Source organism: Tenacibaculum lutimaris (assembly GCF_003610735.1).
Taxonomy (GTDB): Bacteria; Bacteroidota; Bacteroidia; order Flavobacteriales; family Flavobacteriaceae; genus Polaribacter; species Polaribacter lutimaris.
In genome coordinates this window covers 1-111,147 of the sequence record NZ_RAQM01000012.1, presented here as the reverse complement: position 1 = coordinate 111,147, position 111,147 = coordinate 1, and the positions used below count along the sequence as shown (strand labels likewise).

At 32.2% G+C, this 111,147-nt stretch carries 103 protein-coding genes and 7 tRNA genes; 59 read left to right on the top strand and 51 right to left on the bottom strand.

Annotated elements, in window-relative coordinates; genetic code table 11:
* Positions 1 to 109 precede the first annotated feature (109 nt).
* The 8 genes from C8N26_RS12710 to C8N26_RS12670 form a co-directional block, all read right to left on the bottom strand.
* Positions 110 to 1,354 (bottom strand): tetratricopeptide repeat protein, encoded by a 1,245-nt coding sequence (locus C8N26_RS12710; RefSeq protein ID WP_120187585.1) that lies wholly within the window; start codon positions 1,352 to 1,354, stop codon positions 110 to 112.
* 512 nt (positions 1,355 to 1,866) lie between these two features.
* Complete coding sequence (locus C8N26_RS12700) at positions 1,867 to 2,295, bottom strand: META domain-containing protein (protein ID WP_120187583.1); 429 nt, start codon at positions 2,293 to 2,295, stop codon at positions 1,867 to 1,869.
* 10 nt (positions 2,296 to 2,305) lie between these two features.
* Entirely contained in the window at positions 2,306 to 3,307 is a 1,002-nt protein-coding gene (locus tag C8N26_RS12695; protein ID WP_120187582.1) for a PliI family lysozyme inhibitor of I-type lysozyme, read from the bottom strand.
* Between the two features lie 236 nt (positions 3,308 to 3,543).
* A complete protein-coding gene (locus tag C8N26_RS12690) occupies positions 3,544 to 5,352 on the bottom strand; it encodes an acyl-CoA dehydrogenase family protein (RefSeq protein ID WP_099214016.1) in 1,809 nt (602 codons plus the stop codon).
* A gap of 121 nt (positions 5,353 to 5,473) precedes the next feature.
* A complete protein-coding gene (locus tag C8N26_RS12685; RefSeq protein WP_120187581.1) occupies positions 5,474 to 6,664 on the bottom strand; it encodes an acetyl-CoA C-acyltransferase in 1,191 nt (396 codons plus the stop codon).
* A gap of 46 nt (positions 6,665 to 6,710) precedes the next feature.
* A complete protein-coding gene (locus tag C8N26_RS12680; protein ID WP_099214018.1) occupies positions 6,711 to 7,064 on the bottom strand; it encodes a four helix bundle protein in 354 nt (117 codons plus the stop codon).
* 40 nt (positions 7,065 to 7,104) lie between these two features.
* Positions 7,105 to 9,510, bottom strand: coding sequence for a 3-hydroxyacyl-CoA dehydrogenase/enoyl-CoA hydratase family protein (locus C8N26_RS12675; RefSeq protein ID WP_120187580.1), 2,406 nt, complete (start codon positions 9,508 to 9,510; stop codon positions 7,105 to 7,107).
* 18 nt (positions 9,511 to 9,528) lie between these two features.
* The gene (locus C8N26_RS12670) at positions 9,529 to 9,990 is read right to left on the bottom strand and encodes a MarR family winged helix-turn-helix transcriptional regulator (protein ID WP_028892831.1); all 462 of its coding nucleotides are present in this window, start codon (positions 9,988 to 9,990) and stop codon (positions 9,529 to 9,531) included.
* Between the two features lie 191 nt (positions 9,991 to 10,181).
* Between C8N26_RS12670 and C8N26_RS12665 the strand changes: the two genes are divergently transcribed.
* The 4 genes from C8N26_RS12665 (at position 10,182) to C8N26_RS12650 (ending at position 14,568) form a co-directional block, all read left to right on the top strand.
* Complete coding sequence (locus C8N26_RS12665) at positions 10,182 to 11,111, top strand: ABC transporter ATP-binding protein (RefSeq protein ID WP_028892832.1); 930 nt, start codon at positions 10,182 to 10,184, stop codon at positions 11,109 to 11,111.
* A gap of 3 nt (positions 11,112 to 11,114) precedes the next feature.
* Entirely contained in the window at positions 11,115 to 12,437 is a 1,323-nt protein-coding gene (locus C8N26_RS12660) for an ABC transporter permease (RefSeq protein WP_120187579.1), read from the top strand.
* An 80-nt stretch (positions 12,438 to 12,517) separates the two neighbouring features.
* Positions 12,518 to 13,363: a mechanosensitive ion channel family protein gene (locus C8N26_RS12655; RefSeq protein ID WP_120187578.1), complete on the top strand. Its 846-nt coding sequence runs from the start codon at positions 12,518 to 12,520 to the stop codon at positions 13,361 to 13,363.
* A gap of 41 nt (positions 13,364 to 13,404) precedes the next feature.
* Positions 13,405 to 14,568: a sigma-54-dependent transcriptional regulator gene (locus C8N26_RS12650; RefSeq protein WP_028892835.1), complete on the top strand. Its 1,164-nt coding sequence runs from the start codon at positions 13,405 to 13,407 to the stop codon at positions 14,566 to 14,568.
* A gap of 67 nt (positions 14,569 to 14,635) precedes the next feature.
* Here C8N26_RS12650 and katG read toward each other — a convergent pair whose 3' ends face one another.
* Entirely contained in the window at positions 14,636 to 16,834 is a 2,199-nt protein-coding gene (gene katG / locus C8N26_RS12645; RefSeq protein WP_120187577.1) for a catalase/peroxidase HPI, read from the bottom strand.
* A gap of 295 nt (positions 16,835 to 17,129) precedes the next feature.
* Between katG and C8N26_RS12640 the strand changes: the two genes are divergently transcribed.
* From C8N26_RS12640 to C8N26_RS12630, 3 genes are all read left to right on the top strand, one after another.
* Positions 17,130 to 17,768, top strand: a complete 639-nt coding sequence (locus tag C8N26_RS12640) for a peroxiredoxin (protein WP_028892837.1) — start codon at positions 17,130 to 17,132, stop codon at positions 17,766 to 17,768.
* An 88-nt stretch (positions 17,769 to 17,856) separates the two neighbouring features.
* Positions 17,857 to 18,165 carry a thioredoxin family protein gene (locus C8N26_RS12635; protein WP_028892838.1) on the top strand — a complete coding sequence of 103 codons (309 nt, stop codon included), beginning with the start codon at positions 17,857 to 17,859 and terminating at the stop codon, positions 18,163 to 18,165.
* A gap of 2 nt (positions 18,166 to 18,167) precedes the next feature.
* Positions 18,168 to 18,425, top strand: coding sequence for a DUF6952 family protein (locus C8N26_RS12630; protein ID WP_028892839.1), 258 nt, complete (start codon positions 18,168 to 18,170; stop codon positions 18,423 to 18,425).
* Between the two features lie 52 nt (positions 18,426 to 18,477).
* On the opposite strand, the gene C8N26_RS12625 is transcribed toward C8N26_RS12630, so the two are convergent.
* Entirely contained in the window at positions 18,478 to 19,371 is an 894-nt protein-coding gene (locus C8N26_RS12625) for a LysR family transcriptional regulator (protein ID WP_120187576.1), read from the bottom strand.
* Positions 19,372 to 19,481: 110 nt separating this feature from the next.
* On the opposite strand from C8N26_RS12625, the gene C8N26_RS12620 reads away from it, so the two are divergent.
* Positions 19,482 to 20,105, top strand: coding sequence for a LysE family translocator (locus tag C8N26_RS12620; RefSeq protein ID WP_028892841.1), 624 nt, complete (start codon positions 19,482 to 19,484; stop codon positions 20,103 to 20,105).
* Positions 20,106 to 20,193: 88 nt separating this feature from the next.
* Here C8N26_RS12620 and C8N26_RS13540 read toward each other — a convergent pair whose 3' ends face one another.
* The 3 genes from C8N26_RS13540 to C8N26_RS12610 all read right to left on the bottom strand — a co-directional run bounded on the left by C8N26_RS13540 (position 20,194) and on the right by C8N26_RS12610 (position 22,483).
* Complete coding sequence (locus tag C8N26_RS13540; protein WP_170141656.1) at positions 20,194 to 20,352, bottom strand: hypothetical protein; 159 nt, start codon at positions 20,350 to 20,352, stop codon at positions 20,194 to 20,196.
* Complete coding sequence (locus tag C8N26_RS12615; protein ID WP_120187575.1) at positions 20,345 to 21,787, bottom strand: sodium:solute symporter; 1,443 nt, start codon at positions 21,785 to 21,787, stop codon at positions 20,345 to 20,347. The genes C8N26_RS13540 and C8N26_RS12615 overlap by 8 nt, the downstream gene beginning before the upstream one ends.
* Positions 21,788 to 21,850: 63 nt before the next feature.
* Positions 21,851 to 22,483, bottom strand: coding sequence for an NAD(P)H-dependent oxidoreductase (locus C8N26_RS12610; RefSeq protein ID WP_120187574.1), 633 nt, complete (start codon positions 22,481 to 22,483; stop codon positions 21,851 to 21,853).
* Positions 22,484 to 22,606: 123 nt separating this feature from the next.
* On the opposite strand from C8N26_RS12610, the gene C8N26_RS12605 reads away from it, so the two are divergent.
* Positions 22,607 to 23,878, top strand: a complete 1,272-nt coding sequence (locus C8N26_RS12605) for a DUF2851 family protein (RefSeq protein ID WP_120187573.1) — start codon at positions 22,607 to 22,609, stop codon at positions 23,876 to 23,878.
* A gap of 60 nt (positions 23,879 to 23,938) precedes the next feature.
* Here C8N26_RS12605 and C8N26_RS12600 read toward each other — a convergent pair whose 3' ends face one another.
* From C8N26_RS12600 to uvrA, 18 genes are all read right to left on the bottom strand, one after another.
* A complete protein-coding gene (locus C8N26_RS12600; protein WP_120187572.1) occupies positions 23,939 to 26,392 on the bottom strand; it encodes an alpha-ketoacid dehydrogenase subunit alpha/beta in 2,454 nt (817 codons plus the stop codon).
* A 117-nt stretch (positions 26,393 to 26,509) separates the two neighbouring features.
* Positions 26,510 to 29,293 carry a gluzincin family metallopeptidase gene (locus C8N26_RS12595; RefSeq protein WP_147418509.1) on the bottom strand — a complete coding sequence of 928 codons (2,784 nt, stop codon included), beginning with the start codon at positions 29,291 to 29,293 and terminating at the stop codon, positions 26,510 to 26,512.
* 93 nt (positions 29,294 to 29,386) lie between these two features.
* The gene (locus C8N26_RS12590; RefSeq protein WP_038006093.1) at positions 29,387 to 30,097 is read right to left on the bottom strand and encodes an LOG family protein; all 711 of its coding nucleotides are present in this window, start codon (positions 30,095 to 30,097) and stop codon (positions 29,387 to 29,389) included.
* A gap of 118 nt (positions 30,098 to 30,215) precedes the next feature.
* Positions 30,216 to 30,383 carry a hypothetical protein gene (locus C8N26_RS13535; RefSeq protein WP_170141655.1) on the bottom strand — a complete coding sequence of 56 codons (168 nt, stop codon included), beginning with the start codon at positions 30,381 to 30,383 and terminating at the stop codon, positions 30,216 to 30,218.
* Between the two features lie 17 nt (positions 30,384 to 30,400).
* The gene (locus C8N26_RS13530; RefSeq protein ID WP_170141654.1) at positions 30,401 to 30,577 is read right to left on the bottom strand and encodes a hypothetical protein; all 177 of its coding nucleotides are present in this window, start codon (positions 30,575 to 30,577) and stop codon (positions 30,401 to 30,403) included.
* 18 nt (positions 30,578 to 30,595) lie between these two features.
* Positions 30,596 to 30,772 carry a hypothetical protein gene (locus tag C8N26_RS13525; protein WP_170141653.1) on the bottom strand — a complete coding sequence of 59 codons (177 nt, stop codon included), beginning with the start codon at positions 30,770 to 30,772 and terminating at the stop codon, positions 30,596 to 30,598.
* A 279-nt stretch (positions 30,773 to 31,051) separates the two neighbouring features.
* Entirely contained in the window at positions 31,052 to 31,264 is a 213-nt protein-coding gene (locus C8N26_RS12585) for a hypothetical protein (protein WP_120187570.1), read from the bottom strand.
* An 80-nt stretch (positions 31,265 to 31,344) separates the two neighbouring features.
* A complete protein-coding gene (locus tag C8N26_RS12580) occupies positions 31,345 to 32,634 on the bottom strand; it encodes an HlyD family secretion protein (protein WP_120187569.1) in 1,290 nt (429 codons plus the stop codon).
* A 59-nt stretch (positions 32,635 to 32,693) separates the two neighbouring features.
* The gene (locus tag C8N26_RS13520) at positions 32,694 to 32,864 is read right to left on the bottom strand and encodes a hypothetical protein (RefSeq protein WP_170141652.1); all 171 of its coding nucleotides are present in this window, start codon (positions 32,862 to 32,864) and stop codon (positions 32,694 to 32,696) included.
* Between the two features lie 83 nt (positions 32,865 to 32,947).
* The gene (locus tag C8N26_RS13515; RefSeq protein ID WP_170141651.1) at positions 32,948 to 33,700 is read right to left on the bottom strand and encodes a TlpA family protein disulfide reductase; all 753 of its coding nucleotides are present in this window, start codon (positions 33,698 to 33,700) and stop codon (positions 32,948 to 32,950) included.
* A gap of 754 nt (positions 33,701 to 34,454) precedes the next feature.
* Entirely contained in the window at positions 34,455 to 34,685 is a 231-nt protein-coding gene (locus tag C8N26_RS12570) for a hypothetical protein (RefSeq protein WP_120187567.1), read from the bottom strand.
* Positions 34,686 to 34,770: 85 nt separating this feature from the next.
* Complete coding sequence (locus tag C8N26_RS12565; protein ID WP_120187566.1) at positions 34,771 to 36,957, bottom strand: peptidase domain-containing ABC transporter; 2,187 nt, start codon at positions 36,955 to 36,957, stop codon at positions 34,771 to 34,773.
* Positions 36,958 to 36,960: 3 nt separating this feature from the next.
* Positions 36,961 to 38,028, bottom strand: coding sequence for a TlpA disulfide reductase family protein (locus C8N26_RS12560; RefSeq protein ID WP_120187565.1), 1,068 nt, complete (start codon positions 38,026 to 38,028; stop codon positions 36,961 to 36,963).
* Positions 38,029 to 38,089: 61 nt separating this feature from the next.
* A complete protein-coding gene (locus tag C8N26_RS12555; protein ID WP_120187564.1) occupies positions 38,090 to 38,284 on the bottom strand; it encodes a hypothetical protein in 195 nt (64 codons plus the stop codon).
* Positions 38,285 to 38,417: 133 nt separating this feature from the next.
* Positions 38,418 to 40,004 carry a vitamin K epoxide reductase family protein gene (locus tag C8N26_RS12550; RefSeq protein ID WP_120187563.1) on the bottom strand — a complete coding sequence of 529 codons (1,587 nt, stop codon included), beginning with the start codon at positions 40,002 to 40,004 and terminating at the stop codon, positions 38,418 to 38,420.
* A 119-nt stretch (positions 40,005 to 40,123) separates the two neighbouring features.
* Entirely contained in the window at positions 40,124 to 40,807 is a 684-nt protein-coding gene (locus tag C8N26_RS12545) for a response regulator (RefSeq protein WP_120187562.1), read from the bottom strand.
* 159 nt (positions 40,808 to 40,966) lie between these two features.
* Entirely contained in the window at positions 40,967 to 41,788 is an 822-nt protein-coding gene (locus tag C8N26_RS12540; RefSeq protein ID WP_211327810.1) for an alpha/beta hydrolase, read from the bottom strand.
* 13 nt (positions 41,789 to 41,801) lie between these two features.
* Positions 41,802 to 44,624, bottom strand: coding sequence for an excinuclease ABC subunit UvrA (gene uvrA, locus C8N26_RS12535; RefSeq protein WP_120187560.1), 2,823 nt, complete (start codon positions 44,622 to 44,624; stop codon positions 41,802 to 41,804).
* A 106-nt stretch (positions 44,625 to 44,730) separates the two neighbouring features.
* On the opposite strand from uvrA, the gene C8N26_RS12530 reads away from it, so the two are divergent.
* From C8N26_RS12530 to C8N26_RS12415, 24 genes are all read left to right on the top strand, one after another.
* Positions 44,731 to 45,555 carry a class I SAM-dependent methyltransferase gene (locus C8N26_RS12530; protein ID WP_120187559.1) on the top strand — a complete coding sequence of 275 codons (825 nt, stop codon included), beginning with the start codon at positions 44,731 to 44,733 and terminating at the stop codon, positions 45,553 to 45,555.
* A complete protein-coding gene (locus tag C8N26_RS12525) occupies positions 45,555 to 45,782 on the top strand; it encodes a hypothetical protein (RefSeq protein ID WP_028892864.1) in 228 nt (75 codons plus the stop codon). The genes C8N26_RS12530 and C8N26_RS12525 overlap by 1 nt, the downstream gene beginning before the upstream one ends.
* Positions 45,779 to 46,783, top strand: coding sequence for a potassium channel family protein (locus C8N26_RS12520; protein ID WP_028892865.1), 1,005 nt, complete (start codon positions 45,779 to 45,781; stop codon positions 46,781 to 46,783). The genes C8N26_RS12525 and C8N26_RS12520 overlap by 4 nt, the downstream gene beginning before the upstream one ends.
* A gap of 346 nt (positions 46,784 to 47,129) precedes the next feature.
* On the top strand, positions 47,130 to 48,821 hold the full coding sequence (locus C8N26_RS12515; protein ID WP_120187558.1) for an alanine/glycine:cation symporter family protein: 1,692 nt from the start codon (positions 47,130 to 47,132) through the stop codon (positions 48,819 to 48,821).
* Positions 48,822 to 48,831: 10 nt separating this feature from the next.
* Positions 48,832 to 49,731: a ComEA family DNA-binding protein gene (locus tag C8N26_RS12510; RefSeq protein WP_120187557.1), complete on the top strand. Its 900-nt coding sequence runs from the start codon at positions 48,832 to 48,834 to the stop codon at positions 49,729 to 49,731.
* Between the two features lie 25 nt (positions 49,732 to 49,756).
* The gene (locus C8N26_RS12505; protein WP_028892868.1) at positions 49,757 to 50,923 is read left to right on the top strand and encodes an acyl-CoA dehydrogenase family protein; all 1,167 of its coding nucleotides are present in this window, start codon (positions 49,757 to 49,759) and stop codon (positions 50,921 to 50,923) included.
* Positions 50,924 to 51,137: 214 nt separating this feature from the next.
* Positions 51,138 to 51,335, top strand: coding sequence for a 30S ribosomal protein S21 (rpsU, locus tag C8N26_RS12500; RefSeq protein WP_028892869.1), 198 nt, complete (start codon positions 51,138 to 51,140; stop codon positions 51,333 to 51,335).
* An 84-nt stretch (positions 51,336 to 51,419) separates the two neighbouring features.
* Positions 51,420 to 52,307, top strand: a complete 888-nt coding sequence (locus tag C8N26_RS12495) for a tyrosine-type recombinase/integrase (protein ID WP_120187556.1) — start codon at positions 51,420 to 51,422, stop codon at positions 52,305 to 52,307.
* Positions 52,308 to 52,321: 14 nt separating this feature from the next.
* On the top strand, positions 52,322 to 52,627 hold the full coding sequence (gene hpf, locus C8N26_RS12490) for a ribosome hibernation-promoting factor, HPF/YfiA family (protein ID WP_028892871.1): 306 nt from the start codon (positions 52,322 to 52,324) through the stop codon (positions 52,625 to 52,627).
* Between the two features lie 100 nt (positions 52,628 to 52,727).
* Positions 52,728 to 52,801, top strand: a tRNA-Thr gene (locus tag C8N26_RS12485).
* Between the two features lie 43 nt (positions 52,802 to 52,844).
* Positions 52,845 to 52,927, top strand: a tRNA-Tyr gene (locus tag C8N26_RS12480).
* Between the two features lie 24 nt (positions 52,928 to 52,951).
* A tRNA-Gly gene (locus C8N26_RS12475) sits at positions 52,952 to 53,024 on the top strand.
* An 11-nt stretch (positions 53,025 to 53,035) separates the two neighbouring features.
* Positions 53,036 to 53,108, top strand: a tRNA-Thr gene (locus tag C8N26_RS12470).
* A gap of 75 nt (positions 53,109 to 53,183) precedes the next feature.
* On the top strand, positions 53,184 to 54,371 hold the full coding sequence (tuf, locus tag C8N26_RS12465; protein WP_028892872.1) for an elongation factor Tu: 1,188 nt from the start codon (positions 53,184 to 53,186) through the stop codon (positions 54,369 to 54,371).
* Positions 54,372 to 54,429: 58 nt separating this feature from the next.
* Positions 54,430 to 54,502, top strand: a tRNA-Trp gene (locus C8N26_RS12460).
* 53 nt (positions 54,503 to 54,555) lie between these two features.
* Entirely contained in the window at positions 54,556 to 54,747 is a 192-nt protein-coding gene (gene secE, locus C8N26_RS12455) for a preprotein translocase subunit SecE (RefSeq protein WP_120187555.1), read from the top strand.
* A 2-nt stretch (positions 54,748 to 54,749) separates the two neighbouring features.
* The gene (gene nusG, locus C8N26_RS12450) at positions 54,750 to 55,298 is read left to right on the top strand and encodes a transcription termination/antitermination protein NusG (RefSeq protein WP_028892874.1); all 549 of its coding nucleotides are present in this window, start codon (positions 54,750 to 54,752) and stop codon (positions 55,296 to 55,298) included.
* 64 nt (positions 55,299 to 55,362) lie between these two features.
* Complete coding sequence (gene rplK / locus C8N26_RS12445) at positions 55,363 to 55,800, top strand: 50S ribosomal protein L11 (RefSeq protein ID WP_028892875.1); 438 nt, start codon at positions 55,363 to 55,365, stop codon at positions 55,798 to 55,800.
* Between the two features lie 20 nt (positions 55,801 to 55,820).
* Entirely contained in the window at positions 55,821 to 56,513 is a 693-nt protein-coding gene (gene rplA / locus C8N26_RS12440) for a 50S ribosomal protein L1 (RefSeq protein WP_028892876.1), read from the top strand.
* Positions 56,514 to 56,534: 21 nt separating this feature from the next.
* Entirely contained in the window at positions 56,535 to 57,050 is a 516-nt protein-coding gene (rplJ, locus tag C8N26_RS12435) for a 50S ribosomal protein L10 (RefSeq protein WP_028892877.1), read from the top strand.
* A gap of 49 nt (positions 57,051 to 57,099) precedes the next feature.
* Complete coding sequence (gene rplL, locus C8N26_RS12430; RefSeq protein WP_028892878.1) at positions 57,100 to 57,474, top strand: 50S ribosomal protein L7/L12; 375 nt, start codon at positions 57,100 to 57,102, stop codon at positions 57,472 to 57,474.
* A gap of 235 nt (positions 57,475 to 57,709) precedes the next feature.
* The gene (rpoB, locus tag C8N26_RS12425) at positions 57,710 to 61,519 is read left to right on the top strand and encodes a DNA-directed RNA polymerase subunit beta (RefSeq protein ID WP_028892879.1); all 3,810 of its coding nucleotides are present in this window, start codon (positions 57,710 to 57,712) and stop codon (positions 61,517 to 61,519) included.
* A 98-nt stretch (positions 61,520 to 61,617) separates the two neighbouring features.
* On the top strand, positions 61,618 to 65,889 hold the full coding sequence (gene rpoC, locus C8N26_RS12420; RefSeq protein WP_120187554.1) for a DNA-directed RNA polymerase subunit beta': 4,272 nt from the start codon (positions 61,618 to 61,620) through the stop codon (positions 65,887 to 65,889).
* Positions 65,890 to 65,977: 88 nt separating this feature from the next.
* Positions 65,978 to 66,289 carry a DUF3467 domain-containing protein gene (locus tag C8N26_RS12415; RefSeq protein WP_120187553.1) on the top strand — a complete coding sequence of 104 codons (312 nt, stop codon included), beginning with the start codon at positions 65,978 to 65,980 and terminating at the stop codon, positions 66,287 to 66,289.
* A gap of 43 nt (positions 66,290 to 66,332) precedes the next feature.
* Here C8N26_RS12415 and C8N26_RS12410 read toward each other — a convergent pair whose 3' ends face one another.
* Entirely contained in the window at positions 66,333 to 67,019 is a 687-nt protein-coding gene (locus tag C8N26_RS12410; RefSeq protein WP_120187552.1) for a Crp/Fnr family transcriptional regulator, read from the bottom strand.
* 101 nt (positions 67,020 to 67,120) lie between these two features.
* Between C8N26_RS12410 and C8N26_RS12405 the strand changes: the two genes are divergently transcribed.
* The 14 genes from C8N26_RS12405 to C8N26_RS12340 all read left to right on the top strand — a co-directional run bounded on the left by C8N26_RS12405 (position 67,121) and on the right by C8N26_RS12340 (position 80,291).
* Complete coding sequence (locus C8N26_RS12405; protein ID WP_120187551.1) at positions 67,121 to 69,496, top strand: heavy metal translocating P-type ATPase; 2,376 nt, start codon at positions 67,121 to 67,123, stop codon at positions 69,494 to 69,496.
* A 5-nt stretch (positions 69,497 to 69,501) separates the two neighbouring features.
* Entirely contained in the window at positions 69,502 to 69,834 is a 333-nt protein-coding gene (locus C8N26_RS12400; protein ID WP_028892884.1) for a cupin domain-containing protein, read from the top strand.
* Positions 69,835 to 69,836: 2 nt separating this feature from the next.
* Entirely contained in the window at positions 69,837 to 70,502 is a 666-nt protein-coding gene (gene deoC / locus C8N26_RS12395) for a deoxyribose-phosphate aldolase (protein WP_120187550.1), read from the top strand.
* Between the two features lie 19 nt (positions 70,503 to 70,521).
* A complete protein-coding gene (gene deoD, locus C8N26_RS12390; RefSeq protein WP_120187549.1) occupies positions 70,522 to 71,220 on the top strand; it encodes a purine-nucleoside phosphorylase in 699 nt (232 codons plus the stop codon).
* Between the two features lie 27 nt (positions 71,221 to 71,247).
* The gene (gene hemN, locus C8N26_RS12385) at positions 71,248 to 72,633 is read left to right on the top strand and encodes an oxygen-independent coproporphyrinogen III oxidase (protein ID WP_245962571.1); all 1,386 of its coding nucleotides are present in this window, start codon (positions 71,248 to 71,250) and stop codon (positions 72,631 to 72,633) included.
* 89 nt (positions 72,634 to 72,722) lie between these two features.
* Entirely contained in the window at positions 72,723 to 73,058 is a 336-nt protein-coding gene (locus tag C8N26_RS12380; RefSeq protein WP_099214084.1) for a hypothetical protein, read from the top strand.
* Positions 73,059 to 73,170: 112 nt separating this feature from the next.
* On the top strand, positions 73,171 to 73,335 hold the full coding sequence (ccoS, locus tag C8N26_RS12375; RefSeq protein WP_073184498.1) for a cbb3-type cytochrome oxidase assembly protein CcoS: 165 nt from the start codon (positions 73,171 to 73,173) through the stop codon (positions 73,333 to 73,335).
* A 33-nt stretch (positions 73,336 to 73,368) separates the two neighbouring features.
* Positions 73,369 to 75,570, top strand: a complete 2,202-nt coding sequence (gene ccoN, locus C8N26_RS12370) for a cytochrome-c oxidase, cbb3-type subunit I (protein WP_120187547.1) — start codon at positions 73,369 to 73,371, stop codon at positions 75,568 to 75,570.
* A gap of 5 nt (positions 75,571 to 75,575) precedes the next feature.
* Complete coding sequence (locus C8N26_RS12365; RefSeq protein WP_028892889.1) at positions 75,576 to 75,743, top strand: cytochrome c oxidase subunit IV; 168 nt, start codon at positions 75,576 to 75,578, stop codon at positions 75,741 to 75,743.
* 14 nt (positions 75,744 to 75,757) lie between these two features.
* Positions 75,758 to 76,678: a cbb3-type cytochrome c oxidase N-terminal domain-containing protein gene (locus C8N26_RS12360; protein WP_120187546.1), complete on the top strand. Its 921-nt coding sequence runs from the start codon at positions 75,758 to 75,760 to the stop codon at positions 76,676 to 76,678.
* Between the two features lie 31 nt (positions 76,679 to 76,709).
* Entirely contained in the window at positions 76,710 to 78,131 is a 1,422-nt protein-coding gene (gene ccoG / locus C8N26_RS12355) for a cytochrome c oxidase accessory protein CcoG (RefSeq protein WP_120187545.1), read from the top strand.
* A 93-nt stretch (positions 78,132 to 78,224) separates the two neighbouring features.
* Positions 78,225 to 78,671, top strand: coding sequence for a FixH family protein (locus C8N26_RS12350; RefSeq protein WP_120187590.1), 447 nt, complete (start codon positions 78,225 to 78,227; stop codon positions 78,669 to 78,671).
* The gene (locus tag C8N26_RS12345; RefSeq protein WP_120187544.1) at positions 78,671 to 79,369 is read left to right on the top strand and encodes a sulfite exporter TauE/SafE family protein; all 699 of its coding nucleotides are present in this window, start codon (positions 78,671 to 78,673) and stop codon (positions 79,367 to 79,369) included. The genes C8N26_RS12350 and C8N26_RS12345 overlap by 1 nt, the downstream gene beginning before the upstream one ends.
* Before the next feature lie 85 nt (positions 79,370 to 79,454).
* Positions 79,455 to 80,291 (top strand): universal stress protein, encoded by an 837-nt coding sequence (locus tag C8N26_RS12340; protein WP_120187543.1) that lies wholly within the window; start codon positions 79,455 to 79,457, stop codon positions 80,289 to 80,291.
* Positions 80,292 to 80,356: 65 nt separating this feature from the next.
* Here C8N26_RS12340 and C8N26_RS12335 read toward each other — a convergent pair whose 3' ends face one another.
* From C8N26_RS12335 to C8N26_RS12300, 8 genes are all read right to left on the bottom strand, one after another.
* Positions 80,357 to 81,061 carry a DUF4369 domain-containing protein gene (locus C8N26_RS12335; protein ID WP_120187542.1) on the bottom strand — a complete coding sequence of 235 codons (705 nt, stop codon included), beginning with the start codon at positions 81,059 to 81,061 and terminating at the stop codon, positions 80,357 to 80,359.
* Positions 81,062 to 81,101: 40 nt separating this feature from the next.
* A complete protein-coding gene (locus C8N26_RS12330; RefSeq protein ID WP_120187541.1) occupies positions 81,102 to 82,409 on the bottom strand; it encodes a DUF819 family protein in 1,308 nt (435 codons plus the stop codon).
* Between the two features lie 41 nt (positions 82,410 to 82,450).
* Entirely contained in the window at positions 82,451 to 83,110 is a 660-nt protein-coding gene (locus C8N26_RS12325) for a DUF2490 domain-containing protein (protein ID WP_120187540.1), read from the bottom strand.
* A 138-nt stretch (positions 83,111 to 83,248) separates the two neighbouring features.
* Positions 83,249 to 85,168: a S9 family peptidase gene (locus tag C8N26_RS12320; RefSeq protein WP_120187539.1), complete on the bottom strand. Its 1,920-nt coding sequence runs from the start codon at positions 85,166 to 85,168 to the stop codon at positions 83,249 to 83,251.
* 25 nt (positions 85,169 to 85,193) lie between these two features.
* The gene (locus tag C8N26_RS12315; protein WP_120187538.1) at positions 85,194 to 88,394 is read right to left on the bottom strand and encodes a WD40/YVTN/BNR-like repeat-containing protein; all 3,201 of its coding nucleotides are present in this window, start codon (positions 88,392 to 88,394) and stop codon (positions 85,194 to 85,196) included.
* A 99-nt stretch (positions 88,395 to 88,493) separates the two neighbouring features.
* Positions 88,494 to 88,658 carry an Arc family DNA-binding protein gene (locus C8N26_RS12310; RefSeq protein ID WP_120187537.1) on the bottom strand — a complete coding sequence of 55 codons (165 nt, stop codon included), beginning with the start codon at positions 88,656 to 88,658 and terminating at the stop codon, positions 88,494 to 88,496.
* 144 nt (positions 88,659 to 88,802) lie between these two features.
* Positions 88,803 to 89,303 (bottom strand): hypothetical protein, encoded by a 501-nt coding sequence (locus C8N26_RS13575; protein WP_211327809.1) that lies wholly within the window; start codon positions 89,301 to 89,303, stop codon positions 88,803 to 88,805.
* 22 nt (positions 89,304 to 89,325) lie between these two features.
* The gene (locus C8N26_RS12300) at positions 89,326 to 90,186 is read right to left on the bottom strand and encodes an SPFH domain-containing protein (protein WP_120187536.1); all 861 of its coding nucleotides are present in this window, start codon (positions 90,184 to 90,186) and stop codon (positions 89,326 to 89,328) included.
* A 122-nt stretch (positions 90,187 to 90,308) separates the two neighbouring features.
* Between C8N26_RS12300 and C8N26_RS12295 the strand changes: the two genes are divergently transcribed.
* The 5 genes from C8N26_RS12295 to C8N26_RS12275 all read left to right on the top strand — a co-directional run bounded on the left by C8N26_RS12295 (position 90,309) and on the right by C8N26_RS12275 (position 95,198).
* Positions 90,309 to 91,097, top strand: a complete 789-nt coding sequence (locus C8N26_RS12295) for a S1/P1 nuclease (protein ID WP_028892902.1) — start codon at positions 90,309 to 90,311, stop codon at positions 91,095 to 91,097.
* 130 nt (positions 91,098 to 91,227) lie between these two features.
* A complete protein-coding gene (locus tag C8N26_RS12290) occupies positions 91,228 to 91,740 on the top strand; it encodes a TlpA disulfide reductase family protein (RefSeq protein ID WP_120187535.1) in 513 nt (170 codons plus the stop codon).
* A 6-nt stretch (positions 91,741 to 91,746) separates the two neighbouring features.
* Positions 91,747 to 92,367, top strand: a complete 621-nt coding sequence (locus C8N26_RS12285) for a thioredoxin family protein (RefSeq protein WP_120187534.1) — start codon at positions 91,747 to 91,749, stop codon at positions 92,365 to 92,367.
* 110 nt (positions 92,368 to 92,477) lie between these two features.
* Entirely contained in the window at positions 92,478 to 94,976 is a 2,499-nt protein-coding gene (locus tag C8N26_RS12280) for a M14 family metallopeptidase (protein WP_120187533.1), read from the top strand.
* A 66-nt stretch (positions 94,977 to 95,042) separates the two neighbouring features.
* Positions 95,043 to 95,198 (top strand): YqaE/Pmp3 family membrane protein, encoded by a 156-nt coding sequence (locus C8N26_RS12275; protein ID WP_081728322.1) that lies wholly within the window; start codon positions 95,043 to 95,045, stop codon positions 95,196 to 95,198.
* A gap of 92 nt (positions 95,199 to 95,290) precedes the next feature.
* On the opposite strand, the gene pafA is transcribed toward C8N26_RS12275, so the two are convergent.
* Positions 95,291 to 96,928 (bottom strand): alkaline phosphatase PafA, encoded by a 1,638-nt coding sequence (gene pafA, locus C8N26_RS12270; RefSeq protein WP_028892906.1) that lies wholly within the window; start codon positions 96,926 to 96,928, stop codon positions 95,291 to 95,293.
* Between the two features lie 119 nt (positions 96,929 to 97,047).
* On the opposite strand from pafA, the gene C8N26_RS12265 reads away from it, so the two are divergent.
* From C8N26_RS12265 to C8N26_RS12235, 7 genes are all read left to right on the top strand, one after another.
* On the top strand, positions 97,048 to 97,788 hold the full coding sequence (locus C8N26_RS12265; RefSeq protein ID WP_120187532.1) for an MlaE family ABC transporter permease: 741 nt from the start codon (positions 97,048 to 97,050) through the stop codon (positions 97,786 to 97,788).
* Positions 97,788 to 98,552 carry an ABC transporter ATP-binding protein gene (locus tag C8N26_RS12260; RefSeq protein ID WP_120187531.1) on the top strand — a complete coding sequence of 255 codons (765 nt, stop codon included), beginning with the start codon at positions 97,788 to 97,790 and terminating at the stop codon, positions 98,550 to 98,552. The genes C8N26_RS12265 and C8N26_RS12260 overlap by 1 nt, the downstream gene beginning before the upstream one ends.
* 133 nt (positions 98,553 to 98,685) lie before the next feature.
* Positions 98,686 to 98,758 (top strand) — tRNA-Lys (locus C8N26_RS12255).
* 47 nt (positions 98,759 to 98,805) lie between these two features.
* Positions 98,806 to 98,888 (top strand) — tRNA-Tyr (locus tag C8N26_RS12250).
* 114 nt (positions 98,889 to 99,002) lie between these two features.
* Positions 99,003 to 101,402 carry a TonB-dependent receptor gene (locus C8N26_RS12245; protein ID WP_120187530.1) on the top strand — a complete coding sequence of 800 codons (2,400 nt, stop codon included), beginning with the start codon at positions 99,003 to 99,005 and terminating at the stop codon, positions 101,400 to 101,402.
* A gap of 70 nt (positions 101,403 to 101,472) precedes the next feature.
* Positions 101,473 to 102,588 (top strand): C1 family peptidase, encoded by a 1,116-nt coding sequence (locus C8N26_RS12240; RefSeq protein WP_120187529.1) that lies wholly within the window; start codon positions 101,473 to 101,475, stop codon positions 102,586 to 102,588.
* A gap of 118 nt (positions 102,589 to 102,706) precedes the next feature.
* Positions 102,707 to 104,155: a DUF389 domain-containing protein gene (locus C8N26_RS12235; RefSeq protein WP_120187588.1), complete on the top strand. Its 1,449-nt coding sequence runs from the start codon at positions 102,707 to 102,709 to the stop codon at positions 104,153 to 104,155.
* 143 nt (positions 104,156 to 104,298) lie between these two features.
* Here C8N26_RS12235 and C8N26_RS12230 read toward each other — a convergent pair whose 3' ends face one another.
* The 10 genes from C8N26_RS12230 to C8N26_RS12185 form a co-directional block, all read right to left on the bottom strand.
* Positions 104,299 to 105,195 carry a Ppx/GppA phosphatase family protein gene (locus C8N26_RS12230; protein ID WP_028892912.1) on the bottom strand — a complete coding sequence of 299 codons (897 nt, stop codon included), beginning with the start codon at positions 105,193 to 105,195 and terminating at the stop codon, positions 104,299 to 104,301.
* An 8-nt stretch (positions 105,196 to 105,203) separates the two neighbouring features.
* Positions 105,204 to 105,692, bottom strand: a complete 489-nt coding sequence (locus C8N26_RS12225) for a SixA phosphatase family protein (RefSeq protein WP_028892913.1) — start codon at positions 105,690 to 105,692, stop codon at positions 105,204 to 105,206.
* A gap of 29 nt (positions 105,693 to 105,721) precedes the next feature.
* Positions 105,722 to 106,369 carry a pyridoxamine 5'-phosphate oxidase gene (pdxH, locus tag C8N26_RS12220; RefSeq protein ID WP_120187528.1) on the bottom strand — a complete coding sequence of 216 codons (648 nt, stop codon included), beginning with the start codon at positions 106,367 to 106,369 and terminating at the stop codon, positions 105,722 to 105,724.
* Positions 106,370 to 106,456: 87 nt separating this feature from the next.
* The gene (locus C8N26_RS12215; RefSeq protein ID WP_211327808.1) at positions 106,457 to 107,134 is read right to left on the bottom strand and encodes an SGNH/GDSL hydrolase family protein; all 678 of its coding nucleotides are present in this window, start codon (positions 107,132 to 107,134) and stop codon (positions 106,457 to 106,459) included.
* A gap of 14 nt (positions 107,135 to 107,148) precedes the next feature.
* Positions 107,149 to 107,376, bottom strand: a complete 228-nt coding sequence (locus C8N26_RS12210; RefSeq protein WP_120187527.1) for an ArsR family transcriptional regulator — start codon at positions 107,374 to 107,376, stop codon at positions 107,149 to 107,151.
* A 183-nt stretch (positions 107,377 to 107,559) separates the two neighbouring features.
* Positions 107,560 to 108,195, bottom strand: coding sequence for a nitroreductase family protein (locus tag C8N26_RS12205; RefSeq protein ID WP_120187526.1), 636 nt, complete (start codon positions 108,193 to 108,195; stop codon positions 107,560 to 107,562).
* A gap of 11 nt (positions 108,196 to 108,206) precedes the next feature.
* Entirely contained in the window at positions 108,207 to 108,638 is a 432-nt protein-coding gene (locus C8N26_RS12200) for an organic hydroperoxide resistance protein (protein ID WP_394342655.1), read from the bottom strand.
* Positions 108,613 to 109,059 (bottom strand): MarR family winged helix-turn-helix transcriptional regulator, encoded by a 447-nt coding sequence (locus tag C8N26_RS12195; protein ID WP_028892918.1) that lies wholly within the window; start codon positions 109,057 to 109,059, stop codon positions 108,613 to 108,615. The genes C8N26_RS12200 and C8N26_RS12195 overlap by 26 nt, the downstream gene beginning before the upstream one ends.
* A 244-nt stretch (positions 109,060 to 109,303) precedes the next feature.
* Positions 109,304 to 109,996: a hypothetical protein gene (locus C8N26_RS12190; protein WP_245962570.1), complete on the bottom strand. Its 693-nt coding sequence runs from the start codon at positions 109,994 to 109,996 to the stop codon at positions 109,304 to 109,306.
* Between the two features lie 183 nt (positions 109,997 to 110,179).
* Positions 110,180 to 110,881 (bottom strand): hypothetical protein, encoded by a 702-nt coding sequence (locus tag C8N26_RS12185; RefSeq protein WP_120187525.1) that lies wholly within the window; start codon positions 110,879 to 110,881, stop codon positions 110,180 to 110,182.
* Positions 110,882 to 111,147: the final 266 nt, after the last annotated feature.

Genomic DNA, 111,147 nt, shown 5'->3' with positions numbered 1-111,147 from the left:
TAGTAAAAAGTGGTTTACCTTATGATGCAAATTATAAAAGTACTTTGGTTTAAAAAAGTATAAAATTTACTTGTTTTTTACCTCAGTTCTTTGTTAGCTGCTGGATTTTTTAAATCATTGTATTTATTAATTCAGATGCACTTATGTAACAAATGTTTGATTTTGATTGGTCTAATTCTTCTGTTTCTCTTAATTCTTTCCCTGGATGAACATAATTTCTAAAAATTCTAGAAATGTTTCCAAGATGAACAAAGTGTTTCTCGAGCATTTTTTTCTGTTCCAAAAATTGAAGCAAATCATTCAAGGTTGCCTCAAATAATCCTTTGCTTACTTTTCTATTATTTACTTCGTAAGAAACATTTGTGATTTTTTTCTTTTTTAGGTGATAAATCAAAAGAGTTTCAATTAATGAACCTGACAGTATTATAGTAGATTTGTGGTTTTTCATTAAATAGTTTAAAGTCAGTTCTTCATAGTCTCGAAGAATTAGCTTTTTAAACTGCTTATTGATTTTGTTTATCTTCTTAATATTTCTGTAATAATTAATTTCTTCAAGTGATTTTGTGTTCAGTTTTTCTATTCCTTGAATCCAATTATCATTTACGACCTTTAATTTTATTTCTGAAATAGCTTTCTCTAAAAAAGGGTTTATCTCATAAATTATTTCATAATATTCTCCACGTTGCCCTGTTTCACAAATGTAGTTTTTATCTATCCATTGATTTCGTAAAGATTCAGCTTTGTCCTCGTCAGTTTGCATAAAAACTTTGAATTTCCACTTTGGAATAGCGATAATTCCATTGTTAAAAGATTCATCTTTTCTTGCATTCTGAATAAATAAAGTAAGTTTATTTATTACAAATTTATTCTCTCTTTCAAGATAAATTAAAGAGTGTTTAAACTTTTGCTCTCGTTCTTTAATTTCTGAAACAATTTGATTTAAAGTGTCATAGTTGTTTGAAACAATTTCGTCATTTGGTTCAATTTCGTATGCTTGAGATATTAAGTCAAATGCTTCTTTAAATTTTCTTTTTCGTTTTTTTATGTTTGAAAGGTTATTTAAAACAGCTGAATTTTCAGGATTTGAAATTAACAGGTATTCATAGACCTTTTCTGCCATATTCTCATTATCCAACTCGACAAAAGCAAAAGCTAGTTCAAATGAATAGTATAGTTCTGAAGAAGAAGTTAGTTTTGAAATTTTATTGAAACTTTCGATTACAGCAGGATATTTTTTCTCACTATGCAACTGTTCGATAAGTTCCTCAAATTTTAATGAAGCTGAAAATTCCTCATCTTCTTGAATGAGTTTTTTTATTTCTCTTATTCTTTCTGTGATTTCTTTTTTAGTCATTTTTTCAGCTTGCAGCTAACTTGTTTATATATATGTATAATACATCGTTATACACCCATTTTTGTAGGTTTATGGTTGTATTTTATGTTTGTTTATACTTTAACGAACTTACTAATAATAATTTAATTTTCTTACGGAATCCCATAAGCTCAGCTATTTAGGTAATAAAAGATGCTTTAAGTGTCATTAAAGGCTGCACGGGTCGCTAATATCACGGCATGCTCCGCAGACACCGCGGCATGGGTCGCTAATATCACGGCATGCTCCGCAGACACCACGGCACGGGTCGCTGATATCACGGCATGCTCCGCAGACACCACGGCACGGGTCACAGATATTACGGCATGCTCCGAAGATACCACGGCATGGGTCGCTGAAACTGTATACTTATTAGCGGACGCTGCCTTTGGTAGTAAAAAAATAAACCTCATACCAACAAACTAAAAAAAGGCTGTATAGTATGAGGTTTTCCCCTATGTTATCACTCAGTTTAAAGAGACAACTATAGTGAGTTATTCTTCAGTGGTTACTTTTTTAAAGCGCATCATGGTTACATCGTCCATTAATAAGTTTAGTTTTCCTTCTATGTCAAAGCTATACTTGTTAATTTTTTTAATGGTTTTTAAAAATACTTGTTCCCCTTGTCCGCAATACATCATAGTAGTTGGTCCTGCTTCTCCAAAAGAAATAGCATTTTCTTCACCTAACATAAACTCAGCAGCATAACCGTTACAACCGTTATTTCCTGTAGCTTTTTTTGTTTCTTTATCAAACGTAAGTTGTGGCTTTTTAGTAGGGTATAATCCATCAAAAGCAATTCTTGGTCCAGTAATATATTCTAGTTCCCAAGTGGTATTGTATAGCTGATCAGCAGCATCTTTTTTAGTACAAGAAACTGTGATTAGTAAAATGGTAGCGAATAAAAATGATAGTTTTTTCATAATAAATAGTTTAATTTTTAGTGTTAAAATCAGTTGAGTTCTTTATTTCAAATTTTCTTGAAGCTTCACCGTCAACCAATTTATAATTAATTTGTCTGATGCCTCCTGTTGGGTTAGCATTAGAATCTTCTTTTGTATAAATAGGAAAGCGTTGAGATAGGGTAGTTTCAACAATGATAAACTCATCGTGTCCCATATATCCTTCACTTAATTTTTTATTTTCAGTAATAGGAGGGAAGTATATTTGACTCACCGATTTTCCGTTATTAACAGAATATCCAATTACGTTACCGTAGCTTCCGCTTCCATCAGATTGAGTATAAATAACTACTTCAGGAAAACCATCTGAGTTTAAATCTTCAATTTCAGCACCAACAACGCTACCATCAATGGTTTGGGTAATTGTTGAATTATCAATTTCTAAACCGTAAGGAGCAACCGTTAATTCAGTATCTACTTCATTTTTTTTAGTAGATATATTAAAACCAATTCCTTGCAAGATTAAATGCTTCTTAAAAATGGTTTTGTCTATTTGTGTTTGGTCTAAGTCTCCTTCAATTTTATGGTAAGAACCTGCAAGGCTTCCTCCACCAGAACAGTAAAAGTTTAATAAACCACTGTCTTCTTTGTTTGCCGTTGCAATAGAAATTTGTTTGTTTTTAAAAGAAAATACTACAGTTTTACCATTTATGTCAGCTTTGTAGGTACTGTCATTTGCTTTTTTAGCAAGAGCATCAAAAGTACAGGTAGGTTTTTTCTTGTCAGCTCGTGAGCGAACTACAATTTTTAATTGATTATTTATAGCTGGTTTAATAGCAACAGAAACCCAATCGTATCCTTCGCTTCTTTTTTCATATTCTGAAGAAACATAGTTTCCAGTAACATCAGTTATTGTGGCTACTGTTTCTTGGTTAACAGTTTTTTGTGTGTCTGCTTTTTTTGCTTCATTTTTACAGCTAACTATGGCTAAAAATGCCATTCCTAGTAGTGCTGAATTGGTAAGTTTTATCATGCTATTTTATTTTTCATAGGGACTGATTCAATAAATATACCATTAAAGATATGAAAAAGCATTTTAAGAAAAACTTAAGAACCTTAATTTTACAGAAGCTTGATATTGTAGTGTATAGGTTTGTTAATGTTTTTTTAGAGGATAAAAAAAAGACCGCCAAAAACTAATTTGACGATCTTTTAAACAAACAACTAAATTCTAAAACCTATAAAAGTTGAAGAAAATTTTTCTATTTTTTAGAAGCAGTATTTATTTTCTGCTTTTAATTTTTCTGCGATTGTGTCACGTAACTCAACTACGTTAGGGTAGTTTGCGTATTTTGTAAAACGCTTAAGTCCCATTAACATCATACGTTGCTCATCACCTTCAGCGAAAGAAATAATTCCTTCTCTTGCGCTTTTAGTAATAGTTTCTACGGCATTGTATAAGTATAACTTAGCCATTGCAATCTGTTCTTTTTGAGCATCTTCACCAAAACGCTTCGCGTTCTTTTCTGTTCTTAAAATTCCAGATTCTGCCATGTATATTTCAATTAAAATATTAGAAGCAGCAGTTAATAACTGTTGGTGTTGCTCTAATTCTGGACCAAATTTTTGTAATGCAGCTCCAGCTACCATTAAGAATACTTTCTTAAGTTTAGCTAACATCTCTTTTTCTTCTGAGAATAATTCAGAATAATCTGGAGTATCGAAAGAAGGAATTCCCATTAATTCGTTTTGAACTGCCATTGCAGGATTTAATAAATCTACATGACCTTTCATTGCTTTTTTAACCAACATTCCTACCGATAATAAACGGTTGATTTCGTTAGTTCCTTCGTAAATACGAGCAATACGAGCATCTCTCCAAGCAGACTCCATTGGAGTTTCTTCAGAGAATCCCATACCTCCGTAAATTTGGATTCCTTCATCAGCACAGTTTTGTACGTCTTCAGAAACAGCTACTTTTAAGATTGAACATTCAATAGCATATTCTTCAACACCTTTTAATTCTGCATCTTGGTGAGAACTTCCTTCAGATTCACGAATAGCAATTCTGTCTTCAATGTTTTTAGCTGCTCTGTATGATGCAGATTCACCAACATAAGCACTAGTAGCCATTTCAGCTAACTTCATTTTAATAGCTCCAAATTCTGAAATAGGAGTTTTAAATTGCTTACGCTCGTTAGCATAGTTTACAGCATGGCTAATAATTCTTCTTTGAGAATCTAAACAAGCACCAGCTAGTTTAATACGACCAACGTTTAAGGCGTTCATTGCAATTTTGAATCCACCACCACGAACAGATAACATGTTTTCAACAGGAATTAATGTATCGTTGAAAAATACCTGACGTGTAGATGATGCACGAATACCTAATTTGTGCTCTTCTTCTCCTAAAGTTACTCCGTTAGGATTGTTTTTATCATATTCTAAGATAAAACCAGTAATGTTTTTATCGTCTTCAATACGAGCAAAAACGATGAAGATTTCAGCAAAACCTGCATTCGAAATCCACATTTTTTGTCCGTTAATTTTGTAGTGCTTTCCGTCTTCAGTTAACTCAGCAGTAGTTTTACCTGAGTTCGCATCCGATCCAGCTCCTGGTTCTGTTAAACAGTAAGCTCCAAACTTTTCACCCATTGCTAACGCAGGAACGTATTTTTGCTTTTGCTCTTCAGTACCGTATAAAGTAATTGGCATCGTACCAATACCTGTATGTGCACCAAAAGCTGTACTAAAAGATCCTGTTCCACTTGAAATATAATCACAAGTTAACATGGTAGAAACGAATCCCATTCCTAATCCGCCATAAGCTTCAGGAACAGCCACACCTAAGAATCCTAATTCACCTGCTTTACGCATAGTTTCTTCGGTAAGTGCATAATCTTTCTTTTCGAAACGATCTTTATAAGGAATAATTTCACGGTCGTTAAATTCTTTAACCGCATCACGCATCATTGTTTGCTCTTCTGAAAAATCTTCAGGAGTAAATATATCTTCGCATTTTGTTTCTTTTACTAGGAACTGCCCTCCGCGTAAAATATCTTTATTTAATTCTGACATAGTATATTAGATTTTAGTATTTAGTAGTGAGTATTGAGATACTAACTACTTTTATAATTTTGTTACTTATTTTTTAAAAGAGATGAGAAAATTCTCAATACTCAATACTTATATCTTAATTTTAATTTAAGAATTCAAAAATACCAGCAGCACCTTGACCAGTACCTACACACATGGTTACCATTCCGTATTTGTTATTCATGTTACGCTTACGCATTTCGTCAAATAACTGAACAGATAGTTTACCACCAGTACATCCTAATGGGTGACCTAAAGCAATTGCTCCACCATTTACGTTAACGATATCTGGATTTAAACCTAATTCGCGAATAACAGCTAACGATTGTGAAGCAAACGCTTCATTTAGTTCAATTAATTCAATATCACTTTGTTGTAAACCTGCTTGTTTTAATGCTTTTGGAATAGCTGCTACAGGACCAATTCCCATAATACGAGGTGGTACTCCTGCTGCTGCATAACTTACTAAACGAGCTTCTGGTTGAATACCTAACTCTTTTACCATATCTTCACTCATTACCATTACGAACGCAGCACCATCACTTGTTTGTGATGAGTTACCAGCGGTAACAGAACCATTAGCTGCAAATACTGGACGTAATTTTGCTAAGGCTTCTACGCTAGTTCCACGACGTGGACCTTCGTCTTTAGTAACTGTGTAATTTCTTGTTGCACGTTTTCCGTTTCCATCAATGTAGGTTTCTTCTACATTGATTGGAGCTATTTGATCTTGAAAACGATCACTATCTAACGCTTTTAAAGCTTTCATGTGCGATTCGTATGCAAATTGATCTTGGTCTGCACGAGATACATTGTATTGTTGAGCTACTGCTTCCGCAGTATTACCCATTCCCCAATAGTAATCTTCGTGACCTGCATTTACGATATCGTAGTTTAATTCTGGTTTAAAACCTGTCATTGGTACAGAACTCATACTTTCTGCTCCACCAGCAATAATACACTCTGCCATTCCAGATTGAATTTTTGCTACAGCCATACCAATAGTTTCTAATCCTGATGAACAGAAACGGTTTACGGTAACTCCAGGAACATCCACAGAATCTAATCCGATTAATGAAATAATTCTTGCCATGTTTAATCCTTGAGAACCTTCAGGCATTGCGTTACCAACAATAACATCGTCGATACGTTTTACATCGAATTCTGGCAACTTACCCATCATATATTTGATGGTTTCAGCAGCTAATTCGTCAGCTCTTTTAAATCTGAACACACCTTTTTTAGATTTCCCTACGGCGGTTCTATATCCTTTTACTATATATGCTGTTTTCATTTTATTTTTAGTATTGAGTATTGAGGTTTTAGTATTGAGTGAATGTTTAGGCGTTTAATTTTTGCTGAAAAACATAATTCATTTTCTGAATTTCAATACACAACTCAATAATGGGTTGTACTTTATCTTTATGTATTAGGTTCAATTCAATAACTAATAGTAATTGCGTTTGAAGTTCGTATGTAGAACCATTTGCAACACTCAAAAAGTGTTTGAATTCTTTTTGTGAATTTCTACCAGCTCCTTCTGCTATATTTGAAGGAATCGAAATAGCACTTCTCTTTATTTGAGATGTTAGTCCGAATTTTTCATCCGATGGTAATTCTGAAACAAGTAGATAGGTAGCTTTTGCTAACTTTATTGATTTTTGCCATATTTTTAAATCTTCTACTTTATGCATTTCTAACTACTTAATACTAATATCTCAATACTATTCGCAACTAGTTGCGAAGTGGTTTACCAGTTTTTAACATATGCTGAATACGCTCTAACGTTTTACGTTCTGTAGTTAAACTTAAGAAAGCTTCACGTTCAAGGTCTAATAAATACTGCTCAGTAACTTTTGTTGGTTCTGATAAATCTCCTCCAGCCATTACATAGGCTAGTTTGTTTGCAATTTTCTGATCGTGTTCAGAAATATATTTAGAAGCTTCCATAGAGTCTGTTCCTACTAAGAACATACCTAAGGCTTGCTTACCTAATACTAAAACATCTTTGCGTTTTGCTGGTTGTGTATAACCTGCTTCTGCTAATAATACAGCGTGTTTTTTAGCTTCTGCTATTTGACGGTCTTTGTTTACAACCACAACGTCTTTTCCTTTTTGTAGTAAGTTTAAGTCGTATGCTTCATAAGCTGAAGTTGCAACTTTAGCCATACCAATAGTTAAGAAGTGCTCTTGTAATACGTTTAATTGAACATCGCCAGTGTGGAATAAGTCCTGAGCTCTTAAAGCCATTTCTTTAGATCCACCACCACCAGGAATTACTCCAACTCCAAACTCTACTAATCCGATGTAGGTTTCAGCAGCAGCAACTACTTTATCAGCGTGTAATGATAACTCACATCCACCACCTAACGCCATTCCGTGAGGAGCAGCAATAGTAGGAATTGCAGAGTAACGCATACGCATCATTGTATCTTGGAAATACTTGATAGCCATGTTTAATTCATCATACTCTTGCTCAACAGCCATCATAAAAATCATTCCAATGTTGGCACCTACTGAGAAGTTTGCAGCTTGGTTACCAATAACTAATCCTTGGAAGTCTTTTTCAGCTAAATCAACTGCTTTATTTAATCCTGCTAAAACATCACCACCAATAGTGTTCATTTTAGATTGGAATTCACAGTTTAAGATTCCGTCTCCTAAATCTTCAATAACAACTCCAGAGTTTTTGAATACCTCAGTAGTTTTACGAATGTTATCTAAGATGATAAATGAATCTTGTCCTGGTTTTTTAACTTGTGCTTTTGCAGGTACATCGTAGTAATATGTTGCACCGTCTTTAACTGTATAGAAAGATTTTTCTCCTTTAGCTAACATTTCTGTTACCCAAGCAGCTGGTTCTTTTCCTTCAGCTTTCATTAATTCGATACCTTTTTCAACTCCTACAGCATCCCAAATTTCGAAAGGACCATTTTCCCATCCGAAACCTGCTTTCATGGCATCGTCAATTCTATATAATTCATCAGAAATTTCTGGAATCCTATTTTGAACGTACGCAAACATTGCTGCGAAGTTCTTACGGTAAAATTCTCCCGCTTTATCTTTTCCGCCAACTAATACTTTAAATCGGTCAATTGGCTTATCGATTGTTTTTGTTAATTCTAACGTAGCAAATTTTGCTTTTTTAGACGGACGGTATTCCATCGTATCTAAGTCTAACGCTAAAATTTCACGCTTTCCTTCAGCATTGGTTGTTTTTTTGTAAAAACCTTGCTTGGTTTTATTACCTAACCACTTATTTTCCATCATTGTGTTGATGAAATCTGGTAATTTGAATAAATCGTGAGCTTCGTCGTTAGGACAGTTTTCGTAAATTCCGTTAGCAACGTGTACTAAAGTATCTAATCCAACAACATCAACAGTACGGAAAGTAGCTGACTTTGGTCGTCCAATAACAGGACCAGTTAATTTATCAACTTCTTCAACTGTTAATCCTAATTCTTTTACTTGGTGAAATAATGATTGGATTCCGAAGATACCAATACGGTTACCAATAAATGCTGGTGTATCTTTTGCTAATACTGAAGTTTTTCCTAAGAATTTAGAACCATAATCCATTAAGAAGTCAGTAACTTCTTGTTTACAGTCTGGTCCTGGAACAACTTCAAATAATTTTAAATAACGAGGAGGGTTAAAAAAGTGTGTTACCGCAAAGTGCTTACGAAAATCTTCACTACGTCCTTCGTTCATAAACTTAATTGGAATACCCGAAGTGTTGGTAGAAATAATTGTACCAGGTGTACGGTATTTTTCAACTTGTTCAAAAACACTTTGTTTAATGTCTAAGCGTTCAACAACTACTTCCATAATCCAATCTACATCTTTTACTTTGTGTAAATCGTCTTCAAGGTTTCCAGTAGTAATTCTATCTGCAAATTTTTTATTGTAGATAGGTGATGGTTTTGATTTTAACGAAGCAGTCAAAGCATCATTTACCAAACGGTTACGAACTACTTTGTCTTCTAAGGTTAATCCTTTTGCTTTCTCTTGGTCGTTTAATTCTCTAGGAACAATGTCTAATAATAAGACTTCAACGCCAATGTTAGCAAAATGACATGCAATACCAGATCCCATGATACCAGAACCGATAATTGCTACTTTTTTAATTCTTCTTGCCATTTGTTTATTGGTTTGTTTTTATACAGCTTTATTGTCAATATCATCTTCGTATATTAACTTATCTGTAATTAGTTTGTTTATTGTTGTTGTAACTTTAAAAAAGTTTTCTAACTCTTCTTCAGTAATATACTCTCTTACTTTATTGTTAAATTGGTAAACATGCCCCTTAGAAACTTCACGCATTTCCTTACCGTATCCGGTAAGTTTTAGAATAACACTTCTCCCATCATTAGGATTTTTCTCGCGACATATAACTCCTTTATCTTCCATGGTTTTTAATAAACGAGAAAGACTTGTAGGCTCCATTCCCATTAAAGGGCCCAAAGCTGTAGAAGGAGTACCGTTTTCAGAATCTATATTCAACAAAGCAAAAGCTGTAGCCATTGTGCTATCGTGCTTAGCAGCTTGCTCATTATACATTTTTGCAACCGCTTGCCAAGTGGCTCTTAATTGGTGATCTATCGATTTATCTTTATCCATCGATGCCAAATATATAAAAATTTATTATGCATGCATAGTATTTTATAAAAAAAATTATGCATGCATAATAAAATTAACATAAAATTAATCTTGTAACGTTTACTGCGAAGTAGATACTAATTGAGTATAAAAATATGTAAGTTTGTCACTGCTGTTTTTTAATAAACGGCAATTAATCAACTATTATGTCTATGAATAATTTATTAGAAATAAATAATGTGGTAAAACGTTATGGCGATTATACTGCATTAAATAATGTGTCTATGCACATACCTAAAGGAAGCGTTTTTGGTTTGTTAGGTCCTAATGGAGCAGGAAAAACCTCGCTTATTAGAATTATCAATCAAATAACAATGCCTGATGCTGGTGAAATTATATTAGATGGAGAAAAGTTAGCTCCAAACCATATAGAGCATATAGGTTACTTACCAGAAGAAAGAGGGCTGTATAAGAGTATGAAGGTAGGAGAGCAGGCATTATACCTTGCTCAATTAAAAGGGTTGAGTAAATCGGAAGCAAAAAAACGATTGAAATATTGGTTTGATAAATTTGATATTGGTGCTTGGTGGAATAAAAAGATTGAAGAGTTATCTAAAGGAATGGCGCAGAAGGTACAGTTTATAGTAACTGTACTACACCAGCCTAAATTATTAATTTTTGATGAGCCTTTTTCTGGTTTCGATCCTATTAATGCGCAATTAATAGCAAAGGAAATTTTACAGTTGAGAGATGAAGGAGCTACCATTATTTTTTCTACCCATAGAATGGAGTCTGTTGAGGAAATGTGTGATTATATAGCTTTGATTAACAAGTCGAATAAAATTTTAGATGGTAAGCTAGAAGATATTAAAAAGGAGTTTAGAACAAATACTTTTCAGGTTGGATTAGCTACTTCTAATTCAAAAGAAGTGGAGCAAAAGCTAAAAGAAAACTTTGAGGTTTTACCAGCAGATTTTAAATTGTTAAATGAAGGGTTAAAGTTAAATGTAAAACTTACTAACGGAAGTTCTCCAAACGATTTACTATCGTATTTAACCAACCAAGGTCAAGTACAGCATTTTGTAGAGTTGGTGCCAAGTGCTAATGATATTTTTATTCAAGCAATCCATAAAAACAGTTAAGCAATGAAAAGATTACGATTAATTATAGAACGCGAATTTATTGCTAAGGTTAGAAATAAATCATTTATCGTTATGACGTTTTTAAGTCCGCTGTTGATGATTGGAATGGGAGCGTTGGTGTTTTTCTTAATGAAAAAGAATGATGAGAAGGTAAAGAAGATTGTATATGTAGATGAATCAGGAAAATTTTCTAAAGATGTATTTGTAGATTCTAAAACAGTAAAATATCAAGATTTTACAGCATTAGGTATCGAAGATTCAAAAAAGAAGGTTGAAGAAGGGGATTATTATGGAGCTTTGTATATTCCAAAACAAGATAGTTTAGAAGTGTTGGCAAAATCGATTGAGTTTTTCTCGAAAGATTCTCCTAGTATGTCTATTATGGAAAGCTTAGAAGATAAGATAGATAAGGTATTGCGTCATGAAAAACTAACCAGTTTCGGAATCGATATTGCGCATATTGAAGAATCAAAAATAGCTTCAGAAATCAAAATGTTGAACTTTTCTGGAGAAAAATCATCTAAATTAATCAACGGATTAAAAATTGGTGTGGGAGCTATTGCAGGTTATTTATTAATGATGTTTGTTATGATTTATGGAACATCGGTAATGCGTAGTGTAATTGAAGAAAAAACAAGTAGAATTATTGAAGTAATTGTCTCTTCAGTAAAACCTTTTCAATTAATGTTAGGAAAAATTATTGGAAATGCTTCAGCAGGATTGTTACAATTCTTTATTTGGGGAATTTTGTTTTTAGTGTTTAGCCTAGTAGCATCTTCTTTCTTTGGAGTTGATATGATGGAAATGCAGTCAGCAAAAGTATCACCAGAACAAATGGAAGCTATTCAGCAAACAGCAACCAATAAAGGTGAAATGATTGTGCAAGAAATTTTCAGATTGCCTTTAGTAAAAATGTTTTTCTTATTCATTTTCTACTTCTTAGGAGGATATATGTTGTATAGTTCTTTGTTTGCAGCGGTAGGTGCTGCAGTAGATAACGAAACGGATACGCAACAATTTATGATGCCTATTATGTTACCGTTAATTTTAGCAGTATATGTAGGTTTTGCAACGGTAATTAATGATCCTCACGGACCAGTATCAGTAATATTCTCATATATACCATTTACGTCGCCAATCGTTATGTTAATGAGAATTCCATTTGGAGTAGCTTGGTGGGAAATAGCAATCTCTATGTTGCTATTAATTCTTACTTTTATAGTTATTGTATGGGTAGCTGCTAAGATTTATCGTGTAGGTATTTTAATGTATGGTAAAAAAGCAACCTATAAAGATTTATGGAAATGGATTCGTTATAACGGATAATCATTTTTTATGAAATAAATTGTACAGTCGTTAGTTTAATGTACTCGAAAGAGTTTAATAAAAACAATAAGAACTAGTAGATGAAAGAAATTATAAAGGAAATAACCGATTTTTTAAACTACAGAATCCCTGTGGGAGGAAAAGATGTTGAGTTTACACTAAAAACAGTCTTGTTTTTAATCGTAGGTTTACTTTTTGTCAAGTTTTTATTAAAGTACTTAAAAAAACTAGCAAAAAGTAAGTTAGAGCAAGAAGATAAAAACAAGTTTGATACTATTTTCTCGTTTACAAGTTGGTTGGCTTATGTAGTTGTTTTTTCAATAGGTTTAAGTTCTGCAGGAGTTAATTTAAGTGCGATTTTAGTAGCATCTTCTGCTTTATTAATAGGTATTGGTTTGGCTTTACAAACCTTTTTTCAAGATATCATTTCTGGAATTTTTATCATAGTTGATAAGAGTGTGCATGTAGGTGATATTATAGAGTTAGATGATAAAGTTGGAAGGGTAGAAGAAATAAAATTAAGAACTACCAGAGCAGTAACTATCGATAATAAAGTTTTGGTTATTCCTAACCATAAGTATTTGTCAAACAGCTTATATAACTGGACGCAAAACGGAACTACAACTCGTGAAAATGTTATAGTAGGAGTAGCATATGGTAGTGATGTAGCTCTGGTTAAAAAACTGTTGATGCAAGCTGCTAATGAGCATCCTAAGGTGTACCAGCATCCAGCACCATTGGTGCTTTTTGAAAATTTTGGAGATAGTTCATTAGATTTTAAATTGATTTTTACACTGAATGATAGCTTTCAGGCGGCAGTGCCAAAAAGTGATATTAGGTTTAGAATAGATGAATTATTTAGAGAGCATGATATAAGTATTCCGTTTCCTCAAAGAGACATACATATTATTGAGAAGAATAAATAATGGCTTAATTGTTGCTTTTCTAGAAAGAATAAAAAGAAAATATGGCTAAAATATTAATAATAGAAGATGAAGCTGCAATCCGCAGAGTATTAAAAAAAATCATTTCTGAAGAGAATGATTCCTATGAAGTAGAAGAAGCTGAAGATGGATTGGCTGGAATTGAAATGATAAAAAATACAGATTACGATTTAGTATTGTGTGATATTAAAATGCCAAAAATGGATGGTGTTGAGGTGTTAGAAAAGGCTAGGAAAATTAAACCTGAAACACCAATGGTAATGATATCAGGTCATGGAGATCTTGATACAGCAGTAAATACAATGCGTTTAGGTGCTTTTGATTATATTTCGAAACCACCGGATTTAAATCGCTTGTTAAATACAGTTCGTAATGCATTAGATAAAAAAGAACTAGTAGTTGAAAATAAACGTTTAAAAAAGAAGGTAAGTAAAAACTACGAAATGATTGGTGAGAGTGAAGCTATTACTCATATTAAAGATATGATAGAGAAGGTTTCAGCTACCGATGCTCGTGTGTTAATTACAGGTCCTAATGGAACGGGAAAAGAGTTAGTAGCACATTGGTTACATGAAAAATCTGATCGTTCTAAAGCACCAATGATAGAGGTGAATTGTGCGGCTATTCCTTCGGAATTGATTGAAAGTGAATTGTTTGGTCATGTAAAAGGAAGTTTTACAGGAGCAAACAAAGATAGAGCAGGAAAGTTTGAGGCAGCAAATGGAGGAACCATTTTTTTAGATGAGATAGGGGATATGAGTCTGTCTGCACAAGCAAAGGTATTACGTGCATTACAAGAAAATCGTATTCAGCGTGTAGGTTCTGATAAGGATATCAAAGTAAATGTGCGTGTGGTTGCTGCGACAAATAAAGATTTGAAAAAGGAAATTGCGGAAGGACGTTTTCGTGAGGATTTATATCACCGTTTAGCAGTTATTTTAATTAAAGTTCCTGCTTTAAACGATAGAAGAGAAGATATTCCGTTATTAGTAAACTTCTTTGCGAAGAAAATTTCCGAAGAACAAGGAATGCCTAAAAAAGCATTTGCAGACGATGCTATTAAGCAATTACAAGAATATGACTGGACAGGAAACATCCGAGAGTTACGAAATGTAGTTGAGCGATTACTTATTTTAGGAGAAAAAGAAGTTTCTAAAAATGACGTGAAACTATTTGCGAGTAAATAACATTACTAGGTAATAAATAAAAAAGAAGAGCAAAATGCTCTTCTTTTTTTATGATTTAGTTTTTAAATTATGCTAAATCATATCTGTCAGCATTCATTACTTTAGTCCAAGCAGCTACAAAATCTTTCACAAATTTTTCTTTATTATCATCTTGTGCATATACTTCTGCATACGAACGTAAAATTGAATTTGAACCAAATATTAAATCAGCTCTTGTAGCCGTCCATTTAGTACTTCCAGTTTTACGGTCAACAATATTGTATAAGTTTTCACCAGCAGGCTTCCATGAGTATTTCATATCAGTAAGGTTTACAAAGAAGTCATTACTCAATATACCTTCATTATCTGTAAATACACCATGTTTGGTACCTCCATGGTTGGTTCCTAGTACACGCATTCCTCCAACTAAAACAGTCATTTCAGGAGCGGTTAAACCCATAAGTTGTGTTCTATCTAATAATAACTCTTCAGGTTTTACTACATAATCTTTCTTTTGCCAGTTTCTGTATCCGTCATGTAAAGGCTCTAAAACATCAAAAGATTCAGCATCTGTCATTTCAGCGGTTGCATCACCTCTTCCAGGAGTAAAAGGAACTTTAATGTTGACACCACCTTCTTGAGCAGCTTTTTCAACAGCAGCACTACCTCCTAACACAATTAAGTCAGCAATACTTACTTTATTACTTAGTGCTGATTGAATCTCAGTAAGCTTATCTAGTACCTTCTTTAATCTTGTTGGTTCGTTTCCTTCCCAGTCTTTTTGAGGAGCTAAACGAATACGAGCTCCATTAGCACCACCTCTAAAGTCAGATCCTCTATAAGTTCTAGCACTATCCCAAGCAGTATTTATAAGTTCAGTACGAGAAAGTCCACTATTTAATAGTTTTTCTTTCAATTCTTCAATTTCACTGTCATTTAAAGTATAGTCAACAGTAGGAACAGGATCTTGCCAGATAAGTGTTTCTGCTGGAGCATCAGCACCTAAATAACGTGTGTTAGGTCCTAAATCACGATGTGTAAGTTTAAACCAAGCTCTAGCGAAAGCATCTTCAAAAGAAGCAGGATCATTGTAGAATTTCTCTGATATTTTTCTGTATTCAGGATCCATTTTCATTGCCATGTCTGCATCGGTCATGATAGGATTTCTTTTTACGTTTGGATTGTGAGCGTCGGTAGGTTTATCAGCTTCATCCATGTTAACAGGTTCCCATTGCCATGCACCAGCAGGACTTTTCTTTAATTCCCATTCGTGATTTAATAATAGGTGAAAGTATGTGTGATTCCATTTATCTGGAGTAGTTGTCCAAGCACCTTCTAAACCACTAGTTACAGTATCAGCTGCATTTCCATTTCCTTTTGGATTCATCCAGCCAAAACCTTGGTCTTCAATTTCCGCTCCTTCTGGACTTTGCCCTAAGGCTCCTGCATCACCATTACCATGAGCTTTACCAACAGTATGTCCACCTGCAGTTAAGGCAACGGTTTCTTCATCATTCATTGCCATGCGCTTAAAAGTTTCTCTTACATCATGTGCGGTTTTTAACGGGTCAGGTTTACCGTCTACACCTTCAGGGTTTACATAAATTAATCCCATCATAACTGCTGCTAAAGGATTTTCTAAATCCCGATCACCAGAATAGCGAGTACCTTTACTTCCAGTAGGAGCTAACCATTCTTTCTCTGATCCCCAATAAATATCTTTTTCAGGGTGCCAAATATCTTCGCGTCCTCCTGCAAAACCGAAAGTTTTGAATCCCATAGACTCATAAGCCATATTACCTGCTAAAATAATAAGGTCTGCCCAAGATAGTTTATTTCCGTATTTTTTCTTGATAGGCCATAATAGTCGTCTAGCTTTGTCTAAGTTACCATTATCTGGCCAGCTATTTAACGGAGCAAAACGTTGGTTTCCGGTGTTACTACCACCTCTTCCGTCAGCAACTCTATAAGTACCCGCAGCGTGCCACGCCATACGAATCATTAATCCTCCGTAAGTTCCCCAATCGGCAGGCCACCAATCTTGGCTGTCGTTCATAAACGTTTTTAAATCATTTTTTACAGCTTCAAGGTCTAGTTTTTTAAATTCTTCAGCATAATTAAAATCGTTTCCTAGTGGATTCGTTTTAGTATCGTGTTGATGAAGGATGTCTAAATTCAAAGATTTAGGCCACCATTCCATAATGTTATCATGTATCTCAGTATTAGCGCCTTGTGAAAAAGGACACTTTCCATTGCTGCTAGTAGAGTGAGTGTGTGCTTCTTTCATATTTATATTTTTATAGGTTAGAATACCATCAAATTTACGATAAAACCTTGAATAATTTTTATCTATATTTTTTATTTCAATATAATATTTTCTTATGTTTTTATTTTTTAAAGATGTAACTATTTGATATTAAGAAAGGTATTTGTTTAATTTATTTTGTTTTTTTATTTGTATTGATAATGCTTATAGTTGAATAAAAAAATATTTTTGCTTTTAAGCTAGAGATAGTAAGAAAGGGAATAAATTTGCCACCGATAAAAGAACATATTAATATTAACCTTTAAAAAATTATAAAATGGCTACAGTAGGAAAAAAATTTCCAAGTTTAAGCGTAGATGCAATGAATGAAATGGGTGATACGTTTAAATTAAATGTATTAGAAGAAGCAGTAAAAAATAACAAAAAAGTGTTATTGTTTTGGTATCCAAAAGATTTTACTTTTGTTTGTCCAACTGAATTACATGCTTTTCAAGCTGCTTTGTCAGAATTTGAAAAAAGAAATACAATTGTAATTGGTGCGTCATGTGATACTCCTGAAGTACACTTTGCTTGGTTAAACCAATCTAAAGCTAATGGAGGAATCGAAGGAGTTACTTATCCATTATTAGCTGATAGTAACCGTAATTTATCATCAATCTTAGGAATTTTAGATATTACTAATGAAACTTATGATGAAGCTACAGGAACTGTACAAGTAGAAGGAGATAACGTAACATATAGAGCTACGTATTTAATTGATGAAGAAGGAACTGTATTCCACGAAGGAATTAACCATATGCCTGTAGGTCGTAACGTAAACGAGTACTTACGTTTAATCGATGCTTACACTCACGTACAAGAAAAAGGCGAGGTTTGTCCTGCAAACTGGGAAGAAGGTAAAGAAGCTATGCAAGCAAACGCTAAAGCTACAGCAGAGTACTTAGCTGTAAACTAATATAACATTAAGAGAGGAAATAAGTTCGTGTGAGATAGGTGAAGGGGTCGAGCACGAGCTCCTTTCGAAATAAAATAATTTTAAGACTATGGTACAAGAATTAAGTCAAGATAATTTATCAGAAGTTGTTGCAGGTAATAAAAAAGTAGTGGTACAATATTCAGCTACTTGGTGTGGTAACTGTCGTATTATGAAACCAAAATTTAAGAAGTTAGCTTCTGAAAATGAAGATGTGGTTTTCATTATTGCAGATGCAGAACAGTTTCCTGAAAGTAGAAAACTTGCTGATGTAAGCAACTTACCAACTTTTGCTACATTTGTAGATGGGAAGTTTGTAAATCAAACGCAAACAAATAAGTTTGAAGTGTTAAAAGATTTAGTAAACGAAGTAGCTTAATTATGAAATTACCAGTAATTAAACACCTAACTTCATTTATTGAAGAAAACGATCAAGATTACGTACTAGAAACTATTGAAACTCTTGAAGCTTTAACAGAAGTTCCTTCTTTAAAAGACGAAGAGTTAGATGTGATAGGAGAATTAATCTCTAACATGTACGGAGCAATTGAAGTTGATAAAATGATTAAAGACGGAACACCTAAAAAAGAAGCGTTGAATAATTTTATGAAACGTGTTTTAGGTTCGATTGACCAATAGTTTTACTACGAAAGAAAATAAAAATCCTAAGCAATTTGCTTGGGATTTTGTTTTATATAAATCGTTGATTATACCTTTTGCCTAAATTTGTAGCATACTCAATTACATTTTTAACAATCTTTCTATCATCATTTTTACGCCAGTTAATAAATAATTCTGTTTTTTCAGGAAGTGTAATAAAGCGAACACTTGAGTTTAATGAAAATTGAAAAGAGTAGGGTAGTATCGAAATTCCTAAGTCTCTAGAAACTAAGTTTAATATCATGCTTCCAAAATCAGACTCAATATGTGTTTGTGGTTCAAAACTGTAAGTGTTAAAAATAGTACGAAGTAATGAAGAAAAGTAAGTAGTATGATGTAAACCAGAAAGAATAAATTTTTCATCTTTTACATCTCTTAAATCTACAAAATTTTCAGCGGTTAACCAGTGGTTTTTTGGAACTACAAGACAAACAGGTTCTGCATATAATCTCTCAGAGAGAATAGAAGTATTTAAAACTTCATTTCTACTAAAAGCAACATCTATTTGATAGCTTGTTAGTAAGTTTTCAAGTGTAATGTCGGTGGGTTCCATAAGCTCTACCTTTAAGTCAGGTTTTTCTTCAGAAAATATCCTAAGTAATTCTGGTAAATAGTTATAAGAAATAGAACCAGGGTAGGCAATGCTAATTAACCCAGAAGAACCTTCTTCAATTTTTCTTGCATGTTGAAGCGTACGGTCAAACTCGTCTAATAAGTCTTCCCATTTTTTCTTAAGAAAAATACCGGTATCGGTCAACTTTACGTTTCTTTTATCGCGTTCAAATAAGGTAATACCAAGTTCTTCTTCTAAAGATTGAATTTGCCTACTTAATGATGATTGTGAGATGTACACTTTTTCTGCAGTTTTCCAAAAATGTAGCTCATCAGCAAGTGCTAAAAAATATCGAATTTGTTGTATTGTCATTTTAATGCGGTTTTTGCATTAATTGTTCAAAAATAAGTATTTTTTAATAAAGAGAACCACCGTTGCTTTGCATAAAAAAACATTGGTATTCATATTTAAAATTTAAGGAAATGGGAATTGAGAATTATATCGCATTTTTTACAGCAACTATTCTTTTTGTACTAACACCAGGAATGGAAACAATTTTTTTACTTAACAAGTCGATAAGTCAAGGAAGGAAATCTGGAATTTATACTAATTTAGGCTTAAATACAGGGTCTTTAGTACATACTTTGTTTGGAGCATTAGGATTGTCAATTATTGTAGCAAAATCGGCAATACTATTTGCGTTGATAAAATATTTAGGGGCTGCTTATTTAATTTATTTAGGGGTAACAAAAGTGTTTTCAAAAAAAGAATTGATACAAGAAGGTGCTGAGGAACAAAAGAAAAACTCAGCAATTAAAGATTTTAAATCAGGTTTTATAACAAATATATTAAATCCGAAAGTCGCATTATTCTTTATTGCATTTTTTCCACAGTTTATAAGTCCAGATAAAATAGAAAGCCCTGTGCCTTTTATTTTTATGGGTGTTTCTTATACCATTATGAATACTATTTGGTACTTGTTTTTAGTGTCGTTTGCAGGAGTGTTTTCGAGGAAAGTAAGAGAAAACCAAAAGATAGGTATTCGAATGAATAAGGTCTCAGGAGCAGTATTCGTTTTAATGGGACTGCAAATAGCGTTTATGTAAAACTTAAAAACCGATAATGTTAAATTATATTATCGGTTTTTTTATGTACTAGTAGTGAGATATAGTTTTTAGTTGAAACTTAAGATTTTTACTCTTCTTCTTTTTGTTCATTCGCTTTTTTAATAATTTCTTTTAAGCGTTCTTTGGTTCGTTGTTTTTCTAGGCGAAGTTTATTCTCCTTTTGTTTCATTAAACGAGTATGTTTCGCTTTGTTAACCGTATTTTTTGCTTTTCCTTTTTTAGGCATTTTTTGATGTTTTAATAGCTAATAAACCTAAGAAAGTCAAAGCTCCGTTTAAGATTAACACAAAGAAACCAAAGTCAAATCCCATTTTTTCTTTACTGTAAAAACTAATTACATACGTTAAAACAGGAGCTATTAAACAAATGATAGGTACTAATTTGTCTTTTACGTTTAGTTTGGTAAATAATCCAAAAGCGTATAAACCTAATAGTGGTCCATACGTATAACCTGCAAATTGGAATATTTTAGCAATTACACTTTCATCAGCAATAAAATATTTAAAAATTAAAATGGTTGCCACTAAAATGAAGGAGAATAATATGTGGATTTTCTTTCGTGTTTTTTCCCTTTCTTCTTCATTATCTTTTTTGTCAATTTCTAAAATATCAATACTAAAGGATGTAGTTAACGAAGTTAAAGCACTATCTGCACTAGAATAAGCAGCTGCAATTAAACCTAATAAGAAAAATAGAGCTGTAGCTATTCCTAAATCGCCACTCATTGCTATAGTTGGAAATAGTTCATCTTTATGTGCGTTTATTTCATTAGCAGTAGCATAATCAGTTAATAAAACTCCTAGAGCTAAGAAGAAAAAGTTTACAATGACTAATACAATAGTAAACCAAAACATGTTTTTTTGAGCATCTTTTAAGTTACGACATGTTAAGTTTTTTTGCATCATATCTTGATCCAAGCCTGTCATTACAATTGAAATGAAAGCTCCTGAAAAGAATTGTTTCCAAAAGTAATTTCCAGCTTTTATGTCGTCAAAAAAGAAGGTTTTTGATAGATCATTATTAACAACGTACGAAAATAGATTGTCGATTTGCATTTCATCTTTTATCATTACAATACAAACTCCAACAGCAATTAGCATAAAAAGAGTTTGTAAGGTGTCTGTCCATACAATGGTTTTTATTCCCCCTTTAAACGTATATAACCAAATTAATAAAATCGTAATGGCAACGGTAGCCCAAAACGGAACTCCATAGGCATCAAATAAAATTAATTGTAACACGTTGGCCACTAAAAATAAACGGAAGGCTGCACCAATCGTTCTTGAAAGTAAGAAAAAAGAAGCTCCTGTTTTATAAGAATATCTACCGAAACGTCCTTCTAAATAGGTATAAATTGAAGTCAGATTTAACCTGTAGTAAAGTGGGAGTAGTACTAAACCAATCACGGCATATCCTAATACATACCCCAGCACCATTTGCATATAGCTCATTTTGTCACCTTCAATCCACCCAGGAACAGAGATAAAAGTAACTCCTGAAAGCGAAGCGCCAATCATACCGAAGGCAACTAAATACCATGGTGATGAGTTGTTTGCTTTAAAAAATGTTTGATTGTTTGCCGATTTACCTGTGATGTATGAAATAAGAATTAATACACCGAAATAAGCTAGAATTAAAAGGAGTATATGTAGTGGTTGCATATAGTTAAATTATGAATTACGAATGTACTAAAATTATCATTCGTAATTCATAATTTACGTTATCTAAGAAAGTTCAATAACCACTTCTTCGGTTTTTCTACGAACTTTTTTTAAGTCTTTCATATAATCGTCTTCAGCTCTAAAACCAACAGGTAAAACTAAAATTGATTGTAAATTGTATTTGTCTAAACCTAAAACTTCATCGTACTTTTCAGGAACAAAACCTTCCATAGGGCAGCTGTCAATTTTTTCATTAGCAGCCACAGTCATTAAGTTGCCTAAAGCAATATAAGCTTGGTTTTTCATCCAATGAAATAATACTTCTTGCGATTTGTTTTCTATATCGTTAGCTAAAAATTTTTTAAAAGGATTTAGAATTTCGTCAGGTGTGTTTCGGATGTCTTTTACTAATTTAAAGTAGCTCTCAACGTGTTCAGAAGTCAATTCTTTAGGAATACAAAGCACTAATAAATGTGAAGCTTGTACAACTTGATGCTGGTTCCAAGAATGTGCTACCAATTGTTGCTGTAAATCTTTGTTTTTAACCACAACCATTTTTACAGGTTGTAATCCATAAGAAGTGGCCGTTAAATTAAATGCTTCTTTTAAAATATTAATTTGTTCTTCGGAAAGAAATTTATGTTCGTCAAATTTTTTAACAGCATAACGCCATTGTAAATTCTCTATACTATTCATGTGGTTTAATTTTCTTATTCGGCAAAAATAGTTGAATAGAACATTGTTATAAAATACTTTGGATAATAAAAATTGATGATGCCATAAAAATATTTTGTAAATTGATAGAGAAAAAGGAAGCATATGAAAGAAGAATTTTTGCACTTTTTATGGAAATACAAGTTATTCAGCACAACAGACTTAAAATCGATAGCAGGGGAGTTTATAGAGGTTGTTAATCCAGGAATTTATAACACCAATACCGGTCCTGATTTTTTAAATGCTCAGTTAAAAATTGATGGTCAGTTATGGATTGGAAATGTAGAGATTCATCTAAAATCATCTGATTGGTATGCACATTATCATGAGGAAGATGAAAATTATGATGCGATAATATTACATGTGGTGTGGAGTTATGATGCTGATGTTTTTATGAAAAACAATCTTCCTTTACCTACTTTAGAACTGGAGCAGTTTGTTCAAAAAGAAGTACTAGTAAATTATCAGAAATTATTTTCAAAAGAGCAACGATGGATTCCTTGTGAGAAGCAAATAGCTGAAATAGATTCTTTTTTGTTAAATAATTGGTTAGAGCGCTTATATTTTGAACGGTTAGAAAACAAAGCTGTTTTTATAAAAGAGGTATTGTCAAAATCAAATAATGATTATGAAGCGGTGTTATTTAAATTACTCGCTAAAAATTTTGGTTTAAAAGTAAATGGAGACGCTTTTTTTGATTTATCAAATTCTTTCGATTTTTCAGTGTTAAGGAAAGTAAGATTTAATCAAGAACAATTATCGGCTTTATTGTTTGGGCAAGCAGGTTTTTTAGAAGACGAAGTAGAAGATGGTTGTTATGTAAAACTTAAAAAAGAGTATAACTATTTACAACATAAGTATAAGTTAAAACCTATAAGAAAGAATAGATTTCAGTTTTTTAGAATGCGGCCAAATAATTTTCCAACGATTCGAATAGCTCAGTTGGGAGCTTTATATTTCAAACATCAACATTTATTTTCTCAAATATTGGAGGTTTCTAGATTAAAAGATTTTTATATGTTGTTTTCGGTAGAGGTGAATGATTTTTGGAAAACACATTATACGTTTGAAACATCTTCAAAAAAATCACCTAAAAGACTTACGAAATCATTTATCGATTTACTTGTTATTAATACAATTATTCCTTTGAGATTTGTTTATGAACAAGAAAGAGGGACAATAAATGAAGAACAATTATTACAACTGATGCAGCAATTGAGGCCCGAGAAAAATTCAATCATTAATAAGTTTTCTGAATTAAAGATTGATGCAAAAAGTGCTTTTGAAACTCAAGCTTTGTTAGAGTTAAAAAATAACTATTGCTCAAAGAAAGAATGCTTACAATGTGCTATAGGAAATAGTTTGTTGCGTAAATAAAAAAATCTCGTGAATATTAACTGCTCACGAGATTTGTCTTTATATTTTTATCAGTATTTTTTAGTATAAACTTTTAAATTTAGCAGGGTTTGCTTCGTTCATAATTTCGTATACTTTTTCAAAAATATCTTCAGCAGAAGGTTTAGAGAAATAATCTCCATCAGTACCATAAGCAGGTCTGTGTGCTTTTGCTGTTAAAGTTTGAGGTTTGCTATCTAAATGTTTGTATCCGTTTTGGTTTTCAACAATTTCTTGTAATAAATATGCTGAAGCTCCACCAGGAACATCTTCGTCAACAACTAATAAACGATTTGTTTTTGCAACCGATTTTACAGTATCATGATTCAAGTCAAAAGGTAATAAACTTTGCGCATCTACAATTTCTACATCTATACCTACTTGTGCTAAATCTTTAGCAGCTTCTTCTACAATTCGTAAAGTAGAACCGTAAGAAACTATAGTGATGTCGTTTCCTTCTTTGATGGTTTCAACAACACCAATTGGAGTTTTAAAGTCTCCTAAGTTTGTTGGTAACTCTTCTTTTAAACGATATCCGTTTAAGCACTCTACTACTAAAGCAGGATCGTCACCTTCTAATAAAGTGTTATAGAAACCAGCAGCTTTTGTCATGTTACGAGGAACTAATACATGAATTCCTCTTACGTTGTTTATTATTCCACCCATTGGCGAACCTGAATGCCAAATTCCTTCTAAACGATGTCCACGAGTACGAATAATTAATGGAGCTTTTTGCTTTCCAAAAGTACGATAACGTAGCGTTGCTAAATCGTCACTCATAATTTGTAAAGCATATAATAAATAATCTAAATATTGAATTTCAGCAATAGGGCGTAAACCACGCATTGCCATTCCAATACCTTGACCTAAAATGGTAGCTTCTCGAATTCCTGTGTCAGAAACACGTAACTCACCAAATTTTTCTTGCAAGCCTTCTAATCCTTGGTTTACATCACCAATATATCCAGCATCTTCACCAAAGATTAATACCTCAGGGTGTTTTGCTAAAATTGCATCAAAATTATCACGCATAATAATACGTGCGTCTACAATATTTTTTTCTGAAGCATAAGTTGGAGCTTCTGCAGCAATATTTTCAGTTGCTAATTCAGTTTCACTTAATAAATGAGCCGAATATTTTACAGCAGCTTTATCAGTTGAAGCTTTGATGAAGTTTTTAAGTGCTGTTTTTTCAGCAAAATCTTCATCTCTTAAATAACGTAAAGTTTTACGAGCAGCTACTAAAATATCTTTTCTAATTGGTTCTGCTATGGCAGCTAAATCATTTTTATATTTCGTAATGAAAGAACCATTATTGCTTTTTTGAGCAATGGTTTCTAATAAAGAAATAGCTTCAGCCACTTCTGCTTTTATTTCATTTGTATAAGCACTCCAAGCATCACGCTTTGCTTTACTTACTTCTTTTTTAGCTTCTTTTTCAATGTTGATTAAGTCTTCTTCAGAATCGATAAACCTTAACGTTTCTCCATCTTCATTTTCTAATTCAAATTCTAAAATCCACTTACGCATTTGGGCAATACAATCAAACTCTTGCTCCCATTGTAAGCGTTCTTTTGATTTGTAACGTTCATGTGAACCTGAAGTTGAATGCCCTTGAGGTTGTGTTAATTCTTTTACGTGAATTAATATAGGGATATGTTGTTCTCTTGCGATTTGAGAAGCTTTATTGTAAGTGTCAATTAACTGAACATAATCCCAACCATTCACTACGAAAATCTCATATCCGTTACTTTCATTTTCACGTTGGAATCCTTTTAAGATTTCAGAAATACTTTCTTTAGTTGTTTGGTGACGTGCATGTACTGAAATTCCGTACTCATCATCCCAAACATTCATTATCATTGGAACTTGTAGAACACCAGCAGCATTAATTGTTTCAAAGAATAACCCCTCACTAGTACTAGCATTACCAATAGTACCCCAAGCAACTTCGTTACCGTTGATTGAGAAGTTCGTGTGATTTTCTAAACCTTCAACATTTCTGTATATTTTAGAAGCTTGCGCTAATCCTAATAAACGAGGCATTTGACCTGCGGTAGGTGAAATATCAGAAGATGAGTTTTTTTGAGCTGTTAAGTTTTTCCAGTTTCCGTTTTCATCTAAAGAATGGGTTGCAAAATGACCTCCCATTTGGCGACCTGCAGACATTGGTTCAACATCAATATCAGTATGAGCATATAAACCTGCAAAAAACTGTTGTGGAGTTAATTCTCCAATAGCCATCATAAATGTTTGATCACGATAATAACCTGAGCGAAAATCTCCATTTTGAAAGGCTTTAGCCATAGCCAATTGGGGTATTTCTTTACCATCACCGAAAATCCCAAATTTTGCTTTACCTGTTAAAACTTCTCTACGTCCTAATAAACTACATTCTCGACTAATACGAGCAATTCTATAGTCGTTTAAAACTTCGTTTTTAAAATCTTCAAAAGAAAGCTGTTGAGTATTAACTATTTCGGTATTTTGCGTCATAATCATCTAATTTAGGTATGGTTACAAAGATAGTTTTTTTAGTTGAAATTTAAAAATTTCTATTTTCATTGAATATTTTTCAAAAAAAAGAGAAAAAATCAGTTTTTATTGAAGTATTTACAATACTCCTCTTCTGATAAAGTTGTAAATCTGATCAATATCAGTCGTAATTATAAATCTAATTTTTGAAGGATAGGCTTCTTTAGTAACTTCAAATCCTTCGTTTGTATATATAGGAAGATAGAACTCAAAAATATCAGGAAGGAAGTTTAAACGGATTCCATTTTCGTAAAAATACTTTGGAGAACTATTTTTGTTTTTTAACATGGCTACATCGTTGTATACTTCAGCCCATTTCCAAACACTTATACTGGTGTTAAGAGAAGTTATAAGTTGATTGGCGTAATAAGGTTGTTTAAAATTAGATTTGAACCCTCCTTGTCCTACTACAAATTGCTGACTAAAAATCCCCTCATTTTCAGAACGTCCAAACAAATTCTGTTCAAATAAATAATCATTTATTTTGTTTAAACCAAAGTTAAAATAATCTCCATCAGTATTGTTTGTTATGAAAAGCCCTCCAAAAAACCTGACTTCATAACTTTTGTCGGTAGCGAAAAACTTTTTATATCTAATGTCTGTTGAAAGTTTACTGAAATTAGAATTTAATTCGGCGTTTAAAGCGTATCTAATACTTTTTATCGCGTCAAACTTGTTGTTGATGTAGCGTAAGTTGAAAATATTGTATTTGTCTTTGTCACTTTTTATTTCGCCAGAAGGGATTTCTTTGTTAACACTTATAAGGCGTGCCGTGAATGATTTCGAGCCAATATCACGAAGTGAATTTCTTCTAAATTGAAAATTAATAAAAGGAAAAAAAGTATTATAACCAAGTTCTGGAGCGTAGTGAAAGTTACTACCACCAACACCATAACGTATTTTGTATAAGTCCTGATTTTTAAGAAAGTGGTTGTAGGCAACCACAAAAGAACCTGTTAAGTTTTGACTTTTTGTACTATAATTAGGGGTGATACTAAACTCAAAATTTCTATTAACAATTGATCTGTTGTTAATATTAACCCCAAGTATTAATCCGTCATATAAATTGTATTTGAAATCTGGATAATAAAATAGTTGATTGTAATAAGGGTTTTCGAAATCTTTAAAAAAACGAAATTGTAGGGGTTTGTTAATAAGGTTGTTGTTTATATTTCTAAAATTATCTAGAGAATTAAATTCAGGGTAGGTGTTTTCATAGTTTAATGCAAGTTTTTTAAAATCACCTCTTTTAATTTTTACGGTTTTAGTAGAATCAACACCAGTAACCCAAGTTTTAAATTTAATTTCTTTCTTTTGAATTCCATATAAAGCGACAGGAGCAGAAAAGTTTCTTTTGTTTTTGATAGTTACGAATAATGAATCTTTGTTTTTTGAAAAAGAAACTTTATTTATTTTATAATCTATTTTTTTGTTTGTGGTAATATAATCTCCAAAAAACCACTGTAAATCTTTAATAGTGTTTTTTTGAATAATGTTGGCAAAATCACTACTAGTTGAAGGTTTTAATTGATGTTTAATATAAAATTCTTTTACAGATTTTTTTAAAATACTATCTCCAACAAAGTTTTGAAGATATTTAAAACCAAGTCCTGCTTTATATTTACTAACTACTTTTCTGTTGAAGTTAGAAAGAGAATCGCTAGCTGTAGTTAAAGATTGGTCATAGAATTTACGAGAACTAAACTGATAAACAAGTGCGTATTTATCATTTTGTTTTAACTGCGAAATATTATACGATTTAATAGGCCAATAGTTAGAGTATTTACCTAAAACGGTAACATCAGGATAATATTCCTTGATGTATTCCATCATTAAAAAGGTTTGTAAGCCGTCGGTTAACCAATAATCTTTTCGGGTATTTTGAATAATAACATCATCAAAATATTTTTGCACAAGAGCTTTGAAAAATCCAGTTTCCCATCTAAAGTTGTTGGGAAAAGGTTTTAACCATTTAGGGAGACCGTAAATTTCGTGCAAAGAGTTCTTATTTACAGTGCGAGCATCAACAAGAATTTCAGGATGTGGATGTTTTCCAATAAAGTTTTCAATAAATTGTATTTGTCTGTCAATAATTTTAGTAGTTTCTTTATTTGGGATACTTTTTAAATAAGAGTCAGTTTTTATTTCTTTATCCTTTATTTTGAAGGATTTGAATGTTTTAAGAGGGTCTATATGTAGTATAATGTCTTTCTTCTTACCTCCAACTAAGTAATAACTGGTAAAGTTTTTTTCTTCAGTTTTATATTGATATAAGTTACTTTCAATAAAATAATTTTTAGGGACTTCAATTGTGATTTTGTAATTAGAAAGATCTTCAAATAAGTCATCTAAATTTAGGTTACTCATTAGGTGCCAGTTACCGTCAAAAACAGCTGGAGTAATATACCAAAAGCGTAAATGATATCCAGTTTTTGTTTTTCCGTATCCTGTGTATTTAGCATTGGGGATTTTTATAAAATAAGAAGTGTTTATAATTAAACTATCATTGGGATGCAGTTTTTCATTAAGGTTCACTTTAACAATATCAGAATGTTCTTTTTTCTCTTTGTAAGTAACTTGGTTATTGTTAATAGTTAAGTTTTTTATATAACTAAATCCTTTGTCCTTATCTTTAGAAAAGGAAAAATCATTTTTGTAGTCTTCAATAAAACGTTTAGCTAAAGGTGTTTCATTGTCAATAAAGCTATTTCCCCAATTGTGTAAGTATAATTCAGATATAATTGAATTGGAAGTGTTAAAATAAACTGTTTTTTGTTGAATATGAAGAAGGTTATTCTTAACATCAAGAACAGCTTTGATGTTAACTGTATTTTTTTGCGCTGTTACCTTGAAATTGCACAAAAAAATTATACATATAAAAAGTAGTATTCTTTCTTTCAACATTAAATAAAAAAAGCTCGATGTGAATTCAACGAGCTTTAAAGATAAATATTTTTAGAAATTAGGTTTTAATTGATATTTAGCATAGAACTTGTTAAAATGTTCCACAGCTTCATCAGCAGTATCAACAACTCTAAATAAATTCAAATCTTTCTCACTTATGTTGCCTTCTTCTATTAAAGTGTTTTTAATCCAGTCTAATAAACCTCCCCAAAACTTTCTACCTACCAATACAATAGGGAAACGACCAATTTTGTTGGTTTGAATCAACGTAATTGCTTCAAAAAGCTCATCCATTGTGCCAAAACCACCAGGCATAACAACAAAACCTTGCGAGTACTTTACAAACATTACTTTACGAACAAAAAAGTAATCAAAGTTTAGGTTTTTATCTCGATCAATCCAAGGATTATCGTGTTGTTCAAAAGGAAGGTCTATGTTTAAACCTACAGAGGTTCCTTTGCCTCGGTGAGCGCCTTTGTTACCTGCCTCCATAATACCTGGTCCACCACCTGTAATAACCCCAAAACCACTTTGCGTTAATTTATAAGAAACTTCTTCAGCTAATTTATAGTAAGGGTCATCGGTTTTTGTACGTGCAGAACCAAAAATAGACACACAAGGGCCTATTTTACTTAATTTTTCATAGCCATCAACAAACTCAGACATAATTTTAAAAATTGCCCAAGAATCGTTTGTTTTTATTTCGTTCCAAGTTTTTTGTTGTAGTTTTTCTCTAATTTTTCTGTCATCATTCGGACTCATAATTCTTCTACTTTTATATTAAATAACAAATTAAACTGCTAAAATTTGATTTTTAGCAAGCCTGCTAATTTAGTGGTTTTTTTTAAAAAAAGCCTCCTATTAGGAGGCTTTGTAGAAGTTAATTAGTATAATAACAAATATTGTTTCTACATTGACTAAAAGAATCGGGGTAAAGATTACAATCCTCATCAGTTAAGCATTCAAAAAGTTTGGGTATGCCTCCATTGACTTGTTGTTGGTCAGATTTTTTTAAAGCTTTGCCTAAATTTAAAATTTGATTTTTCATAATTTAAAATTTTAAGTTTAATACCAAATACATCCAAATCTGTCACATCTACCAGGAGCGCATAAGTTACCCCATGAAGTAGATTCACAGCACATAACACCATCTTGAGTGCATCCACGAGCTATACCACCATTAATTTGCTTTTGTTCTGTTTTATTTAGTGGCTTACCAAAGTTTAGAATTTGATTTTTCATTTTTTAGTGTTTTAAAAATTAATACCATAAACAACCGTAAGTACCACATCTACCAGCATCACAAAAGACACCCCAAGGTTTGTATTCACAACATCTACTACCTTCTTGGTAACAAGCACCGCTAGCACCTCCATTAGCTTGTTTTTGATCAGCTTTATTTAAAGCTTTACCAAAGTTTAAAATTTGTTTTTTCATGATTAAAAAATTTAATATTAATTAATCCTTGAATAGTTTAAAGGCACTCAAGGTTTGTGTCTATTCTTCGCGAGAGAATTTTTTATTTTAGATAATTATCTAATGTTTTTCTAATTTGAGTAGAACTTGGTCTTGGAGCATTTTTATTTACTAACTTTCCTTTTTCTTCTGAAGACATATTACAAATAAGTTTTAGTTTGTTTGAAACTTCACTTAAGTTCAAGGTTGATTATAGATGTATAATCAACCTGTTTACAACTAAATTAACATTACTTGTTATTATTGTACTTCACAATAATAGTCTACAAGTACGCAAGGTTTATGTTCTTTAGGAAGAGCTTGATATTCAAGACAACTACCACAGTTGCTTTCAATATCGCTGTAACAATAAGGTCCAGAGTAAGTGCTGCAATTAGCAAGACCTCCTCCATTAACTTGTTTCTGATCAGTTCTAGTTAAAGCTTTACCTAAGTTTAAAATTTGTTTTTTCATGATTAAAAAAATTAATATTAATTAACCCTTGAATAATTTAAAGACACTCAAGGTTTGTGTCTATTCTTTACGAGAGAATTTTATTGAATTATATTTTTAAGTTGATAGAAAAAACGTTCTATCAAGCGTAAATCTTCAGTTACTATATCTGCAGCACCTTTCATTTCTTGTCTAAAAGGAATTGTTTTATTGTAGGTGGTTTCTAAGTTTTGAGGTAATTCTACATTAATTAAATAATTACCTTCTTCATTAGGAGTTAATGAAATTGATTTAACTTCTCCATTCAGCTCACCAAATTCATCAGAAGGGTAGTTGAGTAGTTTTATTTGAACTTTTTGTCCTTTTTTTATTTTACCTGAATTGGCAGCAGGCGCTTCAATTTTTCCTATAAAATTATTTCCTTCATCAGGAATGATAGTGAAAATAAGATCCCCGGTTTTTACAGTTTGATTTTTATTCCAAAAAGACAAAAATGAAACCTTTCCGTTAATAGAAGATGTCAGGGCATACTGTTTTTCCCAATCTTTAATGGCTTTTTTCAAGTATAAGAAAGACTGAATAGCTTTATTTTTAAGGCGTGTATCTTGTTGTGCTTTTTTTATAGAGGTTCCTTCTAAATTTTTATTAGAGTTACTAATTAATTCTCTGATTTGTGAAATTGAAGATTCGAGTGTTTTGTATGAACGTTTTGCTTGCAGGTATTCTATTTCTTTTTGGTCTTTTTCTTTGGCAGAAATAACTCCTTGACTAAACATTTTTCTGCTGCGTTTAAGATCTTTCTCTTTGAAATCTAGTTCTTTAAGGTTTAAGTCTTTTTGAGAAAGTAAAATTTGCAGTCTACCTCTTGCTTCTATAACAGACATTTGGTTTGCAAAATTTTCAGATTTAAACGGAGTTAATTTTTCGTTTAAAACATATTCAGAGTAGTCGTTTTCAAATTGAGAGTAGCTGGAAGTTATGTCACCTAAAATTAGTGGAGGAACTTTGTCAACAGGGAAAAAGAACTTTTGTTGATTCATTTCAATAGTATCTACAATACTTTTTAATAGTAAGACATCTTTGTAAGAAGCACTGTTTTCAATAACAGCTAAAACATCTCCTTCAGAGACATTTTTACCTTCACTTGTTAAAAAAGTTTCAAATTGACCTGTTGATTTTGCATAAATTTTTTCAGGTGGAGTAGAGGTGGTAACCATCACTTCTGTAGAAATAACGTCAGGATATTTTACAAACCAAGAAATGAATAATAACATTAAAATGAGTCCAAGTAACAAGGTGTTACCCCAACGAATCATCCAATTAGGTACATGAGTTAGAATTTCTTGCACTTCTTCACTACGAATTTCTATATCTTGAGTGTTATTTGGCATATTTAAAGTGTATAAAGGTGCTCTTATTAGTAAAAGAGCACCAGTGAAATAAATTTTAATTATATTAAGATACAGATCCCTACATTACATCTCCATTCCTGATTTTTAAAAGGTTCTCCTGATGGTTGGTTGTAACAATCAGTTTCAGAGTCACAAGGGAAGCCCCCGTTAATTTGTAGTTGTTCTATTTTGTTTAAAGTTTTACCTAAGTTTAAAATTGATTTTTTCATTTTAAAATAATTTAAATTTGATAAAATCCTTGAATAATTTAAAGACACTCAAGGTTTATGTCTATTCTTCGCGAGAGAAGGTTTTAATTTAAATAAAAGTTTAATAGTTTTTTTGTTTTCTCAGAACTAGGTCTTGGTGCATTTTCATTTACTAATTTACCTTTAGAATAAATTAAATACCTTGGAATAGTTTGTAATTCGAGTTTCTTATAAAATGAGGAGGAGGGGTAGTTAATTGCAAGAAAATTGTTGTTTCCCTCAATTTTTTCTTCTTCAGAAGCATTTATCCATTCATTTTTATCAGAATCGATAGATATGTAGATGAATACAACATCTTTATTTTTAAATTCATTGATTAATGCTTTTGACTTAGACATTTCATTTCTACAAGGATTACACCAACTAGCCCAAAAGTCAATATAAATAGTTTTGTCTTTGTATTTTTTTATTACTTCATTTAAAGTTAAGTTTTTTGAATCTGAATCGACTAACTCTACTTTGTTAGAGGCTAAAGCTTTTCTTTTTTCATTTATTAAGTATTTATTAGCATATATTTTGATAAACAAAGTATCATTATATGAATCTTTATATTTGTTAAAATAATAATTTGCTAAATTGTTATCCGATTTGGCAATTTGGTGTAAGCAAAACTCTCTAAAGAGTTTTAAATTTTCACCTTTTAATAAAGATGGTAAAAGTTTATAAGCCTTTTGATAATCAATGTTTACTTTAGAATTATCCTCTATTAGAACAATATCAGTAATGAAAATGTTCATATAACCATATGAAATAAAGGGGTCGTCAAATATTAACTCGCTATTAAAATACAAGTTCATGATTTTTTTTAAATAGAAATTATCTAGACTAAATTTATAGCTTCTAATAAGTGACCTAAAATAGTTGAAATCTACCTGAGATGTATGATAAACATGATTAATATTACTTATAAGGTTGTTCTTATACAGTTTGTTTAGAATCTTTTTTTTAATTCTAAGTTTATTATACTCTAAAGAGTCTAATTCTTTGAATCTATTTAGGTTAGATTTGATGATGTTTTTTTTAGGAATAAACTTATTGGAAGATTTATTAACTTGAAAAAAAAAATTAAAAAGTTTATTGTGTTTTAATATTATATGTTTTAGGTTGGTTTTGTATAGGTTGTTAAGAGGTATACTGTCATATCTTTTTAATTTTCTATTAATAAAAGATAAACTTGTAGATGTTTTCTTTATGTTAATTAATAGGGTGTCTGTTTTTTTACATAATATACTATTAAAAAAATTATTGTTTTTTATATACAATTTTAAATAGCTATTAGTTTCAATTGTTATGGTATCTGTAATTTTATTCGTATTAATGTTTATTCTATCAAAGTTTTTATTTATGCCAGAACCAATATTGGTTTTAACTTGATTGTTGTTTTTTATAATCATAGTAACCAAACCTTTTTTTGCATGTTTTTTTTTCTTCGGTAGATCTTGGCAAGAAGTTAATAAAAACAGAAACAAAAGAATTATATATATTTTCATGTTGTGATAAAATTTCAAGTTATACCCAAACGGAAATAATATCCGTTTGGGTTAGTTTAAATTAACAACTACTACAGCACCAATGTGTAACTGTAGCTGGTCCACTACCTCCTAAGTTATCATAACTATCACCTAAAAGTTCTAGAGCTTGCGCCTTTGTTTTTCCACAAGATCTATATTGATACCCATCTTCATATGTTATGGTGTTACAACATGTACCTTCTCCACCATTAATTAACTGTTGTTCAGTTTTGTTTAAAGCTTTACCTAGGTTTAAAATTGATTTTTTCATAATTAAAATATTTAAAATTTGATAAAATCCTTGAACAGTTTAAAGACACTCAAGGTTTGTGTCTATTCTTCGCGAGAGAATATTTTTATTTACCTAAGTCTAGTTGGTTTTTAACTAGATGGTAGTAACTTCCTTTTAATTTGATTAACTCTTCGTGGTTTCCTTTTTCAATAATTTTTCCTTTTTCAAGTACAACTATTTGATGTGCATTTTTTACAGTACTTAACCTATGAGCAATAACAACAGCAGTTTTGTTAGCAAAAAACTCATTAAGTTTTTCCATAATAACCTTTTCGTTATTGGCGTCTAATGCACTAGTAGCTTCATCAAAGAATAAAAATTTAGGGTTTTTATAGACAGATCTAGCAATCAGTAATCGTTGTTTTTGACCTGTACTCAATCCGTTACCTTCACTACCAATTTTTGTATTGTAGCCTAAAGGCAAGCCTTCAATATAATCACCAATGTTTGCTACATCGATTGCATGAGCTAATTTTTCTTTATCGACATAATCTTCCCCTACAGCTATGTTTTTAGCTATGGAATCATTAAAGATGTAACCTTCTTGCATTACAACTCCACAATTTCTTCTCCATTCTTTTTGAGAGACATTTTTTAAGTTGAAATTATTGATTGAAATATCTCCTTTATCTACTTGGTAAAAACCAAGGAGTAACTTCATTAAGGTGGTTTTTCCACTTCCACTAACACCAACAATAGCAGTTGTTTTATTTGCAGGGATTTCAAGAGATAGGTTCTTTAAAACAGGTTCTAAGCCACCTGTATATCTGAATGAAATGTTATTTAATTTTATAGATGCATTTTCAGGTATAACTGTCACTTTTTCATCACTAGGTTTTTCTTCATCTTCCATGTTGTGGATTTCACCTAGTCTATCTAAAGATATTTGGGCATCTTGTATGTCTCTCATAAAATTAATTAATTGAGTAATTGGACCGTTTAACTGCCCTACGATATAGCTAATAGCCATCATCATACCTAATGTGATTTGTCCATCTATTACTAGTTTTGCAGAAAGTATGGTAATGAACATATTTTTAAGCTCATTGATGAAATTTGAACCTACACTTTGTGTTTGTTCTAAAGCAAGACTTTTTGTAGCTACTTTAAATAAACGAGCTTGCACATATTCCCAGTTCCAGCGCATACGTCTTTCAGCATTATGAAGCTTTATTTCTTGCATCCCATTAATAAGTTCAATGACCTTACTCTGTTCTTGACTTACTTGAGAAAAACGTTTGTAATCAAGTTCTTTTCTTTTCTTGAAAAAGAATAATACCCACCCAAAATATAGAACACTTCCTAGTACAAAAACCCCAAAAATTTGTAAACTATAATACCCTAAAACCAAACTAAAAATTATAAGGTTGAAAAATGAAAAAAGTACAGTTAAAGATGAGGTAGTTAAAATTCTTTCAATACGTTTATGATCGTTGATTCTTTGTAATAAATCTCCTGTCATTCTTACATCGAAATAGGAGATAGGTAGTTTCATTAGTTTGATAAAAAAGTCTGAAATTAAAGATATGTTGATTCTAGTACTAAGATGTAGTAGAATCCAACTTCGAATAATTTCTAGTGAAGCTTTTCCTATAAAAAGGAACAGTTGTGCAAATAAGATAAGGTATACAAAATTTAAATCTTGGTTTTTGATACCTACGTCAACTACACTTTGAGTTAAAAAGGGTAAAATTAGTTGAAGTAAACTACCAGCAAGAAGTCCTATTATTAATTGAACTATGAACTTCTTGTATTTGTATAAGTATTTAAAAATAAATGAGAATCCAAATTTTTCATCTTCTTCAAACTCTTCTTGATAAAATTTAGGTGTGGGTTCAACTAATAAAGCAATTCCTTCTTCTGTATTTTCATCTGCGTTATTTCCAATCCAATGTTGAATAAATTCTTCTTTTGTAAAAGTAATTAATCCATGAGCGGGATCAGAAATATAAACAATGTTCTTTTTAATTTTATAAAGAACTACATAGTGGTTTTTATTCCAGTGAATGATACAAGGCAATGGAGCTTCTTTTAATTTGTTATAAGCTAATTTTATACCTAAAGACTTAAAGCCTATAGACTCTACAGCTTCACTTAAACCAAGTAAGCTACTGCCTTCTCGAGTAGTTTCACTGAGACTACGTAGTTGCTGTGTGTTAATGGTTTTACCATAGTGTTTGGCTATGATTTTGATACACGTTGGTCCGCAATCTTTGGCTTCTGTCTGTTTATAGTTTGGAAATTTTTTCAAATTCTAATTTTTTATACCCAATTCGATTTCAGATAACAAATCATCATTATATTTTATTATCTTTTTAATTTTACCGTGTTTGATTAAAAAAGTTGTAGGAATTTCTTCAATATTATAATTAATAGCAGTGATACTTTCTCCTATTTTTTTAAAGTTTGATAAGTTAACCCAATCAATTTTAAGGTCTTCGCTTTTCTTTTTCCACATTTTTTTATCTAAATCAAATGAGAAACTAACTAATTTAATGTTAGGGTGTTTTTGTTGGATAGAAGGAAATTCATTTTTTATTTTTTCAATACAAGGGGGACACCAACTAGCCCAAAAATTTAATAAAATAATGGAATCTTTAATCTGTGATAAATTAACCTTGTTTCCTTTTATATCTGAAGCTTCAATGTTTATAATTTTATCTCCTAAAATGATTTTTTTTGTTTTTATATACTTTTCTAATAATATTCCTTTTTCTGTTTTTTTTAACTGATTATTCAAGAGATTATAAAAGCTAGATAGCTCTTTTTTAGAATAATAAATTTTGTTTGATATTACTTCTGAGATTGAAAAATAATTATTAGGATATTTATTAAAGAAATTTAATGCAGCTATATTAAACTTGTCTATAATTTTATCGTATTCTTCTCTATTTATTTCTTTTTTCTTAAATCTAAGATAAGCTTCTGTTTTATTTTTTTTATGATCTTTTAAAGATTCTTTAAAAAGGTTTGAAATTTTATTCAGCTCTCCTCCTGTAACTTTAAAAATAGAATTGTTAAGCTCTTTTTTGTTGTTTTTAGTAATAATTATATTGTCGTTTTCTAACCAAAAATCTATATTAAAATTATTTTTAGCTATCATAAATGAAACTCCAGAAAGTAAAGGTTCTTTAGTTTTACCTATAAATTTAAATTCTTCATTTAAACTAAAGCAACTGTCAAGAACTTTTAACTCTTTGTAATCAAAAAGAAATACTTTTGTACTGTCTTTTAGGTTTTTAATCTTTCCTTTTATTATATAGCCATTTTTTTTAAAACAGCTAGTACAAATTAATAACAAGATAAGTACTTTTATTTTCATATCATCTTAATGTTTATAAAGGGAGGTATATGAGACCTCCCTTACCATAATTTTTCATGGGTTAAGCACAGTTTCCATATATCTGTCCCATGCCTTTTTTACAAGTACCAGAAGAACATTGACCTCCATTAGTACATAAACAGTTTTTATCCATGTCTGTTCCTGCTCTACAAGGTCCTTCAATATACCCTCCATTAATTGCTTTCTGATCTACTTTATTTAAAGCTTTACCTAGGTTTAAAATTTGTTTTTTCATAATTAAAATATTAAGATTACTTTTGCGGCGAACATTTAAAGACACTCACCAATGTGTCTATTCTTCGCGAGAGAATTTTGTTCAAAATGCAAAGCCCTTAATTGGGCTTTGTTTTTTGTATAAAGTGTATAATTTACACCACTGATAAAATTTTGGTAGTTTCTTCTAAATCTTCAATAAAGAAAATTAAGTCAGTTCTGTTGTATTCTTTTGGAAAAGATCTTCCATTGATTAAAATTTCAGGGGTAAAGTTGATGTTGTTTTCTTTACACCAATTATTTTCCCTTTCTAATTCAGGTATATAAAGCTCATTATGCTTACATTCTCCCCATTTTTTTAACCAAGTATTTGGTTTTTCGCCTCCATAAATGTCATCCATAGCAGATAAACATTCCTTTTCTCCTTTAGATTCGTAAATTTCTAAAAGTCTACTGGTTATTTTTACAACATCACTATTTTGATCACTCGGATTAATATTAAAGCGAATTTTAATCTTAACATTATTGTTGAACTTTTTTAGAATTTCATCAACATGAGTATGAACAGGTTTACAATGGCCGCAGAATGGATTAGTAACTATTACTATTTCTAAAGAAGAATTATGGTTTCCAAATGTAATTTCTTTTGAATTTTCTATATGTGTGTTAAGTTGAGGAGACTTTTGAAGAAGACTTTCAAAAAGAGTAAAGTTTCTTTTAAATTTTACACTTTCAACTTTTTCCTTTTTCAAAGTGTGTACATTTGTTATTAGTGGTTTTAAATAACTCCATGCTATAAGAGATGAGAAAGCAATTATTCCTAAAGAAATAAAATCGTTAACAATAAAAGTGTCAATATAATTATTGGTTAATATTGGGGTAAGTGCTTGAATCCATAAAACACCAACAATACTTAAACACAAAAGACACCATTTTTTTACAACTACATATTGATAGTACAAAGAGTAAATAGTTACTGGTATTGCTAATAAACTTATCGTATATGATAAAATAGGATTTGATATTTGAATTAAAGTAAGAATAGATAAGCCAGAAAAATAAAGAATACTAAAATCACTGAGTTTGTAACCTTTAACAATCTCTGCTCCCTTAGAAGTTAAAATGGCATCACAATCTTTCTTTTCATCTGTTCCAGAACAGAAAGTATCACCAATAGAAGATTTTAAACCGAGTTCTTGTTTCATTATAGCTACACTTATAATAACACCTAAAATTGAAAGAGAGAAATAAACTATATTATACAAGGAAACAGAGCTTTTGTAGAAAGAAAATAGTACTAAAAAACTAAGAGTGATAAGACTTACAGTTTTCAAGAAGTTAGAATTTTCTTTAGGAACTTCAGCGTTTTTTGTTTGTTCAACAGCTACAATAATTCCTGTAAATTTATCGAGGAATTCATTTTCTGAAAGTTTAGTTTTTTTGTTCTCAGAGTTATAGATTATGTAATCCAGTTGTTTTCTCTCAAGAACAATTAATTCTTGACCATAGTCGCTGTTTATTTGAGCTATAAAGCAATCCGGTAGTTGTAACAATGTTTCGGAATTTACAGGAACATCAGCCGCAACATTTTCTATGTTGAAGTGATCAAGAACTCCAGTTATAGCATGTAAACTAGGATAGGATGGGTGGCTTTGAATTTGGAAGGAAAGTTCTTCTCGATCAAAAGGAATTCTGTTTTTTTTGAGTAACTTTTGTACTAAAGGTATTAATGTATCTTTCAAAATGAAGGGTTTTTTAAGAATAGCTAATTTTTAGATTTTTCCAAATCTATCTTTTAATAATTGTGTTTTTTTTAAAAAACACATAAAAAAAGTAAGGGAAAACCTTATTTTTTGATTTCTTAGATGTAGCCTTTTTCTTTCGCTACTAAAATTAATTCTCTATCTCCTTTGTCTTTTACGTTGAAAACTTTTTTTAAGTGTCTTTTGCGTTTCTCAATGCTAGCAGCAGATAAAGGTATGTAATTGGGCATATCTTTCATTTTAGATCCAATAGATAGTTCATAGAGAATTTGTCTATCTATAGTGTCGATTATAAAACTACTCGAAACTTCTTTTCTTAAAAGTTTTAAAACAGTTTTGCTGTAATAAGGAATATTATTAGCAACATTTTTAATGGCGTTTTTAAATTCATCAGAGGTCAAGTCACTTTTTGTTAAAAAGCTTTCAGGGTTTAGACTTTTAATAACATTATGAATTCTGTAGTTATCATTACAGTCTGTAACTACGATAATTTTTGTGTTAGGGAGTAGTTTTCTGATTAAGAAGCCTAAATCTTCACCTGATAAAATTTTTCTGTTTGAAGAAGGTTTGAGTTTTAAATCTAAAACAACAAAATCTAATTTAGTTTCTTTTTCAATTGTTCTCTTAATAATGTCGTAAGCACCATTACAATTGTAAGTAATGTCAATGTTGAAACTGAAATTTGAAGTCTTTTTGGTGATTTTAGATGCAATGTTCCTGTAAGTTTCACATACAAGGGGGCAGTTGTCCGCTATTAAAGCAGATAGTTTTTCTTTTCTCATATTTAAATAGTTTCGGGGGAAACAATAATTACTGTTTTTATAAAAAACAGTTTTTAAATTTAGAAAAAAGGATTATAAAGACAAAATAAATGTATAAATAAAATATTTTTAACTATTTAATTGAGATGTTTTTATTGTGGTTTTTAAGGGTTAAGCTATTTAATATAATGTTTTCAAAGCTTTATGTACAGCAGGATGCAATATAGTTGCGTGGTCTTCATTATAGTCGGGTTTGTAAATGCAGTTGATACCTCTTTTGTTATTGAGTTTTTTTGCTAAAGTATCAGCTATTTCATTCATTGCAGGATGCTCTTTCCCAACAGATAAAAATACAGTTGGATCAGAAAACTGCTGCTTATTTAGTAAACTATCAATGTTTTTAAGCATTCTGTATTCGTTCCACCAAAGTGATGGACTTACGATGATATAATCATTAAACATGCTTGGGTTTTTTAGTAAAACTTCCGTAGCTAGTAATCCGCCTAACGATTGACCAATTAAAGTTTTATGATTGTTGGTTTTATAGCTCTTGTTGATATATGGTTGTACTTCTTCTTTTAAAAAACGGATAAATTTTTCAGAGCCACCATGGGTCGGGAAATCTTTAATATCTAAACTATCGTTACTTGGATGTGTAAAATCTCTATTTCTATCAATATTTTCAATACCAACAACAATCATGGGCTCCATTTGAGTTGATAACTGCATGAATTGGACTAGTCCAGCAATGTGTTTAAAATCTTCTTCTTTAGAACCGTCTAGCAAATAAATAGTGTTATAGGTCCTAGTTGAATCAGGATGATAACCATGGGGTAAGTAGATGTTTAAATTTCTGTCTTCATTTAAAATAGAAGAGTATAAGGTAGCTACTTCACCAATAGAAATTAGCTCTTTTTCATTTTCTATTTTAATCTCTTGTTTTTTTGTATTACAAGCAATTGAAATGAAAAGTAACAATACGTAAAAATAATTCTTCATCATAGCTCTTAGGTTTTTAGTTTAGTTCTTTTTTCAAAAATTTAGCAGTATAACTCGTCTTATGCTTAGCAACTTCTTCTGGAGTTCCAGAAGTTAGTACTTTTCCTCCTTTTTTACCGCCTTCCATACCAATATCAATAATATAATCGGCAAGTTTAATTACGTCTAAATTGTGTTCAATAATTAATACGGTGTTTCCTTTGTTAGCTAGTTTGTTTAATACTTCCATTAGTACTCTGATGTCTTCAAAATGCAACCCAGTAGTTGGTTCGTCTAAAATATAAAAGGTGTTTCCGGTATCTCTTTTTGATAATTCTGAAGCTAATTTAATACGTTGTGCTTCACCACCAGAAAGTGTGGTAGATTGTTGTCCTAAAGTAATATATCCTAGTCCAACATCTTTGATCGTTTTTAATTTTCTATGTATTTTAGGAATGTGTTCGAAGAACTCGGTAGCTTCGTTAATAGTCATGTCTAATACATCAGAAATTGACTTTCCTTTGTAACGAATTTCTAAGGTTTCTCGATTAAAACGTTTTCCTTGACAGGTTTCGCATTCTACATGAACATCAGGTAAAAAGTTCATTTCTATCACACGAACTCCACCACCTTGGCAGGTTTCACAACGACCACCTTTTACATTAAAACTAAAACGACCGGGTTTATAACCGCGAATTGAAGCTTCTGGAGTTTTTGCAAATAAACTACGGATTTCACTAAAAACACCTGTGTATGTAGCAGGGTTTGAACGTGGTGTTCTACCAATAGGAGATTGGTCAATGTCAATTACTTTATCAATATGTTCTAAACCTTCAATTTTCTTGTAAGGCATCGGCTTTTTTACAGCTCGATAAATATGAGAATTTAAAATAGGGTAAAGGGTTTCGTTAATCAAGGTAGATTTTCCACTACCTGAAACACCTGTTACACAAATCATTTTTCCTAAAGGAAACTCAACAGAAACATTTTTTAAGTTGTTCCCAGAAGCACCTTTTAAAGAAATTGTTTTTCCGTTTCCTTCACGACGTTTGTTAGGAACCTTTATTTCTTTTCTTTTAGATAAGTAATCTGCGGTAAGCGTATCATGACTTTTTAAATCTTCAAAAGTACCTTCACTCACAATCTCACCACCATGTCGTCCAGCACCAGGACCAATATCTAGGACGAAATCAGCGTTTTTAATCATGTCTTCATCGTGCTCAACCACTAAAACAGAATTACCAACATCACGAAGTTTAATTAAAGAGTCTATTAATTTTTGATTGTCACGTTGATGTAAACCAATACTTGGCTCATCTAAAATATAGAGTACGCCAACCAGTTGAGAGCCAATTTGTGTAGCCAATCGAATACGTTGAGCTTCACCGCCCGAAAGTGATTTTGAGGTTCTGTCTAAAGTCAAATAATCTAAACCAACATCTAATAAAAACTGAATACGTGTGCGGATTTCTTTTAAAATTTCAGAAGCAATAGTTAATTGCTTTTCTGATAGTTTTTTATCAACTTTTTGAAACCAGCTAGCTAACTCCAAAACATCCATCTGAGCTAAATCACTAATATTTTTATCGGTAATTTTAAAATGGAGGGCTTCTTTCTTTAATCTTTTTCCATCACACACAGAGCAAGTAACTTCGTCCATAAAATCTTTAGCCCAACGTTTAATAGAAGTGCTTTCAGAATTTTTATATTGATTTTCAATAAAAGCGATAATTCCTTCAAAATCAATTTCGTAATTTCTAGTAACTCCTGCTGCTTTTGATTGAATTTCAAACTTTTCCTTTCCTCCATGTAAAATAACTTCCATAGCTTCTTTTGGAATGTTTTTTATAGGGTCAGTTAATTTGAAATTGTAACGCTCAGCAATAGTTTGTAGTTGTTTAAAAATCCAACTGTTTTTTTGTTCTCCTAACGGAACAATTCCTCCATTTTTAATTGAAATACTATCGTCTGGAACTACTTTTTGATGGTTGATTTCGTTGGTAATCCCTAATCCGTTACAATGGGTACAAGCTCCTTTAGGCGAGTTGAATGAAAAAGTATTTGGTTCAGGGTTTGGATAGGCAATTCCAGTAGTAGGACACATGAGCTCACGACTAAAATAGCGTGGTTTCTCATCATCAACATCAATTACCATTAAGATGTTATCACCAGTGTATAAAGCAGTTTTTATGGTTTCTTCTAAACGTTTTTCTGCGGTGTCATTTACAACTAAACGATCGATAACTACTTCTATATCGTGGGTTTTGTAACGATCGAGCTTCATGCCTTTTTCAATCTCACGAATTTCACCATCTACACGAACACGAACAAAACCTTGTTTAGAAATTTGTTCGAATAATTCACGGTAATGTCCTTTTCTCGATTTGATTAAAGGGGCAAGAATAGCAATGCGCTTTCCATCAAAATCTTTTAAAATTAATTCTTTGATTTGTTCATCAGAATAGCTAACCATTTTCTCGCCAGTATTGTATGAGTACGCATCTGCTGCACGAGAAAAGAGTAAACGTAAGAAATCGTAAATTTCGGTAATGGTACCTACGGTAGAACGCGGACTTTTATTAGTCGTTTTTTGTTCAATAGAAATTACAGGAGAAAGTCCGTCTATTTTATCAACATCAGGACGTTCTAGTCCTCCTAAAAACTGACGAGCATAGGCAGAAAACGTTTCAATATATCGGCGTTGACCTTCGGCATAAATAGTATCAAAGGCAAGTGACGATTTTCCACTTCCGCTTAAACCTGTAATCACAACCAGCTTTTCGCGAGGAATTTTAATATCTATATTCTTTAAATTGTGAGCTCTTGCTCCGTAAACTTCTATGTATTCTTGTTCTTTCAAAGTGAGGATTTTACCAAAAACAGCAAAGTTACCAAAACCAAATTTATTTTAAAGGAGTGATGTTTAACAAATGAGTTGAAATTGGTATCTTGCGTTAATTGTTATTATGAGTAACCTGAATATTCAAATACACGAAACCGCTTTTGTTACATCAACATTTAGATCTCAAAACGAAGATTTGAGTAAAGATATGTATGCGAAACTTTGGAAGAATCCTCGTACAACTATTTGGGTAGAAAAATATCTTGATCAAGTTTGTTCAGAAGAAGTATCAGCGCATTGTTTAAGAAACCGATTTTTTCTTGAAGAGATTGAAAGGCTGCAGCCAGAAGTTCTTATTAATTTTGGAAGTGGTTTTAGTATGTATCCTTTTTTGTTAAGCGACGATATTATTCATATAGAAATTGACAAGGAAGAAGTGGTGAGTTATAAAGAGAAAAAGATAAAGGAGTTTCAAAAGGAAGGAAAGTTGCCTGAAAGAAATATTCATTTTATCGGAGTTGATTTTAGTCAAGATTATGTTCATATCTTGTTAGAAAAACTACTTTTACTGAAAGGAAAAAAGTCTTCATTTATTTTAATAGAAGGCGTGCTTTTCTTTTTATCGAAAAAAGACACAGAGAAATTATTTGAGTTTTTTTCTAGATTGCAAGAAAAAGGAGATTATATAGGAAGTGCTTCTTTTCAAAATGAGTTAAAGGCTTCAAAAGCTTTTGAAAAATTACTCGATTTTTGTAATAAAGAAATGGTGAAAACTGAAGCTTCTGATTGGCAAACGGTAGAAGATATTTTTTATAAAGAAAATGCAAATTATGACTTGATTAATCATCAAGATTATTTTAGTTTGTCAAAAAAACACAGTAATACAATTAAGCTAGAAAAAGATTTAATTTTGAACGAGAATTTTTATATCTTGAAAAAAATAGTGTAATGAAATTTATTCATTCTGTACGACATTTTTTTGAAAGACACGGGTTTAATGTGTCTTCCCGATTTGCAGATCGTTTAGGTATGCGAGCTACTAATGTGCGTTTATTCTTTATTTATATATCATTTGTTACCATTGGTTTGTCATTTGGTTTGTACCTTACCATGGCGTTTTTATTGCGTTTAAAAGATATGATTTACACCAAAAGAACTTCTGTTTTTGATTTATGATAAACACGGTATTTCAATCGAGGTTATATAGAGCGATTACTTATTCTGTATTAATTGTTACAGTAGGAGTTTTAGGGTATATTCTATTTTTTGAATATTCACTTATCGATGCACTTTATATGACAGTAATCACCATAAGTACTATTGGGTTTGGAGAGGTGCATCCTTTTGGTACAGGTGAAAAACTATTTACAATAGGTTTAATAATATCTAGTTTATTTATCTTCGGTTACGCAGTTTCATCGTTTTCAGAATATCTAATTAGCGGACAATTTTTCTATCAACTAAAAGTAAAAAAAGTGCAAAAACAAATAGAACAATTACAAGGGCATACCATTGTGTGTGGCTATGGAAGAAATGGAAGACAAGCTATTTCAAAACTAAAAAGCTATAAAAAACAAGTTGTAGTGGTAGAAAAGTTTGAAGGAATTGTGAAGCAGTTAGATGAAAAAGGCGTGTTGACTATTGAAGGAGATGCTACACTTGACGAAACATTGTTAAGGGCAGGTATAATGAGTGCAAATAATTTGATTACCGCATTGCCTTCTGATGCTGATAATTTATTTGTTGTTTTAACAGCTAAACAATTAAATAAAGAATGTAAAGTAATAAGTAGAGCATCTAAAGAAACATCATATAGCAAATTAAAAATAGCAGGAGCTGATAATGTAATAATGCCTGATAAGTTAGGAGGTTCACATATGGCGTCTTTGGTGGTAACTCCGGATGTGATAGAATTTGTAGATCGATTAACTATTGAAGGAGAAACTACGGCAAACTTAGAAGAAGTCGCAATTAACGATTTGCCAGAAAAATACTTAGACAAAACAATTTTAGATTTAGATTTACGAAAAAAAACAGGATGTACCGTTATAGGTTACCGTACGCCGAACAAAGAGTATATTATAAATCCAGAAGCTGAAGTAAAGCTAGAAGCAGGAGGGAACCTTATTGTTTTAGGTAGGCCTGAGCAAATAAATACTTTAAGAAGGTTGTTTTAAAAAAAAATGAAGTGCTAAAAAGCAATGAATGATGTTTTCTTAAATGTCTGCTAGAAAATTTGCGAAAAACTAAAAAAAACTTCCCTCTTTTTTATTATTTGAAAAGTCTAAAAATCTTATAGTTAAACAAGATTTTAAGTTTCTAGTTTTAAAGTTCAGTAAAACAAAAAAGAAGCTAAAAATAGTATAAGAGATCTCTTAAAGTCCTCTCTGCTTACCTAGGAATATTTACAAAAAATTAAAGAAAAACTAATCTTATATTCATATTTAACGATTAAAACTTGTTGTAAGTTCATTTTTTTATGATATTGCGGGCTACTAAATCAAAAAATCTAATACTTACATTATGAATAAAAGATTACTTGCATTGCTGTTTTTAATAACGCCGATGTTCACATTTGCACAAGAAAAGGGGCTGGATCAACAAATTGATGAATGGTTCAAACCTATATCTGATTTTTTTAGCAGTGTAATTTTCTTTCCAGTATTTGGAACCCCTTTTGTATTGATTTTGTTAGTGGCAAGTGCCGCTTTTTTTACGATTTATTTTGGGTTTCCAAATATTCGTCACTTTTTTACAGCAATCAATGTAGTTAGAGGGAAGTATGAAGATATTGAAAAGCACGGAGCACAATTATTATATGGTGAAGATGGTATTGCGCAGGGTGTAGATATGAATGAAGTTGATGATATTGAAGAGCATATTGAGAATATTGAAAGCTTGCATAGCGATTTAGAAATAGATGGAGATATAAAGGATACGATTAGAGATGAGAGTCATGAAGGAGAAGTGTCGCACTTCCAAGCATTAGCAACTGCTGTTTCAGGTACAGTTGGTAATGGAAACATTGCAGGGGTTGCTTTAGCAATTGCTTTAGGAGGTCCAGGGGCTACTTTTTGGATGATTATTTGTGGATTATTAGGTATGTCAACAAAGTTTGTTGAGTGTACTTTAGGGGTTCACTACCGTGATGTAGGAGAAGATGGTACAGTATATGGAGGTCCTATGTATTATTTATCAAAAGGATTAAAAGAAAAAGGTTTTGCTACTTTAGGTAAAATTGCTGCAGGAGCATTTGCGGTGTTCTGTATTGGAGGATCTTTTGGTGGTGGTAACGCTGCTCAATCAAACCAAGCAACAATTGTAATTAAAGAGTTATTAGGGCTAGAAAGCACAGCAGCGGGAGCTATTATAGGACTTGTGTTAGCAATTTTAGTAGGAATTATTATTATTGGAGGAATTAAAAGAATTGCTTCGGTTACTGAAAAAGTGGTTCCTTTTATGGCGTTATTATATTTATTAGCTTGTTTATATATTTTAGGAGTTAATTTCTCTTTAATTGACGATGCTATCTCTTTAATTCTTGCAGAAGCATTTAACCCAACAGCAATTGGAGTTGGTGGAGTTATAGGTGTGTTATTAGTAGGATTTAAAAGAGCAGCTTTCTCAAATGAAGCAGGAGCAGGATCAGCATCTATTGCGCACTCAGCAGTAAAAACTAAATATTCAGCTTCAGAAGGTTTAGTAGCGTTATTAGAGCCTTTTATTGATACTGTATTAATATGTACAATGACAGCTTTAGTAATTATTATTTTTAACTTCGGAGGAGCATTTGAATATGGAGGAGATGGAACAGGGTCTGTGTTTATTGACGGAATTGCTTATGAAGGAGCAGGAATTACATCAAAAGCATTCGCAGCGTATATTCCTTTCTCAAACGTGTTTTTAACGGTTGCTGTAGTGTTATTCGCTGTGTCAACAATGATTTCTTGGTCTTACTACGGATTACAGTCTTGGAAGTTTTTATTTGGTAGAGGTAAAAAAGCCGATTTAACATATAAATTTTTATTCTTAACTTTCGTGGTAATTGGTGCTGCAGCAAGTATGAAATCTATTTGGGATTTTTCAGATGCAATGATTTTTGCAATGGTGTTTCCAAATATGGTAGGTTTATACTTGTTAATGCCAGTGGTTAAAAAGCAATTGAAAAGATATATGGATGCTATTAACCTAAAAAAGGAAGCAATAGAAGATTAAAAATTAAAAGATGAAAATATTTAAACCCCATTTCTGGTACAACAAACGCCAACGAAATGGGGTTTTCTTTTTGTTGGTAGTAATCATCATATTGCAACTCATTTATGTTTATGTTGATTTTTCTTCAGAGGTAGAGAAAACTATTGAAACAGAAGAATTACTAGCTTTTCAACATCAAATAGATAGTTTAAAGCAAGTAGAACTAGAAAGCAGGAAGCCGAAGTTGTATCCGTTCAATCCAAATTATATAACAGATTTTAAAGGGTATCAATTAGGAATGAATACAGAAGAAATAGATAGACTTCACACATATAGAAAACAAAACAATTTTGTAAATTCTGTATCTGAATTTCAACAAATAACAAAAGTATCAGATAGCTTGTTAGCTATAGTTTCTCCATATTTTAAATTTCCAGATTGGGTAATAAGAAGAGAGAATCAAAAGAAAAACAAAACTATTAAAGCGAGCTTATCAGAAAAGCATATATATAATAAGGTATACAAAACTTCAACTAATGATATTAATAAAGTTACACAACAAGATTTAGAAACTATTAGTGGAGTTGGTGAAGTGCTTTCTTCGAGGATTATAAAATATCGAAATAAATTACAAGGATATTCGTTCCCTTCTCAATTGTATGAAGTTTGGGGATTGAACAAAGAAACCGCTAATAAGGTTCTAGCAATATTTAAAATAGTAGACAAACCAATTATAGAAAAAGTAAATGTTAATACAGCTACTTTTAAAGAGGTGTTAAAAAATCCATATATAGATTATGAACTCTGTAAAAAGATTTTTGAGTATCGAGACGAGGTAGCAGAACTTCAAAATATTTCTGAATTAAGAAATATTAAAGATTTTCCACTAGACAAATACGATAGAATAGTTATATATTTGGAAGCAAAATAACAAACAACAAACAATTAGAGAACGAATGAACAGTATGTATTTTACTGAAGAGCACGAGTCTTTTCGTCAAAGTTTTAAAGATTTTTTACAAAAAGAAGTTGTTCCGCATATAGATAAATGGGAAAAAGAAGGAACTGTTGAACGTTTTATCTGGAAGAAATTCGGTGAAATGGGATACTTTGGTTTAAACCAACCAGAAGAGTATGGAGGATTAGGTTTAGACCTTTTTTATACTGTAATTTTTTTAGAAGAATTACAAAAAGTGAATTCAGGCGGATTCGCAGCTAACATGTGGGCACATGCTTATTTAGCAATGACACACTTGAATAAAGAAGGAGACGACCGTATTAAAAGAGAATACTTAACACCAAGTATTGAAGGTGATAAAATAGGATGTTTGTGTATTACAGAACCTTTTGGAGGAAGTGATGTTGCAGGAATGCGAACTACTGCAATTAAAAAAGGAGATACTTATGTAATTAATGGTTCAAAAACATTTATTACTAACGGAGTGTATTCTGATTATTTAGTGGTTGCGGCAAAAACAAATCCAGAAGACAAGCATAAAGGAATGAGTATTTTTATTGTAGATAGAGATACACCAGGAATTTCTTCAACTAAGTTAGATAAGTTAGGTTGGAGAGCTTCTGATACTGCTGAAATCGCTTTTGATAATGTGGTAATTCCTGTAGAGAACCTTATGGGTGAAGAAGGAAAAGGATTTCCGTACATTATGCAGCATTTTGCTTTAGAACGTTTAGTTATGGGGATTAATGCACACGCACGTGCAGAATATGCAGTAGAGTACGCGATACAATATATGAGCGAGCGTCAAGCATTTGGTAAAACATTAGATAAATTCCAAGCGTTACGTCATAAAATTGCTGAAATGGCAAGTAGAGTAGATATGTGTAAAGAATATAATTATTCTATAGCAAAACGATTAAATGACGGAGTTTATGTGGTAAAAGAAGCGAGTATGAGTAAATTGTTGTCAACTAAAATGGCAGATGAGGTGATTTATGATGCATTGCAATTGTTAGGTGGTTATGGTTATATGGAAGAATATCCTATGGCGCGTTTACTTCGTGATAGTCGTTTAGGACCAATAGGTGGAGGTACATCAGAGATTCTTAAAGAAATCATTGCTAAAATGGTAATAGATAAGAAAGAATACAAGCCAGCAACATAAGTTCGCTTGAAAATAAAGATTTATAGAAGTTAAAATCCTGTTTTTAAAACAGGATTTTTTTTATGAAAAAAGAGTTTGAATAATTTGATTTTAAATAATACTTTGTATCTTTGCCGTCCAAATAAATTAAAAACAATATAATCTTCTGATATACTGTGTTTTATCAAAAGATTTTAAAAATATAGAAAACTACAATGAAAGGAGGTGCAAAAACATGTTAATCATTCCAGTTAAAGAAGGAGAGAATATCGATAGAGCGTTAAAACGTTATAAGCGTAAATTTGATCGTACAAAAACGATGAAGCAATTACGTAACAGAAAGCAATTTACAAAGCCATCTGTAGCAAAACGTGCTCAAATGATTAAAGCATCTTACGTTCAGAGATTAAGAACTCAAGAAGAAGTAGGATAGTAATCATCCTTATAATGTATAAAACCTGTGTTGATCTTAATACAGGTTTTTTTTGTACCTTCATTTTAGTAAATAAGAATATAAATGCTTATAGAAGCTTTCCTAGAATACTTAACGTTTGAAAAAAACTATTCAAAAAATACAATACAAGCATATAAAACAGATTTAATTGCCTTTAAAGATTTTTGTGAGGTTGAATTTGATCAAGATGATTTAGAGGCTATTCATTATAATCAAATACGAACATGGATTGTTAGTTTGGTAAACAGTGGTGTGTCGAATAGAAGTGTGAATAGAAAGGTTAGTTCCTTAAAAACCTTTTATAAGTTTTTGCAAAAAATAGGTGAAGTAACAATTAATCCATTAGCGAGTCATAAAGCTTTAAAAGTTCAAAAGAAAATTCAAACACCATTTGAGCAAAAGGAAGTAGAAGAGGTGTTGAAATTGTTAAATGAAACTTCCGATTTTGAATCGATAAGAGACCGGTTAATAGTTGAATTGTTGTATTCAACAGGGATGAGAAGAATAGAGTTAATAAATGTTAAAGAGAAAGATGTAGAGCATTCTAAAAAAGCAATTAAAGTTTTAGGGAAAAGAAATAAAGAAAGATATGTAACAATCTTGCCTTCAGTCTATAAAACACTAGAGAAATATTTGTCTGAAAAAAAGGAGTACGAAATAGAAAATGAAGAGGCGCTTTTTATAACTAAAAAGGGAGTTAAAATTTATGAAACCCTTGTTTACCGAATAATAAATTTGTACTTTAGTAGGGTGTCGACAAAAGCAAAAAAAAGTCCTCATATTTTAAGGCATGCATTTGCAACACATTTACTAAATAACGGTGCGTCGTTAAATTCGGTTAAAGAATTACTAGGGCATTCAAGTTTAGCCTCTACCCAAGTGTATACGCACAATAGCTTGGAGCAAATAAAAAAAGTGTATAATAAGGCTCATCCTAGAGAGTCAACTTAAAAGATCGAAGAATTATGAAGGTATTCACGCAATCAGTAAATTTCTCAGCAGACAAAAAATTAATAGATTACATTGAGAAAAAAGTAGGAGGATTAGAAAAGTTTCATGATAAGATCGTTGATGCAGAAGTATTTTTGAAAGTGCAAAAAACGAGCGAAAAAGAAAATAAAATTACAGAGGTAAAAATCAATATACCAGGAGATGAGTTAATGGTAAAAAAGCAATGTAAAACTTTTGAGGAAGGTGTTAGTGTGTCGGTAGAATCATTAAAAAGACAGTTGCAAAAGTCGAAAGAAAAAAAGAAAGATGCTCTTGTGTAAAAAAACAATAAAAAATAATTAAAAAAAGTTTTAAAAATCGAAAATTACTTTTTACATTTGCAGTCCGTTAGAAATAGCGGATTGTTTTTTTATAACAATTGCCGATGTAGCTCAGCTGGCTAGAGCAGCTGATTTGTAATCAGCAGGTCGTGGGTTCGAGTCCCTCCATCGGCTCTAAAAGAACAAAAGTTCATTAAAATTTTGATTTAAGATTATTGGGGAGATTCCAGAGCGGCCAAATGGGACGGACTGTAACTCCGTTGTCTTACGACTTCGCAGGTTCGAATCCTGCTCTCCCCACTAAAATCTTAAACAAGCAAAATTGCGGGAGTAGCTCAGTTGGTAGAGCGTCAGCCTTCCAAGCTGAATGTCGCCGGTTCGAACCCGGTCTCCCGCTCTAAATTCGTTGCCGACATAGCTCAGTTGGTAGAGCGCATCCTTGGTAGGGATGAGGTCACGGGTTCAAATCCCGTTGTTGGCTCTATTTTAGAGTTTATTTGACAAGAGTTTAAAAATAACACTAAATATATTTAACTAAGAATTAAAATTAATAATCATGGCAAAAGGAACTTATGATCGTTCGAAACCGCACTTAAACGTAGGTACTATTGGTCACGTAGATCACGGTAAAACTACTTTAACTGCTGCAATTACTAAAGTATTAGCAGATGCTGGATTTTCTGAGCAGAGAGCTTTTGATCAAATCGATAACGCTCCAGAAGAAAAAGAAAGAGGTATCACAATTAACTCTTCTCACGTAGAGTATGCAACAGCAAACCGTCACTACGCACACGTTGACTGTCCAGGTCACGCCGATTACGTAAAGAACATGGTAACTGGTGCTGCACAAATGGATGGTGCTATCTTAGTAGTAGCTGCTACAGATGGTCCAATGCCACAAACTCGTGAGCACATCTTATTAGGTCGTCAGGTAGGTATTCCACGTATCGTTGTTTTCTTAAACAAAGTTGATATGGTTGATGATGAGGAGTTATTAGAATTAGTAGAAATGGAAGTAAGAGATTTATTATCTTTCTATGACTATGATGGAGATAATGGTCCTGTTATCGCTGGTTCTGCTTTAGGTGCATTAAACGGAGAGCAAAAGTGGGTTGATACAGTATTAGAATTAATGGAAGCTGTTGATACTTGGATTGAAGAGCCACCAAGAGATACTGAAAAGCCATTCTTAATGCCAATCGAAGATGTATTCTCTATTACTGGTCGTGGTACTGTAGCAACAGGACGTATCGAAACTGGTATCATCAACACAGGAGATCCTGTAGAGATCATCGGTATGGGAGATGAGAAATTAACTTCTACTGTAACTGGTATTGAAATGTTCCGTCAAATCTTAGATAGAGGAGAAGCTGGAGATAACGCTGGTATCTTATTAAGAGGTATTGCTAAAGAAGATATTAAGAGAGGTATGGTAATCTGTAAGCCAGGTTCTATTACTCCACACGCTAAGTTTAAAGCTGAGGTGTATATCTTAAAGAAAGAAGAAGGTGGACGTCACACTCCATTCCACAACAACTACCGTCCACAGTTCTACGTACGTACAACTGACGTAACTGGTAACATCAACTTACCAGAAGGAGTAGAGATGGTAATGCCTGGTGATAACTTAACTATCACTGTAGACTTAATCCAACCAATCGCATTAAACGTTGGTTTACAGTTCGCTATCCGTGAAGGAGGTAGAACAGTAGGAGCTGGTCAGGTAACTGAAATTTTAGACTAATTATAGTTTAATTATAAATTATAAGGAGTCTCCTTATTAGTGAGGCTCCTTTATAAATACGGGTTTAGCTCAGTTGGTAGAGCACTGGTCTCCAAAACCAGGTGTCGGGAGTTCGAGTCTCTCAACCCGTGCAAAAATTAAAAACGAGTTGTAGTTTTACTGCAACTCGTTAAAAGGATAAAATATGAGTAACTTTGTACAATATATTAAAGATTCTTTTGAAGAATTAAATACCAATATGACTTGGATATCTCGTGAAGAGGCTCAAAAGTCTACAGTTGTAGTAGCAGTATTTACTATTGTTTTTGCTTTAGCAGTAGCAGGTATAGATAAAGTTTTTCAAACAGGGTTAGATAACTTCTTTAAAATTTTTTAATGATGGCTGATTCGGTGATGAAATGGTATGTTGTGAGAGCTATTGGAGGTCAAGAAAATAAGGTTAAATCTTATATCGAAACTGAAATAGCACGTCATGGGTTGTCTGATTATGTAAACCAAGTAATCGTTCCAACTGAAAAAGTTATTCAAGTACGAAACGGAAAGAAGATAAACAGAGAGAGAGTTTACTTTCCTGGTTATGTAATGGTAGAAGCTAATTTAGCAGGTGAGGTTCCTCACGTTATTAAATCAGTAACAGGAGTTATTGGTTTTTTAGGTGAAACAAAAGGAGGTGATCCAGTTCCAATGCGTAAGTCAGAAGTAAACAGAATGTTAGGTAAGGTTGATGAACTTTCTGTTAAAGATGAAAACGTTGCAATTCCTTACTCAGTTGGTGAGACTGTAAAAGTAATTGACGGACCTTTCAATGGATTCGATGGAACGGTTGAGAAGGTTAATGAAGAAAAGCGTAAATTAGAGGTAATGGTAAAGATTTTCGGAAGAAAAACTCCATTAGAACTAAATTACATGCAAGTAGAGAAAATATAATTGTTACACCTATATTTTGATGTGTTTAGGCTTCCAATTTAAACACATCGTTAAATCTTAAACAATGGCAAAAGAAGTAAGTAAATTAGTAAAACTACAAGTTAGGGGAGGTGCAGCGAATCCGTCGCCACCAGTTGGACCCGCTTTAGGTGCTGCCGGTGTTAACATCATGGAGTTCTGTAAGCAGTTTAATGCTCGTACACAGGACAAACAAGGTAAAGTATTACCTGTTGTTATTACAGTTTATACAGACAAATCTTTCGAGTTTGTTGTAAAAACTCCACCAGCTGCGGTACAATTATTAGAAGCGGCCAAAATTAAGAAAGGTTCAGGTGAGCCTAATAGAAAGAAAGTAGCAAGCGTTTCTTGGGATCAAATTCGTGGAATTGCAGAAGACAAAATGGCAGATATGAATGCCTTTGAAGTTGAGTCTGCAATGAGAATGATTGCTGGAACAGCTCGTTCTATGGGATTAACAGTAACAGGTGATGCTCCTGCATAAACTTAAAAGAGATTTAGAAAATGGCAAGATTGACTAAAAAACAAAAAGAGGCTCGTGCTAAAGTAGATAGCTCTAAAGTTTATAATTTAAGTGAAGCATCAGCTTTAGTTAAAGAAATTACAAACGTAAAATTTGATGCATCTGTAGACTTAGCAGTGCGTTTAGGAGTAGATCCTCGTAAAGCTAACCAAATGGTACGTGGAGTTGTAACATTACCTCACGGAACTGGTAAAGATGTTAAAGTTTTAGCATTAGTTACTCCAGATAAAGAAGCAGAAGCTAAAGAAGCTGGTGCTGATTATGTTGGATTAGATGAATACCTTCAAAAGATTAAAGGAGGATGGACTGATGTTGACGTTATTATTACTATGCCTTCAGTAATGGGTAAATTAGGTCCTTTAGGACGTGTATTAGGTCCTCGTGGTTTAATGCCAAACCCAAAAACAGGTACAGTAACTATGGATGTTGCAAAAGCAGTACAAGAAGTAAAAGCTGGTAAAATCGACTTTAAAGTAGATAAAACTGGTATTGTACACGCTGCAATCGGAAAAGCATCTTTTGATGCAGCTAAGATTACAGAAAATGCAAACGAGTTAATTCAAACATTAATTAAATTAAAGCCAACAGCGGCTAAAGGAACTTATATTAAGAGCATCTTTATCTCTTCTACTATGAGCCCTAGTGTTGCTGTAGATGTTAAAACAGTATCGTAAGGCAGTTAAAACTTTTTAATTATGACTAGAGAGGAAAAATCACAAGTAATACAAGATTTAACAGCACAATTAGCAGATACTAGCACAATCTATTTAGCAGATATTTCTGGTTTAGATGCAGCTACTACATCTAACTTACGTAGAGCTTGTTTTAAAGCTAACGTACAATTGGCTGTTGTTAAAAATACATTGCTTTCTAAAGCAATGGAAGCTTCTGATAAAGATTTCGGAGAGTTACCAGATGTATTAAAAGGTAATACTTCAATGTTAATTGCTGAGGCTGCAAACGCACCAGCAAAAGTTATCAAAGAGTTCAGAAAAAAATCAGACAAGCCTTTATTAAAAGGAGCGTATGTTGAAGAAGCAGTTTATGTTGGAGATGACCAATTAGACGCTCTTGTTAACATCAAGTCTAGAGAAGAACTTATTGGAGATATTATTACCTTATTACAATCTCCTGCTAAGAATGTTGTTTCAGCATTACAATCAGGTGGTGGTAAGTTATCAGGTATCTTAAAGACATTATCAGAAAAATAATTTCGCGCACTAATAAACTAAAATAATAAAATTTTTAAAAACAATTAAAATGGCAGATTTAAAAGATTTCGCAGAACAATTAGTTAACTTAACAGTAAAAGAAGTTAATGAATTAGCTGATATTTTAAAAGAAGAGTATGGTATTGAGCCAGCAGCAGCAGCTGTAGCAGTAGCAGGTCCAGCAGCAGGTGGTGGAGATGCAGCTGAAGAAAAAACTGAATTTGACGTTATCTTAAAAGCAGCAGGAGGTTCTAAATTAGCAGTTGTAAAGTTAGTTAAAGAATTAACTGGATTAGGATTAAAAGAAGCTAAAGAAATCGTTGATAGCGCACCAGCACCAGTAAAAGAAGCTATATCTAAAGATGAGGCAGAAGGTCTTAAAAAATCTTTAGAAGAAGCAGGAGCTGAGGTAGAGCTTAAGTAAGCTATACTCCCGATTTAAAACGGGGAAAAACAATTAAGGTTTAGGTACTAAAAACACATGTTTTTAGGCCTAAACCATTTTGTGTATATATTCGTTCTTTATTTTTCACAATAATTTTCATTGTGATTTTACGATTATAAAGTGCTGATTTTTAATCAGTAAAAGCAATTAAAATTGCAGTATTGAAACGGTTAAGTTTCAAAAATAATATTTTTAATTAAAAATAGCATCTCTTTTGGCAACGATAAATACTACTGAAAGAATTAACTTCGCGTCTTCGCAGTTAGGAACTGATTATCCAGATTTTTTAGATATTCAGGTGAAATCATTCCAAGATTTTTTCCAATTGCAAACTAAAGCAGAAGAACGAGGAGAAGAAGGTTTGTACAAAACCTTTATGGATAACTTCCCGATTACCGATACACGTAATCAATTTGTACTAGAATTTTTAGACTACTTTGTAGATCCACCAAGATATAGCATTCAAGAATGTATCGAGCGTGGTTTAACTTACAGTGTACCTTTAAAAGCACGTTTAAAATTATATTGTACCGATCCTGAACACGAAGATTTTGAAACGATAGTTCAAGATGTATACTTAGGTACAATTCCTTATATGACTAACTCTGGAACTTTCATTATTAATGGAGCAGAAAGAGTTGTAGTATCACAATTACACCGTTCACCAGGTGTATTCTTTGGGCAATCTTTCCACGCAAACGGAACTAAATTATACTCAGCAAGAGTAATTCCATTTAAAGGTTCTTGGATAGAATTTGCTACCGATATCAATCAAGTAATGTATGCTTATATTGATAGAAAGAAGAAATTACCAGTAACAACATTATTCAGAGCCATCGGTTTTGAAAGAGATAAAGATATATTAGAAATTTTTGATTTAGCTGAAGAAGTAAAAGTTTCAAAAGCTGGATTAAAGAAGGTATTAGGACGCAAATTAGCTGCGAGAGTTTTAAAAACTTGGCACGAAGATTTCGTTGATGAGGATACAGGAGAAGTAGTGTCGATTGAGCGTAACGAAATTATTTTTGACCGTGATACCATTATTGAAAAAGAACATATAGATGAGATAATCGAATCTGGAGCAAAAACTATCTTATTACACAAAGAAGATAATCAGCAAGCAGATTACGCAATCATCCATAATACATTACAAAAAGACCCTACAAACTCTGAAAAAGAGGCTGTAGAGCATATATATAGACAATTACGTAATGCTGAACCGCCAGACGAGGAAACTGCAAGAGGAATTATTGAAAAGTTATTCTTCTCAGAACAACGTTATAGCTTAGGTGAAGTAGGACGTTTTAGAATGAATACTAAACTTCAGTTAAACGAAGATTTAGATCAGAAAGTATTAACAAAGAACGATATCATTACCATCATTAAGTATTTAATTGAGTTAATCAATTCAAAAGCTGAAGTAGATGATATCGATCACTTATCTAACCGTCGTGTTAGAACTGTTGGTGAACAATTAGCAGGTCAATTTGGTGTAGGTTTAGCTCGTATGGCACGTACAATTCGTGAAAGAATGAATGTTCGTGATAACGAAGTATTTACTCCAATCGACTTAATTAATGCTAAGACTTTATCATCAGTAATTAACTCTTTCTTTGGTACCAACCAGTTATCTCAGTTCATGGATCAAACCAACCCATTAGCAGAGATTACTCACAAGCGTCGTTTATCGGCATTAGGACCTGGAGGTTTATCACGTGAAAGAGCAGGTTTCGAGGTTCGTGACGTTCACTATACACACTATGGTCGTTTATGTCCGATTGAAACACCTGAAGGACCAAACATTGGACTTATTTCTTCTTTAGCTGTATATGCTAAAGTAAACAATATGGGATTCATTGAAACTCCGTATAAGAAAGTAGAAAATGGTTCAGTTTCTTCTGAAGAGCCTATTTATTTAAGTGCAGAGGAGGAAGAAGGAATGAAGATTGCTCAATCTAACTTACCAGTTGCAAAAGATGGTAAGATTGAAGGAGACAGAGTTATTGCTCGTGAAGAAGGAGATTTCCCAGTAGAAAGTCCTGAAGCAATTAACTATATGGACGTTGCGCCTAACCAAATCGCTTCGATTTCAGCATCGTTAATTCCTTTCTTAGAGCATGATGATGCGAACCGTGCGTTAATGGGATCGAACATGATGCGTCAAGCAGTTCCATTATTACGTCCAGAATCTCCAATCGTAGGTACTGGTTTAGAGCGTAGAGTTGCAAAAGACTCTCGTATCTTAATCAATGCTGAAGGAGCAGGAGTTGTTGAATATGTAGATGCCAACAAAATTACAATTAAGTACGACAGAACAGAAGAAGAGCGAATGGTAAGCTTTGATTCTGATGAAGTGTCTTACGACTTAATTAAATTTAGAAAAACCAACCAAGGTACGAACATCAACCTAAAACCAATCGTAAAAGTAGGTGATAGAGTTGAGGAAGGACAAGTACTTTGTGAAGGTTATGCAACACAAAAAGGAGAATTAGCTTTAGGTAGAAACATGAAAGTAGCCTTTATGCCTTGGAAAGGGTATAACTTCGAGGATGCGATTGTGATTTCTGAAAAAGTTGTTCGTGAAGATATCTTTACTTCTATCCACATCGATGAGTATTCATTAGATGTTCGTGATACGAAGTTAGGAGCAGAGGAGTTAACAAACGATATTCCTAACGTTTCAGAAGAGGCTACTAAAGACTTAGATGAAAACGGTATGATTCGTATCGGAGCAGAGGTAAATCCTGGTGACATCTTAATTGGTAAGATTACACCAAAAGGAGAATCTGATCCAACTCCAGAAGAAAAGTTATTACGTGCTATCTTTGGTGATAAAGCAGGTGATGTAAAAGATGCATCATTAAAAGCTTCTCCATCATTAAGAGGTGTTGTAATCAACAAAAAATTATTCAAACGTGCAGTAAAAGATAAGAATAAGCGTGCTCGTGATAAAGAAGCTATCGCTGCTTTAGAAGCATCTTACGTATCTAAGTTTGAAGAGTTAAAAGATGTATTAGTTGAAAAATTATTCAACTTAGTATCTGGTAAAACTTCTCAAGGAGTTTATAACGACTTAGGAGAAGAAGTATTACCAAAAGGTAAAAAGTTCACGCAAAAAATGTTAAACTCTGTTGAAGACTTTACACATTTAAATGGAACTTGGACTACTGATAAGGAGCTAAATGATTTAGTTGTAGAATTAGTTCATAACTATAAAATTAAAGTAAACGATTTACAAGGAGTTTTACGTCGTGAGAAATTTACTATTTCTGTAGGAGACGAATTACCAGCAGGAATCTTAAAACTTGCTAAAATTTATGTTGCTAAGAAACGTAAATTAAAAGTAGGGGATAAGATGGCAGGACGTCACGGAAACAAAGGTATTGTTGCACGTATCGTTCGTCAAGAAGATATGCCTTTCTTAGAAGACGGAACACCAGTAGATATCGTATTAAACCCATTAGGGGTACCATCGCGTATGAACATTGGTCAGATTTATGAAACTGTTCTTGGATGGGCAGGTCAAAAATTAGGTCAAAAATATGCGACTCCTATTTTCGATGGGGCTTCTTTAGATGAAATTAACAAATTAACAGACGAAGCAGGAATTCCAAGATTCGGTCATACATACTTATATGACGGAGGTACAGGTAAGCGTTTCGATCAACCAGCAACGGTAGGGGTAATTTATATGATTAAGTTAGGTCACATGATTGAAGATAAGATGCACGCGCGTTCTATTGGGCCTTACTCATTAATTACACAACAGCCATTAGGAGGTAAAGCTCAGTTTGGAGGTCAGCGTTTTGGAGAGATGGAAGTTTGGGCACTTGAAGCATATGGTGCATCAAGTATCTTACGTGAAATCTTAACTGTTAAGTCGGATGACGTATTAGGTAGAGCAAAAACTTACGAAAGTATTGTAAAAGGTGAGGCTATGCCAGAGCCAGGTTTACCAGAATCATTTAACGTATTAATGCATGAACTTAAAGGTTTAGGATTAGACGTTAAGTTAGAAGAATAATCACAGTGAAATGTCTCAGAGCAATAGCTCTGAGGCAAATCATTTTTTCAATATCAGTCTTATTATAAGACATTTATTTTTAATTCGAATCCATTATCATGGCAAGAAAAAACGAAAAATACACTGTTAAGAAGTTTAACAAAATTTCAATAGGTTTAGCATCACCTGAGTCTATTTTAGAGGCTTCTAAAGGTGAGGTGTTAAAACCAGAAACTATTAACTACCGTACACATAAACCAGAAAGAGATGGGTTGTTTTGTGAGCGTATCTTTGGTCCTGTAAAAGATTACGAGTGTGCGTGTGGTAAATACAAAAGAATTCGATATAAAGGTATCGTTTGTGACCGTTGTGGGGTTGAAGTTACTGAGAAAAAAGTACGTAGAGATAGAGTAGGTCATATTAACTTAGTAGTACCAGTAGCACATATTTGGTACTTTAGATCATTACCTAACAAAATGGGATACCTTTTAGGGTTACCATCTAAGAAGTTAGATATGATTATTTACTACGAGCGTTATGTAGTAATTCAACCAGGTATTGCTAAAAATGCTGAGGGAGAGCCATTACAAAAAATGGATTTCTTAACAGAAGAAGAGTATTTAGATATTTTAGATACGCTTCCACAAGAAAATATGTACTTAGAAGATACTGATCCTAATAAGTTTATCGCTAAAATGGGAGCAGAGTGTTTAATTGATTTATTAGAAAGAATCGATTTAGACCAATTATCTTATGAGTTACGTCATAAAGCAAATACTGAAACTTCTAAACAACGTAAAAACGAAGCATTAAAACGTTTAAATGTCGTTGAAGCATTCAGAGATTCTCAAAAGAACAGAGAAAATAATCCAGAGTGGATGATTATGAAAGTAATTCCGGTTATTCCACCAGAATTACGTCCATTAGTTCCATTAGATGGAGGTCGTTTCGCTACTTCTGATTTAAATGATTTATACCGTCGTGTAATTATCCGTAACAATCGTTTAAAGCGATTAATGGAAATTAAGGCACCAGAAGTAATTTTACGTAACGAAAAACGTATGTTACAAGAATCAGTAGATTCATTATTTGATAACACACGTAAATCATCTGCAGTAAAAACAGAGTCTAACAGACCATTAAAATCATTATCTGATAGTTTAAAAGGTAAACAAGGACGTTTCCGTCAAAACTTATTAGGTAAGCGTGTTGATTACTCTGCACGTTCGGTAATTGTTGTTGGGCCTGAGTTAAGATTATTTGAATGTGGATTGCCAAAAGATATGGCAGCAGAATTATACAAGCCTTTCGTTATTCGTAAGTTAATAGAAAGAGGTATTGTAAAAACTGTAAAATCTGCAAAGAAAATTATAGATCGTAAAGAACCAGTTGTTTGGGATATCTTAGAAAATGTAATTAAAGGACATCCGGTATTATTAAACCGTGCCCCTACCTTACACCGTTTAGGTATTCAAGCATTCCAACCAAAATTAATAGAAGGTAAAGCAATTCGTTTACACCCATTAGCATGTTCGGCATTTAACGCGGATTTCGATGGGGATCAAATGGCGGTTCACTTACCATTAGGGCCAGAAGCTATTTTAGAAGCTCAGCTATTAATGTTAGGTTCTCACAACATCTTAAACCCAGCAAACGGAGCTCCTATTACAGTACCATCACAAGATATGGTATTAGGACTTTACTATATGACTAAAGAAAGAAAGTCAACTCCTGAAGTACCAATTAAAGGTGAAGGATTAACTTTCTACTCTCCAGAAGAAGTAATTATTGCTTTAAATGAGGAAAAAGTAGACCTTAACGCAGGTATTAAGGTTCGTACAGAAGATGTAGAGAATGGAGAACGCGTAGTTAGAATTATAGAAACTACTGTAGGTAGAGTTTTATTTAACGAAGTTGTACCTGAAGAAGCAGGATTTATTAATGAGGTTTTAACTAAGAAATCATTAAGAGGTGTAATTAGTAGAATTTTAAAAGTTACTGATATACCAGCTGTTGGAAAATTCTTAGATGAAATTAAAAATATGGGATATAAATACGCCTTCGAAGGTGGTTTATCATTCTCATTAGGTGATATCATTATTCCAGAAGAGAAACACGCTATGATTGCAGAAGCGAATCAAGAAGTGGATGGTATTATCATGAACTATAACATGGGTATGTTAACGCAAAAAGAGCGTTATAACCAGGTAATTGATGTTTGGGGATCTACCAATAACCGATTGACTGAATTATCGATGAAGCGTTTACGTGAAGACCAACAAGGATTTAACTCGGTATTTATGATGTTAGATTCTGGAGCGCGTGGATCGAAAGAGCAGATTCGTCAGTTAACAGGTATGCGTGGTCTGATGGCGAAACCTAAAAAATCGACAGCTAGTGGTGGAGAAATTATTGAAAACCCGATTTTATCTAACTTTAAAGAAGGTTTATCAATTTTAGAATACTTTATCTCTACACACGGTGCTCGTAAAGGTCTTGCCGATACCGCTTTAAAAACAGCCGATGCAGGTTACTTAACACGTCGTTTAGTAGATGTATCTCAAGACGTTATTATTAACGAAGTAGATTGTGGTACTTTAAGAGGTTTAGAAGTTTCTCCATTAAAGAAAAATGATGAAATCGTTGAATCTTTAAGTGATAGAATTTCTGGACGTACAGCATTACATGATGTATATCCTCCAAACTCAGATGAGTTATTAATAGCTGCAGGAGAATTAATTACTCCATTATTAGCTGATAAAATTGAAGCGGCAGGTGTAGATACAGTTGAAGTTCGTTCTGCATTAACTTGTGAATCTGAAAAAGGAATTTGTGAGAAGTGTTACGGACAAAGTATGTCTACTGGTCAGAAAGTTCAAAGGGGTGAAGCAGTTGGTGTAATTGCAGCACAATCGATTGGAGAACCAGGAACACAGTTAACGTTACGTACGTTCCACGTTGGAGGGGTAGCAGGAAACATTTCAGAAGACAACAAGTTAATCGCTAAGTTTGATGGTAATGTAACTATTGATGATTTACGTACAGTAAAAGGTAAAGATGCAGCTGGTGAAGAAGTAGATATCGTTATTTCTCGTACTGCTGAAATCAAGATTATTGATAAAAAGAATGGAGTTGTATTAAGTACTAATATTATTCCTTACGGTTCTATCATCTTTGATAAAGATAGAGAAACTATCAAAAAAGGAGATGCAGTATGTCAATGGGATCCATTTAACGGAGTTATCGTTTCAGAATTCGCTGGTAAAGTGAAGTTTGATAACTTAGAACAAGGAATTAACTATTCTGTAGAAATCGATGAACAAACAGGTTTCCAAGAAAAAGTAATTACTGATTCTAAGAACAAGAAAATCATTCCTTCATTAATTATTGAAGATGCTGATGGTAACGCGTTACGTTCATACAGTTTACCAGTAGGAGCTCACTTAATTGTTGATAATGGTGATAAAGTTGAGTCTGGTAAAACATTAGTGAAAATTCCTCGTAAGTCTGGTAAAGCAGGAGATATTACAGGAGGTTTACCACGTGTAACAGAATTATTTGAAGCACGTAACCCTTCTAACCCAGCAGTAGTTGCTGAAATAGACGGAGTTGTATCTTTCGGTAAGATAAAACGTGGTAACCGTGAAATCATTATTGAATCTAAAACAGGTGATGTTAGAAAATACTTAATCAAGTTATCTAACCAAATCTTAGTTCAAGAAAATGACTTTATCAAAGCAGGTATGCCGTTATCTGACGGAGCAATTACTCCAACGGATATCTTAAATATCAAAGGACCTTCAGCTGTACAAGAATACTTAGTGAATGAAATTCAAGAAGTATATCGTTTACAAGGGGTGAAGATTAATGATAAGCACTTCGAAGTAGTAGTACGTCAAATGATGCGTAAAGTTAGAATTATTGATTCAGGAGATACTTTATTCTTAGAAAATCAATTAGTTCATAAAACTGATTTCATCAAAGAAAATGACGCTATTTACGGAATGAAAGTTGTTGAAGATTCAGGAGATTCTGCAAACTTAAAACCAGGACAAATAGTTTCTGCTCGTCAATTAAGAGATGAAAACTCTTTATTACGTAGAGAAGATAAAAACTTAGTAATTGCACGTGATGCTCAACCAGCAACAGCTGAACAAGTATTACAAGGTATTACAAGAGCTTCGTTACAAACGAAGTCATTTATCTCAGCTGCGTCATTCCAGGAAACAACTAAAGTATTAAACGAAGCCGCAGTAAATGGTAAAGTAGATACATTAGAAGGATTAAAGGAAAATGTAATTGTTGGTAAACGTATACCAGCAGGTACAGGAATGAGAAGTTATGATGATTTAATCGTTGGTCCTAAGGATGAGATTGAACAAAGTTTATAAGAACTTATGTTTATAAATTATAGCAAGGGTTTGGAGTTTTTAAAACTCTAAACCCTTGTTTTTTTTCTAAAAAATAAAATATTACAGTATGGATGATAATAAAAAAGAACCACAATTAAACATAGAATTAGATCAAGAAATTGCAGAAGGAACATATAGTAATTTAGCAATTATAAACCATTCTGTTTCAGAGTTTATTGTTGATTTTATTAACATAATGCCAGGTGTACCTAAGGCAAAAGTAAAATCGAGAATTATATTAACACCACAACATGCAAAACGCTTATCAAAAGCTTTGGCAGATAATGTTCGTAAGTTTGAACAAGTACATGGTGAAATTAAAGATTATGAGCAGCCTCCAATTCCAATGAATTTTGGTGGGACTACAGGTGAAGCTTAAAATAAAAAAAATCGTCTATTTGGACGATTTTTTCTTTTTATAGTTAGAAGCCTTCAGACAGGTCTTTCAAGGCCTTAACATCTAAAATAAATACTTCTTTACCTTTTAAGTCAATCATCTTTTTCTTTTTAAATTCAGAAAGTAATCGGATAGCACTTTCAGTTGCAGTTCCAATAATATTGGCAATGTCTTCTCTAGATAAGTTAACTTTTATTGAGCCATTGTCATTTTTTTCAAATTTTGCTTCTAAAAATAAAAGTGTAGTAGCTAAACGTTGTTTTACAGTTTTTTGAGCCATGTCAACAATAACATCATCTGCTTTTTTTAGAGAGTTTGCCATTTTTCGTAAAAGGTCTAAAGAAAAGTTAGGATTGTTTTCTAAATCCCTAATAATTTCGTCTTTAGGAATAAAACAAACTTCCATATCGTTCACAGCTATGGCTTTTAAATTTGAAGCTTCATTGTTTATTAAACTGCGTTCTCCAAGAATATCTCCTTTTTGTATTAAGTGAATAATTTGATCTCTACCGTTATCACTCATCTTTGAAACCTTGCAAACACCATCTTTAATACAAAATACTCCATTAATATATTCTCCTTCATCAAATAAAACTTCTCCTTTTTTAACTGTTTTCGATGTTTTACAGCCCGTGATTCTTATTAACTCGTCTTTAGTTAAAGTTTTTAAAGAGTTGAATTCACGAATAATACATTGCTCACACTTGCTCATTTCTATGCCTTTTTTTCTACTCAAATATACAGAAAAGCTGACAATTATCATGTTTTAAAATGGAATCTTATCGGACATTTGTTGTAGGCAAAAGAGTAAATATGGAAAGCAAAATCTGTTTTCATTGTGGTAACGAATGTGATACCGAAAAAATTACAGTACAGGATAAATTTTTCTGTTGTAATGGGTGTAAAACCGTTTATGAAATATTTTCAGAAAACGATTTAACGTGTTATTACGATTTTCAAAACAATCCAGGAGCAATTCCTGAAGAAATACAAGGAAAGTACGATTTCTTAGACAATCAACCGATTGTAGAAAAACTTCTTGAGTTTAACGATGGTAATATGCAAGTTATTAATTTGTATATACCACATATTCACTGTAGTTCATGTATTTGGGTATTAGAAAACCTGCACAAATTACAAAGCAATGTGTCGTCGGCACAAGTTAACTTCCCCAAAAAGACAGTACGAATTACGTACAATTCAGAAAAGACTTCACTGAAAGAAATAGTATTGTTATTAAGCTCTATTGGTTATGAACCGTATATCAGTTTAGAAGATTATGAAGTTGGAAAAAAGAAGGTAGATCGCAGCTTAATTTATAAACTGGGTATAGCAGGATTTGCCTTCGGAAATGTAATGTTTTTATCATTCCCAGAGTATTTTGAAGTATCTGAGTATTGGTTAGAGCAATACAAAGGTATTTTCCGTTGGTTGATGTTTGCCTTTTCACTTCCAGTTGTGTTTTATGCAGGGATAGATTACTTTGTTTCTGCTTATAAAGGGTTGCGTTCAAAAATTTTAAACATTGATGTTCCTATTGCTTTAGGAATATTCGTATTGTTTGTTCGTAGTACAGCTGAGATTCTTTTCGATTTAGGAACTGGATTCTTCGATAGTTTAACAGGATTAGTATTCTTTTTATTACTTGGGAAGTTTTTTCAGCAGAAAACCTATAATTTCTTATCGTTCGAACGTGATTATAAATCGTATTTTCCAATTGCGGTAACCAAGATAACTTCCGATAAAAAAGAAGAGAATACTCAAATTTATGAGGTAAAAAAAGGAGATAGGTTACTAATTAGAAATCAGGAGTTGATTCCTGTTGATGGAATTTTAATTAGTGGGGAAGCAAAAATAGATTACAGTTTTGTTACAGGTGAGGCTGTTCCTGTAAATAAAAAGTCAGGAGATAAATTATTTGCAGGAGGAAAACAACTGTCAGGAAGTATAGAAATGGAAGTGTTAGCTTCGGTTTCACAGAGTTATTTAACACAGTTATGGAGTAATGATGTATTTCAGAAAGATAAAAATTCATCTTTTAAAACATTAACCGACGAGATAAGTAAAAACTTTACCATTGTTGTTTTATCTATCGCTTTTTTATCTACTGGTTTTTGGCTGTATTACGATTCAAGCGTAGCATTAAACGTATTTACTTCGGTGTTAATCATCGCATGTCCGTGTGCTATTGCGTTAGCAGCTCCGTTTACTTTAGGAAACATTTTACGAATTTTTGGCAGAAAGAAATTCTATCTTAAAAACGCGACTGTGGTAGAACAATTAGCAGCTGTTAATTCGGTAATTTTTGATAAAACAGGTACACTTACTACAAATAAAGAAAACACAATAACTTACGAAGGAAAAGAATTAGATAAAACTCAAAAATCGATATTAAAAAGTTCTCTTAGGGCATCGAATCACCCGTTAAGTAGAATGTTGTATACTTCGTTACAAGATGAAGAAGTGTTAACTGTAGATAGTTATCAAGAGCATGTAGGTAAAGGAATTGAAGCGAATTATCAACAAACAAAAGTAAAGATAGGTTCATCTTCATTTGTTAAGAACGCAAAAGAACAAGCGAACTTATATACTTCAGTACACATTAGTGTAAATGATGAGTACAAAGGTAAGTACGTTTTCAAAAATGCTTATAGAAAAGGTGTTCAACAATTATTTACGCAATTAAATAAGAAATATGACTTATCGGTAGTGTCAGGAGATAATGAAGGAGAAAAAAAGTTTTTAGAAGGGTTATTACCAAAAGAAACTACATTTTTATTCAATCAAAAACCACAAGATAAATTACACTATGTAGAGGAATTGCAAGAAAAAAGTAAAAGTGTATTGATGATTGGAGACGGGTTGAATGACGCAGGGGCTTTGGCTCAAAGTAATGTTGGCGTAGCAATTTCAGAAAATATAAATGTGTTTTCTCCTGCATGTGATGCAATTTTAGATGCAACAAAATTTAATCAGATAGCAGACTATATAAAAGCTTCAAAAAAAGCAGTAAAAATTATTAAATATTGTTTTTTACTATCTTTAATGTACAATGTTTTAGGACTATATTTTGCAGTAACAGGACAATTAATGCCTGTAATAGCAGCAATTTTAATGCCTTTAAGTTCTATAAGTGTAGTTGTATTTACAACAATTGCTACCAACATGTTAGGAAGAAAAATAAAATAAGAAAAATGAAAACAGCAGCATTTTTAAATGATATACAGTACAATGAAGAAAAAGTAGCTATTACTTTATTGTTAGAAACCGATTTTTCAAAAGAAATAAGAATAGTTTTTAAGAAAAATCAGGTAATGAAAGATCATAAAGCACCATATCCTATAGTTGTTCAAGTACTTAAAGGAAGTATTAATTTTGGTGTAAATAATGAAGTTAAGAAATTGAATTCAGGAGATATAATTTCTCTAGAGGCAAAAGTTATACATAACCTAACAGCTTTAGAAGATAGTGTTGTTCGTTTAACTTTATCTAAATCAGATTCAGTAAACAGAGTAAAAGAAGTTTAATTATGAGGTTGAATAGATATATAGATCATACTTTACTTAAAGCTACGGCTACAAAAGCTGATATCGTTAAGCTGTGTAATGAAGCGAAGGAGTATGATTTTTATGCGGTTTGTGTAAATGGTTGTTATGTAGAACTTGCAGCAAAAGAATTAGAAGGAACGGATGTGAAAATTGCTGCAGTTATTGGGTTTCCTTTAGGGGCAATGACTACCGAAGCTAAAGTTTTTGAAGCCAAAGATTGTATAAAAAATGGGGCATCAGAAATTGACATGGTTATCAATATCGGAAAGCTGTTAGAAGGTGATGAAAAATATGTTGAAAAAGAAATTCGATTAATTAAAGAAGCGATAGGAGAAAATACCTTAAAGGTAATTTTTGAAAATTGCTATTTGTCAAAAAAACAGATAAAAAAAGCAAGTCAATTAGCTGTTAACGCTGGTGCCGATTTTGTGAAAACGTCTACAGGTTTTGGTACTGGAGGAGCAATTTTTGAAGACGTAACCATAATGGATAGTGTCGTAGACGGAAAAGCTCAAATAAAAGCTGCTGGAGGAATTAGAGATGTGGAGACTGCGTTGAAGTTTATAGCAATGGGAGTAACTCGTTTGGGAACTTCTTCTGGGGTTTCATTAATTACTGAAGGAACTTCTGATAACAACGAATATTAAATTTTAAAAACCTAAAACTATGAGCGTGCATATTGAAGCAAAAAAAGGAGAAATAGCAGAAACTGTTTTATTACCAGGTGATCCCATGCGTGCAAAATGGATTGCAGATACGTTTTTGGAAAATCCAGTTTGTTATAACGATGTTCGAGGTATGTTAGGATTCACTGGAACCTATAAAGGAAAACAAATTTCCGTACAAGGAACAGGAATGGGAATTCCTTCTGCTTTAATTTATGCTCATGAATTAATTAATGAATATGGGGTTAAAAACTTAATAAGGGTAGGTTCTGCTGGATCGTATCAAAAAGAAGTAAAAATCCGAGACATTGTTATTGCTATGGCAGCTTCTACCAATTCAGGATTAAATACCATTCGTTTTAACGGAGCCGATTTTGCGCCAACAGCAAGTTTTGAGTTGTTTCAAAAAGCCGTAGATGCAGCAAAAGAAAAAGGAATTCCACTAAAAGCAGGAAACATCTTAAGCTCAGATGAATTTTATGCAGATGAATTTGAAAGCTATAAAAAATGGGCAGATTATGGTGTGTTATGTGTTGAAATGGAAACCAACGGATTGTATACAGTTGCAGCAAAGCATAAAGTAAATGCATTATCAATTTTAACCATTTCAGATAGTTTGGTTACAGGAGAAAGAACCACAGCCGATGAAAGAGAACAAACCTTTAAAGAAATGATTGAAATTGCTCTAGAATTGGCGTAATGTCAGTTAGATTGATTTTATTGAAGAATGAAACAAAACATTATCAAGAACATGAACTCACTTATTCAAAAATATAACATTCCAGGACCTAGATACACAAGCTATCCAACAGTTCCATATTGGGATAACGAAACATTTTCAAAAGAAAAATGGATAGATACTTTTAAGCGTTCGTTTATAGAAAGCAATTCCTCAGAAGGAATTAGCTTATATATTCATTTACCATTTTGTGAGAGTTTATGTACGTTTTGTGCCTGTCACAAGCATATTACAAAACGCCATGAAATGGAAAATCCGTATATAGAAACCGTTTTAAAAGAGTGGCAGTTATATGTTGATTTAGTTGACGAAACACCTATAATAAAAGAAATACATTTAGGAGGGGGAACGCCAACATTCTTTTCAGAGAAACAATTAAAAAGGTTAATTGATGGAATTTTTATCAATGCTGAAAAACACCCAGACCACGAATTTAGTTTTGAAGGGCACCCAAACAATACTACAAAAGAACACTTGCAAACATTGTACAATTTAGGTTTTACAAGAGTAAGTTTTGGGGTACAAGATTATAATCCAAAAGTACAAGAAGCTATTCATAGAGTACAACCTTTTGAAAACGTAGAAAAAGTACACAATTGGGCAAAAGAAATAGGCTACACGTCTATCAGTCACGACTTAGTATTTGGACTTCCATTCCAAACAAAAGAAAACGTAATTTATACCATTAATAAAACAAAAGAATTAGAACCCGATAGAATTTCATTTTATAGTTACGCGCATGTTCCATGGGTAAAAGGAGTAGGGCAACGTGGATTTAATGAAGATGACTTGCCTAAAAATGAAGAAAAACGCGAGTTGTATGAAATAGGTAAAGAATTATTTGCCGAAATGGGCTATGTAGAAATTGGAATGGATCATTTCGCATTACCTACTGATAGCTTATATAAAGCTACCAAAGAAAAAACACTACATCGTAACTTTATGGGATACACCGCTAATAAAACACAGTTAATGGTAGGTTTAGGAATGTCGTCAATCTCTGATTCTTGGTATGGATTTGCACAAAATGTAAAAACTGTAAAAGAATACGAAAGAATTGTGAACGAAGGAGAAATTCCTGTGTTTAGAGGGCATATATTATCAGAAGAAGACTTAATAATAAGAAAACATATTTTAAATATTATGTGTCATTTCTCCACCTCGTGGGAAGAAGAGCAATTACAGATAAAAAATGTAGAAGCACATATAGGAAAGTTAGAAGAAATGATAGATGATGGATTGGTTTCTATTAAAGGGAAAAAGTTAACAGTTCCTGAGAAGGCAAGACCCTATGTACGTAATATTTGTATGGCATTTGATAAGAAATTACATGAAAAACAACCAGAAACAAAATTGTTTTCAATGACTATTTAATTTGTTGGTAATTAATGTTTTATAATGGGTATTGTTGTGTTTTTACTAAAAAAATGATTAAATTTGAGTGAACCTAAAAACCAGGCGTTATGGAATCATTTGAAGTAAATTGGTCAAAGGAAGAGCTACATACCTATCTTTTTATCTATTGTATTAATGCAGATTTTAAAGAAACAAAAGAAGAACTCGAAGCCATTTCTTTAAGAACAAACCAAGAAACGTATAAGAAGATGCATAAAGAGTTTGAAAAAGATAATGACTATGCTAGCATTCAAAAAATTAATAAATCACTCAAAAAATTAAACTACGGTAAAGAAGAAGTAAATAAACTATTTGAAGAAATAAAAGAATTATTTCTATCAGATGGTAGTTATGCTATTTTAGAGAAAAATCTTCTAAGAGGTTTACAAAGATTACTTAAATAAAGAGAACTTTTCGTTCTCTTTATTTTTTTTGAAAAAAAACTCAAACATGACAAAAGTCATATTTTAAGAAAACCTTCACAGTTACCTTTGAACTATAATTATCAGGCAAGATATGAGCGTTATTTACTTACTACTATCACTAAGTATTTTAGTGGCTATTATTTTCTTTATAGCATTTATTGTTTCAGTAAAAAAAGGGCAGTACGATGACTCGTACACGCCATCAGTTCGCATGTTGTTTGATGATGAACTGGTAAAAGAAGAAACAAAGAACTAACAATTAACAATAGATATTAAATTCAAATAGATTATGGAAATGCAACAATTTTATTACGATAATAAGATCGTAAAAAAATTCATCTACGCAACCTTACTATGGGGAATAGTAGGTTTTTCAGTAGGATTGTTATTGGCTTTTATGTTTTTATTCCCAAATTTAACTGACGGAATTTCGTGGTTAAGTTTTGGGCGTTTAAGACCATTACACACAAATGCAGTAATTTTTGCATTCGTAGGAAATGCCATTTTTGCAGGAGTTTACTACTCACTACAACGATTACTGAAAGCGCGTATGGCGAGTAATTTTTTAAGTAACTTTAACTTTTGGGGATGGCAGTTAATAATTGTTGCAGCAGCCATAACACTTCCGTTAGGGTATACAACATCAAAAGAATATGCCGAATTAGAATGGCCAATTGATATAGCCATTGCATTAGTTTGGGTAGCTTTTGGAGCTAACATGATTTGGACAATCTTACAAAGAAGACAACGCCATTTATATGTAGCAATTTGGTTCTACTTAGGAACTTTTGTAACCGTAGCGGTATTACATATTTTTAATAGTTTAGAATTACCTGTAAGCTTTATGAAAAGTTATTCAGTATACGCAGGTGTTCAAGATGCATTAGTACAATGGTGGTACGGACATAATGCGGTAGCATTCTTTTTAACGACTCCGTTCTTAGGGTTAATGTACTACTTTGTTCCTAAAGCCGCTAACCGTCCGGTATATTCATATAGATTATCTATTGTACACTTCTGGTCGTTAATTTTCATCTACATCTGGGCAGGGCCTCACCACTTATTATATACATCATTACCAGATTGGGCTCAAAATTTAGGAGTAGCATTCTCTGTAATGTTGATTGCACCATCTTGGGGAGGTATGATCAACGGACTACTAACACTTCGTGGAGCTTGGGATAAAGTAAGAGTAGACCCAGTATTAAAATTCATGGTAGTTGCAATTACAGGTTATGGTATGGCAACGTTTGAAGGACCAATGTTATCATTAAAGAATGTAAATGCAATTGCACACTTTAGTGATTGGATTATTGCTCACGTACACGTAGGAGCCTTAGCATGGAACGGATTCTTAACTTTCGGTATGTTATACTGGTTAGTACCAAGAATGTTTAAAACAAAATTATACTCTACAGCATTAGCAAACTTCCACTTCTGGATAGGTACCTTAGGTATTATCATGTATGCATTACCAATGTATGTAGCAGGATTTGTACAAGCATCAATGTGGAAACAATTCAACCCAGATGGAACCTTAACATACGGTAACTTCTTAGAAACAGTAAATGAAATTATTCCAATGTACTGGATGCGTGCTATCGGAGGAAGTTTATTTATACTAGGAGCATTCGTAATGCTATACAATATTGTTAAAACTGTAAGATCAGGTAGTGAAGTAACTGATGAATTAGCAGAAGCACCTGCATTAACTAAAGTATCTAAACATAGAACTTCAAATGAAGGATGGCACACTTGGTTAGAAAGAAGACCAGTAAAATTAACTATCTATGCTACTGTAGCTATTTTAATTGGAGGTGTTGTGCAAATTATACCAACATTATTAGTAAAATCTAATATTCCAACTATAACAAGTGTACAACCATATACACCTTTAGAATTAGAAGGTAGAGATATTTATATCCGTGAAGGGTGTGTTGGATGTCACTCACAAATGGTACGTCCATTCAGATCAGAAGTAGAGCGTTATGGAGAATTTGCAAAAGCAGGAGAGTTTGTATACGATCATCCATTCTTATGGGGTTCTAAACGTACAGGACCAGATTTATTAAGAGTTGGAGGTAAGTATAACGACAGTTGGCACTTAAACCATATGTATGATCCACAAAGCACATCACCAGGATCTATTATGCCAGCGTACCAATGGTTAGTAAGAGATGAGTTAGATAAGAGCGATACCGAAAGTAAAATGAAAGCTATGGTAAGCTTAGGGGTTCCATATACAGATGAAGATATAGCGAATGCACAAGCAAGTATGGATGCTCAAGGAATGAAAATTCAAGAGAACTTATATGCCGATCCTGATTTCAAAGCAAATTATGAAGCTGATAAAAAGTATGCTCAAGAGAATGGACAAACTTTTATTGAAATGAAAGATAGAGAAATTGTAGCCTTAATCGCTTATTTACAAAGATTAGGTACCGATATTAAAGTAAAAGATGTTGAAGATCAATTAAGCGCTAAAAACTAGAAATTATGTTAAAGTTTGTAAAAAACCATATGGAAACAATTGCAGGTATTGAAATATACCCAATTATTTCACTAACCATATTCTTTACATTTTTCGTAGTGTTGTTTTGGTGGGTGTTTACAGCCAAAAAAGAATATATAAGTAGTGTAAGTGAATTACCTTTAGATAATTAGTAAAATTTAACAAGATGAAAAAATATTTTCAATCTATAGTATATATCATTTTTGTTGCAGTAACCTTTTTTGCTATTGCTACTGCAATTAAATCATACCAAAATCCATTTAGTCTGTATGAACATCCATTAGTTTGGATAGCAATTGTAGGGCTTATAACCGTGGTAGTTTTAAAAGAAGCTTTAAACATTGTAGCGCAACAAAGAGCAGAGCAACTTCAAATGGAAAAAGACGGAGTTAAACCAGAAGAAGTTGATAACTGGGCTTGGGCTAAAAAGCTTATTAGTAGGTGGACAGAGGCTAAAGCAGTTGAGCAAGAAGATGAAATTATTCTTGATCATAACTATGATGGAATTAAAGAGTTAGATAATAACTTACCACCGTGGTGGCTGTATATGTTTTATGCAACAATCATTTTTGCAGCGGTATATTTAGTAAGATATCATGTATTAGGTGCAGATAACCAAGAAATGGAATATGCACAAGCAGTTGCTGAAGCAAAAAGAGAATTAGCAGCGTTCAAATCAACTTCAAAAGAAGCTGTTATTGATGCAGAAACAGCAACCGTTTTAACAGATGCAGGAGATTTAAGTAGAGGTAAGGCAGTATATAACCTAAACTGTGCAGCATGTCACGTTGCTGATGGTGGAGGTGGTATTGGACCAAACTTAACCGATGAATATTGGATTTTAGGTGGTGGTATGAAAAATATTTTCAACACTATTGCTAATGGAGGTAGAGACGGTAAAGGGATGGTAGCTTGGAATAAAACCTTAAAACCAGCTGATATTCAAAAAGTAGCGAGTTATATAATTTCTATGCAAGGAACTACTCCTGCAAAGCCAAAAGAACCTCAAGGAGAGTTATATAAAGAAGAAGGAGCAACTTCTACTGTAGCTGAACCTGATGAGCAACCAAAAGATAGTATTCAATAAATAGTTACAAATTAGTTTTTAATAGTTGATTATGGAAACACCCAAAAACGAACAATTTAGAGATAGTATAGGCACTATAAATGATGAAGGTAAAAGGGCTTGGGTGTTTCCAAAAAAACCAAGTGGTAAGTTTTATAAATATCGAAGCTATGTAAGCTACTTTTTATTAGCATTCTTGTTATTAGCTCCTTTTGTAAAAATTAACGGAAACCAATTTTTACTATTTAATGTTTTAGAACGTAAGTTTAACATTTTCGGTTTTCCTTTTTGGCCTCAAGATTTCCATTTAATGGTAATTTCAATGATAATAGGAGTGGTGTTTATCATTCTATTTACTGTTGTGTTTGGTCGAATTTTTTGTGGATGGATTTGTCCACAAACCATTTTTTTAGAAATGGTTTTTAGAAAAATAGAGTATTTAATTGAAGGAGATAGAGGAAAACAAATACGATTAGCTAAACAACCTTGGAATGCAGAAAAAATTAGAAAGAGAGTATTAAAATGGATTGTGTTTTTTATCATCTCTTTTATTATAGCAAACGTATTCTTAGCTTATTTAATAGGAAGCGATAAGCTAATAAGTTATATAACAGGCAATCCGTTAGATCATTTTAGTACGTTAATTTCTTTATTAATTTTTACAGGAGTATTCTATTTTATTTTTGCATGGTTTAGAGAGCAAGTGTGTATTATTGCTTGTCCTTATGGTAGATTACAAGGAGTACTGTTAGATAATAAAACGATAAATGTTGCTTACGATCACGTAAGAGGAGAAGGAAAGACAGGAAGAGGAAAGTTTAATAAGAAAGAAGATAGGGTAGCATCAGGTAAAGGAGATTGTATTGATTGTTTTCAGTGTGTACACGTATGTCCTACAGGAATTGATATTCGTAACGGAACACAGTTAGAGTGTGTAAACTGTACAGCTTGTATCGATGAGTGTGATCATATAATGGAAAAGGTAGGCTTGCCAAAAGGATTAATCCGTTATGCAAGTGAAGAAAACATTGTAAAAAAATCACCTTTTAAGTTTACTGCAAGAATGAAAGGATACTCAGCAGTATTATTCATTTTAATTGGAATTTTAATAGGGATGCTGTTTTTAAGAAATGATGTTGAAGCTACAATTTTACGTTTACCAGGACAATTGTATCAACATAAAGAAAATGGAATAATTAGTAATATTTACACCTATAAAGTAGTAAATAAAACAACTAAAGAGATAGATGATGTGAGTTACAAATTATTGTCACATAAAGGAACAATAGAAACGGTAACACATCAAAATTTTGAAGTTCCTAAACAAGGATTGGCTGAAGGGACTTTGTTTATAGAGTTACATCAATCTGAAATGAAAGATGAAAAAGAAAAACTAAAAATTGGAGTATATAGTGGTGATAAACTTATTGAAACAACAACTACCAACTTTTTAGGACCAAGAAGTTATAGATAAAAATACCGTCATTAAGAGGAAGAAAGGTGAAGTAATCACTTAGTTTATAAATAGGTTGCTACATTTTTCTCAATGACACAAAAACAAAATAAAATGAAACTAAACTGGGGCACGGGTATAGTAATAGCAATTATAGGGTTTATAGGGTTTATCATGTATTTCGTAATAACGATGAGTACAGGTAAAAACTTTAATCACGATTTAGTAACAGAAAAGTACTATCAACAAGAGTTGGAAGTTCAAAATCAAATAAATGCTACAAAAAATGCGAAAGCATTAAAAGAAAATATTAAAATAGAAAAAGTATCAGAAGGAATTAAAGTCTATTTTCCAACAGACTTTAACCCTAAAGATATCAAAGGAAAAGTGTTCCTATACAGACCATCTGATAAACAATTGGATTTCGAAATGCCTATTTCGCTTTCCGAAACATATTTGCTCGTGCCTGAGAACCGTTTGTTGGGTGGTCGTTGGAACATAACCGTTTCCTGGAACTACAAAAATAAAGATTATTTATTTCAGAAAGAATTGGTTTACTAATGTTTCTTTCAGCAATTATATTTGGGCTATTAGGAAGTTTTCACTGCATAGGTATGTGCGGACCTATAGCCTTTATGTTGCCCGTAAATAGAACAAACAAAGTAAAACAGTTCCTCCAAATTACCAGTTATCATTTAGGACGCTTGTTTACATACAGTTTAATAGGTTTGCTATTTGGGTTGTTAGGAAAAGGATTTTATTTTTTCGGATTTCAACAGCAACTTTCTATTATTGTAGGTGTTTTAATGATTTTGGTAATCTTATTACCTAAAACTTTTCAAAAGTATAGTTTTTCAGCACCTATTAATAAATTGGTGATAAAAGTAAAATCTTCTTTAGGAAAAGAGTTAAAGAAAAAAGGAAATGATACGTTTTTTACTATAGGTTTTTTAAACGGGTTTCTTCCATGCGGATTGGTGTATATGGCTGTTTTTGGAGCTTTAGCTACCAATAACATGCTATCAGGTAGTTTGTATATGTTTCTTTTTGGCTTAGGAACCATCCCTTTAATGACAGCTGTGGTATACGTAGGTAATTTTGCAAATGGATTGGTTAGAAAAAGAATTCAACAAGCCATTCCTTTCGTGGTTGTTTTCATAGGAATCTTGTTTGTATTAAGAGGGTTGGGTTTAGGAATTCCTTATGTGTCTCCATTACCAGTTACTGAATTACATAATTCAGTAGAAGGTTGTCATTAAGAGCTTTAATGATAAATATCATGGTTTAAATGAGAAAGTTTAGGTAACTTTATAAAGTGTATTAAACTTTAAAACTAAACAAATCATGAAAAAAATAATTGTTCCTGTTGATTTCTCCGAATATTCTGAAAAAGCGCTACAAACAGCTGTGTTTTTTGCAAAAGAAACTAATGCTGAAATAGTAGTTGTACATATGTTAGAACTTTCAAACGCTGTACTTAGTCAGTCAGAAAGTTACATACAGCAAGAAATGGTATTTTATTTAGAGCTAACGGAGAAGAAACTCACTGAATTTTTAAAAAAAGAGTATTTATCTGGTGTGAAAGTAACACCAATCATTAAGCATTTTAAAATTTTCAGTGAAATAGACCTTTTAGCTAGAGAAGAAAAAGCAGATTTAATTATAATGGGGTCTAAAGGAGTTAGCGGATTAAAAGAAATGTTTATAGGTTCTAACACCGAAAAAGTAATTCGTTATGCTCATGTTCCTGTACTAGTAGTTAAAGAAAAACCGATAACAGAAAAAATTGAAAAGGTATTGTTTGCTTGTGATTTTTCTGACGATGATGTAAAACCATATATGCAAGCTAAAACTTTCTTTAATGATATAGAAAAAGAGGTAGAACTAATATATGTAAGTACTCCTACATCTAAGTTTAAAAGCACAAAAGAGTTGGAAGAAAGAATGGAGCGATTTTTTAAACAAACCAACGAGAGTCCTGAGGAAGGAATGAAAAAGGTGAAAATTGTTTCAGATTACTCAGTAGAAAGAGGAGTGTTTTATTATGCAGATAAAATAGATGTTGATGTGTTAGTTGTAGCATCACATGGTAGAAAAGGTGTAGCTCACTTTTTTGAAGGAAGTATTTCTGAGGACATTGCAAACCATAGTAAATTACCAGTAATGTCTTTTAAGATATAATAAAATAGAAATAAAAAAGCTCATTCAAATTTGAATGAGCTTTTTTTATATAATAAAGAAAAGGATTATTTACCTTCTTTTGTTTTGATATCACTTACAAATTTTTGCAAACGTTTTCCATATTCAGAGCTTTTAACTCTATCTGTTAAACTATTGTTGATAGTATCTAAAAGTTGAATGTTAGCATCGTATAATTCTGATAAAGCAATGTAAGGGGCAGCTTCGCTATCAGCATTAGCAATAGCAAAGTTTGTAGAAAATAAGAAACGACGACGAATCATTTTTTTATAATCTTCCTCTATTTGCTGTATTTGAGCTTCATCTTGAGATTGACGAGCTTCAAGATCTTTTTTTACAAAATCTAAACGTTGCTCTAAAAATTTCTGGTTTATCTTACGATATTCATCCATAACTTTTTGATTTTTAGATCCTTTAATTTCAGGTTTAAAACCAAATTCTTCAATATTATCATTTATTGTAATTTCACCTTCTTCACCAAAGAACATAATGTGTTTGTCGGTTGTGTTACCATCAAAAGTAAGGTAGTACATTACAGGAGATTCTACATTATCGGTTAAAATAAATTTGTCATCACCTAATAAAGCTAAAGAATCAACAGATACTAATAAGGTATCGTTCATTTTTTGAAGATATAAAGTACCTTTTTTTAGTCCTTTGATTTGACCTTTAACTATCATGTTTCCCTCTTTTTTAGAGGAGCAGGCAAAAGCTACAAGTGCTATTGCGAAAAGAGCAATAATTTTCTTCATTGAATTCAAAATTTGTCTGTTGCAAATATGCAGATTTCTCTTAAACTTTTGAGGCTATTTCCATTAAAATTGTACAGAGAATTGCTCCCACGGTACCTATTGCATATCCAAAAACAGCTAATAAAACACCTACAGTAGCTAATGATGGGTGAAAAGCTTGTGCTACAATAGGAGCAGAAGCAGCACCACCAACATTTGCTTGACTTCCTACAGCCAAGAAGAAATATGGAGCTCGGATTAATTTAGCTACTAATATTAATAATCCAGCATGAATAGCCATCCAAACTAATCCAATAGCAATTAACCCTACATTGTCAAAAATTAAAGTTAAGTCCATTTTCATACCAATAGTTGCTACCAATACATAAATAAAAATACTACCAATTTTACTAGCACCTGCACCTTCGTAATTTTTAGCTTTTGTAAATGATAAAAATATTGCTACAATTGTTGAAATACTAATTAACCAGAAGAATCCTGATCCTAAAAATGAAAAGATATTTCGCCATGTTTGAGATTCCATACTAGCAGTAATAGAAGCAAAAATTTCGCTTAAATATCCTGCAGCAAAATGACCAAAACCAACAGTACCGAAAGCGATAGCTAACATAATTATGAAATCAGTTAAGGTAGGATTTCTACGTACGCCTTGTGTGAAATTAGAAACACGTTCTTTTAAGTCTTCAATAGCAGAAGTATCAGCTTTTAACCACTTATCAATTTTATCTTTTTTACCAATTCCAATTAAAATAATTGCCATCCAAATATTAGCCACAACGATATCAACAAATACCATTCCTCCATATTTAGCAGGGTTATATTTATAAATTTCTAACATTGCGGTTTGGTTAGCACCACCACCAATCCAACTACCAGCAAGGGTAGATAAACCTCTCCATACAGCATCAAAATCTGCTCCGCCAACAGTTTCAGGAGAAACAGTAGAGATTAATAAAATAGCGATAGGGCCTCCAATAACAATTCCAATGGTTCCTGTAAAAAACATAATTAATGCTTTTGAACCTAAGTTAAAAATTGCTTTTAAATCAATACTTAAAGTCATTAAAACTAAGGCTGCAGGTAATAAAAATCTACTAGATACATAGTATAATTGTGATTTGTTTTTTACCACTTCGCCAGCAGCATTTGTAGTTTCCCATTCAGGAGAAATAACTCCTAGAGTAGTAAATATTGCTGGAATAAAATAGGCCATGAATAAACCGGGTACTATTTTATAAAATTTATGCCAAAATCCTGAGGTTTGTGATTCTGTATAAAAAACAAAACCTAAAGAAATCATTAAAATACCAAATACGATTGCATCGTTTGTAAAAAGAGGTGTTTCCATCTAAAAAAATTTGTCGCTAAAGTATGAAATAATAGTTAGTTCTATTTTCTATGGTTTGTGGTAATTGCAATTCCTAATTGAATTCTATTGAAATTACCAATCTCATTTACATTTATTAGTTGATATCCTGCTTGAAGCTTAACTATGTCAGATATTTTATATTTAAAACCAGCCCCAAACCAGTTTTGATTATATGCTTCACCTTTAAAATCTAAAAAAGTTTCATTATATATGTAAGTAGACCATTTTTCATCAATAGGATGACCTAAGGCTAATTGATATCGAAAGAAGTTACCAGTAGTTGATTTAAAAAAACGTTGTTCACCTCTAAAGCGATGTGCTAAATTTAAGCTAGCTATTTTATGCTTTACATTTAGGTCTTCATAAATACGATGTTCGTTAAAGTCACCAGCATTAATATCAAAAGTTTCATCGGTGTTTAAGAAAGCATACCCTACAGTAGCATTTATATTTTTATTGAATTTATAATTAGCTCCTAAACGTCCGATGAATTGTTGCATGTCGTCTCCTACTTCAAAGAAACGAAAATGTGCCATAGATTTTAACCCGAATTTATCTGAAATTTGGTGAGATCCGTTGTACATATACCATACACCAAGTTCTTTGGTTGGATCAGGTTGATTTTGAGAAAAGGTGTTTAATGAAAATAAAGTGATAATTAATAAGAATAATTTTCGCATAATAATAGTTGTGGTTCTTTGTGATATTAAAAATCCCCTACATGAATGAATATGCAGGAGATTTTATGTTATGCTGACAAAAATATAAACTCGATAATTTTTATAAAAAGTTATACTGTTAAAGTTCTTTGAGTTTATTTATAATTCATCGTTTTTAATTGGAGTTTCTTTCTTTAAATAAGTGTCTAAGAATTGTAAAATTTTACTGTTTGCTTCTATTTGATTTTCTTTTTTAACAAAACCATGCCCTTCATCTTCAAAAAGAACATATTCTACAGGAACACCATTTTTTTTAACTCCAGCGACAATTTCATCAGACTCTACTTGTAAAACTCGAGGGTCGGTAGCTCCTTGTAATACCATTAAAGGTTTGGTTACTTTATCAGTATGAAATAAAGGCGAAATCCTTTTAAGCCTTACTGAATCGGCAGAATAAGGGTTTCCTAATTCTTTGTATAAAGCTTCTCTAAAAGATTCCCACCATGATGGAATACTCTTTAAAGTACGCATCCAGTTTGTAACTCCATAAATGTTTACACCAACAGCAAACTCTTCAGGTGTATAGGTTAATGCAGCCATTGTCATATAACCACCATAAGAACCACCAATGATTCCGATTTTTTCAGCGTCAATTTCTGGTTGGTTTGCTAACCAATTTTTTCCTTCTACACAATCTTGTAAATCTTTTTCACCGTGATTCAAGTCATCCATAGTAAAAAAGGTTTTACCATAACCACTACTTCCGCGATTATTAACAGCTAATACAGCATATCCATGGTTCACTAAATATTGAATTCTAGAATTGAAGTTTTGACGTGATTGCCCTCCAGGGCCTCCATGAACCCAAACTAAAGCAGGAACTTTATTATTTTCTGTGGCTTGATGAGGTAGATAGTAAATAGCAGGAATAGTTACTCCGTCAAAAGAAGGGTAACGGATTACTTTTGCTTCTACCAAGTCATTAGGGTTAATATCTTTGTTAAGTACATCTGTTAGTTGTGTTTGTTTTTGAGTTGCTAAATCGTACACATATAGGTTTGATGGAGAGTTAGAACCTCCTGCATAAAAACGCATCATGTTTTCATCTCTAGAAAAACCAACGCTAGTTATACTTTTTCCGTTAACATTAGGTAAGGTTATATTTTTACCTTCAGCAACATCAAAAACTTCAATTACATTTTTTGCATCTTCATTAATATAGGTAACTCTATATTTTCCATTGTTGGTAAAATAACTTCCAGAAATATCCCAATCTTTAGCTAATATTTTTTCTGTTTCATTGGAGCTAATGGTGTATTTCATTAAGGTAGCAAATTCACCTTCTGCATCTGTTGTATAGTAAAAATCAGTATCATCAATAGAAAAATCAGCAGCTGAATTACCACTCAATGTTAGATTGATTTTTGTGATTACTTTAGTGGTTCTATCAAACAAGAATAGATCACTATCGTTGGTGTTAACAGTTTTGCTTAGCGCTAAAATATTTTTATTATTAGATATTGCTGCTACGTTATAACCCTCCTTATTTTCATAAATCATTTCAGGAGTGAAAGTTTCAAGATTCATCTCATAAAGATCCATGAAACGCTTATCTCTTTTATTAGAAGTAAAAAAGAAGCTTTTCTCATCTTTTGCCCAGCCAAAAAATCCAGCTCTAGCACCTTTAGTTGGTGTTAAATTTTTAATGTTGCCATCAAGCTCTCTTAAAAAGATATGATAAATTTCATCTCCATTATTATCCATTCTAAATAACATTCTTTCATCTTTTGGAAAATAAGATGTTGCAAAAACAGAAGAACTGTCCGATTTTGTTATTGGTTCAAATTCTCCACCAGCTGTAGAAACTGTATACATGTTGTAAATTCCAGAACGATTACTGGTTACGAGTAATTTTGAATTATCAGGTGAAAAACTTCCTCCTAAAACACTTTCGTTATCCATCATTTGCTCGATAGAGTATTCTTTAAGTGTTTCACCAATTTCTGCTGGCTTTTTTTGGTCCTTTTTACAAGCACTTGCTATAATAGTTATAGCGAGTAGTAAGGTTATTTTTTTCATTATATAAGGTTTAGTTAATTTGAATTTATTCTACAGAAAATTTTTCTGTTTCTTTAAATGGAGATAAATCTATTTTTTCTACCTCAACTTTATATTCTTTCCAGTCTTTATCAAAAAAAGCATTGGTTTTTTGAATGACTTCTTTAAAAGCTCCTTTAAATTGATTGATTAATTGTTTTTCAGTAGCGGTTTGTTCACCAAATCTACTATTTACATACCAATTAGCTGTACCTAATCTTTGGGTAACTGTCGGGTCGGGGTTACGAATAATTCCTTGACGTTTATCAACTTTTCCAAAGTAAATATCAAGTAAGCTATCAATTTTTTTAATAGTTTCAGTTGAATTTTTTATTTGCTCTTTGTAGGCTTTCTTGTCTTTTTTAGTAAACTTAGCTTTATAACTATTAGCTATGTCTTTACTTTCAACCAATTGTTTAACTGCATCTGCAATAATATTTTGATACTTTTCTAGCTCTTTACCTGTATCGTATTTTTGATTTATAGCCGTTTGAGAAATAGTTAATCTAGGATCGAATTTTACCGTGATATTTTGCTCAGAAATTTGATCTCCAAACGTAGTTTTAATTCTGTAAGTACCCGGTTTTACTTTTACACCACCAGGCTCATTTTTTTGTTTTCTAATGGTTCTTGAAGGTCTAGTTACTCCTTTTTCATCCATAAACCAAACTCCTTTGTGAATTCCATTTTCTTTGGGAGTTTTTCTTTTTAATGTTCTAATTAACCGATTACCATCAAAAATTTCAAATTTAATAGAATCCCATTTTATTGTATTTTCAGCTTCTTTTTGAGTTGTTTTTTTAGTGTCTTCTTTTTTATCAGTTTTCTCTTTTACTTTTGGTTTGTTGATGTAGAATTGTACTAAAGCTCCACGACTTCTATTTTCACCATTATAAATAGCATCGGCACCAAATCGACTACCTGTTGGTTGTTGATATGCTGCTTGATAAGCAATAGGAGGTTCAAATAATTCGATACTTTTTGTAAGAATATTTTTGTCTTTAGCTAAAGCTCTTAATGGACGAATATCATCCAATACCCAAGCTGATCTACCAAATGTACCTATAATCAAATCGTGTTCTCTTGGGTGAATCACCAAATCTTTTACAGGAACAGTGGGAAAACCTTCTGTCCATTTTGTCCATTTTTCACCAGCGTTTAAAGAGATGTATAGTCCGTCATCAGTTCCTAAAAAGAGTAGGTTAGATTCTATAGGATCTTCAATAATACTTAACGTAAAACTCTCTACATCGTTTTCATCTACAATAAGTTTCCATGTTTTTCCGTAATCTGTTGTTCGGTAGGCATAAGGTTTGTAGTTAAAACGACGATAATCGTTAGCAACTAGCAATGCTTCTCCTTTGTTTTTATTAGATGTTTTTATTTGTGTTATCCAACTATTTTCTGGTAACCCTTTTAGGTTTTTAGCAACATTTGTCCAAGTTGCACCACCATTTTGAGTGATGTGTACCTGACCATCATCCGTAGCCACCCATAACATGTTTTTTTCTAAAGGTGAAGGTTCGATTACTAAAATAGTACAATGGTTTTCGGCCCCAGTAGCATCCATGGTTAAACCACCGCTTTCATGTTGATTCAATTTAGCTTTGTCATTGGTAGTTAAATCGGGAGAAATAACTTTCCAAGTCAGTCCTTTATCGGTTGATTTATGCACGAACTGACTTCCGAAGTATAAAGTTGAATTATCAAATGGATCAATATTAATAGCGGAGTTCCAGTTAAAACGTAGCTTTACATCAGGATCTGGATGCGTAGGACGAACCGTGTAATTGTTTCCTGTTTCATAATCGTAACGAGATACGAAACCTTGTTGACTCATTGTCCATCCATAACGTGAATTGTCTTTGTCTGGAACTACGTCAAAACCATCACCAAAACTAATCTCTTGCCAATAAGAGTTTCTAATTCCTTGGTCTTTCCATACATATGCAGGTCCTCGCCAAGAACCATTGTCTTGCATTCCTCCGTATATATTGTAAGGAAATTCGTTATCAACATTAATATGATAATACTGGGCAATAGGCAAGTTAGCAATAAAACGCCATGTTTTACCACCATCTCTTGTTATATTCAATCCTCCGTCATTACCATCAATCATAAAACTACCGTCTTTAGGATGTATCCACCACGCGTGATGATCTGGATGGATTCCGTTATCAACACCATAAGCAGGCATTAATTGTTTAAAGTTTTTACCACCATCAATAGAAACATTTATGTAGGTGAAAACTGTATATAATTTATGTTCGTTTTGAGGATCAACATAAATTTCAGAGTAGTAGAAAGGACGATTTCCAATACCTTTTTTATCATTTATTTTTTTCCATGTAAATCCTCCGTCTTCACTTTTATATAACGCATTCTTTTTTGCTTCTACTAAAGCGTACACAGTATTAGGGTTAGAAGGTGCAATTGCTACACCAATTCGACCTAACTCTCCTTTAGGGAAACCTTCTTTATCGGTGATTTTTTTCCAATTGTCACCACCATCATGTGTAATGTATAAACCACTTCCTTCACCTCCAGATTTAAAAAACCAAGGATCTCGTTTGTGTTCCCACATAGCTGCTATTAGTTTATTAGGATTGGATGGATCCATAATTAAATCAGCAGCACCAGTTTTGTTATTGTTGAATAAAATTTGTTTCCAAGTTTTACCACCGTCGGTAGTTTTATATACACCACGTTCTTTATGTTCTCCCCAAGGAGATCCGATAGCGCCTACGTATACAACATCCGGATTGTTTGGGTGTATAACTACACGATGTATGTGACGTGTTTTTTCTAAACCCATTGATTTCCATGATTTTCCACCATCTAAGGATTTAAAAATTCCGTAACCTCCATTCAAGCTGTTACGAGGGTTACCTTCACCAGTTCCTACCCAAATAACGCTTGGGTTTGATTGTTGAATAGCTAAGGCTCCTATAGAGGCAGTTACCTCTTTATCGAAAATAGGTTGCCATTTAATACCACCAGAAGTAGATTTCCAAACTCCACCAGAAGCTGTACCAACGTACATAATATCAGGATTTGACTCTACTACATCAATAGCGGTTACACGACCACTCATACCACCTGGACCGATGTTTCGTGGCTTCATGTTTTTAACCAAATCCATTGAGAATTCTTGAGAGAACAACATAGATACAGTAAAAAATAAAAGGAAAGAAAAAAGCTTGTTCATAATTGTTAGTTGATTGTAGTTTAGTTGTGTACAATTTACAAAATAGAAAACGCCTAATTTAAAATTAAGCGTTTTTTAACAAGTTGTTAAGATTAGAGGTTATTCTTCTTTCTTTTTTGGTTCTCTTTTAGCTTCTTTAAGTGCTTGCATAAGCATCCATTCAATCTGTCCATTGGTAGATCGAAACTCGTCAGAAGCCCATTTTTCAATAGCTTTTAACATGTCTTCGTTAATGCGGAGTGCAAATGCTTTCTTTTTTGCCATGTTTGTTGTTATATATAAGTAATAGTTGTGTTAGAGGTTTAGATTATAGGTTAAAAATATGACTTTATATTATTTTGTTTATACCCATGGTATTATAAAAGTCAGAAGATATATAATAATAAAGACTATGATGTTCATCATAATTTACTGTAATTTATATTGATAGGTTTCTAAAACACGCTTTGCTTCTTGTTCTTTTTTTGTTCCTATTAGTAATTTTTTATCATTTTTCAGTTCTAGTTGAATACCAATATCTCCTGAAATATTTACAGCAGTTCCCCTTTTTTTATTCCAAAGTAATCCGCCTTTCAAGCCCCATCCTCCATATTCACCAATAGGATCATAATTTCTGACATATGCTTTTTCTATTTCAGACCAAGCTATTTTTCTTAATGATAGATGAAAAGGAAAGAATTGATAATGAATTCCATACTCATCGATTCTTGTAGTTAGTTTAAAAATAAAAATGAAAGCGAAAGAAACTACAATACCAAGAAGAGTAAGTGCAAACTCTGTTGAACTCATTGTAGAGTTTTCTTGTATGTACTCTTTGATAATAAGAGTAATAGGGACAATTAAACTTACTGCTAAAATTACTAATAACCATAATTGTGTAAACCGTTGTTCTTCTTTAAAAACTTTCATTACTTAACCTTCTTTGAGTCTTTTAATGATTCAACGTTCCTGCATTTACTACAGGTGCAGCTTCTTTATCGCCACATAAAATCACTAGTAAATTACTAACCATTGCGGCTTTACGTTCTTCGTCTAAATCAACAATTTCTTTTTTGTTTAGTTCTTCTAAAGCCATTTCTACCATGTCAACAGCACCTTGTACTATCTTATGTCTAGCAGCTACAATAGCTGTAGCTTGTTGACGCTTTAACATAGCACTTGCTATTTCTTGTGCATAGGCCAAATAACCAATACGTGCTTCTAAAACTTCGATACCTGCAATAGCTAAACGCTCTTCTAGTTCTTTTTCTAAAGCTTCACTTACTTCATTTACACTTGATCGTAAGGTAATGTCTTCTTCATGACCTTCATCAGCAAAATTATCATACGGATACATACTTGCTAGTTTGCGTACAGCAGCATCTGTTTGTACGCGAACAAAGTTTTCATAATTGTCTACATCAAAAGCGGCTTTATAAGTTTCGGTAACGCGCCATACCAAAATAGTGCTAATCATTACTGGGTTTCCAAGTTTATCATTCACTTTTAAACGCTCACTATCAAAATTACTAGCTCTTAATGAAATAGTTTTCTTTTTGTATAAAGGGTTTGCCCAATACAATCCATTTTGTTTTACTGTGCCTACATATTTACCAAAGAATAACAAAACTTTAGAGGAGTTTGGGTTTACTAAAATAAAGCCTAAGGCTAGTATAAAAGCTAGTAAAGAAATTAAAAGGAATGCTGGATTTTCGGTTTTAATTGTTAATGTAATTCCGCTTATAAAAAGTATAAGTACAATAAAGAACATTAAATACCCATTGGCTGGTTTGATGATTTTTTCTGCTTTCATTTTTGTTTTAATTAAAGTGATATTAAAATGATATTATAAAGATATGTTTTAATTTTTGTTAAATCCAAATTTTTGAGGAATTATTTTTATAATTTAGCTTCCGATTATAATTTAAACTATTCATGAAGACAAAATTTTTAATAGTATTCGCTGCTTTTTTGGTAAGTGTTTCCTCAGTAGCTAATAACGAAGATGTGTGGGGGCCAACTGGTCACAGAGCTACAGGAAAGATAGCAGAAAAACACCTGACAAAAAAAGCTAAAAAGAAAATAGAAAAGCTATTACAAGGAGAAAGTTTAGCGTTTGTATCTACTTATGCAGATGAAATAAAATCTGATAGAAAGAAATATGGTAAATTTTATACTTGGCATTATGTAAATATGCCATTAGATGCTCGTTATGAAGATACCGAAAAGAATCCTGAAGGAGATATGGTTACGGGTATTGAGAAATGTATAAAAGTGTTAAAGGATGAAAATAGCTCTACAGAAGATAAACGTTTTTACTTAAAAATGTTAGTACATTTAGTAGGAGACTTACATCAGCCAATGCATATAGGTCAAAAAGAGGATTTAGGAGGGAATAAGATACAAGTTCAATGGCACGGTAAAGGCTCAAATTTACATAGAGTTTGGGATGAGGATTTACTTAATAAGTGGGATATGAGCTATATTGAATTAGCTAATAACACTAAGCAATTATCAAAAGAGCAGGTAAAAGTAATTCAACAAGGAACTGTTGTAGATTGGTTACACGACACACACAAAATTACCAAAGAGGTATATAAATCTGTTGAGGTAGGAGAAAATTTACGCTACCGTTATTCGTATGTTTATTTTCCTGTAGTAAGAGAACAATTACAAAAAGGAGGATTACGTTTAGCTAAACTATTAAATGAAATTTATAGCTAAAAAATAAAAGTATTACTGATAAAAAAAGCCCGAAAAAATTAACTTTTCGGGCTTTTTTCTTGTTAATGTTTCGTTAATTCTACTTTTTAACTAACACAATCAGTTAATTTTGAGAGGAAACAAATATCAAATGCATAAAATTCTAATACTTTTTTTGGGGAGTTTCATGTTGCTTTCTTGTAAAGGAAAACTTAAAGAAACGGATGAAGTCAGAGACTCTTCAGTTAAAATAGCTACGCTAAATTATGAAGAGTTAAAACCCTTGCTACATAAAAATGACGATAAAACCTATGTTGTTAATTTTTGGGCAACTTGGTGTATGCCTTGTGTAAAAGAGCTACCCGCTTTTGAAAAGTTAAACGCAGCGTATAAAGATAAAAATGTAGAGGTGGTTTTGGTGAGTTTAGATTTTCCTAAACAGAAAGAAAGTAACTTAATACCGTTTGTTAAGAAGAAAAGTTTACAATCTAAAGTACTACATTTTGACGATGCAAACGAACAATTTTGGATACCAGATATTGCTGAAAACTGGTCAGGTTCTATACCAGCAACGTTAATTTACAATGAGAAAAAAAGAAAGTTTTACGAGAAATCATTTAGCTATGAAGAGTTACAATACGAATTACAAACCTTTTTAAACTAAATAATTATGAAAACATTTAAAACAATATTGTTATTGTTAGTAGTTGCAACGATATCTGCATTTACTATTAATCCTTCAAAAGGATATAAGGTAGGAGATGAAGCGGCCGATTTTTCACTAAAAAATATAGACGACACCATGGTTTCTTTAGCTGATTATTCAGAAGCAAAAGGATTCATTGTAGTGTTTACGTGCAATATGTGTCCGTATTCGGTAGCAAATGAAGATCGAATCATTGCTTTAGATAAGAAATATAAAAAGAAGGGGTTTCCTGTAATAGCTATTAATCCAAATGACCCAGAGGTTTCAAAAGGAGATAGTTTTGAAGCGATGAAAGTGCGTGCAAAAGAGAAAGGTTTTACTTTTCCTTATTTGTTTGATGAAGGTCAAGAGGTGTATCCAAAATACGGAGCAACTAAAACGCCACATGTTTACATATTGAATAAAAAGAAAGGTAAATTAATTGTTGAATACATTGGCGCTATTGATGATAGTTCTCGTAACGAGAATAATGTAAAGGAACGTTTCGTTGAAAACGCGGTAGATGCTTTGTTAAAAGGAGAAAAGCCAACAAAAACAGATACCAGAGCAATTGGATGTTCTATAAAAGATAAAAGAAATAGTTAATAAACACCAACAGGATAAAAGAATCCCACTTTTATGTGGGGTTTTTATTATTTAGACAAAATCTATACACAAGCGATTTTAATCGTAGTTAACACAATCAACTTAAAATAATGAAGAAATTATTACTATCACTACTATTTGTTAGCACAGCATTAACAGCACAAACAGTCGATTTAAATTATTACTTACCTCAAGATGTTTCCTACAATCAAAATATACCTATGCCAAAGTCTATTTTAGGGCACGAAGTAGGAGAGTGGCATGTAACTCACGATAAATTGGTAGAGTACATGAAAGCACTGGCAACATCTTCAGATAGGATAACATTTGAAAATAGAGGGACAACTTATGAAGGAAGACCGTTAGTATTGTTAACAATTACTTCCCCAAAAAATCATCAAAATTTAGAAGCAATACGAGAAAAGCATATTAAAGCCACAAATGATGCTTCTGTAGATGTTTCTGATAGTCCAATTGTGGTATATCAAGGATTTTCAATTCACGGAAATGAGGCAAGTGGTACCAATGCAGCGTTAGCAGCCGCTTATTATTTAGCAGCGGGAGAAGGGCAAAAAATTGAAGAATTATTAGAAAACTCAGTAATTCTTTTTGATCCAGCGATGAATCCAGATGGTTTACAACGTTTTGCATATTGGGCAAATACAAATAAGGCAAATAATATAAATCCAGATCCGAATGATAGAGAATATCATGAGGTTTGGCCGGGGGGAAGAACTAATCATTATTGGTTTGATATGAACCGTGATTGGTTGCCAGTTCAGTTGCCTGAGAGTAGAGCAAGAATTCAAACTTTTCATAAGTGGTTGCCGAATATTTTAACCGATCATCATGAAATGGGAACGAATTCTACCTTCTTTTTCCAACCAGGAATTCCGAGTAGAACAAATCCGTTAACACCAAAAATGAATCAGAAGTTAACTAAAGAAATCGCTACGTATCATGCAAAAGCATTCGATAAAATTGGTTCAACCTATTATTCAGAAGAAAGTTTTGATGATTTTTACTACGGAAAAGGGTCAACCTTTCCTGATATTAATGGAAGTATAGGAATTTTATTTGAACAAGGAAGTTCTCGTGGGCATGCGCAAGAAAGTGAAAACGGAGTGCTAACCTTTCCGTTTACAATTCGTAACCAGTTTACAGCAGCGTTATCAACTTTAGAGGCTGCTAAAAACATGCGAACTAAAATTTTACAATACCAACAAGATTTTTATAAAAACTCAAGAAGTTCAGAAAAGAACAATGCTATTGTGTTTGGAGATGAAAAAGATGCAACAAAAACAAATCATTTAGCAGAAGTCTTACAACGTCATCAGATAAAATTTCATGAGTTAAAAGAAGATTTTACATCGAATGGAAAACACTTCAAAAAAGGGTATAGCTATGTAGTACCGATGAACCAAAAAAATCATCGATTGGTAAAAGCGATGTTTGCTGTTCAAACGAAATTTAAAGATAGCTTGTTTTATGATGTGTCTGCATGGACATTTAATCATGCTTTTGGAGTTGATTTTTCGGATGATATTTCATTATCAAAAGCAGGAGTTGAGATAACTGAATTACAACCTAAGAAAGGGAGAATTCAACAAAAAAGTAGTGTGGGATATTTATTTCCTTGGAATGAATACAATACACCAAAAGCTTTAAATGCGATTTTAGAAAAAGGATTACGAGCGAAAGTAGCGATGAAAAAGTTTACAAATGATGGTAATTCATACGACTATGGAACCATTTTTATTCCAGCTCAAAATCAAAAATTAAATGGAAATGAATTATTTGATTTCTTAGGCACAGTAGCGAATGAAAATCATATTGCAATTAAAGGAGTATCTACAGGGTTGAATGAAGGAATTGACCTAGGAAGTAGAAATTTTGAAGCAGTAAAGCAACAAAAAGTAGCGATGTTGGTAGGAAATGGAGTAACAAGTTATGATGCAGGAGAAATTTGGCATTTGTTAGATCAACGATACGATATGAAATTAACAAAGTTAGATACTGATTATGCTACGAGAGTAAACCTTGATAGGTACACAACGATTATTGTTCCTAATAGTCGCTCGCTTGACAAGAATTTAGAGGAAAAATTAAAGGTATGGGTGCGTAATGGTGGCGTGTTAATCGGATATAGAAATGCAGTAAACTGGTTATCGAACAAAGGATTTATTGATGTGAAGTTTAATAAAACTAAAATAGATTCAGTGAATAATGTATCGTTTGAAAATCGTTCGTTACAATCGGGAGCGCAAGTAATAGGAGGTGCTATTTTTGAAGCAAAGATTGATCGTTCACATCCAATCAATTTTGGTTACAAAAATGATAACATAGCTTTGTTTAGAAATACTAAACAATTTATTCAAGCGGATACAAAGAGTTATAACAATCCAATTCAGTATACAAATAATCCGTTATTGAGTGGTTATATTTCAAAAGAGAACTTAAAGGAATTGAAAAACACCGTTCCGTTTAAAGCAGGACGCTTAGGAAGTGGTAGAGTAATCATTTTTACTGATAATACTAACTTTAGAGCATTTTGGTTTGGAACTAACAAATTATTGATGAACGCTATTTTCTTTGGAAAGTTAATGTAGTAGAATTAGAAGTGTAACAAAATTCTAATTAACTCGTCTTTTAAGTATACTAACTAAAAAAGTACTATGAGTTTATTAAGAGTTTTATTAGCAATTTTTTTTCCACCCTTAGCAGTGATAGGTAAAGGTTGTGGATCTATTTTAATAGTGTTTCTACTAACACTTTGCGGATGGGTTCCAGGAGTTATTGCAGCACTAATTATATTAAACAACCCAAATTAAACAATGATTTGAGAATTTGAAGATGAATTAATTAAAAACGCCATTTTGAGTTTGTCAAAATGGCGTTTTCTATTTACTTGGTTTTAAATTCTCTATTCAAGAACTTCATCTATAACTTTTCCTGTGAAACCGTTCGGAAATTCAATTTGTAATAAATTAGAAATCGTTGGAGCGATGTCTACAATTTCATATTTCTTTTTAGAAACACCTTGTTTAATTCCGTTTCCGTAGAAAATCATAGGAATGTGTGTGTCATAAGAGTAACCAGAACCGTGTGTAGTTCCTTTTCTAGAGCTGCTTGCAATAGTTGAAGGATTTGGAACTAAAATCACATCACCAGAAAACTTTTGGTTGTATCCATTTTGTAACACATGTAAAATTCCGTTCGTAAACGTAGTAGTTTGCATGGTTCTAGCAGTAACAGCTTTGTAAATTCTATTATGGTTAATAGCTTCGTCAGCAATAGTTTGTGCTACATTTTCATAGTTAAGGTTTAACTCTCTAATCTTATCTTTGTTTAAGAAGACTTGAAAGTTAGAAATGTTTTCAATGATTTCGTCAGATTTAAAGTGCTTTACCGTAATCTCATTTAAAAAGTTTTTAAAAGCTACAGGTTTTACATAACCCGCAGGTATTTTTAAAGATTCTAAGTAAGCAGGAACTTGTACAGCAGCATGATCAGCTGTTAAGAATAAGGTGTAATTGTCTTTCCCTACTTGTGTGTCTAAAAACTTGAATAACTCAGCTAAATCTTGATCTAAACGTAAGTATGTATCTTCAATTTCCTTAGAAGCAACTCCAAATTGATGCCCAACATAATCAGGAGAAGAATAACTGATTGCAATAAAATCAACAAACTCAGATTTTCCTAAGTTCTCACCAATAATAGCTGCTTTAGCAAAGTCGGTAGTAATCGAGTTTCCAGCAGGAATACCTTTTATAATACTGTAGTTGTTGTTGCTTTTTCTTAATGTTGGAATATCATGAGGAAAAACAGGTCTTTCTTGCCCTTTAAAAGTAACTTCAAAATCGTTATCGTCTTCAATACTTTGTGTATAAGTACTAATATCATATAAAGTTTCCCAAGGCTTACTTAAATATTCATCAGCTTTTCCTGAAGCGTTGAACTCTTGTACCCAAGTTGGTAATTCATTTAAGTAAAAAGAAGAAGAAATCCATTGTCCTTTATCACCTCCATCAAACCAATAAGCAGCATTAGCAGTGTGTCCTGCAGGTAAAATAGCCGAACGATCTTTAATTGCCACACCAATCGTTTTACCTCTCATGTTTTGAGCAAGTTTTAACTGATCGGTTACTGTAGTGGTTAACATTCTGTAAGGAGATTTTTTTCCGCCTTCACCATCATTTCCAACAGTATTGTAATTATTATCATCAACGCAGTAAATAGATTTCTTTAAATATTTATCATACCAATAATTACCAATAATTCCATGGTGTGTTGGTGTAGTTCCCGTGTAAATAGAAGTATGTCCTACAGCTGTGTAGGTAGGAATGTAATTATAATGAGCATTTTCTAAAGAAAATCCTTCTCTTTGTAAACGTTTAAACCCATCATTTCCATATCTATTAGCGAAACGAGTAAGATAATCATATCGCATTTGATCAATAACAACCCCTACAACCAGTTTAGGTTTTTGGGTACTTTTTTGAGGAGCGGTAGCACAACCTGTAATACATACGATGGCTAGTAAAAAAGCTATTTTTTTCATTTTATTCTTTAAAAATTAAAACTCAAAGGTACATAAAAAGAAAGCTAAAACTCTTAAATAAGGCGATGAGTTAATGGTTTTTTAATACTTTAGCAGAAAGAAAAAATAGATTTCGTTTAATGAATTACATTGAGCATATAGGTAAGTACGTTGCAATGCTAAAACAGGTTTTTACTAAACCCCAAAGAGCAAGAGTGTTTCGTGAAGCTTTATTTAGAGAAATTGATGAATTAGGACATAAATCGATAGGTATTATTGCATTTATATCGTTTTTTATTGGAGGAGTAATCGCTTTACAAACTGCGTTGAACTTAGAAAGTCCGTTTATACCAAAATCGTTGATCGGTTTCGCAGCAAAACGATCGGTTATTTTGGAGTTTGCACCTACATTTTGTTCTATTATTTTAGCAGGTAAAGTAGGGTCGTATATTACTTCGAGTATAGGAACAATGCGTGTAACTGAGCAAATTGATGCGCTAGAAGTAATGGGGATTAACTCACTAAATTATTTAGTGTTGCCTAAAATAATATCAACCGTTTTCTTTTATCCTTTTTTGATAATTTTAGGAATGTTTTTAGGAATTTTTGGAGGATGGGTAGCAGGAGTTTTATCTGGTTTGTTTTCTGGAGCAGATTATATTACAGGAGTTCAGATGGATTTTGATCCGTTCCTTATAACCTATGCGTTGATAAAAACAGTAGTCTTTGCCTTTTTAATTGCTACAGTACCTTCATACCATGGATATTTTGTTAAAGGAGGCTCATTAGAGGTTGGAAAAGCAAGTACACAGTCGGTTGTTTGGACAACAGTACTTATCGTAATAGCAAACTATTTCTTAACTCAAATGTTATTAACCTAATGATAGAAGTAAATAATTTACATAAAGGATTTAATGGTGTTGAGATTTTAAAAGGAATTACAACTTCATTTAAACCAGGAGAAACAAGTTTGATAATTGGACAGAGTGGTTCTGGGAAAACTGTGTTTTTAAAATCGTTAATTGGTTTACATACACCAGAGGAAGGAACAATTGTGTATGATGGACTTGCCAATATTGATATGACTTTAGAAGACAAACGTCAATTCCGTCAAGAATTAGGAATGGTATTCCAAGGAAGTGCATTGTTCGATTCGCAAACAGTAGAAGAAAATGTTATGTTTCCTTTAAAAATGTTTACAAAGCAACCTGAAAGTGAAATGTTAGATAGGGTAAACTTTGTGTTGAACCGTGTAAACTTAGAGAACTCGAATAAAAAGTTTCCAGCAGAATTATCAGGAGGAATGCAAAAACGTGTAGCAATTGCTCGTGCGATTGTAATGAATCCTAAATATTTATTTTGTGATGAGCCAAATTCTGGATTAGACCCTCAAACATCTATTGTTATAGATAACCTAATTCAAGAAATTACGGATGAATATAAAATTACCACAGTAATAAATACACACGATATGAATTCGGTGATGGAAATAGGAGATAAAATTGTTTTTCTCAAAAATGGAGTAAAAGCATGGGAAGGATCTCATAAAGAAATCTTCAAAACAGATAATGAAGCAGTGGTAGATTTTGTGTATTCATCAAATTTATTTAAAAAAGTTAGAAAAGCATACTTAAATGATCTTTAGGTAACTTTCTGTTAATTAATAGGTAACAAATAGTATCAAAAAAATTTCAAAAAAACTTCTAAAAAATGTTTGTGGGAACAATAAAAGCTTCTATATTTGCACCCGCAAACGCAGAAAAGCAAAAGCAAAAAATGACCGGGTAGCTCAGTTGGTAGAGCATCTCCCTTTTAAGGAGAGGGTCCTGGGTTCGAGCCCCAGCCCGGTCACTAGTAAAGCTTCTCGATTTTACTGAGAAGCTTTTTTTAAAAGCTTTGGGGAGATTCCAGAGCGGCCAAATGGGACGGACTGTAACTCCGTTGTCTTACGACTTCGCAGGTTCGAATCCTGCTCTCCCCACGAAAACTCAATCATAACGATTGAGTTTTTTTGTTTCTAATATATTTTTGTTTATCTTTTTTTGTCTTTTGTTAAACAAAAAATGTATTTTTGTTAAGTCTTAAATATTTTGATATGAGAAAAGTGTTGATACTCTTGGTTTTACTTCAGTCGTTTACTGGAGTGTCTCAAAATGAAGGAGGAATTTCAGGAAAGGTTATTGATTCTAAAACAAGAGAAGTACTTCCTTTTGTTAATGTTTTGGTATATGGAACAAAAATAGGAGCAGTTTCAAATGAAAAAGGAGAGTTTGTATTGAATAATGTTCCTTTGGGGTATAATAAAATACAGGCTTCATTTGTCGGCTATAAAACGTTAATTTCTGATGAGTATTTAGTTACTAAAGATAATTCGCCATATATAACCTTAGAGTTGATTGAAGATGCAACACAGTTAAAAGAAGTTCAAATACAAGCACCACTATTTAAAGAGTCTGTAGATAGCCCATTATCACTTCAAAGTTTGGGTATAGCAGAAATAGAAAAGAACCCAGGAGGGAATAGAGATGTGTTAAAAGTAATTCAGTCTTTTCCTGGAGTAGCCTCCAATCCTGGATTTAGAAATGATATTATTATTAGAGGAGGAGCAACTTCTGAAAATAAGTTTTACTTAGATGGAATTGAAGTTCCTGTAATAAATCACTTTCAAACCCAAGGGGCAACTGGTGGACCAGTAGGAATTATGAATGCAGATTTAATTCGTAAGGTAGATTTTTATTCAAGTGCTTTTCCAGCAAACAGAGGTAACTCTTTGAGTTCTGTTATAGAGTTTACTCAAAAAAGAGGAAATCCAAATTCACTAAACACAAGAGCAACTATTGGAACTTCAGACGCAGGAATTACCTTAGATGGTCCATTAGGTAAGAATACAACCTTTATTTTTTCTGCTCGACAATCGTATTTACAGTTTTTATTTAAGTTGATAAAACTTCCTTTTTTGCCAACATATAGCGACTTTCAAGTAAATGTTAAATCACAATTATCAAAAAACAGTGAATTATCAATAGTTGCTTTGGGGGCTATTGATGATTTTAAAATAAATAAAGAGGTAAATGATGGTGAAACAGACCTAGAAACTATTAAAAGGAATAAAGTTATACTTAATTCAGTACCAGTAAATAGTCAATGGAATTATACTGTAGGAGCCAGTTACAAGTATTTTGCACCAAACTCCACACACTTAGTTGTGCTTAGTCGAAATGAATGGAAAAACAAGGCGGTAAAATATTTTTTAAATGAAGAAATACCAGCGAATTTACTGTTAGATTATTCATCAAAAGAAATAGAGAATAAATTGCGATATGAAAACAGCTTTGAAAGTGACAATAAGATTGATTTTAATCTAGGTTTTAACTTAGAAACAGCAAGATATACGAATAGTAATTATCAGAAAAATGCTAATTTAGATGGAGTAACCATCTACGATTTTAATTCAGCGATTGATTTTGTTAAATATGGAGTTTTCGGACAAGTATCAAAAAGGTATTTAGATGAAAAATTAGGAGTTTCTTTTGGTTTTAGAATGGATGGGATAGATTACAATTCAACAATGAAAAATCCATTCAATCAATTTTCACCACGATTGTCGTTGAGCTATAATCTGTCTGAAAAATGGATGGTGAGTTCTTCAGTAGGTCGTTACTATCAATTACCGTCTTATACAGTATTAGGATATAAAAACGATATAGGCGAATTTGAGAACAAAAATGGATTGAAGTATATACAATCAGATCATTTTGTAAGTGGATTAAGTTATAAGCCTAATACAAGTTCAAAAGTTACTTTTGAAGGGTTTTATAAAGGATATAAAGACTATCCATTCTCGTTAAGAAATCAGATAAGTTTAGCAAACCTAGGTGCTGACTTTGGCATTATAGGAAATGAAGCAGTGAGTTCAACATCTGAGGGGCGAGCGTATGGATTCGAGTTATTAGCACAGAAAAAATCATATAGCGGACTGTATGGAATAGCGTCGTATACCTTTGTAAGAAGTGAGTTTAAAGATGCACAAGGTGGATATATTCCTTCAACATGGGATAATAAACACTTGTTAACAATTACAGCAGGAAAAAAACTAAACAGAAATTGGGAAATAGGAACTAAGTTTCGATTAGTTGGTGGTAAACCTTATACACCATACGATTTAGGTGCTTCTTCTTTAAAAGATAATTATGATGTGCAAAATGGCGGAATTTTAGATTATACCAAACTTAATACAGAAAGATTAGATACGTATACACAACTAGATATACGTGTAGATAAAACATGGTTCTTAAAAAAAGCAGCCATAAACCTATATTTAGATGTTCAAAATATATATGCCAGTAGCTCTAAACAGCAACCATTTTTATTACCTATTGAAGATGGAAATGGTAGAGTAACCGATCCTAATGATAGTTCAAGGTATTTACTAGAGGAAATAGAAAGTACAACAGGAAGAGCTTTACCACGTATTGGCGTTATAGTGGATTTTTAACACTTTTGAAGTTTAATAATCTTTTAAAAAGAGTAAATTGCTTGCTTAAATTATCATAAGATTTTTAAACATGAAAAAAATTCTATTAGGAGCGGCATTAACTTTTTTAAGTATAACTTCAACTTCAGCACAAAAGTATCAGTTTTCAACAGTAAAAGATATTGAAGATACTGAAGTTAAAAGTCAAGGAAGAACAGGAACATGTTGGAGTTTTTCTACAACCTCTTTTTTAGAATCAGAAATTATCAGATTAACAGGTAAAAACATTGATTTATCTGAAATGTACACGGTTCGTAATACGTATTCAGATAAAGCAAATAATTATTTATACCGTCAAGGAAAAGCACAATTTAGCGAAGGAGGTTTAGCGCACGATGTAATTAATTCAGTAGAAAAATACGGATTAGTACCTGAGCAAGTTTTTACTGGTTTAGATCTTGGACAAGACAGACATAATCACGCTGAAATGATTGCGGTGTTAAAATCGATGTTAGACGCTTACATTAAAAACCCAGCAGGAGAATTAAGTCCAAAATGGAAGCAATCGGTAGAAAGTGTTTTAGATGTGTATTTAGGAAAAAATAAAGAAGAGTTCACTTTCGAAGGAAAAAAATATACTCCTAAATCGTTTGCAGAATATGTAAAAATAGATCCTTCAAACTATGTAACGATTAGTTCTTTTGAGCATGCAAAAAAATACGATCAGTTCATTTTAAACATTCCTGATAATTTTTCAAATGGAGCATTTTATAATATTTCTTTAGATGAATTAGTAGCTGTAACAGAAGAAGCTATTAAAAAAGGATATACAGTAGAGTTAGACTGTGATGTTTCAGAAAAAACATTTTCATCAAAAAGTGGAGTTGCTGTAATTCCTGCGAGTAGTACAGAAAATAAAAAAGCGTTGACAGAAATTGTAGAAGAAAAAACAATTACACCAAGTTTACGTCAAACAGAATTTGAAAATTTTAACACAACCGATGATCACTTAATGCATATTGTAGGTTTGGTAAAAGACCAAAAAGGAAACACCTATTTTAAAGTAAAGAATTCTTGGGGTAAAAATCAAGGAAATCAGGGGTATGTGTATATGTCAGTTCCTTACTTCAAATTAAAAACAATATCTGTTTTATTACATAAAGATGGAATTTCACCAAAATTGAAAAATAAATTACACATTAACTAAATAACGGTTTTTAAACAAAATTCTTAAACGCTTGTGGGTTCAATGCTTACAAGCGTTTTTTATATCTTTTCTAATTCGGGAATTTTGTATCTTTCCGAAGTTAATAAAAATGAAAAATATGGAAGAAAATAAGCAAGAGGAAGCTGTAGAGCAATCAGAGCAAACTATACAGCAAGATGCGAAAGGCTTATGGGAAAAGATAAAGAAGTTTATATTAGAGCTTCTTGATTTTAGAGATGATACAGACCAAGAGGCAACAATAGAGGCAATAAAAAGTGATATTTCTTTTAAAGGAGCCACAGCTTGGATTTTAATCTGTTCTATTTTTGTGGCATCTATAGGGTTAAATGCAAATTCAACAGCAGTAGTAATTGGAGCCATGTTAATATCTCCTTTAATGGGGCCTATTTTAGGGGTAGGAATGTCTATTGCTATTAACGATATTGATACATTACGCAAATCGTTAACAAACTTAGCTACAATGATTGTGTTAAGTTTATTAACAGCGTTTTTATTCTTTTTTATATTTCCACTTCGTGAAGAAACTTCAGAGTTATTAGGTAGAGTAAGACCTGATATTAGAGATGTATTAATTGCTTTCTTTGGTGGTTTAGCATTAATTATTGCACGAACTAAAAAAGGTACAATTGCTTCTGTAATATTTGGTGTAGCAATTGCTACAGCCTTAATGCCGCCATTGTGTACAGCAGGGTATGGTTTAGCAATAGGTAATTTTGACTACTTTCTTGGTGCGATGTATTTATTTACAATCAACACCATTTTTATTGCATTGGCAACTTTCTTAGTGTTGAAATTGTTAGGATTTACAATGATTCGTTATGTAAATTCTGCTAAACGTAAAAGAATAGCACAAATAGCATCTTTTATTGCCTTTTTGGTAATGGTTCCTGCTGTGTTTACTTTCGTGGGAGTATATAATGAAAGTGTAATTGATGCAAGCTATAAAAGGTTCTTAAAAGCAAAAGTGTATGATAATCCTAATTTATGGTTACAGCGTGAAAAGCTAGAGGTTAAAGAGAAAACAATAAAATTATTTTTTAACGGTGATGTAAGCGATGCAACGGAATCTTTTTTGAGAAATGAATTAAAAACCTTCCCTAAAATAGACTCTTATTCTCTGGTAATAAATGAAAACAAAGCAAAAAGTGTTGATAGGGTAGTAGATGCGTACGATAGGGCAGTAAAAGAGTTAGATGAAAAAGATAATATCATAACAGGTTTACACATGGAGATTGATGATTTGAAAAGAACAATTTCTAGTTTAAATCAAAGAATAGAGCAAGATGCTTTGTATAGAGATAAAAACTCAATTCCTTTCAATAAAATTAGTACAGAAGCAAAAATTCGATTTAATGATATTAAAGAAATGAGTTTAGCAAAAGTATTATCATCAAGTGATTTTATAAAAGTAGATACCTCTACAGTCGTATCTATAAGTTGGAATAAAAAGTTAGCAGACTCTATTATGGTAAAAAATGAGAGAGAGTTAAGAACTTGGATACAAAAAGAATTGAAAACTGATAAAATTCAAATAAGAAGAAAGTAGCAAAAAGATATATTGTGTATTATAAAAAAAACCTCGCAACAGCGAGGTTTTTGTTTTTGATTTTTTGTTAGAGTATTTCTAATAAATAAGAAATTACTCTAACTATATGACACTATTATCCTGTGAAAGTCACAAAATAAGGTTTAAAACTTGTTGAAATATAAACTTTTAATAATTCCGTCTGAAAGTCCAATTTTAGGAACATAAATTTTTCTGGCTCCACTCCATTTCATGGCAGATAGGTATATTTTTGTAGCAGGAACAATAACATCGGCTCTATCAGGGTTTAAACCTAATTCAGAAATACGTTCTTGATAGCTCATTTTTTTTAAGAATTGGTATTGAGCATTCAAGTAAATGTATGAAATAGGTTTACCAATATCTCTTCCAGACATTTTAAAGAGTTTGTTAATATTTCCTCCTGATCCAATTAAAGAAATTCGTCTATAATCACTGGTGTTTTCTTCAATCCAGTTTTGTACTTTACCAAAAAGAATTTTGTTTTCAGATTTCTTATTGTTAAGTAAACGTACGGTACCTATTTTAAACGATTTAGAACGAATAATTTTTCCTTTTGAAAATAAGGTGAATTCGGTACTACCACCACCTACATCAACATATAAGTAAGTAGAGTCAGATTCTATTAATTGGTTTAAATCGGTAGAAGATATAATAGCTGCTTCTTTTTTACCATCTATAATATCAATTTTAACTTCAGTATTTTTTAAAATAGAATTAGCAACTTCTTCACCATTTTCAGCTTCTCTCATCGCTGAGGTAGCACAAGCTTTATATCGCTCAACTCCATGAATTTTCATGATGAGTTTAAAGGCTTGCATTGCATCAATCATTCGTTGCGTATTTGCTTCTGAAATTCGTCCAGAAACAAAAGCATCAGCTCCTAAACGAATAGGTACACGAACTAACGATGATTTTTTAAATTGGGGTTCTCTATCTCTTTCTTCAATAACGTTAGCTACTAATAACCTTACTGCATTAGATCCAATATCAATAGCGCCGTACTTCTTTATTTTCAAAATATATAGATTTATCTATGGTTCTTAGGAAACTCTACTAATATAGTGCTTCCTTTCTTAATATCTTTCCAGTGTTTAGTATCAAACTGAATTCCTACAACACCACATGTAGTTACATGAGCAATAGGTTTATTACCAAATTTGTTCACAAAACTATTAATACCGTGGTCATGACTAAATACAATGGCACTATCAAAACTATCATCAAGTGCTTTTACAGTTTTAACTAAATAACCATCACTAAAATTATATAGCTGACGTTTTATTTTAAGGTTTGACAACGGATATCCAAAGTTTTCACAAAAAATAACCGCTGTATGCAGCGCTCTATTTGCACTACTAGAAAGAAAAACATCAGGTTTGTTAATTTTCTTAGCTAGGTATTTTGACAAAAGATGGGCATCATTAATACCACGTTCTTTTAAAGGTCTATCAATATCTTTAACGCTATCATACTCCCATGATGATTTAGCGTGACGAACGATATATAGTGTTTTCATTCAAATATAAATACTATGTAAATATAAAACTAAGGAGCTAAACGTTCAAGTTTCCAAGAAAAATCTTTTTGTAAAGTGTATCGAATGCGGTCGTGCATACGGTTTGGACGCCCTTGCCAAAACTCAATAGAAACAGGTTTAACTAGAAAACCACCCCAATGTTTGGGCCTAGGTATGTCTTGATTTTCAAACTTTCTTTCAAAGGAAGCAAGATTGTTATCTAGCTCATTACGAGAAGTCACTACTTCACTTTGGTTAGAAGCCCAAGCACCTAATTTACTTCCGTCTGGTCTCGATTCAAAATAACCATCAGATAAATTCTCGGCAAGTTTTTCAGCTTTCCCTTTAATAATAATTTGTTGCTCTAAACTAGACCAGAAAAATGACAAACACACATGGTTGTTGTTTAAAATAGCCTTTCCTTTTTCTGAATTGTAGTTGGTATAAAAAATAAAACCTTCCCATGTATATTTCTTTAATAAAACAACTCTACTTTTTGGAAAACCATCTAATCCAATAGATGCAATTGTCATAGCGTTTGCTTCATCTACTAACTCAGATTCATCTGCAGTAAAAAACCAATCTCTAAATAATTCAATAGGATTTTCAGGACAGTTATCCTCTAGTAACTCTCTTTTTTCGTAAGATTTTCTATAGTCACTTAAATCGTGTGCCATTCTTGTTAATTTATACTATGTAAAAGTACAATTTTATACTATTTAAAATCATACTTAGGCAAGATTTATAAAGAGACTCGTCATAATTTATTCTTTAAGAATTAATTGTTTAATTAATATAAAAGAATCTTCATCAGCTACCCATTTTTTATATTTTTTAAAAGGGAGTTGTTGAAGGTTTTTTGTTGGATATAATTGATGAAAAATAGTAAGAGCAGCTACAAAACTTCCAGCAGTAGAAGGATGGAAGTTATCCAGACTATATAAAGACTCTTTACCTTTATAAGTGTTATATTCTTTCCATATATTTCCCACAGGAAACAAAAAAGCATCGTTCTGTTTGGTAGCAAATTTGTGATTCTCTATTACTTTATCAAAAGTATGGTAATATCTAACGGATGGCCATACCATAAAGTAACTAAGTTTAGTGTTGTATTGCTCACAAAGAGCTCTTATTGTCGCTCCGTCTTGTATTAGCATTCTTCTTCCTTCTGCTTGTGAGGAAGGACCTTGTTGAACAATTAGATAGTCAAATTGTTTTTTTGCTAATAGTTTTTGAAGTTTTCCGTCGTTAATATGATCAATAATAGCATAGTTAGGAAAACATAAGCTTTTGGTTTTAATAGTAATTCCTTGTTGTTTTCCGATATACTCTAACATTTTAGGCATATTGTTCGTATAGGTTAAACTATTTCCAACAAATAATATTTGTTGTGATTGAACAGAAAGTTGAAAAAAGAGTAGTATGTAGAGTAGCTTATTCAAGGGTAATGATATTTTTACACCTCTAAATTTAGCCTATTTTTTAATTCTATTCTACCAATAGAGGTAATAATAACTTCTCTAGAGTTTGTTTTTTTACGTAACCAATCTTTTTTAATCATTGCTTCGAGAAGAGAAGCACCTAATGCTCCTGCAATATGACGCTTTCTTTCACTCCAATCTAAACATTGATGAGCAAAAGAACGTTTTTTTCTATTGAATAGTATATTTTCTATAGCGTTCATAGTTACTTATTGTTTGTTAGAGTTAAAAGTACATGACGCTTTTATATTCTACTTCATTTTAAAATGAAGTATGGATTTTACGTTAATTAAAAAACAAATGCTTTTCTATAAACAGACAAAGCTGTAAGAAAAGCATTTTGTTGAGTGTTTTACTTTTTTAATAAAACAGTGTTTATTGCTGTACTATTTTACATCAATAACGAATTCATCTCTAGGAATTCTAACTTTTTTCATTGGTTTAATCCAGTCCTTTTCATCGTCGGTATAACCAATGTACATTAGTGATACACTTTTTAAGCCCATTTTATCTAATTCTAAAACTTCATCAACTACTTTATTGTCAAATCCTTCAGCAGGACAAGTGTCTACTTTTAACTCTGCAGCTTGTGCCAAAGCTAACCCTAAAGCAATATAAGTTTGTCTTGATGTGTGTGCAAAATTAACTTCGTCAGGAAGATCTAAATATACTTTTTTAAGCATGTCCGTATAGCTACTAAATCTACCTCTAGGTAATCCTCTTTCGTCTGTAGTATAGTCGAACACTTTGTCTATTCTTTCCTCTGTATAGTTGTCCCAAGCAGCAAAAACTAACACATGCGAACAGTCTTTCATAGAATCAGGGTTTAAAGCTCCTTGTACTAACTTTTCTTTAACCTCCTGATTTGATATTGAAATAACTCTAAATTGTTGTAACCCCGATGAGGTTGGTGCTAATCTAGCAGCTTCAATAATTTTTTCAATATTTTCTTCACTTACTTTTTTATTTGGATCAAAAGCTTTTACAGCATGTCTCCAGTTAAGATTTTCTATTAATGACATTATATTAATATTTAATTATTTGTTGTATTTAATTTTACTTCAATATTTCCTCTTGTAGCATTTGAGTAAGGACAAACTTGATGAGCTTTTTCGGTTAAGGCTTTTGCTTCTTCTAAAGAAACATCAGGAATATTTACATCTAATGCTGCTGCAAGTCCAAAACCACCATTTTCTATTTGACCAATACTTACTGTTGCTTTGACAGTAGTTGTACCAGTATTAATTTTAGATTTTTTGATGACTAAGTTTAACGCACTATCAAAACAAGCTGAATATCCTGCTGCAAAAAGCATTTCAGGATTTGGATAATCGTCATTAGCTCCTCCCAGCGCTTTAGGATGTCTAACATCAAGTTCTAAAACTCCGTTTTCACTTTTTACATGTCCGTTTCTTCCGCCAGTTGCTTTGGCGCTGATATTATAAATTGGTTTTATTTTTTCCATTAATCTGATTTAATATATGTTCTATTATATTTTTGAGTTCTGTTAATTTGTCAACAGAAATATTTAGAGAAGTCATAATTTGACCAGGAACACATTCTGCTTTTTCTTGGATATTTTCCCCCAGTTCTGTTAAATTAATTTTCACAACGCGTTCGTCCGTTATCTCTCTTTTTCTTTCTATAAGTTTTTTATGCTCTAACCTTTTAAGCAAAGGAGTAAGGGTACCACTGTCCAAATTAAGTTTAGAACCTATTTCTGATACACTTTGATCACCTTCTTCCCATAAAACTAACATTACTAAATATTGAGGATATGTTAAATCTAGCTTTTTTAGTATGGGACGGTATAAACTAATTACTTCTTTCGCTAGCGTATAAACCGGAAAGCATACTTGATTGGTTAATTTTAATTGTTCTGACATAATTGACTTATAAATAACGGCACAAATATATCGCACAATTAAATTGTGTGCAATTTAATTATTGTAAAATTATGTGAAAATTATTTTAAGAATGTTAATTCGCTTGTTTTACTGAATGATTAACTGTTTAATGCGGTATTGAAATTTTGATATTCGTAGGTTATTGTTTGGGTGTAAAGTTGTGTAGCTAATTTTTCATCTATAGGATTTTCTTTCTGATATTCAATTGTCCTAAAAAGTACTATTATTTAATGTGTTTTTTTATGTCATATTCAAATTTGAGAACTTTTAAATTCCACAAAGTCAAAGTTTGCGTTGCGGTAATTTTATTATTTACGCTACTTACGACTAACTTGTCTTTAAATGACTTGATAAATTTTGTCCATAATTGACCTTTTGAATCCCTAAGCAAAAAATAAAATCCACTATCCCCAATTTTTTGTCCGGATGAATCCAAAATGAGTTCACCTTTCTCACCAACTTTAGGAGATAAAATTACAGAGGCATTGCCATTTGGTAAAGGAAAAACGGCTTTGATGCAAGTTTCTTTATTTGGTAAAGAACAAGTTTCATAAACTCCTGAATAAACTACTTGACCTGTCGACTTAAAGGTTCTAAGCCAGATAGTTCTTTTGACTTCATTAGTTTTTGAATCAATTAGTTTAATTATTTCGTTAGTTAGCTCTAATCCATTTTCTAAGTTTTGAGTTGGAACATTCAATTGTTCAATTCTATTACTGAAAATCATTCTGACCAAGGAGCCAAAAACTTTGAATATTGGATTCCATTTTGCTTTAAGGAGTAGATCGTAATTTGAAGTGTTTTCATAGAAGTCTATTACATCTGGAGATAGTCTTTGAAAATCAGTCTTTGGTAGCCTTAAATGTTTAATTGAATCTAATAATCCCTTATCCTTTTTTTGACTCTCGACAACCAAGTTTTCATTTTTTGCTAATTGGTCAATAAATTTAATCCCGATTCCATGAGTTTCTCCAAATGGTCCTATAAGCCATTTGAATTTTAAAGTGTCAATTTTTTTTTCCGAAAAGGATAACCCATTGTTGAGTAATCCAATCTTGTATGTTCTGATTTTTTTTGGCTATCCCCATTATTGCCTATATTATATGTTAGGAATAAAGTTGGATTGACCTTTCCACTTTCCAAATTCTGATAAAGGTTTAAACCTAAGAGTGGTAAACTCAAAATGGAAATCCTTTCTTTTTCTTTCTTTCATTGCGTCCGAATGCCTTTTCGGTTTTTCAACTTCACTATGACCACGAACCATATCAGTCATTTCTTTTTCAGTCTTCCAAATTGAAAAGGTCGATACTGTGTTGGGAAATTTAACTGAAGCCAATGAGAGAGTTGTTCCTGGGTGATCTCTAACAAGTTTTTCAACCGGTCTGCCCCAATGTATAAATCTAGGAACTGCAAAAGGTTTCATTCTTGCTATTGTAACAGCAACTACAGGAGAGTTCGGACTATCTAATTCGTCTTTATGATTAGGTATTTTGAACCCACTAAACTTTCCCCATTCTCTAACAAAAGACAAACGTACATGCCAACCTTTTGCCAGGATTCTTCCAAAACTGTTTTGTTCTAAATAGTTTTTAAGTGCAGCTTCATTTTCCCATTGCATAAAAACTGCTACTTGTCCAATTAAAAACCTAGAGGGAGAAAAGATTGGTGAACCTAGTGTCATTGCTGTCATATATTCCGAATGAATTAGTCCTTTTGTGTTTTTGGAGATAGGATTCGAGAATATTCTTTTTACCGCATCAAAAAAGGGAAGTTCGACTAAATGATAAGAGAATATGCTCACTTTGATTTTAATTGAATTATTAGTTCTATGTGGTTCGTCTAATTACACACAACGTGTTTGTGTATGATGTCGTTGCGTTGGTCAGGTTAAAGTTAGTAAAAGAAACTAGAACTTTGGCGTGTCTATAAATTATTCCAAGTACACCAGGAACAAGCAATGCATTATACACGTCTTAAGTTAGCAATTGTTTAAATTTAGTAATATAAATCAGAAAGAAAAAAGCGTAGAGTAAGGTTATGTTATACGTTGAAACCTAGATTTCGTCA

Bases quoted from the DNA above. Each gene is read 5' to 3' on its own strand.
- C8N26_RS12710 (WP_120187585.1), bottom strand. From the start codon at position 1,354: ATGACTAAAAAAGAAATCACAGAAAGAATAAGAGAAATAAAAAAACTC.
- C8N26_RS12700 (WP_120187583.1), bottom strand. From the start codon at position 2,295: ATGAAAAAACTATCATTTTTATTCGCTACCATTTTACTAATCACAGTT.
- C8N26_RS12695 (WP_120187582.1), bottom strand. From the start codon at position 3,307: ATGATAAAACTTACCAATTCAGCACTACTAGGAATGGCATTTTTAGCC.
- C8N26_RS12690 (WP_099214016.1), bottom strand. From the start codon at position 5,352: ATGTCAGAATTAAATAAAGATATTTTACGCGGAGGGCAGTTCCTAGTA.
- C8N26_RS12685 (WP_120187581.1), bottom strand. From the start codon at position 6,664: ATGAAAACAGCATATATAGTAAAAGGATATAGAACCGCCGTAGGGAAA.
- C8N26_RS12680 (WP_099214018.1), bottom strand. From the start codon at position 7,064: ATGCATAAAGTAGAAGATTTAAAAATATGGCAAAAATCAATAAAGTTA.
- C8N26_RS12675 (WP_120187580.1), bottom strand. From the start codon at position 9,510: ATGGCAAGAAGAATTAAAAAAGTAGCAATTATCGGTTCTGGTATCATG.
- C8N26_RS12670 (WP_028892831.1), bottom strand. From the start codon at position 9,990: ATGGATAAAGATAAATCGATAGATCACCAATTAAGAGCCACTTGGCAA.
- C8N26_RS12665 (WP_028892832.1), top strand. From the start codon at position 10,182: ATGAATAATTTATTAGAAATAAATAATGTGGTAAAACGTTATGGCGAT.
- C8N26_RS12660 (WP_120187579.1), top strand. From the start codon at position 11,115: ATGAAAAGATTACGATTAATTATAGAACGCGAATTTATTGCTAAGGTT.
- C8N26_RS12655 (WP_120187578.1), top strand. From the start codon at position 12,518: ATGAAAGAAATTATAAAGGAAATAACCGATTTTTTAAACTACAGAATC.
- C8N26_RS12650 (WP_028892835.1), top strand. From the start codon at position 13,405: ATGGCTAAAATATTAATAATAGAAGATGAAGCTGCAATCCGCAGAGTA.
- katG (WP_120187577.1), bottom strand. From the start codon at position 16,834: ATGAAAGAAGCACACACTCACTCTACTAGCAGCAATGGAAAGTGTCCT.
- C8N26_RS12640 (WP_028892837.1), top strand. From the start codon at position 17,130: ATGGCTACAGTAGGAAAAAAATTTCCAAGTTTAAGCGTAGATGCAATG.
- C8N26_RS12635 (WP_028892838.1), top strand. From the start codon at position 17,857: ATGGTACAAGAATTAAGTCAAGATAATTTATCAGAAGTTGTTGCAGGT.
- C8N26_RS12630 (WP_028892839.1), top strand. From the start codon at position 18,168: ATGAAATTACCAGTAATTAAACACCTAACTTCATTTATTGAAGAAAAC.
- C8N26_RS12625 (WP_120187576.1), bottom strand. From the start codon at position 19,371: ATGACAATACAACAAATTCGATATTTTTTAGCACTTGCTGATGAGCTA.
- C8N26_RS12620 (WP_028892841.1), top strand. From the start codon at position 19,482: ATGGGAATTGAGAATTATATCGCATTTTTTACAGCAACTATTCTTTTT.
- C8N26_RS13540 (WP_170141656.1), bottom strand. From the start codon at position 20,352: ATGCCTAAAAAAGGAAAAGCAAAAAATACGGTTAACAAAGCGAAACAT.
- C8N26_RS12615 (WP_120187575.1), bottom strand. From the start codon at position 21,787: ATGCAACCACTACATATACTCCTTTTAATTCTAGCTTATTTCGGTGTA.
- C8N26_RS12610 (WP_120187574.1), bottom strand. From the start codon at position 22,483: ATGAATAGTATAGAGAATTTACAATGGCGTTATGCTGTTAAAAAATTT.
- C8N26_RS12605 (WP_120187573.1), top strand. From the start codon at position 22,607: ATGAAAGAAGAATTTTTGCACTTTTTATGGAAATACAAGTTATTCAGC.
- C8N26_RS12600 (WP_120187572.1), bottom strand. From the start codon at position 26,392: ATGACGCAAAATACCGAAATAGTTAATACTCAACAGCTTTCTTTTGAA.
- C8N26_RS12590 (WP_038006093.1), bottom strand. From the start codon at position 30,097: ATGAGTCCGAATGATGACAGAAAAATTAGAGAAAAACTACAACAAAAA.
- C8N26_RS13535 (WP_170141655.1), bottom strand. From the start codon at position 30,383: ATGAAAAATCAAATTTTAAATTTAGGCAAAGCTTTAAAAAAATCTGAC.
- C8N26_RS13530 (WP_170141654.1), bottom strand. From the start codon at position 30,577: ATGAAAAATCAAATTCTAAACTTTGGTAAGCCACTAAATAAAACAGAA.
- C8N26_RS13525 (WP_170141653.1), bottom strand. From the start codon at position 30,772: ATGAAAAAACAAATTTTAAACTTTGGTAAAGCTTTAAATAAAGCTGAT.
- C8N26_RS12585 (WP_120187570.1), bottom strand. From the start codon at position 31,264: ATGAAAAAACAAATTTTAAACTTAGGTAAAGCTTTAACTAGAACTGAT.
- C8N26_RS12580 (WP_120187569.1), bottom strand. From the start codon at position 32,634: ATGCCAAATAACACTCAAGATATAGAAATTCGTAGTGAAGAAGTGCAA.
- C8N26_RS13520 (WP_170141652.1), bottom strand. From the start codon at position 32,864: ATGAAAAAATCAATTTTAAACTTAGGTAAAACTTTAAACAAAATAGAA.
- C8N26_RS13515 (WP_170141651.1), bottom strand. From the start codon at position 33,700: ATGAACTTGTATTTTAATAGCGAGTTAATATTTGACGACCCCTTTATT.
- C8N26_RS12570 (WP_120187567.1), bottom strand. From the start codon at position 34,685: ATGAAAAAATCAATTTTAAACCTAGGTAAAGCTTTAAACAAAACTGAA.
- C8N26_RS12560 (WP_120187565.1), bottom strand. From the start codon at position 38,028: ATGAAAATAAAAGTACTTATCTTGTTATTAATTTGTACTAGCTGTTTT.
- C8N26_RS12555 (WP_120187564.1), bottom strand. From the start codon at position 38,284: ATGAAAAAACAAATTTTAAACCTAGGTAAAGCTTTAAATAAAGTAGAT.
- C8N26_RS12545 (WP_120187562.1), bottom strand. From the start codon at position 40,807: ATGAGAAAAGAAAAACTATCTGCTTTAATAGCGGACAACTGCCCCCTT.
- C8N26_RS12540 (WP_211327810.1), bottom strand. From the start codon at position 41,788: ATGATGAAGAATTATTTTTACGTATTGTTACTTTTCATTTCAATTGCT.
- C8N26_RS12530 (WP_120187559.1), top strand. From the start codon at position 44,731: ATGAGTAACCTGAATATTCAAATACACGAAACCGCTTTTGTTACATCA.
- C8N26_RS12525 (WP_028892864.1), top strand. From the start codon at position 45,555: ATGAAATTTATTCATTCTGTACGACATTTTTTTGAAAGACACGGGTTT.
- C8N26_RS12520 (WP_028892865.1), top strand. From the start codon at position 45,779: ATGATAAACACGGTATTTCAATCGAGGTTATATAGAGCGATTACTTAT.
- C8N26_RS12515 (WP_120187558.1), top strand. From the start codon at position 47,130: ATGAATAAAAGATTACTTGCATTGCTGTTTTTAATAACGCCGATGTTC.
- C8N26_RS12510 (WP_120187557.1), top strand. From the start codon at position 48,832: ATGAAAATATTTAAACCCCATTTCTGGTACAACAAACGCCAACGAAAT.
- C8N26_RS12505 (WP_028892868.1), top strand. From the start codon at position 49,757: ATGAACAGTATGTATTTTACTGAAGAGCACGAGTCTTTTCGTCAAAGT.
- rpsU (WP_028892869.1), top strand. From the start codon at position 51,138: ATGTTAATCATTCCAGTTAAAGAAGGAGAGAATATCGATAGAGCGTTA.
- C8N26_RS12495 (WP_120187556.1), top strand. From the start codon at position 51,420: ATGCTTATAGAAGCTTTCCTAGAATACTTAACGTTTGAAAAAAACTAT.
- hpf (WP_028892871.1), top strand. From the start codon at position 52,322: ATGAAGGTATTCACGCAATCAGTAAATTTCTCAGCAGACAAAAAATTA.
- tuf (WP_028892872.1), top strand. From the start codon at position 53,184: ATGGCAAAAGGAACTTATGATCGTTCGAAACCGCACTTAAACGTAGGT.
- secE (WP_120187555.1), top strand. From the start codon at position 54,556: ATGAGTAACTTTGTACAATATATTAAAGATTCTTTTGAAGAATTAAAT.
- nusG (WP_028892874.1), top strand. From the start codon at position 54,750: ATGGCTGATTCGGTGATGAAATGGTATGTTGTGAGAGCTATTGGAGGT.
- rplK (WP_028892875.1), top strand. From the start codon at position 55,363: ATGGCAAAAGAAGTAAGTAAATTAGTAAAACTACAAGTTAGGGGAGGT.
- rplA (WP_028892876.1), top strand. From the start codon at position 55,821: ATGGCAAGATTGACTAAAAAACAAAAAGAGGCTCGTGCTAAAGTAGAT.
- rplJ (WP_028892877.1), top strand. From the start codon at position 56,535: ATGACTAGAGAGGAAAAATCACAAGTAATACAAGATTTAACAGCACAA.
- rplL (WP_028892878.1), top strand. From the start codon at position 57,100: ATGGCAGATTTAAAAGATTTCGCAGAACAATTAGTTAACTTAACAGTA.
- rpoC (WP_120187554.1), top strand. From the start codon at position 61,618: ATGGCAAGAAAAAACGAAAAATACACTGTTAAGAAGTTTAACAAAATT.
- C8N26_RS12415 (WP_120187553.1), top strand. From the start codon at position 65,978: ATGGATGATAATAAAAAAGAACCACAATTAAACATAGAATTAGATCAA.
- C8N26_RS12410 (WP_120187552.1), bottom strand. From the start codon at position 67,019: ATGAGCAAGTGTGAGCAATGTATTATTCGTGAATTCAACTCTTTAAAA.
- C8N26_RS12405 (WP_120187551.1), top strand. From the start codon at position 67,121: ATGGAAAGCAAAATCTGTTTTCATTGTGGTAACGAATGTGATACCGAA.
- C8N26_RS12400 (WP_028892884.1), top strand. From the start codon at position 69,502: ATGAAAACAGCAGCATTTTTAAATGATATACAGTACAATGAAGAAAAA.
- deoC (WP_120187550.1), top strand. From the start codon at position 69,837: ATGAGGTTGAATAGATATATAGATCATACTTTACTTAAAGCTACGGCT.
- deoD (WP_120187549.1), top strand. From the start codon at position 70,522: ATGAGCGTGCATATTGAAGCAAAAAAAGGAGAAATAGCAGAAACTGTT.
- hemN (WP_245962571.1), top strand. From the start codon at position 71,248: ATGAAACAAAACATTATCAAGAACATGAACTCACTTATTCAAAAATAT.
- C8N26_RS12380 (WP_099214084.1), top strand. From the start codon at position 72,723: ATGGAATCATTTGAAGTAAATTGGTCAAAGGAAGAGCTACATACCTAT.
- ccoS (WP_073184498.1), top strand. From the start codon at position 73,171: ATGAGCGTTATTTACTTACTACTATCACTAAGTATTTTAGTGGCTATT.
- ccoN (WP_120187547.1), top strand. From the start codon at position 73,369: ATGGAAATGCAACAATTTTATTACGATAATAAGATCGTAAAAAAATTC.
- C8N26_RS12365 (WP_028892889.1), top strand. From the start codon at position 75,576: ATGTTAAAGTTTGTAAAAAACCATATGGAAACAATTGCAGGTATTGAA.
- C8N26_RS12360 (WP_120187546.1), top strand. From the start codon at position 75,758: ATGAAAAAATATTTTCAATCTATAGTATATATCATTTTTGTTGCAGTA.
- ccoG (WP_120187545.1), top strand. From the start codon at position 76,710: ATGGAAACACCCAAAAACGAACAATTTAGAGATAGTATAGGCACTATA.
- C8N26_RS12350 (WP_120187590.1), top strand. From the start codon at position 78,225: ATGAAACTAAACTGGGGCACGGGTATAGTAATAGCAATTATAGGGTTT.
- C8N26_RS12345 (WP_120187544.1), top strand. From the start codon at position 78,671: ATGTTTCTTTCAGCAATTATATTTGGGCTATTAGGAAGTTTTCACTGC.
- C8N26_RS12340 (WP_120187543.1), top strand. From the start codon at position 79,455: ATGAAAAAAATAATTGTTCCTGTTGATTTCTCCGAATATTCTGAAAAA.
- C8N26_RS12335 (WP_120187542.1), bottom strand. From the start codon at position 81,061: ATGAAGAAAATTATTGCTCTTTTCGCAATAGCACTTGTAGCTTTTGCC.
- C8N26_RS12330 (WP_120187541.1), bottom strand. From the start codon at position 82,409: ATGGAAACACCTCTTTTTACAAACGATGCAATCGTATTTGGTATTTTA.
- C8N26_RS12325 (WP_120187540.1), bottom strand. From the start codon at position 83,110: ATGCGAAAATTATTCTTATTAATTATCACTTTATTTTCATTAAACACC.
- C8N26_RS12320 (WP_120187539.1), bottom strand. From the start codon at position 85,168: ATGAAAAAAATAACCTTACTACTCGCTATAACTATTATAGCAAGTGCT.
- C8N26_RS12315 (WP_120187538.1), bottom strand. From the start codon at position 88,394: ATGAACAAGCTTTTTTCTTTCCTTTTATTTTTTACTGTATCTATGTTG.
- C8N26_RS12310 (WP_120187537.1), bottom strand. From the start codon at position 88,658: ATGGCAAAAAAGAAAGCATTTGCACTCCGCATTAACGAAGACATGTTA.
- C8N26_RS13575 (WP_211327809.1), bottom strand. From the start codon at position 89,303: ATGAAAGTTTTTAAAGAAGAACAACGGTTTACACAATTATGGTTATTA.
- C8N26_RS12300 (WP_120187536.1), bottom strand. From the start codon at position 90,186: ATGAAAGCAGAAAAAATCATCAAACCAGCCAATGGGTATTTAATGTTC.
- C8N26_RS12295 (WP_028892902.1), top strand. From the start codon at position 90,309: ATGAAGACAAAATTTTTAATAGTATTCGCTGCTTTTTTGGTAAGTGTT.
- C8N26_RS12290 (WP_120187535.1), top strand. From the start codon at position 91,228: ATGCATAAAATTCTAATACTTTTTTTGGGGAGTTTCATGTTGCTTTCT.
- C8N26_RS12285 (WP_120187534.1), top strand. From the start codon at position 91,747: ATGAAAACATTTAAAACAATATTGTTATTGTTAGTAGTTGCAACGATA.
- C8N26_RS12280 (WP_120187533.1), top strand. From the start codon at position 92,478: ATGAAGAAATTATTACTATCACTACTATTTGTTAGCACAGCATTAACA.
- C8N26_RS12275 (WP_081728322.1), top strand. From the start codon at position 95,043: ATGAGTTTATTAAGAGTTTTATTAGCAATTTTTTTTCCACCCTTAGCA.
- pafA (WP_028892906.1), bottom strand. From the start codon at position 96,928: ATGAAAAAAATAGCTTTTTTACTAGCCATCGTATGTATTACAGGTTGT.
- C8N26_RS12265 (WP_120187532.1), top strand. From the start codon at position 97,048: ATGAATTACATTGAGCATATAGGTAAGTACGTTGCAATGCTAAAACAG.
- C8N26_RS12260 (WP_120187531.1), top strand. From the start codon at position 97,788: ATGATAGAAGTAAATAATTTACATAAAGGATTTAATGGTGTTGAGATT.
- C8N26_RS12245 (WP_120187530.1), top strand. From the start codon at position 99,003: ATGAGAAAAGTGTTGATACTCTTGGTTTTACTTCAGTCGTTTACTGGA.
- C8N26_RS12240 (WP_120187529.1), top strand. From the start codon at position 101,473: ATGAAAAAAATTCTATTAGGAGCGGCATTAACTTTTTTAAGTATAACT.
- C8N26_RS12235 (WP_120187588.1), top strand. From the start codon at position 102,707: ATGGAAGAAAATAAGCAAGAGGAAGCTGTAGAGCAATCAGAGCAAACT.
- C8N26_RS12225 (WP_028892913.1), bottom strand. From the start codon at position 105,692: ATGAAAACACTATATATCGTTCGTCACGCTAAATCATCATGGGAGTAT.
- pdxH (WP_120187528.1), bottom strand. From the start codon at position 106,369: ATGGCACACGATTTAAGTGACTATAGAAAATCTTACGAAAAAAGAGAG.
- C8N26_RS12210 (WP_120187527.1), bottom strand. From the start codon at position 107,376: ATGAACGCTATAGAAAATATACTATTCAATAGAAAAAAACGTTCTTTT.
- C8N26_RS12205 (WP_120187526.1), bottom strand. From the start codon at position 108,195: ATGTCATTAATAGAAAATCTTAACTGGAGACATGCTGTAAAAGCTTTT.
- C8N26_RS12200 (WP_394342655.1), bottom strand. From the start codon at position 108,638: ATGGAAAAAATAAAACCAATTTATAATATCAGCGCCAAAGCAACTGGC.
- C8N26_RS12195 (WP_028892918.1), bottom strand. From the start codon at position 109,059: ATGTCAGAACAATTAAAATTAACCAATCAAGTATGCTTTCCGGTTTAT.